General features: G+C 62.0%; 104 protein-coding genes and 2 pseudogenes (1 of these 106 running past the window's edge). 45 read left to right on the top strand and 61 right to left on the bottom strand.

All coding sequences use genetic code 11. The annotated features are described in order from the left end of the window. Together menD and M0D66_RS07660 are read right to left on the bottom strand one after the other, a co-directional pair. Nucleotides 1-1,787: the 5' portion of a 2-succinyl-5-enolpyruvyl-6-hydroxy-3-cyclohexene-1-carboxylic-acid synthase gene (gene menD, locus M0D66_RS07665; protein ID WP_266210472.1), read on the bottom strand. It extends 205 nt beyond the left edge of the window; the window shows 1,787 of its 1,992 coding nt (coding positions 1-1,787); the start codon lies at nt 1,785-1,787; the stop codon falls past the left edge of the window. Nucleotides 1,788-1,876: 89 nt separating this feature from the next. After that, nucleotides 1,877-2,974 (bottom strand): aromatic ring-hydroxylating dioxygenase subunit alpha, encoded by a 1,098-nt coding sequence (locus tag M0D66_RS07660; protein WP_211702540.1) that lies wholly within the window; start codon nt 2,972-2,974, stop codon nt 1,877-1,879. A gap of 493 nt (nt 2,975-3,467) precedes the next feature. Between M0D66_RS07660 and M0D66_RS07655 the strand changes: the two genes are divergently transcribed. Further along, a complete protein-coding gene (locus M0D66_RS07655; protein WP_244869792.1) occupies nt 3,468-4,526 on the top strand; it encodes a response regulator transcription factor in 1,059 nt (352 codons plus the stop codon). 103 nt (nt 4,527-4,629) lie between these two features. On the opposite strand, the gene sctC is transcribed toward M0D66_RS07655, so the two are convergent. The 10 genes from sctC to M0D66_RS07605 form a co-directional block, all read right to left on the bottom strand. After that, nucleotides 4,630-6,414 (bottom strand): type III secretion system outer membrane ring subunit SctC, encoded by a 1,785-nt coding sequence (gene sctC, locus M0D66_RS07650; protein ID WP_200651229.1) that lies wholly within the window; start codon nt 6,412-6,414, stop codon nt 4,630-4,632. Nucleotides 6,415-6,489: 75 nt separating this feature from the next. After that, nucleotides 6,490-7,965: a helix-turn-helix transcriptional regulator gene (locus M0D66_RS07645; RefSeq protein ID WP_093641303.1), complete on the bottom strand. Its 1,476-nt coding sequence runs from the start codon at nt 7,963-7,965 to the stop codon at nt 6,490-6,492. A 188-nt stretch (nt 7,966-8,153) separates the two neighbouring features. Next, entirely contained in the window at nt 8,154-9,008 is an 855-nt protein-coding gene (gene sctT, locus M0D66_RS07640) for a type III secretion system export apparatus subunit SctT (RefSeq protein ID WP_200618468.1), read from the bottom strand. Continuing rightward, nucleotides 9,005-9,511 carry a type III secretion protein gene (locus tag M0D66_RS07635; protein ID WP_266210471.1) on the bottom strand — a complete coding sequence of 169 codons (507 nt, stop codon included), beginning with the start codon at nt 9,509-9,511 and terminating at the stop codon, nt 9,005-9,007. Before M0D66_RS07635 ends, sctT begins: the two co-directional genes overlap by 4 nt. 20 nt (nt 9,512-9,531) lie before the next feature. After that, entirely contained in the window at nt 9,532-10,881 is a 1,350-nt protein-coding gene (gene sctN, locus M0D66_RS07630) for a type III secretion system ATPase SctN (RefSeq protein ID WP_093641312.1), read from the bottom strand. Then, nucleotides 10,878-11,699 carry a type III secretion system stator protein SctL gene (gene sctL / locus M0D66_RS07625; protein ID WP_266210470.1) on the bottom strand — a complete coding sequence of 274 codons (822 nt, stop codon included), beginning with the start codon at nt 11,697-11,699 and terminating at the stop codon, nt 10,878-10,880. The genes sctN and sctL overlap by 4 nt, the downstream gene beginning before the upstream one ends. Further along, nucleotides 11,684-12,469 carry a type III secretion protein HrpB4 gene (locus M0D66_RS07620; RefSeq protein ID WP_266210469.1) on the bottom strand — a complete coding sequence of 262 codons (786 nt, stop codon included), beginning with the start codon at nt 12,467-12,469 and terminating at the stop codon, nt 11,684-11,686. The genes sctL and M0D66_RS07620 overlap by 16 nt, the downstream gene beginning before the upstream one ends. 18 nt (nt 12,470-12,487) lie before the next feature. Next, nucleotides 12,488-13,315 (bottom strand): type III secretion system inner membrane ring lipoprotein SctJ, encoded by an 828-nt coding sequence (sctJ, locus tag M0D66_RS07615; RefSeq protein WP_266210468.1) that lies wholly within the window; start codon nt 13,313-13,315, stop codon nt 12,488-12,490. Nucleotides 13,316-13,392: 77 nt separating this feature from the next. Next, on the bottom strand, nt 13,393-13,791 hold the full coding sequence (locus tag M0D66_RS07610; RefSeq protein WP_200651233.1) for a type III secretion protein HrpB2: 399 nt from the start codon (nt 13,789-13,791) through the stop codon (nt 13,393-13,395). A gap of 25 nt (nt 13,792-13,816) precedes the next feature. Then, nucleotides 13,817-14,425 (bottom strand): HrpB1 family type III secretion system apparatus protein, encoded by a 609-nt coding sequence (locus tag M0D66_RS07605; protein ID WP_093641326.1) that lies wholly within the window; start codon nt 14,423-14,425, stop codon nt 13,817-13,819. A gap of 312 nt (nt 14,426-14,737) precedes the next feature. Between M0D66_RS07605 and sctU the strand changes: the two genes are divergently transcribed. The 11 genes from sctU (at nt 14,738) to M0D66_RS07550 (ending at nt 24,893) form a co-directional block, all read left to right on the top strand. Next, nucleotides 14,738-15,868, top strand: a complete 1,131-nt coding sequence (sctU, locus tag M0D66_RS07600; protein ID WP_266210467.1) for a type III secretion system export apparatus subunit SctU — start codon at nt 14,738-14,740, stop codon at nt 15,866-15,868. 11 nt (nt 15,869-15,879) lie between these two features. After that, nucleotides 15,880-17,985, top strand: a complete 2,106-nt coding sequence (gene sctV / locus M0D66_RS07595; protein WP_266210466.1) for a type III secretion system export apparatus subunit SctV — start codon at nt 15,880-15,882, stop codon at nt 17,983-17,985. A gap of 10 nt (nt 17,986-17,995) precedes the next feature. Continuing rightward, on the top strand, nt 17,996-18,730 hold the full coding sequence (sctP, locus tag M0D66_RS07590) for a type III secretion system protein SctP (protein WP_093641335.1): 735 nt from the start codon (nt 17,996-17,998) through the stop codon (nt 18,728-18,730). 14 nt (nt 18,731-18,744) lie between these two features. Beyond that, nucleotides 18,745-20,208: a type III secretion system cytoplasmic ring protein SctQ gene (gene sctQ / locus M0D66_RS07585; protein WP_234486557.1), complete on the top strand. Its 1,464-nt coding sequence runs from the start codon at nt 18,745-18,747 to the stop codon at nt 20,206-20,208. After that, a complete protein-coding gene (gene sctR, locus M0D66_RS07580) occupies nt 20,192-20,842 on the top strand; it encodes a type III secretion system export apparatus subunit SctR (protein WP_093641338.1) in 651 nt (216 codons plus the stop codon). The genes sctQ and sctR overlap by 17 nt, the downstream gene beginning before the upstream one ends. A gap of 36 nt (nt 20,843-20,878) precedes the next feature. After that, on the top strand, nt 20,879-21,142 hold the full coding sequence (gene sctS, locus M0D66_RS07575; protein WP_035546645.1) for a type III secretion system export apparatus subunit SctS: 264 nt from the start codon (nt 20,879-20,881) through the stop codon (nt 21,140-21,142). 38 nt (nt 21,143-21,180) lie between these two features. Continuing rightward, nucleotides 21,181-22,218 carry a hypothetical protein gene (locus M0D66_RS07570; protein ID WP_266210465.1) on the top strand — a complete coding sequence of 346 codons (1,038 nt, stop codon included), beginning with the start codon at nt 21,181-21,183 and terminating at the stop codon, nt 22,216-22,218. Nucleotides 22,219-22,371: 153 nt separating this feature from the next. Continuing rightward, entirely contained in the window at nt 22,372-23,697 is a 1,326-nt protein-coding gene (locus M0D66_RS07565; protein WP_266210464.1) for a type III secretion protein, read from the top strand. A 41-nt stretch (nt 23,698-23,738) separates the two neighbouring features. Continuing rightward, nucleotides 23,739-23,987 (top strand): type III secretion protein, encoded by a 249-nt coding sequence (locus M0D66_RS07560; RefSeq protein ID WP_200618477.1) that lies wholly within the window; start codon nt 23,739-23,741, stop codon nt 23,985-23,987. 160 nt (nt 23,988-24,147) lie between these two features. After that, the gene (locus tag M0D66_RS07555) at nt 24,148-24,315 is read left to right on the top strand and encodes a hypothetical protein (protein ID WP_167378473.1); all 168 of its coding nucleotides are present in this window, start codon (nt 24,148-24,150) and stop codon (nt 24,313-24,315) included. Between the two features lie 122 nt (nt 24,316-24,437). Further along, a complete protein-coding gene (locus M0D66_RS07550) occupies nt 24,438-24,893 on the top strand; it encodes a CesT family type III secretion system chaperone (protein ID WP_093641351.1) in 456 nt (151 codons plus the stop codon). A 15-nt stretch (nt 24,894-24,908) separates the two neighbouring features. Here M0D66_RS07550 and M0D66_RS07545 read toward each other — a convergent pair whose 3' ends face one another. After that, nucleotides 24,909-25,373 carry a hypothetical protein gene (locus tag M0D66_RS07545; RefSeq protein WP_266210463.1) on the bottom strand — a complete coding sequence of 155 codons (465 nt, stop codon included), beginning with the start codon at nt 25,371-25,373 and terminating at the stop codon, nt 24,909-24,911. A 321-nt stretch (nt 25,374-25,694) separates the two neighbouring features. Here M0D66_RS07545 and M0D66_RS07540 point away from each other — a divergent pair, with 321 nt between their 5' ends. The 5 genes from M0D66_RS07540 to M0D66_RS07520 all read left to right on the top strand — a co-directional run bounded on the left by M0D66_RS07540 (nt 25,695) and on the right by M0D66_RS07520 (nt 34,342). Beyond that, nucleotides 25,695-26,318: a GNAT family N-acetyltransferase gene (locus tag M0D66_RS07540; protein ID WP_266210462.1), complete on the top strand. Its 624-nt coding sequence runs from the start codon at nt 25,695-25,697 to the stop codon at nt 26,316-26,318. Nucleotides 26,319-26,528: 210 nt separating this feature from the next. Then, nucleotides 26,529-29,660: a winged helix-turn-helix domain-containing protein gene (locus M0D66_RS07535; protein WP_266210461.1), complete on the top strand. Its 3,132-nt coding sequence runs from the start codon at nt 26,529-26,531 to the stop codon at nt 29,658-29,660. Nucleotides 29,661-29,741: 81 nt separating this feature from the next. Beyond that, a complete protein-coding gene (locus M0D66_RS07530; protein ID WP_266210460.1) occupies nt 29,742-33,029 on the top strand; it encodes an autotransporter in 3,288 nt (1,095 codons plus the stop codon). A 171-nt stretch (nt 33,030-33,200) separates the two neighbouring features. Next, nucleotides 33,201-33,767 carry a chromate transporter gene (locus tag M0D66_RS07525; protein ID WP_200618481.1) on the top strand — a complete coding sequence of 189 codons (567 nt, stop codon included), beginning with the start codon at nt 33,201-33,203 and terminating at the stop codon, nt 33,765-33,767. 2 nt (nt 33,768-33,769) lie between these two features. Beyond that, a complete protein-coding gene (locus M0D66_RS07520; RefSeq protein ID WP_266210459.1) occupies nt 33,770-34,342 on the top strand; it encodes a chromate transporter in 573 nt (190 codons plus the stop codon). A 10-nt stretch (nt 34,343-34,352) separates the two neighbouring features. Here the strand turns inward: M0D66_RS07520 and M0D66_RS07515 are convergent, their stop codons facing one another. From M0D66_RS07515 to M0D66_RS07480, 8 genes are all read right to left on the bottom strand, one after another. Further along, nucleotides 34,353-35,600, bottom strand: coding sequence for an enolase C-terminal domain-like protein (locus M0D66_RS07515; RefSeq protein WP_266210458.1), 1,248 nt, complete (start codon nt 35,598-35,600; stop codon nt 34,353-34,355). A 115-nt stretch (nt 35,601-35,715) separates the two neighbouring features. Next, nucleotides 35,716-37,008: an MFS transporter gene (locus M0D66_RS07510; RefSeq protein WP_093641374.1), complete on the bottom strand. Its 1,293-nt coding sequence runs from the start codon at nt 37,006-37,008 to the stop codon at nt 35,716-35,718. Nucleotides 37,009-37,088: 80 nt separating this feature from the next. Then, nucleotides 37,089-37,856 carry an SDR family oxidoreductase gene (locus M0D66_RS07505; RefSeq protein ID WP_256457570.1) on the bottom strand — a complete coding sequence of 256 codons (768 nt, stop codon included), beginning with the start codon at nt 37,854-37,856 and terminating at the stop codon, nt 37,089-37,091. 90 nt (nt 37,857-37,946) lie between these two features. Then, nucleotides 37,947-38,666 carry a FadR/GntR family transcriptional regulator gene (locus M0D66_RS07500; protein WP_200651245.1) on the bottom strand — a complete coding sequence of 240 codons (720 nt, stop codon included), beginning with the start codon at nt 38,664-38,666 and terminating at the stop codon, nt 37,947-37,949. 233 nt (nt 38,667-38,899) lie between these two features. Beyond that, nucleotides 38,900-39,895: an ABC transporter substrate-binding protein gene (locus M0D66_RS07495; protein ID WP_266210457.1), complete on the bottom strand. Its 996-nt coding sequence runs from the start codon at nt 39,893-39,895 to the stop codon at nt 38,900-38,902. A 123-nt stretch (nt 39,896-40,018) separates the two neighbouring features. After that, on the bottom strand, nt 40,019-40,816 hold the full coding sequence (locus M0D66_RS07490; RefSeq protein ID WP_266210456.1) for a BPSS1780 family membrane protein: 798 nt from the start codon (nt 40,814-40,816) through the stop codon (nt 40,019-40,021). Between the two features lie 57 nt (nt 40,817-40,873). After that, entirely contained in the window at nt 40,874-42,034 is a 1,161-nt protein-coding gene (locus tag M0D66_RS07485) for a DUF1700 domain-containing protein (protein ID WP_266210455.1), read from the bottom strand. Then, entirely contained in the window at nt 42,031-42,372 is a 342-nt protein-coding gene (locus M0D66_RS07480) for a PadR family transcriptional regulator (protein ID WP_054039365.1), read from the bottom strand. The genes M0D66_RS07485 and M0D66_RS07480 overlap by 4 nt, the downstream gene beginning before the upstream one ends. Before the next feature lie 297 nt (nt 42,373-42,669). On the opposite strand from M0D66_RS07480, the gene M0D66_RS07475 reads away from it, so the two are divergent. The 4 genes from M0D66_RS07475 to M0D66_RS07460 all read left to right on the top strand — a co-directional run bounded on the left by M0D66_RS07475 (nt 42,670) and on the right by M0D66_RS07460 (nt 46,554). Then, nucleotides 42,670-44,028, top strand: coding sequence for an MFS transporter (locus M0D66_RS07475; protein ID WP_266210454.1), 1,359 nt, complete (start codon nt 42,670-42,672; stop codon nt 44,026-44,028). A 9-nt stretch (nt 44,029-44,037) separates the two neighbouring features. Beyond that, nucleotides 44,038-44,691, top strand: coding sequence for an RraA family protein (locus M0D66_RS07470; protein ID WP_266210453.1), 654 nt, complete (start codon nt 44,038-44,040; stop codon nt 44,689-44,691). A gap of 137 nt (nt 44,692-44,828) precedes the next feature. After that, nucleotides 44,829-45,605 (top strand): class II aldolase/adducin family protein, encoded by a 777-nt coding sequence (locus M0D66_RS07465; protein ID WP_266210628.1) that lies wholly within the window; start codon nt 44,829-44,831, stop codon nt 45,603-45,605. A 22-nt stretch (nt 45,606-45,627) separates the two neighbouring features. After that, nucleotides 45,628-46,554: a glyoxylate/hydroxypyruvate reductase A gene (locus tag M0D66_RS07460; RefSeq protein WP_266210452.1), complete on the top strand. Its 927-nt coding sequence runs from the start codon at nt 45,628-45,630 to the stop codon at nt 46,552-46,554. Here the strand turns inward: M0D66_RS07460 and M0D66_RS07455 are convergent. Then, entirely contained in the window at nt 46,551-47,516 is a 966-nt protein-coding gene (locus tag M0D66_RS07455) for a LysR family transcriptional regulator (protein WP_244179470.1), read from the bottom strand. The genes M0D66_RS07460 and M0D66_RS07455 overlap by 4 nt on opposite strands. A gap of 141 nt (nt 47,517-47,657) precedes the next feature. Here M0D66_RS07455 and M0D66_RS07450 point away from each other — a divergent pair, with 141 nt between their 5' ends. The 4 genes from M0D66_RS07450 to M0D66_RS07435 all read left to right on the top strand — a co-directional run bounded on the left by M0D66_RS07450 (nt 47,658) and on the right by M0D66_RS07435 (nt 51,702). Next, a complete protein-coding gene (locus M0D66_RS07450; RefSeq protein WP_266210451.1) occupies nt 47,658-48,890 on the top strand; it encodes a Zn-dependent hydrolase in 1,233 nt (410 codons plus the stop codon). Further along, the gene (locus M0D66_RS07445) at nt 48,887-49,789 is read left to right on the top strand and encodes a CoA ester lyase (protein ID WP_266210450.1); all 903 of its coding nucleotides are present in this window, start codon (nt 48,887-48,889) and stop codon (nt 49,787-49,789) included. The genes M0D66_RS07450 and M0D66_RS07445 overlap by 4 nt, the downstream gene beginning before the upstream one ends. Nucleotides 49,790-49,911: 122 nt before the next feature. After that, nucleotides 49,912-51,222: an MFS transporter gene (locus M0D66_RS07440; RefSeq protein WP_093641405.1), complete on the top strand. Its 1,311-nt coding sequence runs from the start codon at nt 49,912-49,914 to the stop codon at nt 51,220-51,222. A 186-nt stretch (nt 51,223-51,408) separates the two neighbouring features. Next, complete coding sequence (locus M0D66_RS07435) at nt 51,409-51,702, top strand: DUF1330 domain-containing protein (protein ID WP_054039434.1); 294 nt, start codon at nt 51,409-51,411, stop codon at nt 51,700-51,702. A 22-nt stretch (nt 51,703-51,724) separates the two neighbouring features. On the opposite strand, the gene M0D66_RS07430 is transcribed toward M0D66_RS07435, so the two are convergent. After that, the gene (locus M0D66_RS07430; protein WP_093641408.1) at nt 51,725-52,126 is read right to left on the bottom strand and encodes a DUF302 domain-containing protein; all 402 of its coding nucleotides are present in this window, start codon (nt 52,124-52,126) and stop codon (nt 51,725-51,727) included. A gap of 104 nt (nt 52,127-52,230) precedes the next feature. Here M0D66_RS07430 and M0D66_RS07425 point away from each other — a divergent pair, with 104 nt between their 5' ends. Further along, on the top strand, nt 52,231-52,953 hold the full coding sequence (locus M0D66_RS07425; RefSeq protein WP_093641411.1) for a phosphonate utilization associated transcriptional regulator: 723 nt from the start codon (nt 52,231-52,233) through the stop codon (nt 52,951-52,953). 60 nt (nt 52,954-53,013) lie between these two features. Here the strand turns inward: M0D66_RS07425 and M0D66_RS07420 are convergent, their stop codons facing one another. The 5 genes from M0D66_RS07420 to M0D66_RS07400 form a co-directional block, all read right to left on the bottom strand. Further along, nucleotides 53,014-54,402 (bottom strand): FAD-dependent oxidoreductase, encoded by a 1,389-nt coding sequence (locus M0D66_RS07420; protein WP_200618494.1) that lies wholly within the window; start codon nt 54,400-54,402, stop codon nt 53,014-53,016. Nucleotides 54,403-54,508: 106 nt separating this feature from the next. Beyond that, the gene (locus M0D66_RS07415) at nt 54,509-55,639 is read right to left on the bottom strand and encodes a 2-aminoethylphosphonate--pyruvate transaminase (RefSeq protein ID WP_256457561.1); all 1,131 of its coding nucleotides are present in this window, start codon (nt 55,637-55,639) and stop codon (nt 54,509-54,511) included. A gap of 34 nt (nt 55,640-55,673) precedes the next feature. Continuing rightward, on the bottom strand, nt 55,674-57,401 hold the full coding sequence (locus tag M0D66_RS07410; protein ID WP_266210449.1) for a putative 2-aminoethylphosphonate ABC transporter permease subunit: 1,728 nt from the start codon (nt 57,399-57,401) through the stop codon (nt 55,674-55,676). Next, the gene (locus M0D66_RS07405) at nt 57,398-58,489 is read right to left on the bottom strand and encodes a putative 2-aminoethylphosphonate ABC transporter ATP-binding protein (RefSeq protein WP_200566933.1); all 1,092 of its coding nucleotides are present in this window, start codon (nt 58,487-58,489) and stop codon (nt 57,398-57,400) included. The genes M0D66_RS07410 and M0D66_RS07405 overlap by 4 nt, the downstream gene beginning before the upstream one ends. A gap of 129 nt (nt 58,490-58,618) precedes the next feature. Further along, on the bottom strand, nt 58,619-59,629 hold the full coding sequence (locus tag M0D66_RS07400) for a putative 2-aminoethylphosphonate ABC transporter substrate-binding protein (RefSeq protein WP_244179471.1): 1,011 nt from the start codon (nt 59,627-59,629) through the stop codon (nt 58,619-58,621). Between the two features lie 284 nt (nt 59,630-59,913). Here M0D66_RS07400 and phnA point away from each other — a divergent pair, with 284 nt between their 5' ends. After that, entirely contained in the window at nt 59,914-61,149 is a 1,236-nt protein-coding gene (phnA, locus tag M0D66_RS07395) for a phosphonoacetate hydrolase (protein WP_266210448.1), read from the top strand. A 13-nt stretch (nt 61,150-61,162) separates the two neighbouring features. Next, complete coding sequence (gene phnY, locus M0D66_RS07390) at nt 61,163-62,617, top strand: phosphonoacetaldehyde dehydrogenase (protein WP_266210447.1); 1,455 nt, start codon at nt 61,163-61,165, stop codon at nt 62,615-62,617. A 71-nt stretch (nt 62,618-62,688) separates the two neighbouring features. Here the strand turns inward: phnY and M0D66_RS07385 are convergent, their stop codons facing one another. Beyond that, nucleotides 62,689-63,162 carry a hypothetical protein gene (locus tag M0D66_RS07385; RefSeq protein ID WP_200618501.1) on the bottom strand — a complete coding sequence of 158 codons (474 nt, stop codon included), beginning with the start codon at nt 63,160-63,162 and terminating at the stop codon, nt 62,689-62,691. A gap of 642 nt (nt 63,163-63,804) precedes the next feature. Here M0D66_RS07385 and M0D66_RS07380 point away from each other — a divergent pair. Both M0D66_RS07380 and M0D66_RS07375 read left to right on the top strand, forming a co-directional pair. After that, on the top strand, nt 63,805-65,433 hold the full coding sequence (locus M0D66_RS07380) for a methyl-accepting chemotaxis protein (protein WP_266210446.1): 1,629 nt from the start codon (nt 63,805-63,807) through the stop codon (nt 65,431-65,433). Between the two features lie 187 nt (nt 65,434-65,620). Next, nucleotides 65,621-65,992 (top strand): hypothetical protein, encoded by a 372-nt coding sequence (locus M0D66_RS07375; RefSeq protein WP_266210445.1) that lies wholly within the window; start codon nt 65,621-65,623, stop codon nt 65,990-65,992. Nucleotides 65,993-66,018: 26 nt separating this feature from the next. Here M0D66_RS07375 and M0D66_RS07370 read toward each other — a convergent pair whose 3' ends face one another. Together M0D66_RS07370 and M0D66_RS07365 are read right to left on the bottom strand one after the other, a co-directional pair. Then, nucleotides 66,019-66,240, bottom strand: coding sequence for a hypothetical protein (locus M0D66_RS07370; protein WP_093641434.1), 222 nt, complete (start codon nt 66,238-66,240; stop codon nt 66,019-66,021). Between the two features lie 75 nt (nt 66,241-66,315). Then, entirely contained in the window at nt 66,316-66,978 is a 663-nt protein-coding gene (locus tag M0D66_RS07365) for a DUF3313 domain-containing protein (RefSeq protein WP_266210444.1), read from the bottom strand. Nucleotides 66,979-67,274: 296 nt separating this feature from the next. Here M0D66_RS07365 and M0D66_RS07360 point away from each other — a divergent pair, with 296 nt between their 5' ends. The 4 genes from M0D66_RS07360 to M0D66_RS07345 all read left to right on the top strand — a co-directional run bounded on the left by M0D66_RS07360 (nt 67,275) and on the right by M0D66_RS07345 (nt 71,711). Next, nucleotides 67,275-67,871: a TetR/AcrR family transcriptional regulator gene (locus tag M0D66_RS07360; RefSeq protein WP_093641439.1), complete on the top strand. Its 597-nt coding sequence runs from the start codon at nt 67,275-67,277 to the stop codon at nt 67,869-67,871. Nucleotides 67,872-68,228: 357 nt separating this feature from the next. Next, complete coding sequence (locus M0D66_RS07355) at nt 68,229-69,506, top strand: paraquat-inducible protein A (protein ID WP_266210443.1); 1,278 nt, start codon at nt 68,229-68,231, stop codon at nt 69,504-69,506. Between the two features lie 76 nt (nt 69,507-69,582). Then, complete coding sequence (locus tag M0D66_RS07350) at nt 69,583-71,127, top strand: intermembrane transport protein PqiB (protein ID WP_266210627.1); 1,545 nt, start codon at nt 69,583-69,585, stop codon at nt 71,125-71,127. Continuing rightward, nucleotides 71,124-71,711 (top strand): membrane integrity-associated transporter subunit PqiC, encoded by a 588-nt coding sequence (locus M0D66_RS07345; protein WP_266210442.1) that lies wholly within the window; start codon nt 71,124-71,126, stop codon nt 71,709-71,711. The genes M0D66_RS07350 and M0D66_RS07345 overlap by 4 nt, the downstream gene beginning before the upstream one ends. 221 nt (nt 71,712-71,932) lie before the next feature. Here the strand turns inward: M0D66_RS07345 and M0D66_RS07340 are convergent, their stop codons facing one another. Further along, the gene (locus M0D66_RS07340) at nt 71,933-73,036 is read right to left on the bottom strand and encodes an alkene reductase (RefSeq protein ID WP_266210441.1); all 1,104 of its coding nucleotides are present in this window, start codon (nt 73,034-73,036) and stop codon (nt 71,933-71,935) included. Nucleotides 73,037-73,468: 432 nt separating this feature from the next. Here M0D66_RS07340 and M0D66_RS07335 point away from each other — a divergent pair, with 432 nt between their 5' ends. Further along, entirely contained in the window at nt 73,469-74,401 is a 933-nt protein-coding gene (locus M0D66_RS07335) for a LysR family transcriptional regulator (RefSeq protein WP_200654058.1), read from the top strand. Here the strand turns inward: M0D66_RS07335 and M0D66_RS07330 are convergent. The 5 genes and pseudogenes from M0D66_RS07330 to M0D66_RS07310 form a co-directional block, all read right to left on the bottom strand. Further along, nucleotides 74,350-75,072, bottom strand: a complete 723-nt coding sequence (locus M0D66_RS07330; protein WP_200654059.1) for an SDR family oxidoreductase — start codon at nt 75,070-75,072, stop codon at nt 74,350-74,352. The two genes, M0D66_RS07335 and M0D66_RS07330, sit on opposite strands and share 52 nt — an antisense overlap. Before the next feature lie 80 nt (nt 75,073-75,152). Continuing rightward, nucleotides 75,153-75,827 carry a peroxiredoxin-like family protein gene (locus tag M0D66_RS07325; RefSeq protein WP_211708828.1) on the bottom strand — a complete coding sequence of 225 codons (675 nt, stop codon included), beginning with the start codon at nt 75,825-75,827 and terminating at the stop codon, nt 75,153-75,155. A 225-nt stretch (nt 75,828-76,052) separates the two neighbouring features. After that, nucleotides 76,053-76,664 carry a type VI secretion system lipoprotein TssJ gene (gene tssJ, locus M0D66_RS07320; RefSeq protein WP_244864114.1) on the bottom strand — a complete coding sequence of 204 codons (612 nt, stop codon included), beginning with the start codon at nt 76,662-76,664 and terminating at the stop codon, nt 76,053-76,055. Between the two features lie 29 nt (nt 76,665-76,693). Further along, a complete protein-coding gene (tssG, locus tag M0D66_RS07315; RefSeq protein ID WP_266210626.1) occupies nt 76,694-77,686 on the bottom strand; it encodes a type VI secretion system baseplate subunit TssG in 993 nt (330 codons plus the stop codon). Nucleotides 77,687-77,760: 74 nt separating this feature from the next. Beyond that, nucleotides 77,761-78,603 (bottom strand): annotated as a pseudogene (locus M0D66_RS07310) (type VI secretion system baseplate subunit TssF); the annotation flags it as partial. Here M0D66_RS07310 and M0D66_RS07305 point away from each other — a divergent pair. Together M0D66_RS07305 and tssE are read left to right on the top strand one after the other, a co-directional pair. Then, nucleotides 78,566-79,312, top strand: a pseudogene (locus tag M0D66_RS07305) (AAA family ATPase); the annotation flags it as partial. The pseudogenes M0D66_RS07310 and M0D66_RS07305 overlap by 38 nt on opposite strands. Continuing rightward, nucleotides 79,309-79,743, top strand: coding sequence for a type VI secretion system baseplate subunit TssE (gene tssE / locus M0D66_RS07300; RefSeq protein WP_200653620.1), 435 nt, complete (start codon nt 79,309-79,311; stop codon nt 79,741-79,743). The pseudogene M0D66_RS07305 and the gene tssE, both read left to right, overlap by 4 nt. A gap of 131 nt (nt 79,744-79,874) precedes the next feature. Here tssE and M0D66_RS07295 read toward each other — a convergent pair whose 3' ends face one another. The 12 genes from M0D66_RS07295 to M0D66_RS07240 all read right to left on the bottom strand — a co-directional run bounded on the left by M0D66_RS07295 (nt 79,875) and on the right by M0D66_RS07240 (nt 94,566). Beyond that, complete coding sequence (locus tag M0D66_RS07295; RefSeq protein WP_093641468.1) at nt 79,875-80,654, bottom strand: cyclase family protein; 780 nt, start codon at nt 80,652-80,654, stop codon at nt 79,875-79,877. Between the two features lie 70 nt (nt 80,655-80,724). Continuing rightward, entirely contained in the window at nt 80,725-82,224 is a 1,500-nt protein-coding gene (locus M0D66_RS07290; protein WP_266210440.1) for an indolepyruvate oxidoreductase subunit beta family protein, read from the bottom strand. 16 nt (nt 82,225-82,240) lie between these two features. Further along, nucleotides 82,241-84,451 (bottom strand): indolepyruvate ferredoxin oxidoreductase subunit alpha, encoded by a 2,211-nt coding sequence (locus M0D66_RS07285; RefSeq protein WP_093641474.1) that lies wholly within the window; start codon nt 84,449-84,451, stop codon nt 82,241-82,243. A 209-nt stretch (nt 84,452-84,660) separates the two neighbouring features. Further along, entirely contained in the window at nt 84,661-85,569 is a 909-nt protein-coding gene (locus M0D66_RS07280; protein WP_093641477.1) for a LysR family transcriptional regulator, read from the bottom strand. Between the two features lie 379 nt (nt 85,570-85,948). After that, nucleotides 85,949-87,070 carry a porin gene (locus M0D66_RS07275; protein WP_234487961.1) on the bottom strand — a complete coding sequence of 374 codons (1,122 nt, stop codon included), beginning with the start codon at nt 87,068-87,070 and terminating at the stop codon, nt 85,949-85,951. A 96-nt stretch (nt 87,071-87,166) separates the two neighbouring features. Beyond that, the gene (locus M0D66_RS07270; protein ID WP_266210439.1) at nt 87,167-87,469 is read right to left on the bottom strand and encodes a Zn-ribbon domain-containing OB-fold protein; all 303 of its coding nucleotides are present in this window, start codon (nt 87,467-87,469) and stop codon (nt 87,167-87,169) included. Next, on the bottom strand, nt 87,466-88,632 hold the full coding sequence (locus M0D66_RS07265; protein ID WP_266210438.1) for a thiolase family protein: 1,167 nt from the start codon (nt 88,630-88,632) through the stop codon (nt 87,466-87,468). Before M0D66_RS07265 ends, M0D66_RS07270 begins: the two co-directional genes overlap by 4 nt. A gap of 14 nt (nt 88,633-88,646) precedes the next feature. Next, nucleotides 88,647-89,972, bottom strand: coding sequence for an MFS transporter (locus M0D66_RS07260; protein WP_093641488.1), 1,326 nt, complete (start codon nt 89,970-89,972; stop codon nt 88,647-88,649). A 126-nt stretch (nt 89,973-90,098) separates the two neighbouring features. Then, nucleotides 90,099-91,724: an ATP-dependent acyl-CoA ligase gene (locus M0D66_RS07255; protein WP_266210437.1), complete on the bottom strand. Its 1,626-nt coding sequence runs from the start codon at nt 91,722-91,724 to the stop codon at nt 90,099-90,101. 225 nt (nt 91,725-91,949) lie between these two features. Continuing rightward, on the bottom strand, nt 91,950-92,201 hold the full coding sequence (locus M0D66_RS07250; protein WP_167378475.1) for a DUF4148 domain-containing protein: 252 nt from the start codon (nt 92,199-92,201) through the stop codon (nt 91,950-91,952). 103 nt (nt 92,202-92,304) lie between these two features. Next, on the bottom strand, nt 92,305-93,093 hold the full coding sequence (locus M0D66_RS07245) for an alpha/beta fold hydrolase (RefSeq protein ID WP_200653617.1): 789 nt from the start codon (nt 93,091-93,093) through the stop codon (nt 92,305-92,307). 36 nt (nt 93,094-93,129) lie between these two features. After that, complete coding sequence (locus tag M0D66_RS07240) at nt 93,130-94,566, bottom strand: amidohydrolase (RefSeq protein WP_266210436.1); 1,437 nt, start codon at nt 94,564-94,566, stop codon at nt 93,130-93,132. Between the two features lie 147 nt (nt 94,567-94,713). Here M0D66_RS07240 and M0D66_RS07235 point away from each other — a divergent pair, with 147 nt between their 5' ends. The 6 genes from M0D66_RS07235 to M0D66_RS07210 all read left to right on the top strand — a co-directional run bounded on the left by M0D66_RS07235 (nt 94,714) and on the right by M0D66_RS07210 (nt 102,401). Further along, on the top strand, nt 94,714-95,703 hold the full coding sequence (locus M0D66_RS07235) for a LysR family transcriptional regulator (RefSeq protein ID WP_266210435.1): 990 nt from the start codon (nt 94,714-94,716) through the stop codon (nt 95,701-95,703). Nucleotides 95,704-95,927: 224 nt separating this feature from the next. Further along, a complete protein-coding gene (locus tag M0D66_RS07230) occupies nt 95,928-97,256 on the top strand; it encodes an MFS transporter (RefSeq protein WP_256457554.1) in 1,329 nt (442 codons plus the stop codon). Nucleotides 97,257-97,379: 123 nt separating this feature from the next. Continuing rightward, the gene (locus M0D66_RS07225) at nt 97,380-98,864 is read left to right on the top strand and encodes an amidohydrolase (RefSeq protein WP_266210434.1); all 1,485 of its coding nucleotides are present in this window, start codon (nt 97,380-97,382) and stop codon (nt 98,862-98,864) included. Beyond that, nucleotides 98,864-100,330 carry an amidohydrolase gene (locus M0D66_RS07220; protein ID WP_266210433.1) on the top strand — a complete coding sequence of 489 codons (1,467 nt, stop codon included), beginning with the start codon at nt 98,864-98,866 and terminating at the stop codon, nt 100,328-100,330. Before M0D66_RS07225 ends, M0D66_RS07220 begins: the two co-directional genes overlap by 1 nt. Before the next feature lie 43 nt (nt 100,331-100,373). Then, nucleotides 100,374-101,081 (top strand): ethyl tert-butyl ether degradation protein EthD, encoded by a 708-nt coding sequence (locus M0D66_RS07215; RefSeq protein ID WP_211702481.1) that lies wholly within the window; start codon nt 100,374-100,376, stop codon nt 101,079-101,081. 198 nt (nt 101,082-101,279) lie between these two features. Further along, nucleotides 101,280-102,401: a porin gene (locus tag M0D66_RS07210; protein ID WP_093641512.1), complete on the top strand. Its 1,122-nt coding sequence runs from the start codon at nt 101,280-101,282 to the stop codon at nt 102,399-102,401. Nucleotides 102,402-102,538: 137 nt separating this feature from the next. Here M0D66_RS07210 and M0D66_RS07205 read toward each other — a convergent pair whose 3' ends face one another. From M0D66_RS07205 to M0D66_RS07155, 11 genes are all read right to left on the bottom strand, one after another. Next, on the bottom strand, nt 102,539-103,141 hold the full coding sequence (locus M0D66_RS07205) for a hypothetical protein (protein ID WP_266210432.1): 603 nt from the start codon (nt 103,139-103,141) through the stop codon (nt 102,539-102,541). 150 nt (nt 103,142-103,291) lie between these two features. Continuing rightward, nucleotides 103,292-104,389, bottom strand: coding sequence for an asparaginase (locus M0D66_RS07200; RefSeq protein WP_266210431.1), 1,098 nt, complete (start codon nt 104,387-104,389; stop codon nt 103,292-103,294). Beyond that, nucleotides 104,386-104,757 carry a non-heme iron oxygenase ferredoxin subunit gene (locus M0D66_RS07195; protein ID WP_093641521.1) on the bottom strand — a complete coding sequence of 124 codons (372 nt, stop codon included), beginning with the start codon at nt 104,755-104,757 and terminating at the stop codon, nt 104,386-104,388. Before M0D66_RS07195 ends, M0D66_RS07200 begins: the two co-directional genes overlap by 4 nt. Next, nucleotides 104,754-105,692 carry a dihydroorotate dehydrogenase gene (locus tag M0D66_RS07190; RefSeq protein WP_093641524.1) on the bottom strand — a complete coding sequence of 313 codons (939 nt, stop codon included), beginning with the start codon at nt 105,690-105,692 and terminating at the stop codon, nt 104,754-104,756. Before M0D66_RS07190 ends, M0D66_RS07195 begins: the two co-directional genes overlap by 4 nt. After that, nucleotides 105,686-106,672 (bottom strand): dihydroorotate dehydrogenase electron transfer subunit, encoded by a 987-nt coding sequence (locus M0D66_RS07185; RefSeq protein WP_256457550.1) that lies wholly within the window; start codon nt 106,670-106,672, stop codon nt 105,686-105,688. Before M0D66_RS07185 ends, M0D66_RS07190 begins: the two co-directional genes overlap by 7 nt. After that, entirely contained in the window at nt 106,669-107,283 is a 615-nt protein-coding gene (locus M0D66_RS07180; protein WP_200618524.1) for a nuclear transport factor 2 family protein, read from the bottom strand. Before M0D66_RS07180 ends, M0D66_RS07185 begins: the two co-directional genes overlap by 4 nt. A gap of 2 nt (nt 107,284-107,285) precedes the next feature. Next, nucleotides 107,286-108,545: an NAD(P)/FAD-dependent oxidoreductase gene (locus M0D66_RS07175; protein ID WP_200654693.1), complete on the bottom strand. Its 1,260-nt coding sequence runs from the start codon at nt 108,543-108,545 to the stop codon at nt 107,286-107,288. Further along, nucleotides 108,542-108,874, bottom strand: a complete 333-nt coding sequence (locus M0D66_RS07170; protein ID WP_093641535.1) for a cupin domain-containing protein — start codon at nt 108,872-108,874, stop codon at nt 108,542-108,544. Before M0D66_RS07170 ends, M0D66_RS07175 begins: the two co-directional genes overlap by 4 nt. Further along, nucleotides 108,871-109,287, bottom strand: a complete 417-nt coding sequence (locus tag M0D66_RS07165; protein WP_200618525.1) for a cupin domain-containing protein — start codon at nt 109,285-109,287, stop codon at nt 108,871-108,873. The genes M0D66_RS07170 and M0D66_RS07165 overlap by 4 nt, the downstream gene beginning before the upstream one ends. 38 nt (nt 109,288-109,325) lie before the next feature. After that, nucleotides 109,326-109,718, bottom strand: a complete 393-nt coding sequence (locus tag M0D66_RS07160) for a hypothetical protein (protein WP_093641540.1) — start codon at nt 109,716-109,718, stop codon at nt 109,326-109,328. 5 nt (nt 109,719-109,723) lie between these two features. Then, nucleotides 109,724-111,052 (bottom strand): SRPBCC family protein, encoded by a 1,329-nt coding sequence (locus M0D66_RS07155; protein WP_093641543.1) that lies wholly within the window; start codon nt 111,050-111,052, stop codon nt 109,724-109,726. A 226-nt stretch (nt 111,053-111,278) separates the two neighbouring features. Between M0D66_RS07155 and M0D66_RS07150 the strand changes: the two genes are divergently transcribed. Together M0D66_RS07150 and M0D66_RS07145 are read left to right on the top strand one after the other, a co-directional pair. Next, nucleotides 111,279-111,869, top strand: a complete 591-nt coding sequence (locus M0D66_RS07150) for a TetR/AcrR family transcriptional regulator (protein ID WP_175050674.1) — start codon at nt 111,279-111,281, stop codon at nt 111,867-111,869. 307 nt (nt 111,870-112,176) lie between these two features. After that, on the top strand, nt 112,177-113,526 hold the full coding sequence (locus M0D66_RS07145) for an aromatic acid/H+ symport family MFS transporter (RefSeq protein WP_093641549.1): 1,350 nt from the start codon (nt 112,177-112,179) through the stop codon (nt 113,524-113,526). Between the two features lie 84 nt (nt 113,527-113,610). On the opposite strand, the gene M0D66_RS07140 is transcribed toward M0D66_RS07145, so the two are convergent. Beyond that, on the bottom strand, nt 113,611-115,152 hold the full coding sequence (locus M0D66_RS07140; RefSeq protein ID WP_200618527.1) for a methyl-accepting chemotaxis protein: 1,542 nt from the start codon (nt 115,150-115,152) through the stop codon (nt 113,611-113,613). Nucleotides 115,153-115,343: the final 191 nt, after the last annotated feature.

The raw sequence follows: 115,343 nt of genomic DNA, 5'->3' as shown, positions 1-115,343 counted from the left end.
ATCGTGCGCCGATAGGCCGGTGCATGCGCAATCGGCAAAAAGTCGAAGATCGCGCCGCCGCCGTTGTCGACCACACAGATGCAGGCTGGCGTACACACACGTTGCGCGCTCGCCAGTGAAGAAAGGTCGTGGATCAACGCCTGATCGCCGAGCAGCAGCAGACCCGCATCGCGGCGCGCGAGCGCTTCGCCGATGAACGTCGCCATCGTGCCGTCGATGCCGCTCACGCCGCGATTCACATAGATGTCCTGGCGCGCGGCGCGTACGTCGTAGCCGATATCGGCGTGACGCATCGACATGGAATTGCCGAGATGAACGAAGGCAAAGCCGGGCGCCGCCAGCACGCAATGAACCGCCGACACTTCGCCCCAGGCGAGCGATGCGACGCAAGCGCGCCGCTCGCGTGCGCCGTAACCGGCGACGCTTGCCCAGCGGTCGCGCCAGGAAAAGGCGACGGTCGGGCGAGGCGGCGTGGGTGCGTTGGGACTGGCGTCGGCATGTGTACGCCGCTGCACTGCTTCGGCCAGCGCTGCGGCAATCTCTTGCAGCATCGCCGATGACGGCGCAACCAGCACGTCGCGTGGATCCAGAGCCGGATGCAGATAGTCATGCGCCACACGGCAAGGCGCGATCTTGATCGTCGGCACGTCGGCGTGTGCTTCGAGGTACGCGTGCAGCACCGGCATAACCGGCGCGAGGCCGAAGCGCACGATCAGTTCCGCGCGCGCCGATGCGAGCCGTGCGGCACCGCCGAATACATCGAATGCGTTGACGATCAATGCGCCCGCCGCGCCGCGCGCGGCCGCTTGCGGCGTCAACGCCGACGGCCCCGATCGCAGCCCACTGCCCGCGTCGGCTAGCACGGGAAAGCCACTCGCCGCGGCCAGCGCGAAAATCGCTTCGAGTGGCACGCCCGGTTCAGGGCCGACCACGATCAACCCGTTGAGGCCGTTACTGAGCGGAACGCTACCGCGCTTCGCAAGCACGCGCGCCATGACGCGTTCGACGATACGCGCGGGCGACGCTTCAGGTACTGGGGACGCGACGTGATCGTGCGGCGCTAGTTGAGCCCGTGCCGCGCGGACCGTCTCGAACGAAACCGGCTGCGTCTCAACTGCATCGTAGACACCGGCAAGCGGGACGTTGATATGCACCGGACCACGCGTCGGCCGCTGTGACGATGGATGCACATCGGCGCGCGACAAGCTGTCATCGCCGTCCGGCACTCCCCTGGACATCGCAACAAGCGCTGCCGCGAGCGTATGACGGGCTTGCTCCAGAGCCTGCACTGCATCTTCAGGATCTTTCAGGTCCGCCTGCGCGCGCACGAACGCGCGAGTCACGCCGAGATGATCCGCCATCTGTCCAAAGCCGGTGCCGCGCAGCGCACGTGGCCGGTCGCACGTCAGTACGACGAGCGGCACGTCGGACGCGTCCGCTTCGGTCAGAGCGGGCAAGACATTCGCTACCGCCGAGCCGGACGTCGTGACGATCGCGACCGGTTCGCCGCTTGCCTTCGCGATCCCGAGCGCGACGAAGGCGCCGCTGCGCTCATCGGTGCTGACCATCTCGACGGCAATGTGCGGATGCGCTTCGAACGCAAGGCACATGGCGCTCGCGCGTCCACCAGGACACAAGACAGCGTGACGCACGCCGGCAGCACTCAGCGTTTCGACAATCCATTCCACCCACACTGCGTTGAGCGATTCGCCGCTTGCCGCACAGGCTTCGCTAAACGATTCACTGCCCGTCGCGGCGGTTTCGTACCGCAAGGCGCTTACCGTCATAGCCGCTTCGTTTAACGGCCCACCGTCCGACGCTGAGGTTTCGTTAAAAAATTGGCCAACTCTCGAGGCAACTTCAGGAACGGCGCCCATCAAGCCACCGCTTGCGACGTACCCGCCACCGGCGTAATCGCAATCGTGCTCACGGGAGTGGGCGCCGCCCCCTGCTCCGCCGCAATCAACCGCTCCATCACGCGTCGTGCGCGAATCGCGCCGGCGTCGATCGGCAGCAGCGCCGGCTGCATCGCCCAGAAGTCGTGGTCGCCGAGATTCTTCTGTTGCGCTTCGAGCATCGGCAGGTCCTCGCACTCGAACGGCTTCATCAGTCCTTCGACGGCATAGCGCACCAGGCCGCGCGCCGCGTCGCCCATCTCCTTCGGCAAACCGAACGCGAAGAAGTAATGCGTCGTGCGTTCGGTCTCCGGCGTCAGCCAATGCGCGGACGGCGCGATCAGCCCCGCTTCGCGCGGCATGCCCGCCGCGGTCACGCCGACCACGATCGAGAGCAATCCAGGTGGCGTCCAGCGCACGTCCATCCAGCGATCCACCCGCGTACCGGGCGGAATCCCGAAGCCTTGCGCGACGAACGGCTGCAACGCTTCGTCGTAAGCGCTGCGGCGGACCCAGACAATGTCGTCGAGACTGCCCGACTGCACGTCGCCCCGCGCGATCGCCTCGCTGCCCAGCGTATCGGGATGAAGAAACTGGAAGTGGCTCAGATCGAGCAGATTGTCGGCGCTCAGCTGATAGTGCGCGCGCGTATGCAGGTAACCGTCGTGTGTGACGTTAGCGGCGGGATCGACGAACGGAAACGACGGCAGCAAGGCCGCATCCGCGCGCGCGGGGTCGCCCGGCCAGAACCAGATGGCGCCGTAACGTTCGAGCGAAGGGTACGCACGCACCTTCGCGCCGGCCGGCACCCGGCCGTCGCCGTGCGGATTGTGCACGCACTGTCCGTTCGCACTGAAGCGCAGACCGTGATACGGACATTCGAGCACGCCGTCGACGATACGGCCTTGCGACAGCGGCGCGAAACGATGCGCGCAGCGATCGTCGAGCGCGATCGCGCGCTGTTCCGCATCGCGATATAGCACCACAGGCCGCCCGAGCAGCGTGCGCGAAAACGGCACGTCGGCGCGGACCTCGTGGGCGAAAGCCGCGACATACCACGCGTTTAACAGAAAGGACATGAGCGCACTCGCAATGGAATCGGCACAAGAAAAAAATGCGCGGCGCCGCATTGGCGGCCACCTCATGCGAGTGTAAATAGCCGCTCATCCCACAGATTCAACAAAGCTCAGGGAAATGCGAAGCCGCATTTCTTAAAACGCGCTTTTCAGATTCTCAACAAAAATAAATACGGCTTGCAACGCTGAAAGGTACTGCGAACCTTGCTTCGCGTGCGATTCCCGGCGATGCGGGTCTCTTTTACCCGTTACCGAATGCATGACGGTAATTGCTGCCGAAATCGTGTTTAGAAGTGCATCTCCCGGCTAATAGCCGCGATCTGTCTGGTTATTGACCGGATCGAAACGATGCGAAACAAATTCTCCATCTTTCATGCAATTTCAATGCGTCATGCGATGAAACAATTCGTTACAGCCCTGATATTTTAAGGGCCGTAATTTTCGGGACACGCAATGCGGTTTGGGAAGCAACCTTAGGCATCAGTCCCGGGAGGGCATGTTGAAATTCGCCGTGATGACCACCAGCAGCAGTCTGTTCAATCTGATTTGCCAATGCTTTCGCGACGATACGATCGAATGCTGCCGCTTCCTCGATGACGTCGCACTCTCGCGGGCGATCTATCGGGAGGACTATCACGCCATCCTTGTCGACGCGGCAACGGGCATCGATGCAACGCGCGCAGTGTTCGCACGCCGTGCCTGCTATGGCGACCGCCGCGCGCCGTTGATTGTGATCGGCGCATTTGCCGATCGTGACAGCATCGAACGGGCCTTCGAAGTCGGCGCCGACGACGTGGTGCTCTCACCGATCGATCAGGGCGAACTCGAGGTACGCACCTATCAGGCGTTGCGCCGCTTCCAGTCGCCGCCACCGTTGCAATCCGAAGACCGGGCCGAACTCGGTCCCTATCGCCTGGACCGTCGTACCGGCACGGTGCTGGTGGACGAGCGCGAAATCCGCCTGACGGTGCGCGAATTCGCGATTGCATGGCTGCTGTTCTCACGCGCCGGTGAATACGTGAGCCGCCGGCAGATCGCCGGTGCGATCTGGAGCAGCACGGAAGATATCGTGGGCCGCACGCTCGAACAGCACATCTACAAGCTGCGCAAGAAGCTGGGGCTGAACGGCGCGTCAGGCGTCCAGCTACGCACGATGTATGCGCACGGATATCGCGTCGAATTGTGCGATGGCAAGGCGGATGCCGACGCCATCATGCCGGGGATAGTCCAGGTCGAGCAGACCGTGGATGCGATTACGGCGATCACTGAAGCCGTCGACATCGCTCGCCACGAAGCGAATATAGAATGCGTCGGGCAAACAACGCGCCCCTCCCGAACGCTCGACGTCCATGCAAAAGACAGCGAAGCCGCTCGCAGCGCACAACCATGGGGCCAGTATGCGGCCATGTGGCACAGCGGCACCGCGCACTTCGTGCACCCGGTAGCGGGCTTCACGGCGCGCGGGGCTGAATCGCCGGGCAGCGACTCTTCGTCGGCATTGACGTCGTTCTCGATTCCCGCGGCGCTGCTAGGGAGCAACGGACGGCGCCGCTAAACGCCGGCTAGGGGACGCACGCCACCGCTAAAGCGGTGCATCAAACGCATATAGGGGGCAAGCGCTGCGTGCGCCTGCCCCCTCGTTTCACAACAGCTCCGGATTACAGATCCAGCACCCGCGGCGACAACAGGAAGACGCGTTCCATATGCGAGCGCGAGTCGTTGTTGTTGCGGAACAGTGCGCCGATGAGTGGAATTTTCGACAGGCCCGGCACACCGGTCACGCCGTTCGAGTTGTTATCCACGCTGTAGCCTGCGATCAACAGGCTCTCGCCCTGGCCGACAAAAGCCTGCGTATTGATCTCACTGCTGGTGATCACCGGAATGTTGTCGACCTGCTGGCCGGTCAGCTGACCGTCTTCGATATGCACCTCGAGCTTGATGCGCGTCTGGCCGTCTTCCTGCACGACCATCGGCAGCACGCGCAGCGAGACGCCAGTCGACACGCTATACAGATCCGCCGACGTATAACCGGACACACGCACGAAGAACTTGGTCTTGTTGTCCATCACGGCCTCGACGTTGTCGAGCGTGGCGACCTTCGGCGACGCGTCGATCTTCGCCTTGGAAGTGCTCTGCATCGCATTGACGCGCGCCATCAGATAACGCCCTGCATCGCCGAGCACGGCGGTAATCGAGGCGCCCACCGGCGTCGCGGAAACCACCGTGGTGCCGTCGGCAAGCGTCGTAGTGCCGAAGTTCGGATTGATCTGGCCGTTCGCGTAGCTGTTCTGCTGATACGTTCCCGTGCCAGTCTGGAAGTCGAGATGACTGTTGTGGGCACGCCAGTCCACGCCGATCTGCGCAAGCACATCGTCGTCGATCTCGATGATGTGCGCTTCGATCTCGATCAGCTTGGGCCGTGTATCGAGCTGATCGATCAGCGACGCGTACTGGTCGATGCGCTGCGGCGTATCGCGGATCAGCACCGAGTTGGTGGTCGGGTCAGGCTGCATGATCGGCAAGCTCAGATCGCCGCCGCTCGGCTGGCTCGCCTGCGAGGCGCCAGGCGCGTTCGCGTAGCCGACACTGCCCGTGCTGCCGTAGTTAGAAGGCTGCGCGTTGCCGACCAGGCCGCCGAGCGCGGAGCCTTGCCCGTCTGCCATATTGGGCGGCAATGGCGGATTCATGACCGGCGCGCCGCCACTGTTGCCGCCGCCCACGTCGTTCATCGGCTGCACGCGTTGCATGTTCGGCGACACCGAGGTCTGCGATTGGCCACCGCCCTTCTCCTGCTTCGCGTGATACATGTTCGACAGTACGGTGGCCACACCCGGCACCGTGATCGTGTTGCCGTCGATCTGCACCTTGTGGTCCGCGGCCCAGGCGTGCTTCAGCTTGAACACGCGAATCACGGAGCCGCTGCGGCGGCTCGCGTTCTCGTCGAGGCGTCGGGCGATCTCGCTCACCATCTGCACATATTGCGGCGGGCCGTTGACGATCGCCGTGCCCGCGCTTTCGTCATATACGACCGGAAAGCGCGCGTCGTCGACACTCATCGTATGCAGCGCGGCGCGCAGATCGGAAGCGGATGCGTGATCGAGCTTGATCACCTGATGCGTGACGTCGTTGGCGCTGCTGATCGACAGCACGCTGCCGTCATAGAACCAGACAAAACCGAAGGTCGAAGCGAGCGTATCGAGAAAGCGCTGCGGCGACATGTCGAAGCGGCCCGTCACCGCGCCCTGAACATTGCCCGCGATCGACGCGGCCACGCCCTGGCTCGCGGTGAAATCGCGCAGCACGTCTTTCAGATCTTTGCCTTCCACGGCGATGTGCACCGAGGTGGCACGCCATCGCACGGGAGCCGCGCTAGCAGGTTGCAGCGCGCTCAACGTCAGGGACGCCGCGAGCCACGCGGCGCAGAACAGCGTCTTCGATTTCATGGAGTCGACTGTGTGAGGGTGATGGAAAAAACCGCGAATACCGAAACGCGCAGCAGTGGCAACAAAGCGGCGGCGTTATCGTTCAAGCGTTTCGGACGGCGCTTCATGAAACTGCTTGCGATAACCGTTCACGAGCGTCGAGCGGTTTTGCACGCCCCACTTGCTCGCCGCGCCCAGCACGCCGCGATCGCTCGAATACGACCGGTCGGTGAGTTCCGCGCGAATCCGCTCCATGCGTTGACGGCGGATCAATTCGGTTGGCGACAGTCCGAGGAAATTCTTGAAGGCGCTTTGCAACGCACGTTCGGTTACGCCGATCTCCGCGGCCACTTCGCGTACTGAAAGATCGCGCCGGTCGAGGTTGTCGAGCACGTAGCTATATGCGCGGCGGTACTTGGCCGGTAGACGTGCGCCGACATCGTCGAGTTGCGGCGAGGCCTTCGCGCTGCGCTGCAGGAACGGCGCGCGCACCTGCGAGTCTTCGCGCAGGCATTGCATGGCCACGAGCGCATAGCGGCTATAGAGTTGCAGCGATTCCTGCGCGCGGCCTTCGGCTTGACGCGTTTTGGCGCTGCAGTAGAGATATTCGAGCTGACGGTGGCCGGTGGTGCCGTTGCGGCCGATCTGATGCAGCGGCTCCAGAATCGAGCAGGCCAGATGCGGCGCGGCGCCGGCCAGTGTCGCAAGCGCAATTTCGAGGCGCAGCGTGCGCTGATAGTCGCCGATTCCCTGCTCGCGCGACCACTGCAAATGACGCTGCAATTCGCCGATCGCATCTCGATCCGCGCAGGCGGCCAGACGCAATTGCTGCAGATAGTCGATGCGCGCGCGCAGCAACGGCGAACGCACGCCGAACACGGCGCGTGCAAGGCTGTCGACGCTCGCATCGGCCCCCTGGCCCGGCCGCGGCACGCGTTCGCTCGACAAACCCGATTGCCAGTAAACGTGATCGCGCAGCGCCGTCGCGTTACGCACTTCCATTTGCACGGCGAGGTCGAAGCGCAGCGTCGCGAGCAGCGCGTGCCAGTGGCCCGCTGCATCGTCGAGATCGCGTTCCACCCGTTCGAAAAGATCGTCGAGCGCGTCGGCCGCTTCGCTGGTGCGGCCCAGTTCGTAGAGCACGCAAACAATGCCGAAGTGCGCTTCCACTGCGCGCGCCGGCTCGATTTCGGGCTCGTCGGCGACACGCGAGAAGCACGCTAGCGCCGTGCCGAGCCGATGCCGGAAAAATGCCTGCCATGCGGCGTTGCGGCATGACGCGGTGCGGATCGCGTGCTTCGACGAACGGATCAGCTTTTGCGAGCGACGGTAGTTCTCCTCGGCCTCGACTTCGATGCCGAGCATCAGTTGCAGATCGGCGTGCAGTTGCAGTGCGTGCGGCGCGAATTCGGCGTTGCCGGCTTCGTCGGCCCAGCGGCTCGCCAGCTGACTCGCGGCGTTCAGCTTGCCGTCGAGCAAGGTATCGAGAAATCGGCCGGACAGTGCGGTGTGAGCACAGGGTGCGGGCGTTGCGAGCGCGGATACCACGGGGAAGTAAAGCATCGAGAACATGGACGACTCCTCTGAGTGCGGGAACGCGTCGCAAGCGGCATGCGCGATGCGTCGAGTGGAGTCAATGTAGCGAGGCGCACCAAACGAAGTTTCAATTAATCTGATATTTGCGGCGCATTTGAGAAGGTTTGAGATTTGCATCGGCGCGGCCGCGCAGCGACGTTCTGCAAGGCATTCTCAACACAAGCTCAAGGCTTGTTCGGCGGACGGGAAGAGTTCGATGTATTCGGCGCCTTCGTCGTTTCGTTAAGCACGCGAAACTGCGCTTCAAGACCGCGCAAGGTCACCTGATCGCGCACCTGGTCGACGAAAATGCCGACGAACAGCGCCAGCATCAACACCGTCACCGCGCCTTTGACCGGCTGGCTCAGCGTCATCAGATCGAGCTTCGATGCGGACTTCGCGGCAAAGCCGAAGGCGAAGTCGACCAGCAGCAGAATGAACATCATCGGCGCGGCGAGCTTGGCGATGGTTTGCATCAGCGTGTCGGTCTGCGTCAGCACGAACGATTCGATGATGTTCGACACGTTCGGTCCTGCCGACACGATCGGCCACCAGTGATACGACTCGTATAGCGTACCGAGCAGAAAGGTCATGCCGCCGAGCGCCCAGAACGCGACGGAGGCAATTTGCCCGAGCAGCGTGGCGGTCGGCGTTGATTGCTCCTGGCGCGTGGGATTGGTGATCTGCACGTTGTTGTAGCCGGTCAGATCGTCGATATAGGTGCCCGCGCCTTCTGCAACCCAAAACACGACCGAGGCCGCGAAACCGATCACGAGTCCAATCAACGCCTCGCGCAGACCGACTTCCAGCAACATGACGCCGTGCAGCGATTGCATGAACGCGACGGGTTGACCGTACGCCACGTAGGAGCTGAACAGCAACACGACTGCATTACGCACCACGCCTTGCAGCAAACCGTCGGCAGTCGGCGGGAAAATGAACATCACGATGAACAGGCGCAGCGAGCACACGCCGATCAACGTGATGTAACCGACCAGCAGCGTGCCGAGTTGCGGTAGCGCGGAAAAGATATCGTTCATGCGGGCGCTCCACGCGCCTGAAAACGTCGCGCGAGCGCGGTTTCTTCGGCCTCCTCGTCGCTCGCGTCGCTGGCGGCGTTTTCCTGAACGCGCCGGATATCGCGAATCCGTTCGCCGCACAGATCGATGCGGCCTTGATTCAGGGCGATGTCGCGCTGCGTCTGCGCGATCGCGGCGGTATTTTCCTGCACGGCGGCTTCGGCTTGCGCGAGTTCCGCTTCGAGCACGCGCAGCCGGTCGTTCACCACCCCGATGTACAAACGGCAGTTGTTCAGGTCATCGAGCGAGAACGGTTCGGTGCCCGTCATCATGCCGTCGATGCGATGCTGGTAGAACTGCAGCACGCCGGCTTCGTGCGCGACCTGGTCTGCCTTCGCGTCACGCGCGGCCTCGAGTTGCAGTTGTGCATTGCGCTGCGCCGTAAGCGTCGCGCGCAAAGTTTCGTCGAGACGTCGGCGCCGCGTACACGATCGCTCGAGCGCGACGATGCGCCGTTGTTGCATGCCCATCGATCCTGCCGCCATTAGCCGAGCCCGCTGAGGTCGTAAAGCAGCGCTTCCGTCTCGTTCGGCGCAGCGTAGTCGCCGGTGCGTTGCGACAGGAACGCCTTGATCGCGTCAGCCTTGGCGATGGCTTCATCGGCGAGCGGATTGGTGCCGGGCTGATATTCGCCGATTTGCAACAGCATCTCCACCTCGCGATGCTTCGCCATCAATTCGCGAATCCGCGCCGCAGCCTGCACGTAGGCGTCCGGCACAACTTGCGGCATTACGCGCGACAAACTGCCGAGCACGTCAATCGCGGGGTACTGGTTCTTCGCCGCGATCTCGCGCGACAGAATCATGTGGCCGTCGAGAATGCCTCGCACTTCTTCCGCGATCGGATCGCTGCCGCTATCGTCTTCGGCGAGCACGGTGTAGAGCGCGGTGATCGAGCCGGTTTCGCCCATGCCCGCACGTTCCAGCAAACGCGGCAATTCGGCGAAGATGGACGGCGGGAAGCCGCGTCTTGCGGGCGGCTCGCCCGCCGCCAGACCGATCTCACGGCCGGCGCGCGCGAAACGCGTCAACGAGTCCATCATTAGCAGTACGCGCTGGCCACGGTCTCGGAAATACTCGGCGATTGCAGTCGCGACGTAGGCGGCTTTCGCACGCTCCATCGACGAACGGTCCGATGTCGCGCACACGACCACCGAGCGCGCCATGCCTTCCGGTCCGAGGATCAGTTCAACGAACTCGCGCACTTCGCGGCCGCGCTCGCCGATCAAAGCGATCACGTTGACGTCGCACGAAGCCCCGCGTGCGAACATGCCGAGCAAGGTACTTTTGCCGACGCCGGCCGGCGCAAAGATGCCCATACGCTGGCCCTCGGCGAGCGTCATCATCGCGTCGACGGCGCGCACGCCGGTCGGCAACGGCGCCTCGATCATGCGGCGGCTCATTGGGTCGGGCGGCGCAGCGAAAATCGGTCGTAGCGTATCGGAATGAATCGGCGGACCGCCATCCACAGGTTCGCCGAGACTATCGATCACGCGGCCCAGCAGCATGTCACCGACTTTCACCGCGAGCGAGCGGCCGAGGCCGATTACCTGAGTCGAACGCGAAATGTTTTCGAGGCGGGAGAACGGCGAAAGCAGCGCGACGTCGCGCGTGAAGCCGATCACCTCGGCATGCTGAAGCAAGGTGCCGTTCGGCGCGCGCAACTCGCACAACTCACCGAGCGACAGATCGAGACCGGCCACCTTGATCAGCGTGCCGATCACTTCCAGCACTTTGCCGGTGCGAGTCACACCCGGCACGGCGAGAATCTCGCGTTCGATCTCGTCGGTCAGCCGGTCGAAATCGACGGTGCGGGTGAGCCATGGGGTGCTCATGCAGCTTCCTCGTCATTGCGCGGGTCGTATCCGTCGGCGTCGTTGTCGGCATCGGCTGACGCCGGCTCGTCGCTGTTTGCATCGGCCTCTTCGACCGAACGTTTCAGCGCGCGTGACACGGCACTGCGCATGGCGCGCAATTGCGTGTCGAGGCTCGCATCGACAGTGCCGAAGTCGGACTCGCAAACGCAACTGCCGGGATCGAGCCGTTTGTCCGCGATCACCGAGAGCGGAATCGGCTGGCCGAGATCGCGCCAGCGCGAGGCGAGCCGGTCGAAGGTGGCTTTGGCTTCGGCGTAGTCGTCGGGGTGGACGGCGACACGCAAATAGGTCGCGCCCTCCACAATGCGGTCGACGGTCGCGAGCGCCCGTTCGAACAACGCCTCATGACGCTCCACGCGCACGATCTGTTCGACCGCCGACGCCACGATCTGCGCGAGCCGCTCGCGCATGCGGATCTGCAACTGGCTCTGCGCATCGGCGACGTCGGCGAGACGCTGCATCCAGTCGGCGAGCGCGCGATCGCAACCGTCGCGGTAGCCCTGTTCGCTGGCGGTGTCGTATTCGCGCTGCGCCTGCTCGGCGATTCCGGCGGCCTGCGCATGGCCTGCATCGACGATGCGCGCCGCCTCGTCACGCGCGTCGGCGAGCAGCGCATCGCGTTCGGCTGCGAGCGCCGCATAGGCTGCGTCGATCGAAACGAGCTCGCCGAAGGTCGCGCGGGGAATCACATCCGCAGCCGCGCCGACTCGGGCGAACGAAGCGTTGGCATCGATTTCGCCAAAGGCGGAGCGCGCGTGCTTCAACCAAATAGCCATGCAAACTCCGGTAGCAGGTCGGATAGACGCGCGAAGAGGCGTGCGGAGCCGGCAGCATCCAGCTCTTCAGGCACGGACGCGAGCCATGCGGGAGTGGGCAGCACGCGCGGCAATGCAAGCCTCAGCAGCGGAAACGGCACACGTGCGCTTTCGTTCGCGCCGCTTGCGCCGCTCGTTGTGTTCGTGCCGCCCAGATCGCGCAACAGCAGCGCGCAGCCTTCTACCGCCAGCGTCCCGGCATCCAGCGCCGTCAACGGCGGCATCGCGGCGCGTGCGGCCAAACGCGCGATATCGGGCGCATCGGCGAGATGGGCGTCCTGCGTGAGACGGTCGATGCCCACACCCGTCCATTCCGACAGTTGCGATCGCGTGCGTTTGTCGATCAGACGACGCACCTCGGCGCGCCGGAACGACAGCGCACGCATGCGCAGCACCTGCAGTGCGTGCTGGACCGGCAACACATCGAGCAGCACGGCATTCGGCTGTACGGTACCCGCAGGCGTCGGTTTCAGCGCGGCTTGAGTGAGCGAAGCGAACGAAGGCGGCTTGACACCGACAGCATCAGCGAGAGCCTGAGAACAGGCTTGGACCGCCGCTGCACCGGCACGCTCGAGCGCGCCACGCCAATGTTCCAACTGCGCCGCGTTCGCGCCGAGCAACGCGGCGCTCCACGACGGATCGGCCCACTGCGCTGCAGTAGTGAGGTTGCGGCGATACGAATCGAGCGCCGCGGCCACCCGCATGAAAGGCAAATCGGTCGGCGCGTTCATCGTAGCCGCGTCGCCGGATCAGTTCGCGGGGCGCAGACGGCGCAAACGCGCCAGCAATCCAGCGAAGCGGCCGCTCGCGGGCTCGCCCGTTCCAGCGCCACCCGCCTCGCCGCCCGGCCGTCCCGCCAGCACGCCACGGCGCGCCAACACCAGGAGCGCCGTGGCGGCCAGCACGACCACACCGGCCAACACGCCCATCAGCCACACCGGCATGCTATTGCTCTGCGGCAGTTGCGAGTATTCGACCGGGTCCGCCGCAACCGCGGTTACGCTGACCTGATCGTAGGTGAGCCCTTCCACGCTATGCATGACGAGCGTCTTGATCTGCGGCACCAGCGCGCCGATATCCGAATCGCGCCGGTACTTGATGAACACCGCCGCCGACGAGGGCTTGATGGTCTGCGCCAACGGGTCGTTGTTCGGCAACACGATCTGCACACGCGCGACCAGCACGCCGTCGATCTTCGATAAGGTCGACGACAACTCCTGCGACGTGCCGTAGATGAATCGCACACGTTCTTCGGTCGGCGTCGAAACCAGGCCGTCCTTCTTGAACAAAGCGCCGAGGTCGTCGAACTTGTTGTGCGGCAAACCGCGCGCGCGGAGCACTTCCATGGCGCGCACCATCTGCGCGTCGTCGACGTCGAGCGACCAGGTCTTGCCCGCGTCCGACGTATCTTTCGACGCATCCACGCCGCGTTCCAGCAGCGCGACCACCATCTCGTTGACGTCCTGCTCGGACAGGTTGCCGTACAGCTCTTTCTTGCAGCCGCTCAGCGTCACGCATAACGCGAGTACGCAGAGTAACGGTGCGGCGCGGCGGCGGATCGGCAATCGGTCGAACATGGTGGCGGCGTCTCGCATCGTATGCACAAGGTTCGCGAAGGCGCAGCGCCACGTTCAGGGTGGCGTGCGCAAGCGCGTTACTGGTTCTTCATCAACGTTTCGATCGCCGACTTCGACGAATCCACCACGCCCATCTTCGCTTCCAGATCGAGCTGCGTGCTGGCAAGTTCGAGCGTCATGCGAATCGTGCCCGCGCTCATCTCGTTCATCGTCATGTTCGGCGCCTGCTCGGCGAGTTGCAGCGCGTCGTTAACGGTGTGCTGCAGCTCGGCGTCCTGCGAGGCGACCAGCTTCGAGGCAACCGCGGTGCCATCCTGCTGCGGCGTGGCGGGCGCGCTCATCGGCGACTTCTGCATCAGCGACTGGAACTTGTCGGCCATTTCAGGCGTGGTCTGCGCGGCCGGCGCGACGCCCGCACCTTGCGACATCTGCTCGAGCGAGGCTTGCAAGGCGGTCGTGGTGGCATTGACGGTCATGTGCGGCTCCGGAAACGGATGGAAATCAGGCTCGCAGGAACGACTGGTGCGCGTAGTCGGTCGTAGCCGGCGTGGCTGCTGTAGCCGGCGCGGGCGCTGCCGCCGCTGGCTGAACATCGGCCTCAGCGCCCTCAGCGGTTTCCGCATCGAACTCCGCCAGCGCCTCCAACGATTTCGGCGTGACGAACTGGCCGCCGGCGCGCTTCACCTTCATCGCGTTCAGCAGGTCCTCGCGGGCTTCGAGCGCACGCACCAGCGATTGCGTGTCGCGCGTCGGATTGTTTTCCATGGCTTCGGTCGCGCTTTGCTTCCAGTCCGGGTCGCCCTTAGCGGACAGACAGAAAGCAAGCAGCGCCTTGGCGTAGCCGAAGCGCGGCGCGTTCTCGCCCACCTGGCGCAGCACGTGGATGGCGTCGTCCCAGTGGCCGCGCACCATATGCAGGATGCCGTCGAGCGTGTCGATTTCGGCGACGCGCGGACGCAGCACGCGCAGCGCATCGAGCACAAGCTCGATGTCGTACGGGTCGGCCGACACCTTCGGGAAGTTGCTGAGCAACGCGGTCGAAACGGTTTCGATCAGACCGCCGACGACATCGGGGCTGCAATTCATGTATTCCGGCGTGCTGACGGTCATGGCGATGGGCTCCTGACAGAAGCGTTGAGATCGACCGTGCCGTTCGCAGCCGGTCGGGAAGGATGACGCAAACATAGCAACCGGCGCGTGGCGGCAAACCGTTGGACGCGAAGTGAGCGCATGGGATGCGAAGCCGACTGCCCGCTTCGTAATGCGCGCGCCCGCTTCGCCTCGCCCGGCACGGGGGCTCAGCGCGGGCGCTATCGTCAGGCGGGATATGCGGTCCTCGCCTCATGCACGTTTCGCACGTTTCGTGAACGCACCGCATGCCCCGCCCGCCCACGCCCTTCCTCCCATCGCGACCGAGCCGACATGAGCGACGAAAAGACCGAAGAGCCAACCCAGAAAAAGCTGCGGGACGCGCGCAAAGACGGTCAGGTGTCCCGCAGCAGCGACTTGACCGATTCGATTTCGATGTCGGCGGTGGTGTTGTTGCTGATGGCGGGCGCGAGCCACTTCAGCGACGCGATGCGCGAAGCGGTGCTGATCGCCACGGGCTTCGTCAACGGCGACCATTCGCTGACCAATATGCAGACGCAGTTCTACAAGATCGGCGGCCTTGCGTTGTCGGCGATCGTGCCGTGCGTATGCATCGCGGCGCTCGCCGCGATCGCGGGTTCGATCGGCCAGGTCGGCATGCAGATCGCCACCAAGCCGATCACGCCCGATCCGAAAGCCGTCAGCCCGATGGCGGGCCTCAAGCGCATATTCTCGGTTCGCACGCTGATCGAGTGCGCGAAGATGATCGTCAAGGCGGCGATCGTGTTCTGCGTGATGTGGCAGACCATCAAGTGGCTGTTTCCGCTGATCGTCGGCTCGCTGTATCAGCCGCTGCCGGAACTCGTGCGCATGTTCTGGGACCTGCTGCTGAAGCTCTTCATGGTGGCCGCGGCGGTGTTCGTGCTGGTCGGCGCCGCGGACGTCAAGCTGCAAAGCTTCATGTTCCTCAAGAAGATGAAGATGTCGAAGGACGAGGTCAAACGCGAGCACAAGAATCAGGAAGGCGATCCGCGCATCAAGGGCGAGCGGCGACGTCTCGCGCGCGAAATGCTGAACGCGCCACCGCAATCGAAAGTCGGCATGGCCAATATGATGGTGGTCAATCCCACCCACTATTCGGTCGCGGTGCGTTACGCGCCGGACGAACACCCGCTGCCGCGCGTGATCGCCAAAGGCATGGATGAGAGCGCTGCCGAGCTGCGGCGTGCAGCCCGCGATGCGGGCGTGCCGATCATCGGCAATCCGCCGGTTGCACGTGCGCTGTACAAGGTCGGCGTCGATCAGCCGATTCCCGAAGAGTTGTTCGAGACGGTCGCGGCGATTTTGCGCTGGGTCGATGCGATCGGCGTGCGGCGCGTGGAGGGCGATCTGGCCGCCGGCGCCGGGACACACGTCGATAGCGCGTCCATGCATCCCTCCGGCCCGCCGCCTGCCCTCCACTGACGAGACCCACCATGCTGAAGACGTTGAAACTTCCTGCCGGTGGTGAAATCGGCATCGTCGCGCTGATCGTCGCGATTATTTCGCTGATGATCCTGCCCTTACCGCCGACGCTGATCGACATTCTGCTCGGCGTAAACATCACAATCAGCGTGACCTTGCTGATGGTGACGATGTACGTGCCCGACGTGGTGTCGCTGTCCGCGTTTCCGTCGCTGCTGCTGTTCACCACGCTGTACCGGCTCTCGCTGAACATCGCGTCGACTAAGTCGATTCTGCTGCATGCGGAAGCCGGCCATATCATCGAGAGCTTCGGCGAACTGGTGGTGGGCGGCAATCTGGTGGTCGGGCTGGTGGTGTTCGTGATCATCACCACCGTGCAGTTCATCGTGATCGCGAAAGGTTCGGAACGGGTCGCCGAAGTCGGCGCGCGCTTCACGCTCGACGCGCTGCCAGGCAAGCAGATGAGTATCGACGCCGACCTGCGCGCCAATTTGCTGACCGCCGAAGAAGCGCGCCGCAAACGCGCGACGCTCGCTGTCGAAAGCCAGTTGCACGGCGGCATGGACGGGGCGATGAAGTTCGTCAAAGGCGACGCGATTGCGGGCTTGATCATCACGATGATCAATATCGTCGCGGGTATCGCGGTGGGTGTCGCGTATCACAACATGAGCGCGGGCGAAGCGGCGAACCGCTTTTCGATTCTGTCGGTCGGCGATGCGATGGTGTCGCAGATTCCGTCGCTGTTGTTGTCGGTGGCGGCCGGTGTGATGATCACGCGCGTCGCGGATGAACGGCAAGCCAAGCCCGGCTCGCTCGGCGACGAGATCGGTCGCCAGCTCGGTTCCAGTTCGCGCGCGCTGTATTTCGCGGCCGTGTTGCTGCTTGGCTTCGCCGCGGTGCCTGGGTTTCCGGCCGCGCTCTTCCTGCTGCTCGCCGGCACGCTCGCGTTCACCGCATGGCGTCTGAACGCAAAGAAGCCCCAGCAGCAAAATCACGAACGCGAATCGCTGCACGCCATGCAACGCTCGGGTTCGAAGACCGACGTGCCCGCGATTCTGGCGCGCACACCGCAGTTCACCTGCCCGCTCGGCGTTCGTATTGCGCCGGATCTGGTCGCCCGGCTGACCATGCCCGCGCTCGACAAGTCGTTCGAAACCGAACGCGCGCGCTTGCAGGAAGAACTCGGCCTGCCGTTTCCGGGTATCACGATGTGGACCTATGCCGCGCTGCCTTCATCCACTTGCCAGATCCTCGTGCACGATGTGCCGCAACTGACGATCGAACTACCGGCCGGCAAAGTGATGTTGCCCGAAGCCAGCCGTCTCGCGCATTCGGCTGCACCTGTCACGCTGACGAGCGAAGAAAGTCAGGCCATGGACGCGCTCATTGCGCAATGCGAAGCCGGTCCGCCAATCGACACGAGCGGCGCGCCGACGCGCTGGCTCGAAGAGCGTGCGGTGCCGCCGAAAACACCGGTGTGGCGTGCGGAACAGGCGATCGCGCATGCGTCGGTCGCACTGATGCGGCGGCACGCACCCCTCTTTCTCGGCATTCAGGAAGTGCAATGGATTCTCGATCAGTTGGGGAGCGACTATCCGGGCCTCGTCGCCGAAGTGCAGAAAGTGCTGCCGCCGCAACGGATCGCCGACGTGCTGCGCCGTCTGCTCGAAGAGCAGATTTCGATCCGCAATGTCCGCACGATCATGGAAAGTCTGATCGCGTGGGGACCGAAAGAAAAAGACATGCTGATGCTCACCGAGTACGTGCGCGGCGACCTCTCGCGCTTTCTCGCGCATCGGGCCGCGAGCGGCGAGCGGACCTTGTCGGCGGTGCTGTTCGACATGCCGGTCGAACAGCATATCCGTCAATCGATCAAGCAGACGCCGACCGGCAACTTCCTCGCCTTGCCGCCCGACGAAGCCACGTTGCTGATCGACAAGATCCAGTCCTTCGTCGGCGCTGTGCCGCGCGAGGGGGTGGCGCTGGTGACGTCGATGGATATTCGCCGTTACGTGCGGCGCATGATCGAGGCGCGGCTCGGCTGGCTTGCGGTGTATTCGTATCAGGAACTCGGCGAGCACGTTGAATTGCGGCCGCTCGGCCGTGTGTCGATCTGAGGCCGTGACGATGACGCACATCGTTTCGCGCCACGTGCGTGTCATTCCCGGCGAAGCGGACAGCGAAACGGCCGACGAAATCGACGCGCGTACAGCCTCGCGCGGATCAGGTGGGCGCGGCTTCGATTACGCGTCGCTGCTCGGACGGCGTCGTACGTTGCATCGGCTCAATAGCAATGCGAACACCGATGCGCATGCAGGTTCGCAAGGTGGAGACGAAGCGGATGCCGCCGAAGACACTGCTGATGCACCTGCTCCGTCTGCACCGCGCCCGTTCGAACGCAGCGGGAGCGATGCGGGCTCTGACGCGTCCGCGAGCACCGCGTCCGGCGCTGACGCGAATCCTTCGGCAAACGCGGACAGCACGCCATCGCCCGAACGTCTTGCGATCGGCGCGCGCGTCGCCGATGCCGCAGCGCCGGTCGTGACTGCCGTCTACCGGCAGCAGCAACGCTTCGTGCAACTGCTCGGCTCGCTTGCGCGTGAGATCGGCGCGTTCTGCGGCGATCCTTCGATTGCAGAAGCCGGCAACTGGGAAGTGCAGTTGCCGCTCGATCAGAAACTGCTGCCGCAGACCACGCTGTATCTGACGCTTTCGCGTTTCAGTCTGCAGCTTCGGTTCGACACGCCGGATACGGCAACGAGGCAACTACTCTTGGAACACAGCGCACTGCTCGAGCGAGAACTCGATACCTTGCTGCGCGCGTGGGGTGAAGCCCGCGAAATCGAACTCACTGTGTGGTGACGGATTCCCTGCGCATGACCTATCCGCTCGACGAGCCGACAACCGAAGACGAAGCCGCGACCGATCCGCACGCCGCGCGCGAGCGGACCTCGGGCGTGGGCCCTATATCGGGCGATACGGCGCGCGAGCGTGCCGCCGCGGTGGAATCGACGCATCGGTCGAGCGACGTTGCTCGTAGCGCGCAGCAGCAGCAGCACGGTGCAGCTGCAATGCCGATCGCAACGATAAGGAATCCGGCACACGATGCGGCTGTGGTCGAAACACCCGTTACGCCGATCGCGCCGCTGCGTCTACCAGCTATCGGCCGCGCCGCCGCGCGCGTGACGCGCACGGTCTGCGATGCGCGGGTCGCCGGTTATCTGCATGCGACGCTCGGCGTCACCGAATGGCACGCCGCCTTGATCGATGCACACAGCGTTGATGCGGCTTACGCGGACCCGGGCGTCATCGAACTAACGCTCGCTTCGGCGGATGGCAATTCGACCGTCGCCATGCGCGTTGCTCTCGATCTGCGCGACTATCCGGCCCTCTCGATCGCGGCGTGGCCGGACAGCGACGCGCTCACCACGAAGCCTCCCGCCGACGTCGCGTTACGTCAGGCTGTTGCCGGCGTCGTGCTGGAACCACTATTCGAGCGATTGATCCGCGCAGGTTTCAAAGGCCCACGTGTCGCCGCTGTTCGCCGCGGGCGGCTGAACGAGGCTAATGCCGACGCACCTGTCGTCGCACTCTCGTTCGTGCTCGGTGAACGCCGCTATCAGGCCGCGCTCAGCGCCGATCCCGCGTGCTATGACCTGCTCGACCGGTTGTTACGTACGGAACCCGCGCCTGCGTCGGTTTCATCACACGCAGCAGCCGCTTCAACCGCATCATCGGCGTCGCCCGATCGCACACCAGAAACCGCCTTCGACCTCACCGTCCCCGGCAGCCTGATCCTCGGCGTCAAGCGCTTACCCGTCGACACACTGCACGCGCTGGAACCCGGCGACGTGCTGCTGCGCGCCGCCTTCCCTTCGCTCGATGCAACGCTGCTCGATGCCTCGAACGATCCCTCTTCGCCTCACGCGCGGCCACGTGCCGTCGCCGCGTGGGGAACCCCCGGGCTCACCCGTGTGTGCGCCGCTGTGGAACTCGACGGGCAGTCGCTCGTCATCGTCAAGGAGCCGAACATGTCAGAAGAGCTGGACCCGGCGAGCGCCGACGCCGGGCTCGCCATCGACGACCCCGCCGACCCGATCCGGATCGGCGAACTCGAGCTGCCGGTGCAGTTCGAGATCGACACGGTGGCACTACCGCTCGCCCAGTTGTCGGCGCTCGGCCCCGGTTACGTGCTCGAACTGCCCGTACCCGTGGCAGACGCGCAATTGCGGCTCGTCGCACACGGACAGACCATCGGCTATGGCGAGCTGGTGACGGTCGGCGAGCATCTCGGCATCCGCATCATTCGCATGGCGCACAGGCATGGTCCAATTCAGTGATATCACCGGGCTGCTGCTGGTCGTCGTCGCGATCAGCCTGCTGCCCTTCGTTGCCATGGTCGTCACGTCTTACGCGAAAATCGTCGTAGTGCTGGGCCTCTTGCGCAATGCGCTCGGCGTGCAGCAGGTACCGCCGAACATGGTGCTCAACGGCATCGCGATTCTGGTGTCCATCTACGTGATGGCGCCGATCGGCATGCTCGCCGCGAAATCGCTCGAAGGGCAACAGCTCGCCGCCCAGCCTTCGCAAGCGTTGATTCAGGCATTCGGCGCGGCGCGCGAGCCGTTCCGCGCGTTCCTCGTCAAGCACACCAACGAGCGCGAAAAGCGCTTCTTCCTGCGCTCGGCTTCCGTGGTGTGGCCGAAGGAAGAAGCCTCGCAGATCAAGGAAGACGATCTGATCGTGCTGGCGCCCGCGTTCACGCTGACGGAAATGACCGACGCGTTCAAGATCGGCTTTCTGCTGTACATCGCGTTTATCGTGATCGATCTGATCATCGCGAACGTGCTGCTCGCGATGGGCCTGAACCAGGTCACGCCGACCAACGTCGCGATTCCGTTCAAGCTGCTGCTGTTTGTCGTGATGGATGGCTGGTCGACGTTGATCCACGGTCTCGTGATGTCCTACAAATAGCGCGCGTAGTCGGAACGACCGCCTAGGGAAACTCACATGGAAATCGATTCGCTGATCCGCTTTACCACCGAGGGCATGCTGCTGTGTCTGACCGTATCGCTGCCGGCGGTGATCGTCGCGGCGGTGGTCGGGCTCGGCGTGTCGTTCCTGCAGGCCATTACGTCGATGCAGGACCAGACGCTCTCGCACGCGGTCAAGCTGATCGCGGTGACGGTGGTGATCGTGGTCGCCGCGCCGCTCTCGTGCGCGGCGATTCTGCACTTCGCCAACGAAATGATGCAGGCAGCCGTGCCGCTGTAAAGCGGCGCACTGCCTGACCGACCTGCGAGGCGATCGACATGAGCCGCATCTCTCATCAGGGCAGCGATACGGCGGCGGCCCAGGCACAACACGTCGCCCAGTCGCAGCAGAAAGCGGCCAATGCGCAAGGTGCTCGCAACGGCGCGCAATTCGCGGCGCTGTATCGCGGCACCACCAATTTCACTTACGGCAACGACGCGCAGCGTGGTCCGTCGGTGAGCTCGGTGCGTGCGAAGCGAATGGCCGATCAGTTGGCACGCAAACGTCGCGCCGCGAAGAAGCAGCGCAGTAATGCCGGGGGGCTCGACGACGACGGCCCGGACGACGCCGAAGCGCATCATGCCGAGGGCCATAAGGTCAACCGCGACGGCGGCGGGCGTGGCGGCGGTGGCCATTCGCAGGGCGATCATAGCGATGAACATGATTCCGGCGCGGCGCCGTCGATCAAGGCGCGCGGCGATCGCAACGCCGTGCCGCCTCCACCGCCGGGCCGTCTCGACGCGATCGCCGCACAGTATGCACAGCCGGGGCAGGAAGGCGCGCGCGCCGCAGCGGTGCGCGATGCGTGGCGCACGGACATGCTGAACCTGCGCGAGCAATTGGCCGCCAATCCGCAGATGCCGATCGACGCGCGCGTGCTGGAACAGGCGATCGATCTGCTTGGCGTGCAGCAGCGGATCGGCAGCATTGCCGCGTCGCAGCCAGGTGCGGGATCCGGCGTAGCTGCGTTGCGTGAGCGTACGGGCGGGTCGACCGCCCAAGGCGTGACGCGCTTGCCGCCGCCGGAGCGAGTGCAGCGTTTCAACCTGCTGTTTCCGTTGCTTTGGCTGCATGCCGACAAACCGTCCAATGCGGCGCAGCTCAACCGGTCGATCGACACGTTGTGCGTGATGCGCAGCGGCACGTTGGGGCGGTCGCCGGTTTCAGGCTCTTCCGAGGCGCCGGGGACCGCGGGCGCGTTGGGTACATCTGGCGCAACCGAGTCTGCCCCTGAAAGAAGCGCCCATGCAGCCGCACCCGGCGCGCCGACGCCCCCGCCAGGCCCGCGCCGGGCCTTTCCTGGCGGCGGCCGCTAGGCGGTTTGCCGCGCGGCTTCGCATCCCATGCGGCGCCTTCGCATCCGCTCCCGACCATGCCATAGCGGGCGGCTACATTAGGGTCGATCGGGCCGGTCGCGCCGTGCACCGCGCGCGCCCCGGTTCTCCTCCCATCCACCCTGTGCGAGCACGATGAAACTGCTGCGGATACTGACGGGCGTTCACGCGGGAGCGCAATTGCAGCTCACGCCGGGCACGCATCGCGTCGGCGCCGACGACGATGCCGACATCCGCCTCACCGACTGGCGCGGTGCGGATGCGCTGCTGCACGTCGATGCGAGCGGCGTGGTCAGCGCACAGCGCGTCGCGGCTGCGGCCGTGCAGACAGTGGACACGGCAGACGGGCAGCCAGCACAGCCCGCCGTCGCGGAAGAAGTGGTGTTGCTGGTGGACTTCGTGCCGATGCAATTCGACGACATGATCCTGTGCGTCGGCGCGGACGACGCCGTGTGGCCGTCCGACCTCGACCTGCTGTCGATGCTCCTGACGCGCCCCGCCGAAGCGCGTTTCGCCGCCGAACGCAAGAAGCGCCGCCGCTATGTCGGCGCCGTGGTGGCGTGCTTCGCGCTCGGTATCGTGATCGTCGCCGGTTCGCTGCTGACGACCACGCAGATGAGCCGCGCCGCCCTGCCGCGCAATGCGGACGACCGCGCGCAGCGCGTCAGCGAAGCGTTGGCCGCGGCCCACGTGAGCGGTTTGCAGGCGCATGCAGTGGGCAATACCGTGGTGGTGACCGGCATGGTCACGAGCCCCGCCGACGACGACGCCGTGCGCAACCTGCTCGCGCGGATTTCGACGACCGGCATCTCGCGCAACTACGACGTCGCACAGAACGACGCGCGCAGCATCGAGGATTCGCTCGGCGTTGCGGGCGCTCACGTGCGCTATCTCGGCGACGGCAACTTCGCGATAACAGGTGCCGTCAGCAGCCGCGCGGATCTCGACGCCGCGCTGGCGCGCGTGCGGGCCGATCTGGATTCGAATGTGAAAAACGTGGTCGTGGAAGCCGCGGAAAACACCAGCATCGCCGCGGCCAACCCGAGCGCGGCGTCGTATTCCGAAATGATTTCCTCCGACGACGTCCGCTACGCGCAGACGCCAGACGGCGTCAAACATATCTACGCGATCGATCCGCCAGCGTCGGATAGCGATGCGGCAGCCGCGGCGAATGCGGCTTCGGGAGCCGGCGGCGCAAGCGGCGTAGTGGTCGCCAACGGCAATGCCAATGCCAACGCCAACGCAGCCACTCAATCCAGCGTCACCGCGACAGCGAATGCAAACGCCACGGCGAAAGGCACTTCCAACGCCGCCCACGCAGCAAACATGGCAAACCCATCGAACCCGGCAAACGCCTCGATCGTCGACAACGACACCGTCACCCGCAGCGCAGCCGGCGTCGTGCCGCTGCCCAACCCCGCGACGCTGCCGACCGCGCAGCCACGCGGTCCGTCCAGCTGACCCATTACCGGCACACCGCCCCGTTCAATCAGGAGATCGACATGTACGAGCAGCTCGAAACCCACGCCAGCGAATTCAACGACCTGCAGAAGACGCTCGCCGATCCGGCCGGCGCGCCGAAAGTGGACGCGATCCGTCAGGCGCTCGACGCAACTGCGCAGCGAATCAGCGACACGCAGGGCGCAACCGACCTCGATCGCAACAATCTGGCAAAGCTGTATCGCGGCTTTCTCGCTGCGTCGCGCGTGATCGTGCGGCTGCAGGAAAAACAGGCCGGCGCGCACGCCTGATACGGCGGCGCGGTGGCTCACTGCGAGCCTGGTGGCGTATCACGCACCGGACTCGCGGGCAACGCGCTTGCCGCGGCGGCCTGTTCTTATGAGCAGCCGGCGCGGCGGCAGGTCTCGATATAGGCCACTCACTCTCTACCCATAGTCACTGGAGGTTCTTATGTCCGTAGGAAGCGCAGGCGGAATGATGGCTGGTCTCACGCAGGAAATGGACCAGATGACGATGATGTCAGCCCAGATGCAAGTTGAGCAAAGCATGTATTCGTCGGTGGCGAACATTGCGAAGAGCGGTGCAAGCAACGTCAAGGATGCTTCGCGCGGTAGCTAAGCATCGCAGACGCGGGCCGCTCGCCATCGGCGGCGGTCCGCACACGGCCGGTCCTGTTTTGCGTGGGACCCGGCCGTGTTTTTTGCGGCATTCTCAGCATTCGCCGGATAGAAGGTACGAGGATGAGCAGCGAGCGTTACACCAGCCTGATCGTGGATCTGTGCGCGACCGTCGGTCTCGGCGACGCGGATCACGTGCTGCGCACGCGGTCGATCGAGGTCGAAGGCTTCGACGTGCGGCTCGACTATTTCGAGCGCGACCTCGACGCGATGTATGCGAATTTTCATTTCGGCACGGTGACGGCCGGGCGCACGCTCGTCGTCTTCCGGCTCATGCTCGAAGCCAACCTGCTGATCTATGCACAGGATCAGGCGCAACTGGGGCTCGACACGGACACGGGCGGCGTGGTGCTGGTGCTGCGCTTGCCGTTCGCCGACGGTCTCAACGGCGAAGGGCTCGCCGATCTGCTCGCGCATTACGCGGAGCATGGCCGCTACTGGCGGCAGAACATCGTCGAATCGAACGACGAGATGTTTGAAGGCATCGCTTCGGGGGAGTACTTCTGGCTGCGCGCCTAAGCCCGCATTACTGCATTACCCCTTCGACGCCTCTTCGACATTGTGCGCGCCCTGCTTCAGCAACTCCGCGATCTGATTGACCGCCGCCTGCTCCAGTTGCATCACACCGCCCAGTACGTTCAAGCCTGCCGACGCCACGCCGGTTGCATCGTTCGCGACGGTGGCCGCGCCTTGCGTCAGCCCGCCGAACCGGCCGGGACGGCCTGGCACGCCGCCGGGCACGCCGCCCACGCTTTGCTGAGGCACCACAGGCCTGCTCGCCGACGAGGTGTTGGCCGAGAACGACGCGCCCTTGCGCTTGCCGGTTGCCTCGCCGCTGCCGTTGGCGGCGAGCTGGCTGAGATTCGCGTCCGCTTGCTGACTGGCGTGCGCCGCCCCGTCGACGGGCTTGCGGCCGCCGGTGGCAGGCGACGACGGCGTGCTGATGTCGGATAGCGGTAGCGTGCTGCTCGGGCGTGAAATCGACGGGGAATCCGGCATGGTGCGAGGCTCCTGATGGAATGTGCGCTGCGGTGACGAAGCGCAAGACGGGACGTCGAACAGGCATCCTGCTCGACCTTACAACAGGCGTACGAGGCCCGCGGTAACAGCGCGAAATAGTGTGCGACGAAGCGAAGCCGGATGCAGGGCGCGATGGGACAAATCACGTAGCCGCGAGCACGGTCAGCCGCACGCCAGCGCCTTGCCGGCCGTCCGCGGCCCGGTCTTCGCGCCCCCTTACGCCGGTTCGCGGACCGTCGTGCGTGAGTCACACGCGGGCGGCACACTGCATGAGTTCGTCGCTCATTCGGAGTCCGAGTCATGCGCTTCATCCCGCTCGACAGCATGGAAACGCCCTATCTGCGGCTGCGTCCGCTCACCCTTGCCGATGCGCCCGCCCTGTTCGACCAGATGCTCGGCGACGCCGACACGATGCGCGACCTGCCGGTGCTGCGCCATACCGGCGTGGCGCAAACCACCGAATTCGTCGACGAAGCGCTGCGCGGCTGGGACGACGGCAGCCTGATTCGCTACACGCTCGAATGCAAGGAGACCGGCCGGCTGACCGCATTGATCGAATTGAAGCCGACGCTGCCGCGCGTGGAGATCGGCGTGATCATCAGCCGGCATGGCGGCGCTCGACGCCGCCGGGCTGGCGTACTCGCGCTGCAGGAATTGATCGACTGGCTGATCGAGCAGCCGGGCGTGTACCGCGTCTTCGCCTGCTGCGCCGTGGATGGCGCCGCGCACAGTTCGATGGAGCGCCTCGGCTTCGTCCAGGAAGCGCGGCTCACGAATCACGAGCCGCGTCCGAACCGCGGCCTCGCTGCCGACGACAGCTTTCTCTACGCGTTGACGCGGCCCGCACCGGTCCCGCCGAAGCCGGCCAGCGAAGGTGCGGCCTGGCTGCGCAACACGATGCAGTGGAGTCTCGCGGACGCCTGAAGCCGCCGAACCGCCCAACCGCCCAACCGCCCAACCGCCCAGCAGAAGGCCCAAGCCGGAACGAAGAAGTGTCCGCAAGACAAGCAATTGTTCACTTCTCAGGCGATAATGCAAAGGTCAGACGAATACCGCATCGCGGCCATTCGTTACGCGTGCCTCGCGAGTACCCCTCGCCGGTGGACCGAAACACAACTACGCCGGAGACCCATCATGTCGCTACCGCGGCTCACCGGTCAGGTGATCGCCTTTTCGCGATTCTGGCTCGCGCGCGAGGTGGGCCTGCTGATTTCCGACGGCGCCGTCATCGAACTCGGCGCGCGCCCCTTCGCGATGCTCGCTGCCCTGCTCGAGGCGCGTGGCCGCGTTGTGTCGACCACCGAGTTGCGCGAAATCGTCTGGCCGGACAGCAATGTCGATGCAAACACGGTGCAGGCGCAGATCTCGGCGATTCGCCGCGCGCTCGACGACGACCGCGACCTGATCGTCACCGTGGCCGGCCGCGGCTACCGCTTTGCGGGCGAAGTCCGCGTGCTCGACACACCCGACGCCGGACTCGATTTCCCGGTGGCGAACGCCGGCAGCATAGCCGCGTCGCTCGCCACCTCGTTCGCGGCGACAGCCGCAGCCAGCCCGCCGACCACGGCCGGACTCACGTTCGGTTCGTCGTACGGCTCGTCCTATAGCGCAACGTGGCGCGGCGCCGCTCCGGCCTCGCCGCGCACCGCGTATTCCAAAGCCGCGCCGTCCGCGACGCTGACCTCAGTCACAGCCGTATCGAGCCTCGCCGCGGCCGCCGTGCCGGCCACCTCGGCTTTTCCGGCGTTGATGCCGACCAGCGCCGTCACGTCGCTGCGCTCGCAGATCATCGACCCGTCGCCGTTCATCGGCCGTCATGCCGAACTGTCCGAATTGCTTGCGCTAGTGCCCACACGCCGCATCGTCACGCTGACGGGTGCGTCAGGCGTCGGTAAAACGCGACTCGCGATCGAAGCCGCCAGCCACCTCGCGCCGCATTTCCCAGACGGCGACTTTTGCGCGGCGCTGGCCTCGCTCGCTCAGCCCGACCGCATCGCCAACGCGATCGGCGCGGCCGTCGGCCTGGAACCGGATAACGAATTGGCGATGGCGGCCAATCTGGCCATGCAGATCGGCGAGCGCCGCATGCTGCTGATCGTCGATCACTGCGATCATCTGAGCGAAGCCGCGGCCGAGTTCATCGATACGCTGGTGGCGAATACAGGCGGCTTGCATGTGATCGCCACGTGCGAGTCGCCGCTTTTCATCGGCGGCGAAACGGCCGTGCCGGTGGCCGCGTTGCGCGCGCCGCCCGAGCAGATCGACGGCACGCCCGCCACGCTCGACTACGACGCGCTGCGCCTGCTCTTCACCCGGCTCGCGCACTGTCTGAAGCCAGCCGCTTTGCATGCGCCGCTGCCCGAAGTGGACAGCATCGCGCCGACCACCTTTGCGGCGGCCGCGCTGATTTGCCGGCGTGTCGACGGTGTGCCGTTCGCGCTCGAACTCGCTGCGGCGACCATCGCCGGCCAGGTGCGTGCGGGTGTGCCGCCGGAAGACGCGATCGTCGCATTCGCGCGAGAACTCGATACGGTGATGACGCATCGCAGCGGCGGGCGCCGCATCGTGCTGCCGCGCGCGGCGATCGTCCACGTGATGCTCGACCTGTCGTACGCGGCGCTCGAGGCGCCGACCCGCACCGTGCTGCGCCGGCTCGGCATTTTTGCCACCGCGTTCTCGCACGACGCTGCCTGCGAAATGCTCGGCGCGTTCGGCAGCGACTACGGCTTCGGACCGCCCGACCCGCGCCAGCTGGAACGCCAGCTTCATACGCTGATGGATGCAGGCCTCGTGAATGCAGTCGACTGCGACGGCGCCTTGCGGCTGCGCTTGCCGCCCGCCGTGCGCCGCTTCGCGCTCGACGCGCTGGAGCGCAACCGAGAAAGCGCCGAGGCCGATCTGCATCACGCGCAGTTCGTCGCCCGCGATATGGCGCGCCGGTTCGGCGCGGGCGTCGCCGTGGCCACCGCGCACAGCCGCCACGATATCGACGCGCTGCGCGCTGCGCTCGAATGGGCCGTCTCGGTCGACAAGGTGGAACTGTGCACCGAGTTGCTCGACAACACGGCGCCGATGTGGGGGGCGCTCGCGCTCGTCGACGAATACATCGGCTGGGTGCGCGCCGTGCTGGCGCGCGTGGACAGTGTCTCGATGCGCCGTATCCGCGACGAGATGCGCTTGCGCGCCGTGCTTGCGCGCGCGTTGATGCTCAAGCGCAGCACGTCGAACGAGATCGTCGAGAGCTGGCAGCGCACCTACGAGCTCGCCAATATCTGCGCCGACACGCCGTATCGCCTGCGTGCGCTGTTCTGCCTCGTGATGTGCGCGCTCGACGCCGGCGAGATCGAGCATTGCCGGCGCCTCTCCAACGAGTTCAGCGAAATCGCGCCGGTGGCGCACAGCCAGGCGGTCAGCATCAACGCGCGGCGCATCGAAGGCATCGTCAAGGCGTATGCGGGCGAGTTCGATACCGCGATCCGCCTGCTCGCACCGGTCGTCGGACTCAACGACGAAGCGGCCGACGAGATCGACGAAGACGTCAGTCGCGAGGCCAATGCGGTCGCCACCAGCTATGGGCTGTCGCTGCATCTCGTGGCGCGGGCGATTCACGCCGTGGCGCTGTGGCTGGTCGGTCAACCGCATATGGCCGCGCCGCTGCGCGTCACGATCCGCGATCCCGCCGACGAAAGCGAACCGCTCGCCGGCTGCATCGCGCTCGGCCTCGCCTGCGCACTTGCCGCACTCGACGACGACATTCCGCTCACCGAATCCTGCGCGGCGGCGATGGTGACGCGAGCGCGAGCGGCGGGCGTGAAACGCTGGCTGCGTCTCGGCCTCGACTTTCAACTTTGGCTCGACGCGCGGCGCGGCGATCAGGAAGCCGCGCGGCGGCTGATTACCGGCGCGATGAAGCGGATGGCGCGCGAACGCGTCAATGTGCCCGATATCGCCTTCATCGCCACGCTGCTGCCGCGCATCGCGCTGCAGGACGAACCGGAATTCGCGGCCGCGCTCGGCGCGACGCTGCGCGAAGCGGTGAGCCGCAGCGAACGCACCGGCGAGCTCTGGTATGTGCCGGAGTTGCTGCGTCTGATTGCGACGCTGCGTCAGCGCAGCGGCGAAGATCCGCGGGCGGTGCGGCCGCTGCTTGAAGACGCGCTGCAGCGCGCCCGCCAGCACGGCGCACGACGGCTCGAATTGCGCATCACCGTCGATCTCGAAGCGCTCGACGCATCGGCTTCCGCGGGGCTGCTTCGCGTGCGATGACCTCGCTTCGCACCCTGCCTGGGACTGTCATATGCGCTCCATACCGTGACTTCAACTGCCGCTCGTTGAACGTCACGCGCCATGTCCGACATCCATGCAGTACCGCAGCACCCGATTCACACGCCCGAGGCCGAAGGGACTGAAGCGGCCGGTCATCAGCCTGCCGGTGCGCCCGCCGTGCAACCCACGGGGGTGCCACAAGCCCGGCCGCTGGTCGACGAAACGCTGCTGGGCAGGCTCGGTAACAAGCTGTCGCGCACCGGCGCACGGCTGCGCGCGAGCAAGTTCGATATCAGCACGGCGCTCTCGCAAACGAGTCAGCACGGCAAGCCATTTGCGCCGGCCGATTTCACCGCGGACGGCGAGCGCTATCCTGCGAAGCCGGTGGTGGCGTCCAACGCCGCGGGAACGCCGTTGGCGAAGACCGAGCGGCAAGTCCGGCAGGCGCTTGGCAAGACGGCGCAGTCTTCGTCCGCTTCGTCATCCTCGGCGGGCAGACTCGCCGCAGAACATGAAAACGAAGCATCGACGATTCCGCTCGACGCGATGGCCGGCGAGGCCGCGCTGCGCGACTATGTGGGTCGCCAATTGCCTGGCCCTCAAGGCAACCTGCTCGCGCAGGGCGAGCTTTCGCATCGGCTGGCGGCGCTGAGCGGCCCCGACGCCGCCACCGACACCCATCGCGGCGCCCTGGTCGCCCAGGCGTTACACGGCGCCAATATCGGCGACGCGCACAGTGCCAACGAAGTGCTCGACGCACTCGAACAGCTCGACTTCGCGCAGATGCACACGGCCCGCTCGACGACGCCCGCCGAAGCCGGCGCATGGCAAGTCGCCCGCACGCTGGCGCGCACCGACGCCGGTTTCGACGCGCTCAACCAATTGCGCCATCACGGCCAGCCGCCGCCCGGCGATGCGTCGACGCAGCTCGCCCAGCGGATGATGCTGCAAGCCGCCGATGCGCTCGATCCGCCGCTCCACGGTGCAGGCCCGGCGCAAGATCCCGCGCCGGCCGCCGTCGCCGCGCGTTCAGCACCCGCGGCCGGCACGCCGCTGCATGAAACCCCGCTAGCGTGGCAGGCGTACGACGCGGCGTCGACACTGACCACACAGGGTCGTGGCGCACTCAACGCCGATCAGAAGGGCGCGTTTTTCGCATGGCGCCAGAATTTTCGTGAAGACGGACGCGGCAGCGACTTGTCGCAGGCACGCGAACGTCTTAACAAATTCTCAGCGAAGACGATCGACCGCGTCGGCGAAAACCGTTGGAAGACCTTCTTGCCGCGGCTCGCCGGCAAACGTAGCTCGCCGTTGTCGGCGCTGCGCTTCGGCACGCAAGGCGTGCCGCGCAAGACCGTCGGCACTGAGCAGGGAAAGCTCGAGGAGGCCATGCGCGGGTCGTTGGCGCCGCTCTCCGAGCGGCCCGAGATGCGCCCCGCCGCCGCGCTTTCGCATGCCCGCCCGGAGCAGTCGATCGCCGAACTCGCGGCGCTGCATGTCTGGCTCGAATCAGGCGGCTTTCCGAATGGCAAGCTCGATGCGGAACAGTTGCACAAGGTCACCGAGCGCGCGCAGCAGTTGTGCGCCGAGCTGCAACCACGCGACGTCGGTTCGCCTGCAACGCTCGCGCGCCTGCAAACCGAAACCGCGCGCTGGGCCGCCGCCGATCCGCACGCGCTCGCGCGCAGCAAGCCGTTCAAGTCGATCGCGAAACAGCCGTTCAATCTGGAGCGGCTCGCCTCGTGGGGCAAGGTCGCGAAGGTGCCCGCCGATTCACCGTTCTGGGCCCATGTCTCCGACCTGAAGGACAAAGCGCGCCCGCCCGCGCCGACCGCCACCGCGGACACTGCCGACACGGTCCGGCAAACGCTCAAGGACGTCGCACACGATCTGCAATCGAGTTCACGCCTGCGTCTTACCGACGGCCGCCGCATCGGTGTCAGCACGCGCGGGTTGTCGGCGAATCTCAGCAAGGTGCTGCATACCGGCGGCGTGCCGATCGCGCCGCGCCTCGATCTGCGCGCGTCGAAAAGCCGTGAAGCCGTGGTCGAATTGAGCCGCGGCACGCACGGCGTCGAGATGTTCGTCGGCACCGCAAAAACGCAGGTGCGGCATGCGGGGGTCGGCGTACTGGTCGGCTACGACATGGACGTCGGGCTGACCCAGTTGCGCGCCGGGCTGACCACCCAGGCCGTGCTGCACTCGCAGGAGTTGTCCGAGCCGAGCGGCGTGTCACTGCGCGTGGCACGCCGCGTCAATCCGAACGGCACCGGCTATGAAGATAGCGCGATGCGCGAAAAACTCGAAGGCATCATCGATCATGTCTTCGACGAAACGACCGCGGCGCACGGCGCCAACTCGGGCGGCTCACGCGGCACCTGGAACCGGCTCGCCGAACATTATTTCGATGATCCCGATGTGTCGATCAGCTGGACCGACACTGTGGCGCGCACCGTCAAACGCGGGGCCTCCGCCGATGTCGGCCTTTCCGTAAGCGTGCCGAAGATCGGCTCGCCGTTTCGCGCGGGCGCCAACATCGGCATCGGTTATGAGAAAACCGCGAAACAGACGCTCGATTCGAATGAGCAAAGTGGGCGCATGCAAATCGAGCAACATCGCGTCGGCGCCGGCTCGCGTCTGATCGGGCGGCTGAGCGGCACCGTCAGCGCGACGCAGCCGGTCGGCGCGAAAGAGTCGAGCGTGGGCGTGGGGCTCGTCTCGCTCGACGCGCCGTCCGCGACCATGACGTTCAACGACGACAGCCACCTTGCCAAAGTACAACTGGTGCGCGAAGACGGCGCGCTGGTGCATCGCGCGTGTCTACTCGACACGGAGTATTCGAGTGCCGAAACCTACACGCGCGCACTCGATGCGAGCCGTGACCAGTGGGTCGATCTGTTCACTGAGCAGGTAAATGCAGAACAGGAAGGCGAACGGCAGGAAGCGCGGCTGAACGGCAGGCCCGAGCCGCAGCTACCACCGGCACGCACGCTCGCGGAACAACGGCTCGACCGGCACCTCGGCGATGTGAAGGCGAACCGGCGGCCAAACCAGACTTACTTCCACCGTTACCGGTTAAAGCGTAGCGCGGCAAAAGAGCTCGACATGCTCGCGGCGATGTCGAAGCAACTGCCGCCCGGCGAGGCCGCTGCCGGGCGCGCGAAGATCGATGAAAAGGTGAATGGCATTCTGAACGAGCCTGCCTCGTGGATGCCGATTGAACTGAAGGTCAAGGAGCGCACAACCAGCACGCAGAGTCCTGGTTTGAATTTCGCGCTGCAGTTGAATACGCAGACGAGTGCGACGGGAGACAGGGAGTTGTTTGCGGAGAGTATTCCGTTTGCGCTGGTGGATCAGTTGGATCGTTGATGTGCCGCAAGCGCGCCAACCTTGCTCCCGATCCCCTGTTGCGACCATCAGTTTAAAAGCGCCCGGGGAAAGAACATCCGGTTGATATAATTTTCCAGTCGCATATGAACGGGCACGCTCATCAGGAGCAAATATTTCACCCGTCATACATCAATCTGACTGGAAGACTCGATGTCCCAACAAATTGCCAACACGAGTCGACCTCCCACCCTCACCGGGCTCTTCCTTATATTCAGCCGAATTGGGCTCACCAGCTTCGGCGGCGGCCTGAGCGGCTGGCTCCTGCGTGAATTCGTCCAGGATCGCGACTGGATCAGTGAAGAAGACTTTTTGAATGGCCTGGCCATTTCGCAAGCGCTGCCGGGCATCAACGTCAAAAACATGGCGATCTGGATCGGCCACCGTCTGCTCGGCTGGCGCGGCGCGCTGCTAGCGGTTGCCGGCATCATCATCCCGCCCGCCATTTTCATCATTGTTCTCGGCACGGTTCTCGGCCATCTACTGCAGTTCCCGATCGCTCACATCCTGCTTGCGGGCGCGGCAGCCGCGGCCACCGGCCTGTCGTTGTCGATGGGCGTGACAACCGCGCGCCGGGTGCCACGCAGGCTCCTGCCGCTGCTGTTCCTCGCGGGTACCTTCGTCGCGGTCGGCATATTGCGCCTGCCGCTGGTGTGGGTCGTGATCGGCGCGGGAGGCCTGAGCGTGCTGGTCGAGTACATCAAACTGCGCAAAGCCTGACCATGTCGAATCGCGTTCTTCTACAGCTTGCGGCCGTTTTCGCGCCCCTGTCACTGGTGACGATAGGCGGTGGCCAGGCCATCATCGCCGATATCCAACGGCAGGTTGTCGACGTGCATGGATGGCTGACGCATGCGCAGTTTGGTGTCGACTTTGCCATTTCGCGCATGGCGCCTGGCCCCGGGTCGCTGCTGGCCACCTTGATCGGCTGGCAGATTGCAGGGTTCTGGGGCGCTGTGGTGACCACGCTGGCATTGCTCGCCCCGACCGGCATCCTGATCTATGGCGTAACCCACGTCTGGACCCGTTATAAGGGCGCGGCGTGGCAACTGGCGCTCGAGCGTGGGCTGCGCCCCGTCGCCTCAGGGATGATTCTCGCCGCGGGATGGGTTCTGTTGAAATCGCTCGACGGCGGGCATCCGGCGCAAGCGATTGCCCTCATGTCAGTGGGGACGCTGCTCAGCACGCGAATCAATCCACTGCTTCTGTTGCTTTGTGGCGCGTTGATGCTGCTCGGTATGTACGAGCTTGGCGCCAGCCTTCCATCGCTGCTTCAGGTGCACATGGGGAGCTAGTGCAATTCCGTCACGGCGTCTGCAGCGTGCCGTCCTTTAAGCGGGTTTGCGTCCACGTCGTCACGGTGTTTTCGCACGGATATTTCGCGGCCTCGGTCTCGTCGATGTCCACGCCCAGGCCCGGTTTGTCATTGGCATAAACGTGTCCGTTCCTGAATTCCGGCAGACCCGGGAAGACATCCAGCAAGGCCTCTCGCGGACCCTTAAGGTCCTGGATCACGAAGTTCGGCGGCTCGGTTCCCGACCACTCCTGCACGCCGAAATTCCGCGCGGCGAGATCGATATGGATGTTCGCCGCATGCGCCAGCGGAGACATATCGCCCGGACCGTGCCATGCGGTCCTCACCCCGAACTGCTCGGCAAATATCTGCAACTTGCGCCCCGCCGTGATGCCGCCGATCTGGCTGAGATGCACACGGATGAAGTCGATCAGACGCTCGGTGATCAGAAACCGCCATTCGTACGGGTTGTTGAACAGCTCGCCCTGTGCCAATGGCGTAGTCGTTTTGGCGCGTAGCTGACGCATCCATTCGCCTTCCTCGAGCGCAATCGCGTCTTCGAGAAAGAACAGTTCGTACTGTTCCAGCTCGCAAGCAAAACGGATCGCCTCCACCGGCTTCAGACGTTCATGCACGTCATGGCACAACTCCACGTCGAAACCGATTTTGCTGCGAATGCCGTCGAACAGCTTGAGCGTCTCCCGCATGTACTTTCTGCTGTCGAGGTACACGCCATCCGCGGCGCCTTCGGGTGCACTCGCTGGCGCCTTGCCGAAGCTACCTCCGCCATAGCCGCCGCTCTGGCAACGAATATGCGTGATGCCCTGCTCGCGATACTTCTGGATGTTCTCATACAACTCGTTCAGATCGCGACCATCCGCATGGCGATAGATCGGAACGCCTTCGCGGCACTTGCCGCCGAACAGTTGATAGAGCGGCATGTTGGCCATCTTGCCCTTGATGTCCCACAGCGCCATATCCACACCGGAGATTGCGTTGTTCTCGATCGCGCCATTGCGCCAGTACGCGTTCTGATGCATCAGTTGCCACAGTTCCTCGATCGCCTCGGCGTCACGACCGATCAGCAACGGCCGCAGGTATTCCTCGATGAGGCACTTCACCGCCACGTGCCGGTAGGCGAACGTCGCGCATCCGAGACCGACCAGACCGGACTGGTTAGTCTCGATCTTCACGACGATCAGGTTGATGCCTTCCGGCGCGGTCAGGATGACCTTTACATCGGTAATCAGGGTTGCCATGTTCTGTCTGCCAAAATCGAATCAATCAAACGAAGTCGAATTGCGCGCTTCTTCGCCAAAACGTGACGTCCGAGGTGTGGGGAAACACGGACCTGCACGAGAGATTCCCCGGGCGTTACGTACGATGCAGCGACAACGAAGCATCACGCTTGGCGTGCTCGTCGGCATTCGCGGGCACGGTCATCATCAGGATCACCGAAAGCAGCAGGCCGGTCGCCATGAAAATGTACGAAGCCGCCGGGCTGCCGGTCGCGCCGTTCAGATAGCCCACCACCCACGAACCGAGGAACGCCCCCAGCGCGCCGCACGCGTTGATGAGGCCGATCGCGCCGCCCAGCACGTTGCTCGGAATCAGTTCCGGCACGAGTGCGAAGAACGGGCCGTACGGCGCGTACATCGCTGCACCAGCAACGACCAGCAGCGCGAACGAGATCCAGAAGTGCGAGCCGCCGATCAGGTAGGAAGCGACGAACGCAATGGTCCCGACGAGCAGTAGCGGCCAGACGAACAGCTTGCGATTGCGCGTCTTGTCCGAGAGCCACGACGCGAGCAGCATCAGGATGATTGCGGCGAGATAGGGCACCGCAGCGAGCCAGCCGACCGAGACGATGTCGATCGTCGAGGCGGCTTTGAGAATCGACGGCAGCCACATGATGAAGCCGTATACGCCGATGCTCCACAGCGCATGTATCGCGCAAAACTTCATCACAATCGACGAACGGAACGCCGCCTTGTAGTTGCGCACCGGCGCGATATGGGCCTGCTCGGCCTTCAGGCGCGCATCGAGTTCAGTCTTTTCGGCGTCGCTCATCCAGGGCGCGTCGGCCGGACGGTCTTTCACCGTGAACCACCAGACCACCGCCCATGCGATGGCGGGCATGCCCTCGAGGACAAACATCTCGCGCCAGCCGAAACTGCGAACCAGATAGCCCGACACCACCGACATCCACAGCACCGTCACCGGATTGCCGAGAATCAGGAAAGTATTGGCGCGCGAGCGTTCGCTGCGCGTGAACCACCGGCTGATGTACATCAGCATCGACGGCATCACGGCCGCCTCCACGACGCCGAGCGTGAAGCGCAGCACCATCAACATCGGAATATTGCTGACCATGCCGGTCGCCGCCGCGCACAGCCCCCACAGAATCAGGCTGAAGAAAATCAGTTTCTTGACGCTGTTGCGCTGTGCGTAAATCGCACCGGGTACCTGAAACAGGCAGTAGCCGAGAAAGAACAGCGAGCCGATCAGCGACGAGGTGCCGTGCGTGATGCCGAGATCCTTGTCGATTCCGGCCGCGGCGGCGAAGCCGTAGTTCGCGCGGTCGAGATAGGCGAGGCTATACGTGATGAAGATGATGGGCATCAGATACCACCATCTTTGAGTTGCTACGGGTTTGACGCTTTCCATGATGTCTCCGGATCAGTGCGGCGCATGAACGACCTGGCTCTATTGGCTGTTTGTTTTGCTCTACCCGCGCGAACCTGCATTTAAAGAACGGCTAGCCAGCCACCATCGACGTAGATGATCTGGCCGTTCACATAGCTCGACGCCGGTGAGGCCAGATATACCGCCGTACCGACGAGTTCCTCCGGCTTGCCCCAGCGTTGCGAGGGATTGCTGCTCTTGACCCATGCGTCGAAAGCGGCGTTCTCGATCAGCGGCTTGTTCATGTCCGTCAGGATGTAACCCGGGCCGATCGCGTTCGCCTGAATGTCCGAGGCCGCCCACTCGGCGCTCATGGCGCGGGTCAGCATCTTGATGCCACCCTTCGCCGCCGTATAGGCGCCGACCGTCGCGCGCCCGGCTTCGCTCGTGAGCGAGCCGATGTTGATGATCTTGCCGCCCGTGCCGCGCGCGATCATGCGGCGTGCAGCCTGCTTCGCGACGATGAAGGCGCTCGTCAGATTCGTGTCGATTACGCGCTGCCAGTCGCTCAGTTCGAGTTCGACGAGCGGCTTGCGAAACTGGATGCCGGCGTTGTTGACCACGATATCGACTTGCACGCCGTCCTTGTCCCACTGTGCGAATGCTTCGGCAACGGCGCTTTCGTCAGTCACATCGAAGGCGCGGCCTTGCGCATTGAAACCCTTGTCGCTCAAACGGGCGACCGCTTCGGCCACCGTGTCGGCGCGCGTGCCGTTCAGGATGACGTTCGCACCGGCGGCCGCCAGTCCCTCGGCAAGCGCGAATCCGATGCCGCGCGCCGAGCCGGTAACGAGTGCCGTGCGGCCGCTCAGATCGAATAGTTGTGTCATACGTGTGTCCTCTCGATGTTCTGAAACGAGGCGCGAGTGCGCCCCTCGCGATCCCGACGAGGGTCGCGATGAAATGGGTTGCGGCGATTGCTACGTGGGTTGATCGTTGGCGGTCTGGTCTAGCGCAGCGCGGTCCTCGAAGTCCTGCTCGGCGCGCCTGATGAGCGTGAGTACGGCCTCTTCCGCCGCCACGGGGTCGCCCTTCTCGATCGCGACGCACAGTGCCTCGTGCATCGGCAGCGAACGGGCCGGACCGCCGGCGATTTCAGAGCTGAGTTCGAAACTGGTGCGCAGGATCGCCGACAGCGCGTTCTGCATCTGCTGGACGAACTGGTTGTGGCAGGCGGTGAGGATGGCGCCGTGAAACGCGAGGTCGGCGGGAACGTACTCGCCGTGGCCGGCGACCGCGCGTTCCATTGCCTTGAAAGCGCGCCGGACCGCGATGCGGTCTTCGTCAGTCGCGCGTTTCGCGGCGAGCCTGGCCGCGTTCGGCTCGATAATCATGCGCAGTTCCATCAGGTCTTCGATGAGGCCGGGCTCGACGGAGCTTGCACGCGCGCGCCACATGATCACGTCCGGATCGAACAACTGCCATTGCGCACGCGGCAGCACGACCGTGCCGTAGCGGCGGCGCACCTGCAGCATGCCCTTGGCGGAGAGCGACTTCATCGTCTCGCGGATGGTGATGCGGCTCACCTGCATCTGCTCGGCAAGCACCGGCTCGGCGGGAAGAATGTCGCCAGGCATGAATTTGCCTGAACAAATCTGTTCGCCCATCTGATTCAGGACCTGCCTGTGCAAAGTTGCCACGATTTGCTCTCTATGTCATACGTATGATGTAGAAAGATAGGCGTGACGAGGCTGCGTGGCAATTCGGGTTCACCCGGAGTGCGGGTTGGAAGGGGTTACCGGCGTGGAAGGGTAGCCGGTATGGAAGGCGTTGCCGCCGTGGATGGGATTGCCGGAGTGGAAAGCGCCGGGCAAACACGCGGCGGCTTCGGTTGGCACCGAACAGCGCGTTGCAAGGCGCACGACCGTTCGCGTCAGACCTTCGCGATATGCGTCTCGGCAATCGCACGGACGTCGATGCGGCGCGGCAAGATAGCGTCGCGATCCGCGCTATCAGCAACCTTCTGGAGCGCGGCGATATCCGCGTCGGTCACGAAGTGCTGCTTCAATGCCGCGCGTTGCGTGATCTGCTTCGCGGCGTCGAGCGGCGAGCGCGTCAAGGTCGAGTAGATCTGCGCATAGGCATCGGGGTTCGCGAGCGCCCAATCACCCGCGCGTTGCAGCCGAAGCAGAACGTCTGCTATAGCCGCGCGTTTGCGTGTATCAGCAAGTGCGGCGCCCGATGCAGTAATGAAGCCGAGACCACTATTGATCCCAGAACCGTCGCGCAAAATACGTGCGCCACGTTGAACAGCGATACCGTAGTACGGATCGAACGTCGCCCACACGTCGATCGATCCGGACGCGAACGCAGCAAACGCATCGACCGGCAGGATGAAACGAACCTTGACGTCGTCCTTCGAGAGTCCAGCTTCGGCGAGCGCACCGTACAACTGGAATTGCGAAATGCTGCCGCGCGCCGACGACACGAACACGGTACGCCCCTTCAGATCCGCCACGGTGCGAATCGGTGAATTGGGCGCAACCAGAATGCCGAGTTGCGCGCCCGAACCCACACGCGTCGCGACGATCTTCAAGGTCGGATCCCCGACAGCCGCGGCAAGCACAGGCAAGTCGCCCGCCGGGGCAAGATCGACAGCGCCCGCGCGTTGCGCCTCGAACAGTGGCGCGGCACCCTGGAAGTTGGCCCAGCGAAATGCGTACGGCGTGCCGTCGAGTACCTTGGCGGCTTCGGCGAGCGCTCGCGTGCCGCCGGCCTGGTCGCCGAGCACGATCGTGGTCGATGCCAGATCGGCGGCCTGCACGTTGAGTGAATGAAATGCGCCGGTTGCGGCAAGCGCCGGCACCGCGCCGAGCAGCTTCAGCGTGCGCCGCCGCTTGGGAAAAGACGTAGAAACAGAAGCGGCCATATGCCCTCGCTTGCAATATTTCTGCAAGCGTAGCGATCAGGACGCTTCGTGAGAATGATTCAATTCCGATATCGTTATCTTGACCGGGCAGCTATCTTTTTCATCCCAGCGCGGGCCCGTCACTTACGGCTTGTCGAATATGCCGCGATACGCGCCGTACATCGACAGAACGATCAGCGCGCTGACCAGCGGTGTCACCAGCAAGCCGCGCAAAAGAAGCGGCGCGAAGGTGGCAAGCCACACGTCGACGGCGATGGCGATGCCGAACACCAAAGCGACGCGCCAGTTACGCGCCACGGCACGCAGGCTTGCCGCCATCGCGTTCAGGGGCGCAACGTTGTTCAAAACAACCAGCGCCGGCGCGAACCATACGAGCGATGCCGCAAGCGCATAGGCCAGCATATTGAGCACCGGCTCCAGCGCATTGCCCGTGCCGTTATGTGCACCGTACACGATCGTCAGATCATGCACGCCATTCGGTGCAACAGATGTCTTCATCGACACATGAAACGCCACAAACGCGATCAGGTGCCCCGCATAGGCAACGGCAGCGCCACACTGCCCGATCATGATCAACGCATTGCGATGCACGTTGACGGCTTCGATCGTCTCGCGGATCGACCAAGGGCGTGCATTGCTCGCACGTTCCTGCATCAGCACCAAACCAGCGGCGAGGACCGGCCCGACGAGCACCGCCAGCACGCGCAACGGTGGCGCCAGTTCAAACAGCGTGACGAAATCGGCGCAGCCGAGAATCGCCACGAGCCACAGCACCGGATTCGCGCGAGCGATACGAACCCCTTCTGCGAGCCAGCCGGCAACATTCTCGACGCTGACCACGCGACCATCTGGATAGCGCAGCCCCGAAGCAGGTTGCTGGTGTGCCGGGACTGCCGTAGCGCCTGAATAGTGCATATTCATGACCGTTTCCTTTTTCATCGAATGAGGATAGAGACGTCAGTCAACCTGCGCCGCGCTTCAGGCGGATTGCCCTTCGTCGAGTCGAGCAGTAATCAGATCGAGTTGCCGCTGAACATAGCGGACCAAAGCGCGCCATGTGATGCGCGTCAACCACAAACACAGCCATAAACCGACGATGCCGGCAACCAGCATCGCGAATCCGTAAATCATCGCGCCGATGCCCGAACCATGCGGCCCGACGATCACGACGTTGTCCGAACCGTCCTTGATCGAAATGTGGTCGCGATCGATCACGACCGAATCCGAGCCGCTGTTGACCGCCAGACGCTTGCCGCCGCCGTCCGCGCCCTGCACGAAGGACACGTGGTCGCCGTGGTTCCTGATGTCCCACGCCAGCGCCTTCGCACCGGTTCCGATGCGCGCGACCGATACCTTGTCCCCTTCGCCATCCTTAAGATCGAGCGCTACGATGTCGGTGGCTGCGATCGACCATGTGCCGTCCGGGTCGACCTTGAACAGATCGCGCGCGCCGCCGACGGAACTGATCTTGAGTTTGCCGTCGTCGTTCTTGATGTCGATCGGGCCGGCCAGCGTCACAACCGAAATTCGCGTGGCTGCATCCGGCCGCAGCACGAAACGGTCGCCGTCCACCCGGAACACCTTCATATTGGCGGTTGCGAGGCGCGGGTCGCCCTGTTTGGGGGCGTCATCCGCGTCGTCGTTATCATCGTCATCGTTTCCGTTGGCGCTCGCCTGCTGACCCGTTTTCACGTCGCTGCTTTCGAAAGTGAACGGCACCGAATGGAACGCTGGCCACCCGAACAGGTGATGACTCCCGAGCGCAACCACCGTCACGAGCCCGGCAATCGTCAGCGCGCCTGAAACCGCGTAGCCGATCGTCAGCATCAGCAGATAGAACATGAACGGAATCAGCAGGAACAATTGCAACAGACCAAGCCCCGCGATCGAAACGACCACCCGCATCAGGTTGCCGAACGAGCGCCGCGTTTCCCACTGACGGAAATTCGCCTGCGCCTTCAGTTCGCGTGCGAGCTTGACCGGGTCGCCGAGCGCTGCAACCACTTCCGCCTCACTGCGGCCCGCTGCGAGTGCGTCACCGAAGTACTCGCGATAGTCGGCGACGATTTCGTCGACCACCTGCTTCGGCAAACTCCGCAGTTCGTGGCGCAATTGCTGGATGAATGCGTCCTGCGTCATTGCTTTTCCCCTGTTCCTGAGGGCGTACGGGACAAGGCCAGCACACCGTTGACTTCATCGACAAAACTGCGCCATTCGCTTTGCATTTCCGCCAGACTGTTGCGGCCCGCCGCCGTCAGCGAGTAGTACTTGCGCGGCGGCCCCGAACTGGATTCCACGAAATACGTCGACACCCACGCCTCGGCCTGCAGCCGGCGCATCAGCGGGTAAATCGTGCCCTCGCTGATCTCCATGGTTTCGGAGAGCGTCGAGACGAGCTCGTACGCATAGCTGTCGCCGCCGGCGAGGACAGCTAACACGCACATGTCGAGCGTTCCCTTCTTGAGCTGCGTTTTCATTCAATTCCATTACATTAGTGTGCATAGCACGGTACCTTGCTATGCACTGGTGCCGAACGCACCGATCCGCGAGATGACGAACGAACTCTAGCACCCAGTATTGTTTAATGCAAGGTACTGTTTTATGCACAGGACACCCCCGCTCACCGGAGCGACCGTCCGATCATTCGCTCCATTAATACAAAGGATTAGAAATGAGACTTTTACTTATTGTTTTTGGCTTCCGATAAAGGCACCAGGCCATGCGCGCAATGGCTGCGTTCATCCACGAAACCGCCATGCCTCAAGGAGAAACCCATGACGTCCTATCGCCCCGCGGACACGCCAGCGCCACCGCCAGGAGATGGCACCCCGGCCAACATGAAAAAGATCGCGGTGGCGAGTGTGATCGGCACGACCGTCGAATGGTATGACCTGTTCGTTTTCGCCACCGCCTCGGCACTCGTCTTCAACAAGGTGTTCTTTCCCGGCTTTGTGCCGTTGGTCGGCACCTTGCTGGCGTTCGGCACGTTCGCTTCCGCCTACCTCGCGCGAATTGTCGGCGCCGCACTGTTCGGCCATTTCGGCGACCGCCTCGGACGCAAGGCGATGCTGCTGGTCTCCCTCATCATCATGGGCATCGCGACGTTCTCGATTGGGCTGCTGCCGAACTACGCGTCGATTGGCATCTGGGCGCCCATTCTGCTGCTCACCTTGCGCGTCATTCAGGGACTCGCGCTCGGCGGCGAATGGGGCGGCGCCGTGCTGATGGCGGTGGAACACGCACCGGCCGGCAAGCGTGGACTGTATGGCTCGTGGGTGCAGATCGGCGTGCCGGCCGGCACCCTGATCGCCAATCTGGCGTTTCTGGTCTGCAACGCCACGCTGTCAAACGACGCACTGCTCTCCTGGGGTTGGCGCATTCCGTTCCTTGCGAGCGCCTTGCTCGTGGGGGTCGGGCTTTATATCCGTCTGAACACATCGGAAACCCCGTCGTTCCGCAAGATCAAGGATGCCGACGCGCAGGTCAAGCTGCCGATCGCCGAGGTTCTCACCCGATACTGGAAGCAGGTTCTGCTCGGCGGCATCGCGACGATGTCGACAGGCACCTCGTTCAACCTGATCGTCGCTTTCGGGTTGACCTACGGAACGCAGACGCTGGGCTTCTCACGTAACGCAATGCTTTCCATCGCGCTGATCGCCTGCGCGCTTTGCATCGTGTTGTTGCCGGTCTTCGGCAAGCTATCCGACGTCGTGGGCCGCAAGCCGGTGATCATCGGCGGCATCGTCGCCGAGGCCCTGCTCGCTTTTCCGCTTTTCTGGCTGCTGGATACGCGCGAGTTTCCGTTCGCGCTGCTCGGCTATCTGCTGATGATGACCGCCTTCGCCGCAAACTATGGACCCATCGCCACCTTCCTCGCGGAGTTGTTCGGCACCGAGGTTCGCTACTCCGGTCTGTCGGTGAGCTATATGTTGTCCGGACTGCTCGGCAGTGCGGCCACGCCCATTGTCACCACCGCGCTGTTGTCCGCGACAGGCCGCGGCTCATCGGTGGCGTGGTACATGATGGGCTCGGCTGCTGTTTCGGTACTCGCGCTCGTGCTGCTCGCGGAAACGCTTCGCCGCGACATCTCGTCTGCGGCGCGCACCAATGCCGCCACCGCGAGCCTTTCGTGAAGGCCTGAAATGAAAACGGAAAATGCCGCTCTGATGCAAGCCACACCAGACTCATCCTTACTGCACAGCCTCGAATTCATCAGCTTCCCGACGCTAGGGCACTTCATGGAAGACGGTTTCGCGGACCATCGTCTTCGCGCGATGGTCCCCAACGTGAAGGTGATCGGGCGCGCGGTAACGCTCAAGCTGCTGTCGCCCGACGCCATTCCCGTGAACCGCGCCCTCTCGCAACTCAAACCCGGTGACGTGCTAGTGATCGACATGAGCGGCAACCATACGCATGCGCCGGTCGGAGCGGTCACGGCATGCGCCGCGCTCAACGCCGGCGCGAGGGGTGTTATCGTCGATGGCGTAGTGACCGATCTCCTCGAATTACGCAGCACGGGGCTGCCGGTGTTCGCGCGCGGAACGTCGTTGCTCACGACCAAAAAGCGCGACACGATGTCGAGCCTGTTTAACGAGCCGGTGATATGCGGCGGGGTCGTGGTGCGCCCAGGCGACATCGTGCTGGCCGACGACAACGGTGTACTGTTCGCTGAAGCACCGGCCCTCGCCGCCGTAATCGAGCTGGCGCAGGCTTCCGACCGAGCGGAGCCCGCGCTACTGGCTCGCCTCAACGCCAAAGCGCCGCTTCACGAGGTTCTGCAGTGCGTCATGCCGTAAAGTATTCACGCGGCTAATAATCTGCATTAGAACAATGAAGTTGACGGACACTGACGCGCTGACGAACACTACGCGCACTACAGCACGTGAGAACCTGGGAGTCTTTTGAAATGCAATCCACGCCCACATCCGATCACATGAGCGACAAACCGGCGCCGATCGGTACCGAACGGCAGGTACGGGAGGAACTGGCGGCGCTCTACCGGCTGGCCGCTCACTTCCGCATGACCGACATGATCGACACGCACATCACGGCGCGCCTGCCCAGCTCGCCGGGCGAGCCGCCGGCCTTTCTGATCAACCGCTATGGCGTGCTGTTTCACGAAATGCGCGCGTCGGACCTCGTGAAGATCGATCATCTCGGCAACGTCACCGACGAGCGGGCGCACAGCGACCCGGCATTGTTTCGTGTGAACGCCGCGGGATTCACGATTCATTCGGCCATCCACGCGGCACGCGACGATCTGCATTTCGTGATCCATACGCACACCGCCGCCGGAACAGCCGTATCGGCACAGGAGCAGGGACTGCTGCCGATCAGTCAGCATGCGTTGAAGTTCTACGGCAAGCTTGCTTACCACGATTACGAGGGCATCGCGCTCGAACTCGGCGAGCGCGAGCGTCTGGTGCGCGACCTTGGTTCCTGCAAGGCAATGATCCTACGCAATCATGGGCTGCTTGCGGCAGGCTCCACGGCAGCCGAAGCGTTCCACGAGATCTATTTCCTCGAGCGGGCCTGTCAGGCGCAAATCCAGGCGCTGGCCGGCGGCAGCGCGCTGCGCATCCCGCCGCGAGAAGTGTGCGAGTTGACCGCGAGCCAGTTCGCTCGCGACGACTCCGCGGGAATTTCCGAGTTGGCGTGGCGCGCGGCGTTACGGTTGATCGACGACCCGAAATCCGACTACCGCAACTAGGCCCGTTCTACGATTCGATGCAATGACCAAATTAGTTCTGATGAGCCGTGACTTCGACATGTCACACCTGGTGCAGCCGATTCTGCGCGCCGCCCCTGAATTCGATGTCGTGATGCACGGCGAGCGGTCCAGCGGCGATGCTGACATCGCCGTGTGCTGGAACCCGCCGGCCGGCGCGCTGGCGGAGTTGCCAAAACTACGGCTCGTGCATAGCATCGCTGCGGGTGTGGACAACATTCTGTCCGACCCTGCCCTGCCCGCCGTGCCGCTGTGCCGGGTCGTCGATCCGCAACACGCACGCGGAATGAGCGAATTCGTCACGTGGGGGGTGCTGCACTTTCATCGTCAACTCGACCGTGTGCTGGCCAATCAGCGTCTTAACCGCTGGTTTCGCGACGACCAGCGTGATGCTTCCGAATGCGCCGTCGGCATCATGGGACTGGGAGAAATCGGCAGCCGCGTGGCGACGGATTTGCGGCGCTTCGGCTTTGCGGTACGCGGCTGGGCGCGCAAGCCCCGCGAACTGCCGGGCGTGACGACCTTCGCCGGTCCGCAGGAATTCAAGCCATTCCTTCAGGGGACAGATATCCTCGTGTGTCTTTTGCCGCTCACGCACGAAACCCGCTGGATTCTCAACGCGAACACGTTCGAGCACTTGCGGCCTGGCGCAAAGCTGATTCACGTCGGTCGTGGCGAACATCTGGTGCCTGCGGACCTGATCGCGGCACTGACGAGCGGGCACATCGGCGGTGCAATCGTCGACGTGTTTCCGACCGAACCGTTACCCCCCGAAGATCATTTATGGCGCGCACCCAATCTGATCGTGACGCCGCATATGGCGTCGGTGGCAAGCTCGGACACGATCGCCACGCAAGTGGCGCACAACGCGCGCAGGCTGATCCGCGGCGAACCGCTGCACAACGTAGTTGACGTGACTCGCGGCTACTAGGCGTGAGGCTCGAGGCCGGCACCTTCCGCCTGACCGTCGATGAACACATTCAGCGCATCGATAAACGCCGCCTCAGCGGCGCTCAGCTTGCGGTCCTGCGACCACAGCATGTAGATATCGAGGTCGGCCACGCCTTCATCCGGCGGCAGCCGCTGAAGGCGGCCTTGAGCGATATCGTCGCGCACGACGTGTTCCGGCAGGCAGCCGATGCCGAAGCCCGCAAAAATGAAGCGCCTCACCTCGGTCATGCTCGACGATGAGCCGACCACGCGCCCCGTGAAGCCCATCTCGTCACGAAAGAACGTGAGTGGCGACAGGTGGTCGCCTACTTTGTCGCCCGTGAAGGAGACGAACTTCTCGCCGGCGAGATCGGCGACCCGAAGATCGTCGCGCCCAAAGAGCGGATGATGACGTCCGCAGAAAAGTGCATACCGTTGACGCAGAAACACGCGGCTGTCGACTCGTTTGGGTAACGCGCGCCGCGGCGTCAGTCCGAGTGTTGCGGACTTTTGCTGGAGACTGTTCACCACATCGGCGCTGCGCATTTCCTGGCTTTCGAGTTCGATACGCGGATACGTGCGATGGAACTCGGCGAGAAACGTGTCGTAGGCCGGAAAATCGATTCCGCTGACGGTACTCACGCGCACCATGCCGGAGATATCGTGCTCGCGATCCACCTCGGCCAGCGACAGCCGCGAGATCGTGCCGTACACGTCTTCAGCAATCTGCTTCACTTCGATACCGGCCTGCGTGACCTCGATACGCGGACCGTGGCGATCCACGAGGCGCAGCCCCAACTGCTCCTCCAGCCGACGCAGCGCCTGGCTCACGGCGGGCTGCGTCAGATGCAGTTTCGTCGCCGCGCGACTCACGCTGCCTTCCTTCGCAATGGCGAGAAAGGTACGCAGCAGGTTCCAGTCGAGGCGGTCGTTCAGATAAGTGTCCGGGCGGTCTTTGCTCACGATGAGCCTCACTGGTTTCATCATCCGCCAAAATTATACTTAGGATTAGAATTAGAAATTAGACTTATCATTTTTGATTACGGATAAAGGCATCACGACGAACCCGACGCGGTCAGTACGCCGCGGCTTCAGGAGTGTGTGATGCTAAAGATCAATGGTGAGCGGCTCTGGACGAGCCTGATGAACATGGCCGCTGTCGGCGCCACGGCAGGCGGCGGTGTCCGGCGCCTCGCATTGACCGAACAGGACTCGGCAGGCCGGGCGCTTTTCTCGCAGTGGTGCGTCGAGGCGGGGTTGACGTTGTCCGTCGATCAGGTCGGCAATCTTTTCGCGCGGCGCGCCGGCAAACGGAGCGACGCCGCGCCCGTAGCAAGCGGGAGCCACCTCGACACTCAGCCCGAGGGCGGCCGCTTCGACGGGGTCTATGGCGTGCTCGCCGCACTCGAAGTCGTGCGCACGCTGAACGATGCGAACATTCAAACCGACAAACCCATCGAAATCGTCGTATGGACCAACGAGGAAGGCGCGCGCTTCACGCCGGCCATGCTCGGTTCAGCGGCCTTCACAGGCGTCATGCCGCTCGCCCAGGCGTTGAACACGCGCGACGCAGCAGGGATATCGGTCGAGCAGGCATTGCACGCGACAGGCTATGCCGGCACGCGCGCCGTGCCCGGCATCGTCTTCGACGCCTACTTCGAAGCGCATATCGAACAGGGTCCGGTGCTCGAGGAAAGTGGCGTGCCGATCGGCGTCGTCACGGGCGGCCAGGCGATTCGCTGGCTCGATGTCCGCGTGCGTGGACAGGCCGCGCACGCAGGCACGACACCGATGCAGTACCGCCGCGATGCGCTATTTGCGAGCGCGGAAATGGCCGCGGAACTGGAGAGCATCGCGGCAGATTTCTTTCCGCAGGGCCTTGCCACCATCGGCGAACTGCACATACGCAATGCATCGCGCAATACGATCGCAGCGGACCTGTCGTTCACGGTGGATCTGCGCCACCCCGATGATGCGATGATCGAAAAAATGGAAGCCGCGCTGCGCGAGCGCTTCGATGCCGTCGCCAGAAGACGGCGCCTGACTGTCGAAGTGGGACAGCATTGGGTCAGTCCATCCACGCCGTTCGACCCGGACTGCATTGCTGCTGTCAGTAACGCAGTAGAGACGCTGGACTATCCGCATCAACGCATCGTCAGCGGTGCCGGTCATGATGCGATTCACCTCGCGAAGCATTGTCCGACCGCGATGATTTTCATCCCTTGCGTCGATGGCCTGAGCCATAACGAAGCCGAAGACGCTTTACCGGCAGACGTCACGCGTGGCACGGATGTGCTGCTTCACGCGATGCTGGCCCGCGCTGGGCAGGCCGCATGAACGCGCATCAAACGCCTCGTCCACCCGGCATCCGGCGCACATGGCTCTTTGTGCCCGGCAACCATGCCGAAGCCCACGCGGTCGCGCTGCAAAGCGGCGCAGATGCAATCGTCGCCGATCTCGAAGAGATGACTTTGCCGCAAGACCGGCCGCAGGCACGCGAGCGCATCGTCACGCTATTGCGCGAGGCGGCTCGCGCCGGCACGGTCGGCTCGGTACGGATCAACAAACTGGAGCACGACGGCCATGCCGATCTCGAAGGCATCATGCGCGGCACCCCACGGGCAATTTTTCTGCCACACGCGGAGAGCGCAGCTCAACTGGCCGCGCTCGACGATGCGCTGGCCGTCATCGAGCGCAAGCTGGGCATTCCGGCGGGCTCGACGGAGGTGGTTCCAGTTATCGAATCCGCAAAGGGTCTGGTCAATCTGGGAGCGCTACTTCAGGTGGGTGCACGGATAAAGTGCTGCATGCTGGCGGTCGAAGACCTGGCGGCGAATCTCGGCGCGCGCCGCACGCCTGGCGGTCACGAACTGCTTTACGCACGCAGCCGCTTTCTGATCGAGTGTATTGCCACCGGCTGCGTGCCGATCGATCTTCCTTGTACGTACCGGTCGGCGCAGGTGCTTGGGCAGGACCTGGACCTCTCCACGCAACTCGGATTCGCATCGAAGAGCGTCGTGTTTCCCGAACACGTGCCCGCGATTCACCGCGCGCTGACGCCGTCGGCGGAAGACGTGCAGGCAGCGCGCGCGCTCGTCGACGCACACGCAGCACAGCAGGCGAACCCACCCTCTGCTGGATCAGTATGGATCGACTATCCGGAGCGCAACAACGCGCAACGGTTGATCGCGCGTGACGCGCTGCTCCGCGCCGTTGAGGAAAGCGGCAACGCATAAGCGGGCCAAGCATTAGCCGCTTTGATACTGAAGATTAAAAATCCGAATTTGGCGGGCGTATTTCGGCGACCGATAAAGACAGCGGTCAAGCCAACGCCGCGCGTTCAACAACAGGATTCCCCATGTCCCCTTCTGAACAGACTCATCAGCCCGTGCGCGCCGCCACCGCGGCTTTTATCGGCACAGCTGTCGAGTTTTACGACTACTACACCTATGCGACGGCCGCCGCGCTCGTGCTCGGCGAGGTGTTCTTCCCGAGCAGCAATCATTTCCTTAGCACGATGGCTTCGTTCGGCACGTTCTTTGTGGGCTTCATTGCACGCCCATTGAGCGGCGCGGTGTTCGGGCATCTCGGCGACAAGCTCGGCCGCAAGAAGATGCTGCTGCTGACCATGTTCCTGATGGGGATCGCCACCACCGGCATCGGCCTGCTGCCCGGCTATGCCAGCATCGGCATCTGGGCGCCGATCTCACTCGTGCTGTTACGGATTCTCCAGGGTATCGCCGTGGGCGGCGAATGGGGCGGCGCGGTACTGATGGCGAGCGAGCACGCGCCAACCGGCCGCAAGACGTTCTTCGCGTCCTTTCCGCAGATGGGCAGCCCGGCCGGACTAATTCTTTCACTCGTATCGTTCCGGCTCGTCACCTCGCTCGATCACGCAAGCTTCGTTGCCTGGGGTTGGCGCCTGCCGTTTCTGGCCAGCTTCGTGCTGCTGTTGATCGGCATGGCTATCCGTCTCGGTGTTAAGGAGTCGCCCGAGTTCGAGCAGCTTCGCAAGAATCGCGAGGTGCTGAAATCGCCAGTCAAGGAAGTGCTGCGCACCGCGTGGTATCCGATCGTCATGGCGGCGATGGCCACGACAATCGGCTCCGCCGGGTTCTTCTTCACCAATACGTTCATGATTTCGTATGTCACCGGATATCTCGGCATGTCGAAATCGTTCATTCTCGATTGCCTGTTTGTGGTCACCCTCATCCAGTTGGCGTCCCAGCCGGTTTCGGCGCTGTTGGCTCAACGGTTCGGAGAGACCCGCTTTCTGACCTGTGCTGCCCTGCTATCCATGCTCACGCCTTACCCGATGTTTCTGCTCGTCCAGACACAAAATCCGGTCGCGATCGTGACGGGTATCTCGCTCGCGGTGGTGGTGCTGTCCGCTGTCTATGCGGTCATCGCCGGTTTCATGACGCCGGCATTTCCCACGCAAGTTCGGTACTCCGGCATTTCGATCGCCTATCAACTGTGCGCGACGATCGCCGGTGGGACGACGCCTCTGATCGGTACGATGCTCGCGCAGAACTACAAGGGCGAGTGGCTGCCGCTGGCGATTTTCTTCAGCGTGCTTTCGGCGGTGTCGCTGGTTGGAATCGTGGGGCTCGGACGTTATCGCAAGGGGATACGCGCGGAGGGATCTGCGGCGGTGCTTGCTAATTAAGGCTGGCCGGGGGTGATCGGGGGAAACTATGTCGATTGGTAATTGCGGCGGCGCGGATGGACGCAAACCGGCCGAACACGTGCGCGCTCGTGAAGCGCACGCGGGAATGCTCGAAGTGACATAATTCCCGCGTCGTTGCTTTGCAACGCGACCACTACTTTCACGCCGCAAAACCAGGAGATTCACATGAGCAAGGGATATTGGGTGACCGCATACCGCGCGACGAAAGACCCGTCGAAACTGGCCGCGTATGCACAACTGGCAGCGCCCGCGGTAGCAGCCGCCGGCGGCAAATTTATCGTGCGCGGCGTCGCCGAAGAAGCACACGAGCAAGGTTTGAAAGAGCGGACCGTCGTGATCGAGTTTCCGACCTACGAGCAGGCCGTTGCCGCCTATGAGAGCGACGCCTACAAGAAAGCGCTTGAAGCACTGGGCGACGGTGTCGAACGCGATCTGCGTATCGTTCGCGGCGCCGAGTAACGACGCGAAACGATGCGTGCGCTCAGCCGGCCGCGGCGGCCTGCACGAGCGCGCCGATGCCGTCGATAGCTTTCATCAACTCTGCAGGCGCACCATGCCGCGCCTGCAGATAGCTCGTTGCGTTATACGAGAGCCACACCCTGCCATCGCCGTCCTGCCACACCAGCACCTTGAGAGGCAGATCGAGCGCCACGCTCGGCACGGCCTGCATCAGCGGCGTCCCCGCCCGCGGATTACCGAACACAAGCAACTGTGACGGCGGCATCGCAAGCCCCGCGCGCTGTGCATCCGCCGCGAAATCGATGCGCGCGAACAGGATGATGTTTTTCGCTTCGATCAGTGAGGCAAGCGCGTCGGCGGCCTGGTCGACCGTGCGCTGCGTGGGTACGGTGACGATGCCGTTGTCGGCTGCGAGACTGGACATGGATTTCTCCGCGTGTTGACGATTGTTGACAATAGACAAGCTGGCAGGCTATGGTCAAAGAAGCCCACGGTCTGTTATCCCATCCTTTGTTCTAATCGCCGATCATGACCACGTCAACCACGTCTAGCGCCATCGAACTGCTGCAGCGGCATTCCCTTGCGACGCTAGTGCAGGAAATGCTCGAACGCAGCATCGTCTCGGGGGAATTCGCCCCGGGAGAGAAATTGAACGAAGTCGAAGTCTCCACGCGATTAAATGTGTCTCGCGGGCCACTGCGCGAGGCGTTCCGCGCATTGGAACAGGCAGGTTTGCTGAAAACGGAGAAAAACCGCGGCGTCACGGTGCGCGCGCTGTCGTTACGCGAGGCCGAAGAAATCTATGAAGTTCGCGCCATGCTGGACGAATCGGTCGCCCGCTCGTTGGCCAATCGAATGACGCCTGAAACGCTCGCCACGCTCAAAGGCATCATTACGTCGATGAAAGCGGCGAAGAAGGATCACGACCTCACGCGCTACACGGCATTGAACGTCCAGTTGCACGATGCGATGGTAACGGGCGTCGGCAACCAGCACCTGATCGAAACCTATCGGCATCTCGTTCGCCAGCTTGGTTTGCTGCGTCAGGCTGCGATCGAATCGGAAAAGAGCGCGCTGGCGACGTCGGTGACGGAACACGAGAAAATCGTCAACGCGCTCGCCAAGGGCGATACGGAAAGCGCCGTCGCGCTCGTGCGCGAACACGTCGCGCATGGCCTCGCGAGAATGCGGCGTGCCCACGAGCACTGGGCCGCGTCTGCTGGTAATAGCGGCAATACAGGCAACGCCTGAAGCAGGGCCGGACCGCTGAGTACGCGGCCCCGCGCTCGGCGCTGCGGGGCCGTCATTACACTAGGCTTTATCCGACTTCCCCGCGGCATTGGCGAGCTTGCTAAGCAAGCGATCGACCAGCCAGGGCTGCCGGTCTTCGTCTTCCGCGCGCTCCTTGCGCCGAATCGCGTCGCGCACAGTAATCGAACCCACGTACCGGATCGGCTCGGGCGGGAAATAGCCCAACGGTCCCTTCGTCAACGGACTGCGCGTCCATTCGTTGTCGAGATCGAGCAACAGCGATGACAGAATCTGCCCACCCATATAGGTCGGTCCAACGCCGTTGCCTGAATAACCAAAGCCATAGAGCACGTTCGGCGCGTCGTCGAGTCTGCCGAAAAACGGAAAGCCCGTGACCGAGCGATCCGACGGACCGTTCCAGCTCGCAGTGACCGGCACATCGCGCAACGCGGGGAAGAAATCGTGCAGGCTGCGCGTCAGATCCGCTTCATACGGGGAGCGCTGATCGAACACGGGCGCGATCCGGCCGCGCCATGCAAAAGTATTGCCGCCCTTGCCGAGCATCAACCGGCCGTCCGCCGTGCTGCGATAGTAGTAAACGAAGATGCGCGAGTCGAGCACCGACACGCCGTCTTTCAAGCCGATTTGTTGCAGCAACTCCGGACATTTCTCGGTGACGATCATGTCGCTGGAAACGACAGCAAGCGTGCGTTCGAACTGCTTGAAGCGGCTCGCCATCCACGCATTGATCGCGAGCACCAGTTTGGGCGCCGTGACGCTGCCAGCCGGCGTGCGCACGGTTACGCGATCGCCTGACGTGAAGTCGAGCATCGGCGTACGTTCATAAATACGAATGCCCATTTCAATCGCGACACGCCGCAATCCGCGCACAAGCTTGCCCGGATGCACCGTTGCCGCGACCGGCGAATACACGCCGCCGAGATTACGCGCCGAACCGGAGCGGCTCGCCACTTCGCCCGGTGCGAGATGTTGATACGAATTGATGCCGTGTTCACTCAGTGCTGCGATCACCGGATCGAGCAGGCCGATTTGCGCACGTGATGTCGCCGTGTAGAGCGTGCCGTCGTGCCGAAGCTCGGCATCGATCGCGTGCTCGACACAGAAATCGCGAATCCGTCCCACGGCCGCTTCGGACGCTTTCACCAACCGGATCGCTTCGGCCTCGCCAAACAGACGCCGCAGCGTGAAGAACTTCGTCGACCATGTCAGCAGGCAGCCACCATTGCGGCCGCTCGCGCCCGCTCCGCACAGATCGCTCTCGATGATCACGATGTCGAGATCAGGTTTCTTCTGCTTCGCCTGGATGGCGGTCCACAAACCGGTGAAACCACCACCCACGATGCAGACATCGGCCGTCGTCGCACCTTGCAGTGCGGGCGCCAGTGAACCATCGGCGAAGAGTGCTTGTTCAATCCAGAACGGACGCATGAATTGCTCACATTGATACAACGGTTTAACGCCACGCGGCGAAAGGAAAGACTTCTCCCCGCGCCAACGGAAAGAAGCCTTTGCGCGTGGACATGCTCAGGCCAACTCAGGCTAACGCTTTCGCCGACACCTGCCTGATTGCCATGGCCTTCAGCGTATCGGCGATCGCGGCGACCGCGCCGGGGATGCCACTATCGCCAAAGTGCCCGATACAGCCGACACGGAATGTTTCTACCTGGGTCAGCTTGCCCGGATACAGGATATAGCCGCGCTTTTTCACTTCGGTATAGAACGTCTTGAAGTCGTAGTTGGGATCATCAGGCGCGTGAAACGTGACGATGATCGGCGCCTGAATCGACGGGTCGAGAAAGGTTCGAAAACCGAGTGCGGCCATGCCTTCGATCAACGCCCGGCAATTGCTCGCATAGCGTGCGCCGCGCGCTTCGAGACCGCCCTCTTCCACGTACTGCGCGATCGCCTGATCCAGAGCTGCGACGACGTGAGTGGGCGGCGTGAAACGCCACTGCGTGGTGCGGCTCATGTAGACCCATTGATCGTACAGATCCATAGCGAGCGAGGGGCTGTTGCCCTCGCATTGCTCCAGCGTGCTGCGGCGGATAATCACGAAGCCCATGCCTGGCACACCTTCCAGACATTTGCCGGAGGCGGCCACGACTGCGTCGAACGGTGTTTGGCGCGCGTCGATGTCGATGGCGCCGAATGAGCTCATCGCGTCGATGATCAGACTGCGTCCGTGCTTTGCGACAACCATGGCAATCTCATGTAGCGGGTTGAGCACCCCGGCACCGGTTTCGCAATGCACGAGCGCGACGTGCGTGATGCTCGGATCAGCCGCTAGCGCACGATCGACGTCAGCCGCTTTGACCTGCGTGTCTTCGGGATAGTCGAGCGTCTGGTGACGACGGCCGAGTGCCCGGCAAATCTTCGCGATGCGCTGGCAATACGCGCCGTTGTTCGGTATCAGCACATGTCCATCGCGCGGCACCAGCGTGCCAATTGCCGCCTCGACCGAGAACGTGCCGCTGCCTTGCAAGGGCACGCATTCATGGGTGTCTTCGCCATGCACGATGCGCAGCGTCTGCTGGCGGACACGAGCGGTGATCTGATTGAAATCGCCGTCCCACGATCCCCAGTCGCGCAGCATCGCCTGACGCGTGCGGTCTGAGGTCGTGAGCGGACCGGGAGTGAGCAGAATGGGCTGGGAAGGCAGGTTCACAGTAGCTCCTTATCGATCTTGATGAAGACTTGTTTCAGCCACGGCGCGTGGTGCGCCATGCCTGGGTTCTACGCAATACGCCATGCGATACGCAGGCAAACAGCACGCAGGCGAACGCCGCCGTCACGAGGACCAGCGTGGCCATCGCCGCGGCCGGTCCAATCTGGCCGGCGTCGTCGAGATTGAGAATGGCGACGGAGGCCGGTTGCGTGTCGGGTGAATAGAGAAACGCAACCGCCGACACCGTCGTCATGCCGTTGACGAACAGATAACGCGCGATCTGCAGGATCGACGGCAGGCATACAGGCACGGTGACGCGCAAAAACGTCTTGTAGAAAGGCACTTTCAGCGAAGCCGAGACCGCTTCGAACTCGTTGTCGATCTGACGAAGCGCGGTGACTGCAGTCAAGTGGCTCGACGAGTAGTAATGCACCACCGTGACGATCGCGAGCAGTGCGAGCGTGCCGTAAAGTCCGTTCAAAGGGTTAGCGGGCGAGTTGAACAGAAAGATGTAGCTGATGCCGAGCACGAGACCCGGCACGCCCATCGGCAGGATCGCGCACAGATTGATAAAACCGCGTAGCCAGCGCGGTCCACGTGTCTTCTCCACCAGATACGCGCCGCCGAACACGATGACGGTGCCGCCGATCGCCACGCACGCGGCCATTTTCAAGCTGTTCTTGTACGCATCGAAAATCCCCGCGCCGATCAGGCCCATCTTGTAGTGCTGCAAGCCAAGGCTCATCTGATACGGCCAAAACTTCACGAACGAAGCGAACACCGAAATGCCGACCACCGCCAACAGCAGCAGGCAGACGAAGCCGCAGTACCCGAGCATCGCGATGTCGAAGCCGCGTGCGGGCTTCGGCTGGTAAGGCGTCGAACGCGCGCCGAGTTGCGATTGCTGCTTGCGGCGAATGAAGAAGTCGACGGCGAACGCAACCAGCGCCGGACAAAGCAGCAGCAGACTGACCACCGCACTCCGGTTGAAATCCTGCAAGCCGATGATGAGCTTATAGATGTCGGTGGAGAGCACCGAATAAGGGCCGCCGATCACGACCGGCACGCCGAAGTCGTTGATGCAGATCGTGAACGACACCATTGTCGCGCTGATCAGACCATACTTCGCACCCGGCAGCGTGATCGTGAAGAATTTGCGCGCGCGGCGTGTGCCCATCGCTTCGGCGGCCTCGTATAAACGTCCGTCGGATAGCGAGAGCGCCGTCACGAGAATCATCAGCACGTGCGGAAACGCGGCGTACACCAGACTGCATACGATGCCCGGCAGGCCATAGATCGAATGCCCGTGAAGCAAGGGCTTCAGGATGCCAGAGTTGCCGAACCAGTAGATGAACGACACAGCGGACAGCAACGTCGGCGCGAGCAGCGGAAGCAACGCGACCGTGCGTACGGCGTTCTTCATCGGCATGCACGAGCGGGTCAGTGCATACGCGAACGTAAAGGCCATCGGAATCACGATCGCCGTCACGAGGCAAGCCACCGTGACCGAATGCAGCGTCGACGTCCACACGCCGGAATTCACCAGATAGCCGGTGAAATTGGCGAGTCCGACGAAATGGCCATCCGCATCGACGAAACATTTGCCGATCACCAAGGCCAGCGGCAACAGCAGAAACACACCGAGAAATGCGGACATCAACACAAGCGCTAACTGCGCGATCCGGTCATGCCAATGGCTCTTCTGGCGCACCTCAGCGTGACTTTCTTCGCCGCTGCGGCGCTCGATCAGAACGGCGCTCATTGCAGTCGCTCCTTCGCGGCGGAGAAGACGCACACGTGTTCGCGGTTGATAGCCAAATTGAAGCGCGACCCCGGCTGCAGGCGGGTGCGATGCATTTCATGAAACGACAGGTCGGCGACGATCTCCTGCTCGCCGAGCCCATCCACCTTGAAGCTCACCCGGCAGAACGCGCCGAGGAATTCCAGCTTTTCGACTGACGCGGGCAGCAGGTTGTCCGCCTCGTTGCCCGGCGCACTGAGGTGGATGTCTTCCGGGCGCACGAACGCCGACACTTTTGAACCCAGCGCCGCGCGCTCCGATCCGCACCCGTAGCGCAGCGCGATGGAGCCCGCCTTGAGACTGCCGTCGCGTGCCACCTCGGCCGGAATCAGATTGACCTTGCCGATGAAATCCGCAACGAACGGCGAGGCCGGCTCGCGATAGATTTCGTGCGGCGTGCCGATCTGCTCGATCACACCCTGATTCATCACCACGATGCGGTCGGCCATGGATAGCGCTTCTTCCTGGTCATGCGTCACCATGATCGTGGTCACGCCGAGGCGCTGCTGCAACTGGCGGATTTCCTGGCGCAGCCGCACACGAACACGCGCATCCAGCGCAGACAGCGGCTCATCGAGCAACAGCAAACCCGGCGACGTTGCGAGCGCACGCGCCAGCGCGATACGCTGCTGCTGCCCACCGGATAACTGGTTCGGATGCTTCTTCTGCGCATCCGGCAAGCCGACCAGGGCGAGTAGTTCGTTCACACGATCGGCGATCGCCGCGCGCTTCATCTTGCGATTCACGAGACCATAGGCCACGTTGTCGAAGATGGTCAGATTCGGAAACAGCGCGTACGACTGGAACACGATGCCGTAATCGCGAAGCTGAGGCGGCAGCCGCGAAATATCGCGGCCGTCCTGCGTGATCTGGCCGGCGCTCTGTGTTTCGAGCCCGGCAATGATGCGCAGCAAAGTAGTCTTGCCGCATCCCGACGGGCCGAGGAAGCAGAGCATTTCTCCCTTCTTCACGCCAAGATTGATGTCCTCCAGAACCGGCGTGTCGTTGAACCGCTTGTAGACCCGCTCTACGCTCAAATACGTTGTCATCTGCTCCTCCGCTTCCGCTTGCATGTCGACGTGGCGTGACGCACTGCCGTGCGCTGTGTCGCTGCGTCGTTCGGGGGTCACGCAGCGCGCGCCCCGGCACTCCTCGTCAAGACCTGGTTGAACCTGGCCTTACTTTTGTTCCTTGTTGCCGTAGCGCTTTTGCCAGTCTTCGAGAATTGCGTCGCGGTTCTTTGCGGACCATGTGAAATCGTTCTTCACGAGCAGCTCCGAATAGTTGTCGGGGATACCGGAGAGTTTCTTCGCGACACCCGGGTACGCAACGATCGCCCACCACTGCGCGGTGATTTCATTGGCCTCCTTGCTGGCCATAAAGTCCGCGAGTTTTTTGGCCGCGTCCGGCTGCTTTGTCGTTTTCATGATGCCGGTCGCTTCCATGTCCCAGCCCAAGCCTTCTTTCGGGAAGATCAGGTCAATGGGCGCGCCTTGCGCCTGCAACTCGTGGCCACGGAATTCGAATGAGATGCCGATCGGAAATTCGCCGGTGCCCGCCAGCGTGCAGGGCTTCGAACCCGAGTGCACATATTGCGCGACGTTCTTGTCCAACGCGTCCATGTACTGCCAGCCCTTGTCCTTGCCGAAGGTTTGCAGCCAGGACGTCACGTCCAGATAACCGGTACCAGACGACACCGGACTCGGCATCACGATCATGCCTTTATAGACAGGCTTGGTCAGGTCTTCCCATGACGTGGGCTTAGGCAAATGACGCTTCTCCGCTTCGACGCGGTTGTAGCAGACCGTCGCACCCCACACGTCCATGCCGACCCAATGCGGCGGCGTGTTCGTGTCGCTGTACTTGCGCGTCAGGCTGTCGAAGCCCTTCGGCGCGTACGGCATCAGCATGCCCTGCAGATCGAGCAGCGTCAGGCTGGAGGCCGCGAGCCCGAGCACCACGTCGGCACGCGGATTGTTCTTTTCGGCGAGCAGCTTGGCCGTGACTGCGCCAGTCGAATCGCGCACCCAGCGGATTTCGATATCCGGGTTGGCCTTTTCGAACGCGTCTTTATAGGGCTTCATCGCTTCGTCTTCGAGCGCCGTGTAGACGAGCAACTGCGTTTTTGCCTGCGCGAACTGGACCGCGCCGAGCGTGACGGTGGCGGCGACCAGACAGCGCAACGCCATATTCAGACGACCTCTACAAGCTTTAAACCCCGACTGTTCCTTCATTTCCAGACCCCTTGAGAAAGTGGCGTCGCGGCCAGCGACGAAAACGACCGGTGCTACGGGACGACTGCGTGTTGCAACCCTCTTAAGCAACTGCTGATGACTGCGGTTGATGATTTGCGATTTGTTGTCTGTTGTTGACAATCTACAAAGCATCAATTTTAATGTCAAGTATTGCCTCACTTTGCCACATAACGCCACATCGTCATTACCCGACTTACCCCTAGCCAAGAGGACATGTCATGAGCGAAGCACCGGTTTCCATTGAAGTGAACGGCCGCAGCTACAACTGGATGCGCAGACCCGTCGTCGTGGTTTGCGTGGACGGCTGCGCGTATGAATATCTGGAGATGGCCGCCGCGGCGGGAGTCGCGCCCTTTCTTGGCAAGTTGCTGCGTCCCGGCACGTCGCTCAAGGGCGAATGCGTGGTGCCGAGCTTCACGAACCCGAACAACCTGTCGATCGTGACCGGCGTGCCGCCCGCGGTGCACGGCATTAGCGGCAACTACTTTTTCGATCGCGACAGCGGCACCGAGGTGCTGATGAACGATCCGAAGTACCTGGTCGCTCCTACCGTGCTCGCCGGTTTCGCCGAACAGGGCGCGCATGTCGCGGTGGTCACTGCAAAGGACAAACTGCGCCGGCTGCTCGGCAAAGGCCTGAAGGGCATCTGCTTCTCGGCGGAGAAAGCCGACGAAGCAACGCTCGAAGAGAACGGCATCGACAACCTGCTCGAACTGGTCGGTCAGCCGGTGCCGAGCGTCTACAGCGCGGAGCTGTCCGAGTTCGTATTCGCGGCCGGCGTGCGCCTGCTCGAAACCCGCGATATCGACCTGATGTACCTGTCGACAACCGACTACGTACAGCACAAATGCGCCCCTGGCACCCCTGGCGCCAACGCGTTCTATCAGATGATGGACGGCTATCTGCAGCGGCTCGACGAGCTGGGTGCGATCGTCGCGGTCACGGCCGATCACGGCATGAATGCGAAGCACAACGAAGACGGTGAACCCAACGTGATCTATCTGCAGGAACGCTTCGACGAGTGGCTCGGCGAGGACGCTGCCCGCGTGATCCTGCCGATCACGGACCCCTACGTCGTGCATCACGGCGCGCTCGGATCGTTCGCGACGGTCTATCTTCCCGCCTCGGCCGATCTCGAAGCAACGCGCCGCCGGCTCGCCGCGGAACCCGGCATCGAACTGGTGCTGACGGGCGCCGAAGGCTGCGCGCGCTTCGAACTTCCGCCTGCACGCATGGGCGACCTCATCGTGATTTCAACGCAAGACGTGGTGCTCGGCACGCGACGGATCAAGCACGATCTGTCCGGCCTCGACGTGCCGCTGCGCTCGCATGGTGGTCTTGCTGAACAGATCGTGCCGCTTCTGTTCAATCAGCCAGTGGCGAAATCGGTCGGCGAGCGGGCACGCTTACGCAACTTCGACATCATCGATATCGCACTCAACCATCTTCAATGATCGGGGATCAGACATGAACGCTGTTGCTGAAATCAAGGCTCAATTGAAGGTGCGTCATGAAGCGCTGCGCATCGGCGGCGAAAAAATCTTCCGCGACGAAGTGATCGAAGTGCGCAATCCTTACGATGGCGCGCTCGTCGGCACCGTGCCGAAAGCGACGCTCGAAGACGTGCGCCGCGCGTTCGAATTCGCACGCGCGTATCGTCCGGCACTCACCCGCTACGAACGCGCCGCGATCCTGCGCCGTGCGGCCGACGCAGTACGGGCACGCACCGAGGAAATCGCCGCCGTCATCACGGCGGAAGCGGGCTTGTGCAAGAAGGATTCGATCTATGAAGCCGGCCGCGTCGCGGACGTGCTGGTGTTCGGCGCGGGCGAGGTGCTGAAAGACGACGGCCAGATTTTCTCGTGTGACCTCACGCCTCACGGCAAGAAGCGGCGTGTCTATACGCAACGCGATCCGCTGCTGGGCGTGATCTCCGCTATTACGCCGTTCAACCATCCGATGAATCAGGTCGCGCACAAGATCGTGCCGGCGATTGCCACGAACAATCGCATCGTGGTGAAACCGTCGGAGAAAGTGCCGCTGTCATGCTATCTGCTCGCCGACATTCTCTATGAGGCAGGCTTGCCGGTGCAGATGCTGCAGGTGTTGACGGGCGATCCCAGCGTGATTGCCGACGAGCTGATTACGAACCCCGCGATCGATCTCATCACCTTCACCGGCGGCGTCGCGATCGGAAAATCGATCGCCTCGCGCATGGGCTACCGGCGCGCCGTGCTCGAACTGGGCGGCAATGACCCGATCATCGTGATGGAAGATGCCGATCTCGACGAAGCCAGTTCGCTCGCGGTGTCGGGTTCGTACAAGAATTCGGGCCAGCGTTGCACCGCCATCAAGCGCATGCTGGTACACGAGGCCGTCGCCGACCGCTTCACGGACCTCGTCGTGGACAAGACACGCGCGTGGAAGTACGGCAATCCGGCTGATAGTTCGGTCGACATGGGAACGGTCATCGACGAAGCGGCCGCGCAGTTCTGCGAACGTCAGGTCAACGACGCGTTGTCGCGCGGCGCCCGTCTGCTTGCGGGCAATCTGCGCGACGGCGCGCTTTACTCGCCGACGGTGGTCGACCGTGTCACGCCCGACATGCCGCTCGTCAAGTACGAGACGTTCGGACCGGTGTCGCCGATCATGCGCTTTGCCAACATCGACGAAGCGATCCGCATGTCGAACTGCACGGACTATGCGTTGTCATCGTCGGTCTGCACGAACCGCTTCGACTACATCACGCGGTTCATTACCGAACTGGAAGTGGGCAGCGTGAATGTGCGCGAAGTGCCGGGGTATCGGCTGGAACTCACGCCATTCGGCGGCGTGAAGGACTCGGGACTCGGCTACAAGGAAGGGGTACAGGAAGCCATGAAGAGCTTTACCAATACGAAGACCTACTCGCTGCCGTGGTGAATGCGATGTGAGGATGAGAAGCGCTGACGCGCTTCTCATCACGCGCCCACACTGCCGCGGTTCGCCTGGAATCACGCTGGCTTGCTGGAGTCGCCGGAAACGTTCGGCTGCTCGGCCGCCGATGCTCCCTTTGCCGTCACCGCGCGGTGGATTGCTTCGGTTAGCGAATTATTGATCTCGATGAGCCGGTGCATCTCATCCTGGATATTCAGGAGCGCCTCAGCGTCCTTGTAGGTCTGTAGCGCCTGCTTGTCTGAGGCTGCGGCCGCAACCTTCTGGCCCACCATGATGACTGACAGCAGCACCAACTGCAAAAAAGTCTGTGCGATCCAGGCGATCAGCGTCGACACGCCGCCCTGAACGGCGGATGGCAAGCTGATAAGCGCGATCGCCGCAAAGACATAGGCACACCACATCGTGCCAACCGCGTTGGTGATAACGAGAGCGATCCTACCGTTCAGGCCTAAGTGCTCCTGAGCGGTCAGGTGCGGTCCAGTTTTTTCGCGTTCCTTGAGTCGCTGATTGGGAAAATGTTCGAGTTTCATTATTGGGTCCCCATTGAAGAGTGAGTAATCTGCGGCACTATCAGCGCTTTACCGCCTTGGTCTCGAGTAACTCACGTAGCGTATCGACGGCGGCTTCCCACATCATGGTATGGCGGGTGGATGTCACGGCTGGCTCCCTGCCTGTTCTGTCAGCCCAACATTGGCTGTCCATTCATGAAAGGCTAACGGTGCACGCGTGTCAAGTAAGCGGAGAATGCACTGCACCAACCAGTCCGGCCAGCGGGTCTCGACGTCTTATTGGACCAGCTGATTATAGTCAGCCTGATCACACTCGATAGAGGTCGAAATGTCGATGTACTGATCAATACAACCGATAGTTACTATCGGGTTTTGCGTGCCAGGATTTACGAAATGAATCCCTTCAATGTGGCAACCACCATCGCTTCCATCGGCAGCTAGCTGTGCAAGCAGCCTGGAACGAAAAATCCAAACATTACAGACTCTTACGTCAACGCGCTGCGATCCAACCGCGCCGCGGACCTGCAGGATATGCCTAGGCAAAAATCAGGAAATCCTGACATCAAGCCGTATCTCAACGTCGCCGTATACCTACTGAGGAGGCGCCCTCAATTCCTTTGGCGCAACACTATGTCCCCTGAAAGCGTCCTGAAGGATAACAAAATGAATAAATTCATCTACACCATCCGGTTCAAGATCATTGTCGTCCTCGGGGCATGCATCACGTTGATGGCTGTGATGGGCGTGATGGCGATTGTCGGGCTCGCAAGACTGAACTCGAACATGAGCGAGACGTACGGGGGCACCGTAGTTCCGCTTGCGCAGATCTCCGAGGTACGTGCGGCGCAACTGAACATCAGGGTCAAGCTCAGGCGCATTCAGATCGAAAAAACGCCCGCCACACTCGAAAAAATGTTGCCGATTGCTCAGAGCGAGCTCGCAACAATCGATAAGGTCTGGCCGCAATACTATCCCGCAGCGGTATCGAACCCGACCGAACGGGAGGCCGCCGACCGGGCTGACCGCGCGCTCAAGGAGTTAATGACGCAGACAGGCAACATCATTACGCTTCTGAAAGCCGGGAAATTCGATGCGGCATCGGACCTGATCAACAGCACGGCGAGTCTTTCCGACGCATTGAATCTGGCATTGAGCGACGACACGAAAATAAATGTACTCGAGGCAAAGCAGTTTGCCGACGACGGTGAATCGACCTACAAAACGCTGCTCATGGTGACTGTCGCGCTCCTCAGCACGGGCGTACTGATTGCGGGCGGCATGTCGATTTACCTTATGCGCGTGATTACCCGGCCACTTGACCGGGCAGTCAACATCGCCAACCGGATCGCTGAGGGCAAGCTCGAAAACCGGATTACCGTCGATATACGCGGCGAATTCGGGCTGCTGCTCGACGCGTTGAAAACCATGGACGGCAAACTCAGCAATACCGTTCGCGGCATCAAGGCCTCGGCCGAGTCGGTCACAGTCGCTTCACGCGAAATCGCGAGTGGCAATCTCGATCTGTCGGCGCGGACGGAGGAGCAGGCAGCGTCGCTGGAGGAAACCGCAGCCAGCATGACGCAGTTGACCGAGACCGTCAGACAGAACGCGGACAATGCCCGCCAGGCGAATACTCTGGCCTCGGGAGCAACGGACATGGCGCACGCCGGCAACCAGGCGGTGCAGGACATGGTGGCAAGCATTGGCCGGATCAGCGAAAGCTCCAGCAAGATCCGCGATATCACGAGCGTCATCGAGGGGATCGCATTTCAGACCAATATCCTCGCGCTGAACGCGGCAGTCGAGGCAGCGCGTGCCGGTGAGCAGGGCCGTGGTTTTGCGGTCGTCGCCAGCGAGGTTCGCAGTCTTGCGCAACGTTCGGCCACTGCCGCGCGGGAAATCAAGGAGTTGATCAGCACGTCCGTTGCGATGATTCAGGGCGGCTCAAAGCAGGCAACTGATGTGGGCGTCACCATCGGACAGGTGAAGCAGGCGATCAGGCAAGTCGCCGACATCGTGGGGGAAATCGCCGCCGCTTCGGAGGAACAGAGCCGGGGCATCGAGCAGGTCAACCAGGCCGTGACACAAATGGATGACGTGACCCAGCAAAACGCGGCACTTGTCGAGCAGGCCGCGGCAGCAGCGCAGTCCCTCGAGGAGCAGTCTTCGAAGCTGCTGGACGCCGTTCTGGTGTTCAGTACGTCGGACACGGAGTCCACACGAACGCCTGCGCGCGCCGTCGGAAACAATGCGTTGACCGTCCGTCGCGATCTCGCGATGGCGGCGCGTTGAGCAACCCCATAGACGCGTCATCCATCGCGATCCACGAACTCCTTCAGATGGACACTTACAGGTGAATCCGCAGACGTTTGTCCTACAGGCGCGGCTTTGCGCTCGCGCCACGTCGCTTAAAGCGCGGATGACTGAGGCGCATGATCAGGCGAAGGGGCTGATCGAGCGCGCTGAGGGTTGTCTCGCCGTGCTGGATCATCTGCGACAGAGCACCGCCGCCCTGGCAAACATTTCCCCTGGCGCCGACATCGGTCTTTTTATCGAAGAGTTGCGTCGTTCAGAGAACGGTTGGCACGATCAGTTGCAAATGTTGAGAACGCTACTGACTGAACTCACGGCTCAGACTCATAGCGCCCGAGGCGAGATCGAGTCGCTCGCCGCGCTTGCGATTGGCACGCAGACTGCCCCCGAGACCATTGCCGATGCCGAGTGCGCCGTCGAAGCGAGTGAAGCCCACTTTCGGGAGGTCATCGCGCAGTTGGAAGCGACGCAGGTGTGGTTCGAACACTTCGACACGCAGATCAATACCATCATGGCCAATTTGCGAAAATCGCGCTAGCGCTCGCGGCCGTCCGAGAAGCGTGTCTATCGTGCCGCAGTTTGAACACCCGGATAAAAACCCACAACCAGCACGATGTATGCGAGTGCAGCGAAAATGCCGGCCAGGGTGCCGAGCCAGTCCCTGGCGGTCGCGCCACGCGTGAAATGGACCGGAATCCCCACTAGCAGGTACGCGACTGAGAAAACGATCGCAACCATCAAGGGCGGCGGCGCGAACGAAACAACCACTTCGGCAAAGGGCCGCATTCGCAAACCTCATAGAAGTCCGAAACGGCCGCGCTATCGCTGCGGCGAGTTCCGGTACCCGGGTAGACGGACCAGTTAACGAAGCTGTTCCACCAGCGCATCAGCGCCCTTGTCGAGGCCGGTCTTCGCGGCACCCAACGAACCAAAAGCTGCCGGCAGATTCATGGCATTCGGATACTGCTTCGAAACGTATGCCTTCAGCAGACGGCCGCTGGTGCCGTCAAAGACCTCCACGGAGTAGGTCACCGAGCCGCTGAATGCGCCCTGCCCCCCGCGGACTGCCTGTACGCCGTTATAAAGATTGCCTGCAAGGTCGAAATGCATGAACTGCCCGACGAGTAACGTCGTTTTTTCGGCGCCAGTGAGTGTCAGCTTGATCCTTAGCGTATTCGGGCCGGCCTGGTTCGCAACGCTGAACCGTTTCGCGAGTTTCTCCGAGAACGTCTTCCCCATGTAATCGGCGAGCGCCGCCTTGTCGGCCTCTTTCAGGTCGCCGAACTGGTTGTCGTTGCCTTGGTACACGGTAACCGGGTCCACTATCACCTGCGTGTATTGGGGCCAGGCAACTGAAGTGGCGTACTTGTAGGGAACCTTGCCTGAGTCGTCATCGCGGTTCTGCTTCAACTGCGATGACGATGCGATACCCGTGTAGGCCACCGGTTGCACGCCGGCACACGCTGTCAGGGTTAGCACCGCGACTCCGGTGAAAAGAAGCGGTACTAGTTTGTTCTTGAACATTTAGGTTTCCTCGAAAGCCCAGTTAAGTGCCAGATGGCGCTCAGTTCAGGCGAGAACTGATCAGGTCGCCACAGTAGCATCGGCAGAATAAGATGTAAACCGTCCAGACGGTCTGTACATTAAAAAAATGAGCGCGTACAATTACGCTTTGTCAGGAGACCGCCTGCTCCGTGGTCAGCACATAAGGCCGTTCGCCAGCAGTGTGTCGCAGCCGGCTATTTGTCCACCAACAGAAGAGAGGCGCGCCAGCGGATTCGGTGCGCGCTGCAATCGTCTCAACGTCATCAATATCGATAATGGATAACCAGACCCGCTCGGAGATTTCCCGCAAAAAAGCGATTGCTGCCGCTTTCACCATCCTCACCCGAGACGGTGTGGGTGGGCTTACGTTCGATTCGCTGTCGCGTGAAAGCGGTATCAGTAAGGGTGGACTGCTTCACCAGTTCCGCACCAAGCACGGCGTGCTGTGCGCGCTGCTGGAACAGCATCAGATTCAGTTCGAGCAAATCGGACGCGAATATATCGCGAAGGAAGGCGCATCAAAGGCGGAGCCAACGCTTGCAGCCCAGATTGCAATGTATCGGGAATCTTCGAATCAGCCACATTCCGTGGCACGGGCCATTCTCGCAGCGCTCGTCGAGAGTCCTGAATTGCTCGAAAGCCTCAAGGCGTCTGACACGGCGAAAATGAAGGCGTTGCAGGATGAGGCGCCTGACCTCGACTTGTCATTGTTGCGATACTTTGCGGCTAGCGGTCTCGCATTTCATTCCTTGATGGGACTGTCGCAATTGAGCAATTCGGCGCGGAACAGACTATTCGACCGTCTTCTTGACGAAGAAAGTTGGCCGGCGCAGGTTCCACAACCCAAGCCTCGTAAGCGGTCGGCGCGCTAACCGCCATTAAATCCCTTTAGGCGATCGGGGCGTTTTCACACGCCCCAGGTCGTGTGCTGCCTCGACCCTTTACGTCGGGAGCGCAACACTTCTAACACGTGCGTATTGCCCTGATCGCAGTGAAACTCCGCGAACAATACAAACCGTCTATCCGGTTTACATCGAGTATTTGCAGTGCTACGCTGAGGCCTCACCTGAATCGTCCGCTCTGGGACCTCCCAGAAAGACACGTTCGAAGGCAACGGCCAATCGGCCCCAACCCCGTCGAGTTAGCCGATGCCTACTCCCTTACGACCCTCACCCCGAAAGCCAGACCGGGGCGTTTCTCGATCGTGTTTCCACGAGCGGATGCAGAAGATGAACAGAGACAACTTGATCGCCTGTCACGAATGTGACTTCCTTCAGCGAGAAGCGCCGCTCGTTGAACGCGGTACTGCGCGATGTCAACGATGTGGTGCTGCGCTCTACCGATACCGAAGCGCGCCGATGTCGCACGACTGGGCACTGGCGTTCACCCTAGCCGCGGCGATCCTCTTCGCTGTTGCCAACCGCTTTCCGATCTTTGAACTCTGGGTCAATGGGGCATCTGTCCAAACCACCCTTTTCGGCGCAGCGTCCGCGCTTTACGCCGATGGCATGTGGCCGATTGCGGGCCTTGTGTTCGTGACCACGCTTCTGATGCCTTCATTGAACATAGCAGCGGTGATCTATCTTCTCCTGCCGCTGCATACAGGCGGCTTTCCCCACAAGCCTGAAATTGTTCTTCGTGTGCTGCGGCACGTTGCACCATGGGGAATGATTGAGGTGCTGATGGTGGGGATGCTGATCGCGCTCGTCAAACTCCAGCACATCGCGACAGTCGTCCCCGGGGTAGGCGCGTGGGCGTTCGGAGCCGTGATGGTTCTGCTTGCCGCTACGACGGTTGCGTTTGACCCCCGTGAACTATGGGCTCGCATCGACACGTTGCGTCGCGACGTCGGCATCTCACACGCACAGAATGCACGCATCACAGCAGCAACTGCCGCACGTGCTGGCCTGTTCGCCTGCCACGATTGCGGCCTGCTCTCAAAGCCGCTTTTCCCCGATGTCCACGCCGGAATCTGCCCACGTTGTGGCGCAGTGCTGCACTCGCGCAAGCCCAATAGCCTGGTTCGCACGTGGGCATTCCTGTTCGCCGCCATGGTCCTTTACATCCCCGCCATTCTGCTGCCGGTGATGGTCACCGGTACCTTATTTGGCGCCCGCTCCGACACGATCCTGAGCGGCGTCGTGTTGCTCTGGACCTCCGGGTCGTGGTTGCTGGCAACAATCGTTTTCATCGCAAGCATCGTGGTGCCCGTGCTCAAAATTCTTTCGTTAGCCTATCTCGCCTGGAGTACCCAGTTGCGCTCTCCGCAAATTCCCCACCAACGTACGCGTATTTATCGAGTCATTGAGTTTGTCGGTCGCTGGTCGATGCTTGATATCTACGTGATCACTATCCTTGTCGCCTTCGTGCAATTCGGTTCGATCGCAACAATCGACGCAGGTCCCGGATCGATCGCTTTCGGCGCGGTAGTCGTGCTGACCATGTTCGCCGCGTTGTCATTCGATCCTCGGCTCATCTGGGACGCAGTGGAGTCAGAACGTGAATGAATTGTCCGGACAGAAAGATGACCAGGATACGTCCGGTTTTCCGAGCGCCGTTGCTGTCAAACATTCGAAGTGGCGCATGCAGCTCGTGTGGCTGGTGCCCATAGTCGCCGTGCTGATCGCCGGCTGGCTGACCGTGAAGTCCGTCATGCAAACAGGCCCAACTATCACAATCAGGTTTTCCACTGGCGAGGGTATTGAGGCCGGCAAGACGAAGATCAAGTTCAAGAACGTCGATGTTGGCGTAATCAGGAACGTTGAACTCTCCGACGATCACAAGACGGTACTGGCAAGCGCTGAAATGTCCCGCAACGCTTCCAGCATGCTCGTCGACGATACCCGCTTCTGGGTCGTTCGGCCGCGTATATCGGGCGGCACGGTATCGGGCATCGGCACGTTGTTGTCCGGCTCCCACGTCGGAATGGATATCGGTACATCGCAAAAGGCGCGACGCGATTTTGTCGGACTCGAGTCACCGCCAGTACTCGCTTCCGGCGCACCGGGGCGGGAGTTCGTGCTTAAGAGTGAAAACCTCGGCTCGCTCGATGTCGGTTCGCCGGTGTTCTTCAGAAGGCTTCAGGTTGGCCAGATCGTCTCCTACGCACTCGATCCCGAAGGCGCGGGCATGATCGTCCACGTCTTTGTCAATGCGCCTTACGACAAGTACGTGACGAACGACACCCGCTTCTGGCATGCAAGCGGCGTCGATGTGACCGTGGATACAACGGGCGTGAAGGTGGACACCGAATCATTGGTATCGATTCTGATTGGTGGCCTTGCATTCGAGAGTCCGCCCGACACAAATAGTAGAGTTGAAGCCGATGCCCTGCACCAGTACCCGCTTTTCCTCAATCGAACCGAGGCGACGAAGCGGCACGACACAATCACCGACAAGTACGTGTTGAACTTCAAAGAGTCTGTGCGTGGGCTTACCGTGGGCGCACCCATCGACTTTCGCGGGATCGTCATCGGCGAGGTATCGGCGATCAACACACATTTCGATCCGGCTACCCGGGAGTTCAGTATCCCGGTCGAGGTCAACATTTTCCCGGAGCGCCTCATCCCACGCGACGAATGGAAAGACCAAGGTGGTCAAATATCCTCCGCGCGAAAGGAGTTTGCGGACTACCTGGTCTCAAAGGGGCTACGGGCACAACTGAGAACAGCGAGCCTGCTGACGGGACAGCTGTACATCGCGATCGATTTCTTCCCCTCCGCACCGAAAGTGACCATGGACTGGAGTAAAAAGACGCCGCAACTGCCCACTGTGCCAGGCAATCTGCAAGGACTTCAGGAATCCATTACCGATCTCGTCGCGAAGCTGAACCGTATTCCTTTTGAAGGAATAGCCACGGACCTGCGCAAGACACTGGGCGATGCGGACACGCTGTTGAATACGATCAATACGGATATTGCGCCAGACGCAAAAACGACGATGGCTGCAGCCCGTGAAGCACTCGCGTCTGTGAATCGCACGATGCAAAGCGATTCGCCCTTACAGCAAAGCACCGCCGACACCATGCGCGAAGTCTCGCGTGCTGCCGCCTCGATCCGTTCGCTTGCGGAATATCTCGAACGCCATCCCGAAGCGCTGATCCGTGGCAAAACCGAGGACAAGCCATGAGCCTACGTTCAGCATTCCCTGTATCGATGATCGCGCTTGTTCTTGCCGCCGGATGCGCAACGTCACCGACGCCAGCGTTCTACACATTGAGCGCTGTCCAGCATATTGAGCAGCCGCCGGGCGCGAGTCCGATTGCAATCGCGATTGATCTGGTTACGGTTCCCGAACTAGTCGATCGGTCGCAAATAGTCACGAGGCTCGATGCGAACCGCGTCCGTATCGACGAGTTTGCGCGCTGGGCCGATCCATTGAAGAGTCAGATTCCCCGCGTACTCGCCGCGGATCTGGCGGAGATCATTCCGGGAGCAATCGTATCGACTGTTCCACAGCGCGCAAACGACATCGCCTACCGAATAACGGTTGACGTGCAGAACTTCGATTCATTGGCGGACGGTACGGTGACGCTGGTCGTCATCTGGTCGGTGCGTCCTCCAAACGGAGGAAAGCAGATTGCGGGACGTTCTGTCGTTCGTCAGAGCGCCGTCGGGTCAGGTTACGATGGTTTGGTGAAGGCACACAGCCGAGCCCTGTTGTCCGTAGCGAAGGATATCGCTGCGGCGACGCAATCGGCTTCGCGATTGTGAAAGCGCCGGGTGCGCGCTTTCGCGTCAGGAGAATACGCCCGTCAGCTTTTCATGAAAATCGCAAGGTCGATTAGAACCTTTCCCCTTGCCATGCGCTAAGTGAATCGCACAACGACCGGCACTACGTTAGCGCCGGTCGCTGCATCGTTCAGGCCGTACTTGCGTGAAGGGAGTCAGGTACCGGAATCCACCCTTTCGAACCCAGATGGTAGCGCGAAGAATTACGCCGCCTGCGTTTCAGCATGGAACGGATAGTCGGTGTAACCGCGCGCGTCGCCGCCATAAAAAGTACTGCGGTCATACCGGTTGAGCGGCAGATTCAACCGCAGACGCTCGGGCAGATCGGGGTTGGCGATGAAGTGGCGACCAAACGCTACGATGTCCGCGTGACCCGCTTCGATGATCGCGTCCGCAGTCTCTTTCGTGAAACCGCCTGCAGCGATTAGCGTGCCGCTGAACTTCGGGCGCAGATGGCGCGACGCGACCGGGTCATGAACTTCGCCGATCGTCTCCGTGCCCTTGATGCGTGGCTCGACCACGTGGAGATAGCCGATGCCGCGCTTGTCCAACTGCTCGGTCACGTAACCGAAGGTGGTTTCCGGATCGCTGTCATACATCGAGCCATAGGTGCCACTCGGTGCAATGCGCACGCCAACCCGCTTCGCGCCCCACACCGAAATCAGTGCGTCCGTCACTTCGAGGAAGAAGCGGGCGCGATTTTCAATCGGCCCACCGTACTCGTCGGTGCGAGCATTCGAACCGTCCTGGAGAAACTGGTCCGGCAGGTAGCCGTTTGCGCCGTGCAGTTCGACACCGTCGAAGCCCGCGCGCAGTGCCCGCTCGGCACCCCTGCGGAAGTCCTCGATAATGGCGGGGATTTCGTGCAGTTCAAGCGCACGGGGCATCGCGAATTCGACTTCGCCGTTCACCGAATACGCATGGCCTTCAGCTTTCAGCGCAGACGGAGCGACGGGCGCCGCGCCACCTGGCTGAAGATCCGGGTGAGACTGACGGCCTACATGCCACAACTGGAGGAAGATGCGAGCGCCTTTGGCGTGTACGGCATCCGTGATCCGGCGCCACCCTGCGATCTGATCGTCGGAGTAAATTCCCGGGGCCATTGCATAGCCGTAGCCCTGCACCGAGACGGGGGTTGCCTCCGTGACGATGAGACCACCTTTGGTTGCGCGCTGCGTGTAGTACTCAACCATCAGATCGCCCGGCACGTCGCCGGGCTCCGAACGCATGCGTGTCAATGGCGCCATCGCGACGCGATGGGAAAGCGTGTAAGGACCTACTTTGACGGCTGAAAACAGCTTGCTCATGGAGTTACTCCTTGCGAATCAGTTAGCACCGGCTTGCGGTACGAGTGCGGTAACACGTTCGATGGCTCTTGCAACTGCGGCAGCGAGCCACAACGGCGATTTGCTGTCAGACGAGCTCCTGGTAGCGGTTCGCCAGACACAGAAGCATCGTCGTTGAATTGAACGAGCCAGGGTAGGCAGCGCGACCGCATAACAGTCATTCCCTTGGGGCATATCGGGTGAACTTCGTCTCGATCGATGAACGACCTACCGCGCAAGGGAAGGCGCTGAGGATAAGAACGCGTTACCGTATGCCTGTGCGGAATGAGTGCTATGCCGGCGCTACTGAAAACAGCGTGACGAGGTGGTGTATCTTCCGGCAAACAGGTTTCGTCGCGCGTGTTCGACGGTGCGACGAACGAACCCCAAACATCTGTTCCAGGAGGGACGACCGTGGACCGACTGACAGCTATGGAAACGTTTGTGTGTGTGGTGGAGTCCGGCTCTTTTTCAGCGGCAGCGCGGCTGCTGGATGTTGGGCAGCCCGCCGTTTCCAAGTCCATCGCGCAACTCGAAGAGCGGCTTGCGGTTCGACTACTGCTCCGCTCGACGCGCGGGTTGACGCCGACCGAAGCGGGCCACGCATTTTACGAGCGCGCAAAACGGGCGATCGAAGAGGCGGACGAGGCCGAGGTTGCGGCAAGAGGATCGGCCGGCGCCATTTCGGGTCGTCTCAGGATTTCAGCAGCGGTGACCTTTGCGCGGATTCATATCCTTCCGCAGCTCCAGACATTTCTTGATCGACACCCTGAACTCAACATCGACATTGTGCTCGACGACGAGAACATCGATCTGCTGGAACGCGGCATCGACGTTGCACTCAGGATGGGGGTGCTTGGCGACTCGAACATGACTGCACGCAAGGTCAGTCACGGTCGGCGTTGCGTCGTCGGCACGCCGGCATGGTTCGCAAAGGCCGGCGAACCGCGGGCTCCTGCGGATCTGCTATCGCATCAGGCGATCGTGTATGAGCAAGGCGGCGGCGGAAGCGTGTGGTCGTTCAGGCAAGGCAATTCGGAAACGGCCATTGTCGTGACCGGGCGCGTTCGCGTGAACGCCGCGGAAGGCGTACGCGCGGCCGTGCTCGCCGACATGGGCGTCGCGATCGCTTCGGAATGGATGTTCACGCCGGAACTCGCAAGTGGTGCCGTCAAACGCGTGCTGCCCGACTGGGAATTGCCGGGTATCGACCTGTGGGCAGTTTTTCCCAGTGGGCGCATGGTCAGTGCAAAGGCACGCGCTTTCGTCGCCTGGATCGAGGAGATATTCGGCCCTCAGATTGAAGCCTTGCCGATCGAGGCGCCGCCGTCGACAAACAACGTTTGACCCGTAATGAAAGCAGCATCGTCGGACAGCAGGAAAGTGATCGCTGCGGCAATCTCGTCTGGCTTGCCGAAGCGTTTCATTGGGACGGCGGAGAGATAGCGCTGCTCCCCTTCGCTGCCTGGCGCGTTGTTGGCTCTGAACAGTTCGGTTTCCGTGGGACCGGGCGCGACGGAATTGACCGTGATGCCGGTGGTCGCCAGCTCAAGCGCCCAGGAGCGCGAAAAACTCACCAGGGCGGACTTGGCGGCCGCATAAGCCGTACGTTCCACGATGCCAAGAACAGTGAGGCTCGTAATGTTGATGATCCGCCCCCAGCCTTGGTTGCTCATATTGGGCAGGAGTGCTTGCGCCGCTTGTATAGCGGGATGAAGATTGAGCGACATAACGGAGTCGAGCGTGTCCAGATCGATGGCGCCCAGCCTCTGCGGTTTGACGAGGCCAACGTTATTGACCAGGCCGTCGAACTTGTATTCCGCCACAAGCCTATCGAGCACAGCCTGCGTTTTCACGCGGTCGGACAGGTCGACAGACACGAGCGTTCCTGGGAAGCCAGGGTCGTCTGCCTGACGCGCCAGTCCCACAACCCGGTGCCCGTCTGCGTTCAGCCGCGCTGCGACGGCTCTGCCGATGCCTTTGCTGGCACCGGTTACAAGAAAAGTGCGTGATTTCATATTGCCTCGATGTTGATGGTCCGGCTTGCCTGTTCAATCGTTCCCGGCGGTTATCCGGCCGGGAACGAAGCAGGACCGAATCAGGATGCCGAAACAACCTTCTTGCGGAGAACCGGCAACATATCCTGAGGCTCAGGACGATGCGTATAGTCAGGGTTGACTTCCGAGTACAGGATCGTTCCGTCTTGCCCGACCACGTAGCGCGCCGGCATCGGCAACGTCCAACTGTCGTCCCCGTTGAACGCTGGCAGATCGTTCTTGAGGTTCTTGTACAGATCCACGAGATAGTCGGGCAAAGCAAAGCGGATGCCGAATGCGGCAGCCACATCGTTGTGCGTGTCGCTCAGGATCGGGAAATTCAGCTTGTTGGTGCGGACAGATTTGCGGCTGTTCACGGCATTCTGCGGTGAGATCGCAACCAGGCTTGCACCCTCGGCCTTGAACGACGGCAGCGCTTCTTCAAGGGCCGTCAGTTCAAGATTGCAATACGGACACCATACGCCACGGTAGAAGCTGATCACGAGTGGCCCCTGCTTCAGCAGGTCGACAGACGACACCGGTTTGCCGTCAGGATCATTGAGGATGAATTCCGGTGCTACGTCGCCTGCTTTGAGAGCGCGTGCGGCCTGTCCGGACGCCACGAGTTCGGCCGTCGCACGTTCCATGATCGGATGGATTTCCGGCGGTGCAAAGAATGGGGCTTTGCCGCCTTTGAAATCGGCCTTGAATGCGTCGAGCCTGGCTTGAAGTGACATGACAATCTCCTTCCTGATGATGTTTAACGCACAGTGCGTAGGAGGGATCGTCCGGCAATGCAAACCGGTGGAGAAGACAGCGCGGATGCATAACTGTCATTCCTGCTGGGCATAGGGGTGATGGCTGGATTTACCCTCGACCGTGCGCCGATGCGCGCCGCCCAGGTTGAACAGGTAGCCTGCCGTCGCGTACGCTCCGCACTAACACAAACGGCATGTGTTCGCTCACCCCGCCTGCGTTCCATACTCCGTGATTACCGCCGGTTTCGGCTTCGGTGGATTCGGCACGCTCTGCTGCGGCGCGTTACGCTTGATCGTGTCATCCGTCGCACCAACGAGATTTAGCGTGTTGTCGCGCGCCTCGATCTTCACCGGGTCCGTCTTCTTCCACTGCTTTTTCGGAATCACCAGCTTCCACGACGAGTCTTTGCCGGCGTCGCGGAAGAACGCGACCACGCCGACGTACGCCGCATCACTGCTCATTGGCTCACTGATGCTCGCGCTCGCCTCCGGACGCAGGACGACATCTTTGGTCGCGAGCAGATCGGCCTTCAGCGCCGCAAGGTCATTTGTCTGCAACTGCGTGTAGTCGAGTTGCTGGAAGGCCTGCGGTGTTTTCAGTTGATAGATCCGCACCACCGTCGACAATGATTGCCCCGCGCCGTTTGCGTTTAGTGACGACCGGCTGACGAGATCCATGTTCATGGTCTTGACCTGCGTCGTGAACGCCCATTTCGCTGCGTCCACTGTACTGTCCTTCACTGCCTGCCCTACGCCGCAGCCTGCGACGGCAAGCACGGCTAACGCCGCTGCGCCGATTCGAAGCTGTCGCTTCATTCTGTTGATCCTTTTGTGTTCCATATCCGTTAAATACCGCGCCCGTGCGTCGCACGCTCCTCGTTGGCACGTCGTTCGCTGCCCCCTGTCCATTCGCCAAGCTGCACGCGCGTGACTGCAGCGACAGAATCGTGCCTGCGGGGCTGCGCCAACTGGGTGGTGTAACCCAAGCTGACCTGATCTGAATTCAGTTGCTGGGCCGGCATGAGCTCCGCACTGACGTGCATTTCCAGGTGCGCCCTCGCCTCATAGCCCAGGTAAAAGCGCAGCAGCGCCATGAGTTCATGATGATGGGTCCGCCCCGGCATCAGTCCGAGCACCGATTCACGCGTCTGGGGTGTAATGATCACGCGCACAGCATTGGCCCGGTCATAAAAACCGCGGCCAAGCAGACAGCCCTCACCCAACGCTCCCGGCGAGTAATCGTCTACGCGGATCCATACAGGATGGAACTCCTCCACCGTGATGCGTGCATCAGGCACGGCATGCTGCAGCACACCCTTCAGTCCTTCAGCCGTGCGCGTCTTCTGACCCGCAAGCCCGAGCATCGACAACAGCTTGCGCGGGCCGACCGCCTGTGCGATCTCCGATGTGCCAATGCCGAGTCCCGGGAAGCTCAGCAGATAGCGCGAAATCTCGTCGGTGCCCCCGCTCCTGAAGCCGGCCGGGTAACGATACTTTCGCCACACGCGGTAGTACTGCGTAACGACCCGGTGATGGAAAAGGTCAAGAAAACTCGACATCGGGTCGGCGCCGTCGCGGTTCTGCGCGACTTCTTCGACGAAATACGACGGCATGCGCGCGTCGACCCCGTACAGGCCAAGAAACGTCGTGCGAACGGCCGGTGGCGCCGACGGGTTGTCCAGATCGTATTCGACCGCGTCGATTTCACGGTTCGGAAATCCGATCCGCGCCCGCGATCGAAACCGCACTGGCTCTGTAGCGGGCGAATCGCTCGCACCCAGCGGCGGCTTGTCGGGAGCGGCAAGTTCGATCAGCTCGCAGAAGCGGAAGAAGTTCATCCGCGTCGCATCGTCGAGCAGCGCCGGCAGCAACTGCCGGTCCGCGTATGACGGAAACTCCTTGCTCGGTGCGTTCAAAACGGTGCTCCTTCGCCCTTCGTATCCGGCCATTCAATGCGGCGGCCAGTGGGCTGCGACACAATCACGAGCTTTGTGAACAGGTTCAACGTCGCGTACAGCCCAAGAAAACGGTTGAGCATCCCACCAAACAGTTCGATGTCGCCCTCGCCGGCAAACCGGTTGCTGTCGAGCGTCACCTCGATTTCAACGCCACGCTGCAGCCCGCCCTTCACGAGCTTCTGCAACAGCCGGTGCTGCACGTCGGTGATGGCATCGATGCGGCGTTTGTTCATCTCGCCCTCGGTCCAGTCGTACAACGCGAGCGCGCCGCGCAGAATTTCCGGGTTCAGCAGCGACAGGTAGTTCGGCGCGAGATGCGACAGCACGCGCCACTGGAAGCGGTCGCCGGTTGGCGGGTACACCGGTAACGTCGGCGCAGTCAGATTGCGCACCGAGCCAATGTTCGTGAAGCCGCTGCGCATGCGGGTGATACCCGCTTCGCGAAGGCCCTTGCGCGGCAACAGCCCGTTAGTGCCCGTCACCGACAGTGACAGCGTTTCCTTCGGCAACGTCACCTGATTCTCCCAGGCGTGGCCGCCGAGGACCACCCATGTGTCGAACCGTCCCGATGGCCCGCGTCGCACACGCGTATGGAAATACCGTTCGGGCATTTCGTGGCGCAGCATGCCGCCGCGATGACGGAACGAAGCGAACGGCGCGTACTCGAAGCGCTGGCCCGATCCCGCCTCGAAGCCCTGAACGGTATCGACCGAATACACGTCGACATTGTCCCCATGCTGCTCGATCGAGTGAACGCGATACCAGGAAGCCCATACCGTCTCACAGCTCAAAGGCTCTCCGCCGGGATACGTCGGGTATGGCCAGGGTGGCGTACTCACGGAAGCCGTCCGACAACGCCCATATAGCGTGATCCTGCTCGATGAAGTCGAGAAAGCCCATCGCGACGTGTTGAACCTCTTTTATCAGGTGTTCGACCGCGGCTTCATGCGCGACGGTGAAGGCCGCATCATCGACTTCCGCAATACGGTGATCCTGATGACGTCGAATCTCGGCAGCGAGCAGATCATGGCGGCCAGAGACGCTGTCGCCGAAGCCGGCGGCGAACTGAGCACCGGCATGTTGATGGAAGCAATCCGCCCGCTGCTGATCGAGCACTTCCAGCCGGCACTGCTCGCGCGCTTCCAGACGGTCGTGTACCGGCCGCTGTCGGACGCGGCGTTAGCGTCAATCGTGCGGATGAAACTCGACAAGGTAGCACGGCGCATCGAGCGCCGCTTCGGCGTGCCACTCGTCTGCAACGATGCACTGGTGAGCGAACTCGCGCACGCGTGCCAGTTGCCTGACTCCGGCGCACGCAACATCGACAGCCTGCTCGATCAGCAGATCCTGCCTGTGCTCTCGCGGGAATTGCTGGTGCGGATCGCAAGACATCGTCTGCCGCGCGCGACATCTGGTGGGAAGCTTCCGCGGGCGATCCGGCTGTCGCTCTCGGATGACGACGGCATCACCGTGGAGTTCGATGACGCAGCGGAGGCGCTGACATGACGCGTGGGGGACCAGGGCTCTTCGAGTTGGTGACCGGGCACTTCGCAAACGGCACGGTCGTCGACGACTTCGATGCGCAAACACAGACCTTCTTCTCCGTACAGGACAACATCCAACGCATCCTGAACAGCCGTCGCAATGGACTCGCACACTTACCCGATTACGGACTCGACGATCTGTCGGAGATCTATCGGCATCTGCCATCGTCCGCGCACAAGCTCAAACATGCCATCGAAGTGACGCTGTTGAAATACGAACCGCGCCTTGAATCGATCACTATCGATATCGAGGATACCGAACCCGGCATGCTGCTCAGCTTCACGTTGGGTTGCCAGTTGCGTCAGAGCGGACTGGTGCGCTTCGGCACGCACTTCACGCCGGACGGGCAGACGCGACTCAAGATGCTGCAGGCGGAACGCGATCGCGATTGACGCTGCGGGCCCGCAACCGGTGGTACAGCGGAGCGCTCCGTTACAAAGGCCGACGGTTACTTCACTGAACGATGCGTGACGCGGGAAGGCAGCAACCGCGTCGCCGTTCGGAACGGATTTACCTCATCAACCTAACTCGCCACCAAAGCAAGTACTCGAAGCGGACTGCCTGAGCCATCCTTAATCTTAAGCGGAGCCGAAACGATGATCGCGCCGACCGGCGGCAGAAGATCGAGGTTGGTCAAGCATTGAAGACCGTAGCGATTTGCGCCGTGCATTAACGTATGGCACGGGTAAGGGATTGGCCAGGCATAAGCCTGCCCCGCGTCGGTGTTGATTGTCTCCACGCCAAAACCATGAACGTCGCGTTCGTGAATCATCCACTCCACCGCTTCCTGCGTTGGACCCGGCGTGTGCGCCCCATCGTCTCTCAGACTTAGAAATTCAGCCGGATCGGTACGCTTTGACCAGTCGGTACGGAATAGAACCCACGCGCCCGCAGGTATCCGGCCGTGTTGCTCTTCCCACCTCCTGAGATAGTCGGAAGTCAGCAGCCAGTCCGAATTCCCAGCGACCTCCGCGCTCGCATCGACTACGACCGCCGGCGCCACGAAGTTGTGTGCATCGATCGTATCGACCGAGTTATGCGGATGATCCTTTCCAGTTACCCAGTGCACAGGCGCATCGAAATGCGTTCCCGTATGCTCGCCACAGGAGAAATTGTTCCAGTACCAGCCCGGCCCCTTCTCGTCATAGTGGCTGATCGTTTCCATCTTGAACGCCCACACCTGCCCGAACTGCGGAGGGAGTTGAAGCGCGGGAAACTCCGGTGACAGTATCTGCGTGAGGTCGACCACTCGCACATCTCCACGAGCAAGGCCGGAAGCTAGTTCACTAAGAGCGGAATGCATCGGTTAATCTCCTTGGCTGAGAAGCTATTACACGCATACGGAGCAAGCACTTCGCTCGTTCCAGTCGCACTTATGCAAGAGCGTACCGGCGCAGCGTTTCACGCAGCCGGTTGCCGTGTTCATCGGCGAGAGCGGCGTCGCGCAATTCGCGCAGCGTGGCAGGCGCAATTCTCGCGCCCGCCTTGACGACCGCCGCCATCACCGTCTGGTAGTTCTTCAGGCCGCGCGCGTGCGTGTCGCTGTAGCCCTTCACGAGACGCTGGCACTGCGCGACCTCGATGGCGAGCGCCGGATTCAGCTTCGCTGCCTCGATGATTCGCTCCAGCCAATCTTCAATGCGCGCGTTCTCCAGCTGGTAGCGTAGCGTGCTGCGGCGCATGCCGCGCAGACGCGAAACCGCATACAGCGTCAGATAGCCGCGCAACGAACTCGTTGTCACGACGCGTCCCGACCGTGCAAACCGTCGCACCAAACGATGTACCCAATGCGGCCGGGTGAGCCAACGGCCAAGCGCAGCCGGCAGCGTTTCGCAGATTTCCTCGATACGCGGGTGCATGAACTCGTTGATCGCGAGCAGCTGATTCTCCCCGGCGCGCACTTCGCCGCGCACCCGTTCGAAGCGCGAGCCGCGCGTCTTGAGGTCAGCGACACGGATGGTGTCTTCGTACGACATCCACAGCGCGAGATAACGCGCGGTTTCGCGCAGCAGCGTCGCGTCGTCGACGGGCAGCGCACGGCGCAGTTCGGAGAGACGATCCAGATAGAACGCTGCGTAAGTGGAGTCCTGGTAGTCGATCAGGCGACGCACCCCTTCGATCGCGAAGGTCTGCGCCTCGGGCGGCAATTCGGCCAGCACGCGTGCGAGCAGTTTCACGGCCACCGGATGGCTGGGCACAGCCGGCGGTACAACCTCGGCCTTCGCGCCTTCTGTTGCTTCATCAGCCCCACCGCGAAGATAGGCCAGGTCGAACGCGCGCAAACTCGGCTTCACACCGACACCGCCACGCTCGATCGTTTCCTCGAACTGCTTGCGGCTAAAGGGCAGCACGCCCGTTCCGGCCAGCGCGCCGAACAGCACCGCGCTGATCAAACTGCCAGTCGTCTCGGCGGCCTCTGCCATGTCGAAGCGGACGAAGCGCTTTGCCGCCTGCTTCGCGTGGGCGATCAACGTATCGCTGTCCACGCGGCCATCGCCCATTGCAGCCTTTTCAGCGATCGAATAGACGCGGTGCGTGGACGTCACCAGCGTCGTGCGGTCCGCCGTTACGAGACCACGCTGCACTGCGCGCCCAGCCTCCATAAGCTCAGACGCGAGCACGACGTCAACATCTCCGGGCAACGGCATCAGCGCGAGTACCGGCGTGCGGCTGTTCGAGTCGGTCAAGTCGCGCGGGAACAGTTCGACATAATAGATCGTTGCACCGGTCCGTTGCGCGACGCCCGGCACCGACGTGGTCTGCGCGTAGTAACCGTTGTGCTCGCCGAGATCGACAATCCAGTCGGCCAGCACCCCGCCGCCTTCGCCACCCATGGCGAGAACGGCAACCTTGATGGGCTGAGCGTTGCTCATCTATTTCCTTCCTGAATCAGAACGCGAGGCGTGCGCGACGCTGAGCATCACGACGTTGCAGCCAGCCGATCACCACATTGCGTACTCGTTGACGCAGCTTGTCGACACGCGTCGGATTGCTGACGATCTGCGCGCGATAGAACGAGGGGCACAAGACAGCTGCATGCGATACCTCACCGCATAGCCCGCAACCGACGCAACTGTCAAGCACGCTCGCAACCGGATCGGTACGAAGCGGATCGGGATTCGGCTTGATCGACAGCGACGGACAGCCGGATAAGCGGATGCACGAGTGGTCGCCAGTACAGGTGTCAGAGTCGACACCGAAGCGCTCGCGCACTACGCGCTCGCCCGCGGCAATCGCCTTGCGGGTCTTCGGTTTTTCACGGCGCTGCTTGTTCAGCATGCATTCGCTCTGCGCGATCAGCACCTTGGGTCCTTTCGAGCTGGTGGTAAGCGCTTCCTTCAGCGTCGCCATCATCGTCTTCAGGTCATAAGTACGACGCACCGTCTTCACCCACTTCACGCCGACCCCGCGTACCGCCTGCTCTATCTCGTGACCGGTGCTGCGCGTCGGATTGAGTGCTGTCGACGACAGAATGTCCTGGCCGCCCGTGGCCGACGTGTAGCTGTTGTCGACCACAATCGTCAGGTTGTCACTCCTGTTGAACACCGCGTTCGCAATACCGCTCGTGAGCCCGTTATGCCAGAAACCACCGTCCCCCATCACAGAGATCGCGCGCTTGTCAGCGCTCGCGTTGAGCGCGGAAGCACTCGCGCTGCCGAGACCATAGCCCATGGTCGTCGCGCCCAGGTTAAACGGAGGCAGAATCGAAAACAGATGGCAACCGATGTCGGCGCTCACATGATGCGCGCCGAGTTCACGTTCGACGAGCTTCATCGCCGTAAAGATCGGGCGCTCCGGACAGCCGGTGCAGAACCCGGGTGGACGCGCATGCACATTAGCGTCGAGCGCCGCGACGGGATCGAGCAGAGTGAGCTCAGCTTCCACCGCTTCAGCGGGCTCCGCCATCGCGAGAGGCGTGGAAGAGACGGCCAATACCGGAATGACTTTCCGGGGAACAGGTTGCGGTTCGAGCACGCCATAGCGCTCGAAGAATGCACGCAAGCCCTTGAGCACGGTCGCAGTGTTGTACTCACCAGCAAGCGGCAGCATGTCCTTGCCGTGCAACGCCACGGTCGAACCGCACTGCCGCAGAATCGAACTGGCATTCTGCTCGACGAAATTCGGCTGGCCTTCTTCGATCACCAGCACGGCACGCTTGCCTTCGCAAAAGCGCTCCCATTCGGAATCGATGAGCGGATACGCAACGTTCATCACGTACAGCGGGATTTCCGAATCGCCGTACACGTCAGCGAGGCCGAGGCGTTCTAACGCGCGCATAACCGTGTTGTAGCTGCCACCCTGCATTGCGATGCCAATCTCGCCAGCGTCCGCCGAGAAGAACTCGTTGAGTTGCCGCTCTTCGATGAACTTGACCGCGGCCGGCCAGCGCTCATGAATTTTCTCGCGTTCATGCATAAAACTCGCGGGAGGCAGCACGATACGGTTAACATCGCGGCTCGGGTTTTCGAGTGCGTCCTTGATCGAGAACGCCGCGCGGCGATTGTCCGAGGCAATGAACTGGCCATGCACATGGCAAGCGCGGATGCGCAGTTGCAGCATGACCGGCGTATGACTCGCCTCCGACAAATCAAAACCGTCTTTCACCGCCTGCACGATGCAAGGCAAGTTCGGCCGCGGGTCCAGCAGCCAGATCTGCGACTTCATCGCGAACGCGTGACTGCGCTCCTGCATGATCGATGAACCTTCGCCGTAGTCTTCGCCAACGATGATGAGCGCGCCGCCCGTCACGCCACCCGACGCCAGGTTCGCAAGCGCGTCAGAGGCGACGTTGGTGCCAACCGTCGCCTTGAACGTCACGGCCCCGCGCAACGGATAGTTGACCGACGCGGCCAGCGACGCGGCAGCCGTGGCCTCGCTCGCACTATTCTCGAAGCGGATGCCGTGATCGCTGAGGATGTCTTGCGCGTCAGCCAGCACGTCCATCAGGTGTGAAATGGGCGCCCCCTGATAGCCGCCCACGTACGCGACTCCGGATTCCAGCAGCGCCTTGGTCACGGCCAGGATGCCCTCGCCGCTGAATAGTTCGCCTGCACCCAGACGCAGCTTCTTCACCTCTTCGACAAACGACCGCTCAGCCATGGCGTCTCTCTACCTTCCAGATTTATGCAATGCAGATGCCCGCAAGGACTTTCAGCCCAATCCTTCATGTGTGGACTCATCCAGACTCGTGGATTAGTCGACACCGAAGTGCGTCTTTCAATGCAGCCCAGTATAGGTGGCGAAGGAGAGTCAGCCTAATCAATCAAATTCGAACCGTGCATAAAATCGTTTATGACGACCGTGTGCTATCAATCTTCGTGAAGGCTATCGATAATCACCGAGCGGAGCCAGCGATTGCCCTCCTCCGACTCGAATGCATCGTGCCAATGCACGGTAACTTCCACTTCCGGGATTTGGACTGGGAGTGGATAGATAACAAACTCGCCTCGCTCGTTGAACAGGCGCGCCACCCTCAGCGGCAACGTGACCATCCAATCCGTGCGCCGGATGATCTGCGGGACAACCGTGAAGTGAGGCACACGTAACGCGATTCTCCGGTGCAAACCTTCCGCCTGCAGCAGGTGTTCTATGTTGCGATGGCTGCTCTCGCTCGATCCAACGGAAATGTGCGACAGGGAAAGAAATTTCTCACGGGAGATCTGTCTGGCAGGCAAGCCTGTGCGCTTACGCGTCATGCAAACATAAGGCTCATGAAACAGCAGCGCGTATTGTGTCGTCAGCTTGAGGGCCGGCATATTGCCGACTGCAAAATCCAGTTGCCCGAGCCTGAGCCTTTCTTCAGCGTCAGCGATGGGAATCTGCTGCACCGAGAGCCTGACGAACGGCGCGGTTTGCTGAAGCTTGGTGCACAGAATCGGCAGAAAAACCTGCTCGCCAACGTCGGACATCGAGAGATGAAATTCCCGGCTGCTGGCAGCCGGGTCAAAGCGGTCGCCATGACGGAATACTTCGCGTAGCGAAGAGATCGCCCGATTGACAGGTGCAGACAGCTCCGTCGCGGTTGGGGTGGGCAGCATCTCCCCGGTGGTGCGCACAAAGAGCGGATCGTCGAAGAGCGAGCGAAGCCTCCCGAGCGAGTAACTGACCGCGGGCTGTGACAGACCCAGCCGCTGCCCGGCACGCGTCAGGCTGCGCTCCTCCAGAATTGCCTGAAAGACACGCAGGAGGTTCAGGTCAACGTCGTTGAAGTCCACCACAATGGATTCCTTGCTCTTAAAGATCACCGGCGTGACGATTACACGCCCGTACTTCTTGCAAACGCATGGGGCGGTCGCCGATCAGGAACTGTCTGAAATGAAAATAGCGGCCTGGCGCGCGCAGGGGCCACGCCGTCCACGCCAATGCGGAACGGCGGCGCCGGTCATTATTGTAGACGCGTCAAGTGATGGTGGGGTCGTATGATCGGGCGACGAGAGCGCTGTTTGCAAACAGACGCTTGACGAGTTGTGGCTCTGGTCGCACTGTCTTTTTCATTGTGAGCTGACCTGGAAGCGCAGGCCAGCTTCGTGCTCATTCAACCGAAGATATGCGTTCGGTCGTGGTTACCGCTAGAGCGGATACAGTCCCGCCCGAAACTCAGAATTTCTTTCGAATCCCGAGCCGCAATGCCACCTGGTTGGCCGAGCTCGACGCCGCCAGCACGGGAGCGAGATCGGCAACCGCGCCGCCCCCCGCTCGCATGTAAGTCGCACTCGCGTAGACATCGGTCGACTTCGACAGGAAATAGTCCGCGCTGGCGTCTGCCTCGTGATAGTGCGGGGCTTGCCCGGTTGCGGACACGTTGCCTTCTGTATAGCTATACGCGACGCCGAGCTGCAACGCGGGGGTGATCATATAGCTGCCCACGATTTCAGCGATGTTGAAGGTCACGTGCCCACCGATCTTCGCACCCAGACTGGGGTCGAGATTGCCGAACTGTGTGTGGGTCCAGTCCGCCGTGATGCGCGCGGGTCCCATCCCATAGGACGCCGCGACACCGAACACCTTGTAGCTGCCCGCCGCGAGACCGTAGTTACCATCCACTGTGTTCCCGGCTGTCCAGACGCCGTCCGGCACTGCCGTAGCCGGATGATCGATCGACGTATACGCGCCGACGAGCTGGAGATTGCCGGTCGCGTATTGCAGTGCAAACGACTTCGCGCTGTTGCTGGCGAAGTTGCCCGGCGCGCCGCCGAAACTGTAGATGCCGACACCTGTGAGACCCGCGAAGGTCGGCGACACGTACTTAACCGCGTTTTGCAGACGAAAGTCGATGCCGTTGTTGTCGAGATCCCCCGGATGCGGGAACAGTATCCCGCCGGGCAAGGTTCCGTTAGCCGACAGCGCGCCGATATAGTCGCCAATCGCCTCACCCTGGCGACCGAGCGTCAGCGTACCGTAACGGTCGTTCGACAGCCCCACGTAAGCGAGGCGGCCGAACTCGCGCCCGCCCTGGCTGAGCGCGCCGTTGTTGACGTTAAAGCCGTTCTCCAGCCGGAACAGCGCGGAAGTGCCGCCGCCGAGGTCCTCGACGCCTTTCATCCCCCACCGATTGCCTTGCGAGATACTGCCTTGCATTTGCCACGCGCTGTGCCCGCCCTGGTTGCTGGACCAGGTGAGACCATCGTCAATGATGCCGTAGATGGTGACGCTGCTCTGCGCATGCGCCACCTGACAAATTGATAGGATACCGAATGAACAGGCAAGCAGCTTTTTCATGAATTCTCCAATTCCCGGTGAGCGTTTTTTAGGGTGGTGTAACTGAACGGCTAGTAACGCCGCGCCGCCTCGCGAAAGCGGCCGCGCGGCGGCATGTCAACCGCGTCGGGCAACGATCCGGTGTTGTGCATCCAGCGCGAGACTGACTGCATCACCGGTTTCCACAGGAGAGTCGAGACGCGCGATGACAATCGGTCCCGCTTCTGTGGCAACGCTCGCCAGGTGGATGTCAACGCTGTTATCCGCGCCCACTCGATGCCGGACGGCGGTCGCCGCCTTCACGGTGCCGCCCTCTGCGTCGAGCGCCGACCACTCGGCGCCCCCACAAGACGGGCACAGGTAGCGAGCCGGAAATAGCGTGGTGCCGCAGTGCGTACAGCGGAAAACTTTTATGCTCATTGCGCGCCTCGATCGAAAGCTTCAAGCACCACCGCATTCGCACACATACCGTAGCGATACTCGACCATGCCATAGCCGCTGACGAGCGCCCGCCGGGCACCCGCTACCTGCCGCTCGCCGGCCTCACCGCGCAACTGTGTCAGGGCTTCGACAAGCCCGTGCATTCCACCAGCCGCGCCCGCCTGCCCTGCCGAAAGTTGTCCACCCGACGTATTGACCGGCAATTCTTCCGACGCAATGCGCGCGATCAGCGCACGCATGTCGCCGTCCGGCGCGAAGCCGAGGTCCGCCAATTGAACGAGCACCATCACCGGATAATCGTCGTACACGGACACGAGATCCATGTCGGCGGGCGTCATGCCTGCGTCGCGCCACAGAGTCGGTGCAAGTGCGGCAAGCGACGTCTGCAATCCATCGCCCATCTGGTGATCGGGGTTATAGCTGCAGCGCAGCGCACGCACCGCGACGTGCCGGTCGTGCTTCGCGAGGTCGGCTCGCGCGATAACGATCGCGTTCGCGCCGCTGACGACCGGCACGCAGTCGAAGCGTCCTAGCGGTTCAGCTATAAGCGGCGCATCCAGATACGCCTCGACGGTCAGCGGTGCACGATAGACAGCTTGCGGGTTGCGCGACGCCCACGCCCGCTGCGCGACACACAGCGCACCATAATCCGCGCGCGACAGGTCGTAACGTTGCGCATGCAACTGCGTCATCATCGCGAACAGCGCGTTCGGCCCACCGCTTTCGAGGGGCCGCAGCCAGGTGCGCGTCGTCAGGTTGTAATGGTCGACGAGTTGCTTGAAATCTGCCGGCTCGAAGCGATCCCCCGATACGAGCACGATCACGTTGGCGTCGCCGCACTGGATCGCGCGCACTGCATGTTGCAGCAGGTTGATTGCGCTGGCGCCGCCGTGACAGTCGTCCATGCACCAGCGTGGCGAGAACCCAAGGCGCCAGGCAACGTCGATCGCGTGATCCGGAGCAAGGGTGAACGATGCCACTCCCAGCCCGTCTACTTCATGGGCGGCAAAGCCTGATTGCGCCAGCGCCGCGGAGAACGCCTCCGCGAGCAGATCGCCTGTCGTGCCTTCCGGCGCCTGGCGGCGATAGGGAACTTCCACCCCGCCGCAAAGCAATACCCCGGCATGGTCGCGTGACTGCATGATCGATTTCCCCTTTAGCGTGCGGAGCGTTGCGCTGTTTCCCGCGCACAGAGAAGCGCCACGACGGTAATCGCACCCATCGCCATGAGCATCAGCGCAACCGGCCACGCCGCGTGGTACTTCGCGAGCAGCGCGGTGGCCACGAGCGGCGAGAGGCCGCCCGCGAATACGGAGGCGATCTCGTGGCCCAGCGCCATGCCTGAATAACGGACCTCCGTGCTGAACAGTTCGCCCATCAGGCTCGGCTGGGTCCCGATCATCGCACCATGACACACGCCATTGGCCAGCAGGAAAGCAAGCCAGATGAGCCCCGGCACCTTCGTGTCGATCAGCCAGAAGAACGGCAGCGCAATGACGATTAGCCCCACCGCGCCGATCATGTACACGGGCTTGCGGCCGATGCGATCGGATAACCGGCCCCACACCAGCATCATGCCCAGCTCGACGGTCATCGACACCATCACCCCCGCGAGCATGACCGAACTCGGCACGCCGATGAACTTCCCATACACAAGTGAGAAAGCAAGGAAGATATAAGAGCCGCCGTTCTCGGCCACGCGCAGGCCCATTGCGATCAGCAACTCCTTCGGGTGGCGGCGGATCGCTTCGAGCACGGGCGTGTGCGTCGTCTTGCCCGCCGCCGCTGCCTTCGCGAATTCAGTGCTTTCCGGCAACCTCGAGCGGATGTAGACGCCGACACCGAAGATCACAATCGATAGCAGAAACGGCACGCGCCAGCCCCAGCTCATGAACGTGTCGTGTGGCAGCTTTTGCACGAGAAAGAAAACCGCGGCCGACAACACAAAGCCGCCGCCCACACCGATCTGGCTCCAGGAGGCGTACATGCCGCGCTTTTCTGGCGGCGCCGACTCGCTGATCATCAATACACCACCGCCCCATTCACCGCCTGACGCGACACCTTGCAGCACGCGCAGCACGAGAAGGAGCGCCGGCGCCCACAGCCCGGCCTGGGCATAGGTCGGCAACAGGCCGATCAAAAACGTCGCGCCGCCCATGATCGATAGCGTCCACACGAGAGCGCCCTTGCGTCCGTAGCGATCGCCGATGTGGCCGAACAGTACGCCGCCGAACGGCCGCGCGGCAAAACCGACGGCAAAGCCTGCGAACGCGGCAAGCGTTCCGATCAACGGGTCGGTTCCTTTCGGAAAAAACAGTTCGCCGAACACCAGCGCGGCCGCAGTACTGTAGAGAAAGAAGTCATACCATTCGAGCGCGTTGCCTGCGACCGACGCCATGACTATGCGCCGCAACGACTTCTGATCGATCCCACCGCTGACGGCTTGTACGTCAGGCGCGGGAAAGGTTTGCGTGCTTGCCATACTGCCTCCGGTATGCCGCAGCGCGGCACGATATTGGGCTGGTGCGACGACTTATCGACTGCGAAACGGCTGAGCGTGAACGCGCCAGGCTGATGGTGCAGATGAGTAGCTCGCCAGGCTATGCCGCTAGGAACGCTTGAGCCGGTAGCCGGATTTTTCGAGGTCCCACGTGCTCTCTGTCACACCGGCCTCGCGCAGTTTGTATTTCTGGATCTTGCCGTTTTCCGTTCTCGGCAGCTCGCGCACGAAGTCAAGAAAGCGCGGCACGGCGAAGTACGGCAGACGTGGCTCGCAGTACTGGATCAGGTCCAGTGGCTCCAGCGTCGCGTTATCGCACAGCACGAGTGAGGCCATCACTTCATCTTCGGCGAGTTCGGAGCGCACAGCGAATACCGCGGCGATTTCAACCGATGGATGGCTCAGCAGAGCCTGCTCAACTTCATAGGACGAAATGTTCTCACCACGCCGCCGGATCGCGTCCTTCTGCCGGTCGATGAAACGGTAGTAGCCGTCTGCTTCGCGTACCACGCGATCCCCGGTGTGAAACCACAGATTGCGCCACGCTTCGACTGTCTTCTCCGGCATGCCGAAGTAGCCACTCGCGAGCGCGCATGGCTCGTCCGCCCGGACAATCAGCTCGCCAGCCTCGCCGTCCGGGACAGGATGGTCGTGCTCGTCGACGACGCGCGCATCGAAACCCTCCGTAAGTTTGCCCATGAAGCCGGGACGCTGTGCGTCGATGTGGGCGCCGATCACAAAGTTCGTTTCCGTCGAACCGTAACCGTCCAGCAATGCAATTCCACAACGCTCGGTGAACTCATGCTGGAACTGGCCCGGCACGCCCGGCGCTAGCGCAATGCGCACCCTATGTGCGCGTTCGTTCGGAGACACAGCGCGGCTGAGCAGAATCGGCACCATCGCACCCAGCACGGATGTGATGGTCGCTTTGGTCTCAACGAGCGCGTCGAAGAAACCACTCGCCGAAAAGCGACGATCGACGACAAGCTCGGCATCGTGCGTGAGCGCCTGAAAGAAGAAGTTCAGTGCATTCGTATGGAAGAGTGGCAGGCACGTATAGAGCACATCGCCGGCCGTGACGCCGAGATAATCTGCCGTGTGCCTGCCCCACCAATAAAACTGCGCGTGCGAACAGATCACGCCCTTTGACAATCCCGACGTCCCCGACGTGTACAAAATCGCGAGCGGATCGCTATCGGCAAGCTCTGCGGCTGCGACCGGTTCACTCCGCAGCGGCAACGGCACAGACCGAACGCTGTATGCCGGCGCTGCGCTCGGCTCTTGCCCAATCAGCCATACAGATTCGACTGCCAGGTCGCCGGGATCGAGTGCGTAAACGGCGTCGACGAGATGAGTTTCGGCAACGACCAGCCGTGCGCCAGAGTTGCGCAGAATGTGTTCGAGTTGCAAGCCGCGCGAAGCCGTATTGATCGGAACTGCGATCGCGCCGAGCCACGCGCAGCCCAGAATGATTTCCATGAACTCGCTGCGATTCGTGCAAAGCAGCGCCACACGGTCACCGCGTCCCACGCCTTGAACGGCCAGCGAACCTGCACGGCGCGTAGCGATATCGAGTGCCTCGGCGCCGGTCCATTGCGTCGAGCGATCAGAGAAAAGCGGTGCGTGCGGGTTTCGGGCTGCACGAGCAGCCAGCATTTCCGGCAGGGTAAGTCTCGTGGTGTTACTCCCCGGCGCCTGGCTGCAAATCGCAGCTGGCTTGTGGATGTTGCCCATGTCGTCCCCGCCTGAAATGTATGCAGGCGAGTCTAGGTTTCGCGACGGACATGTGTCAAATTCATCAATTTTGCTCTCGCTATCAATCTGGCGGATTTTGGGTGGCACGCTCAGCTCGTCCAACCGATCAGATTAAAGTCCGATTTTCCAGCTCGCCAATTCAATCTGTAATCCTTATAAACAATCGCCAAAAGCACCGCATGCGTGCCGAACCCTGTATTCCCACTACTGCGCTGGAACGGTGGAAATACCCCGGGTTGCGCGTTTGGCGTCGAGACGCTTTTCTGCGGCAATGAGGTCGTTTGGATAGTCATACCGTACTGCGTCGGGCTGATATCCAATCGCGACCAGTTCCCTGAGTTCCTGCGTCACCTTCGTCCGGGCCACAGCGCTATCGCTCGATGTTTGCGCGAACGCGCCCCCAGGGAGAAGAACCAGCGCAGCGGCAACCGACACCACAATCCGAGGCATGTTCATGATCCACACTCCTGGCGAGGCGCTAAAGGAGGTTGCGTCAGCCTCGCTCAGCCAAGTATAGGTGCGAATCTGCAACGACAGAAATGCGTCAAACTCTCGAAAGCTATTCGCAAGGATCGTCCGAATCCCCGGCAGACAAGCCCTCATTGATGGCAAACGCCAGGCCCGCCGGATTGTCCCGCATCATGAAGTGCCCCGCGTTCTGCACGATACTGACCACGATACCCATCCTCGATAAGCTAACCGCGTCGGGATGCGGCAGCGAGCGCTCGCCGAAAATCACTGAACGCGGCATTTCCAGCCGCAACAGCAATTCACGCCACGCCACTGAATCGCCTTCTACCAACGATGTCGCCGCACGATGGACTGCTCTGGCACAGGAGATCGCGAGAGCGCCCGCCCAAACGGGATCGCCCTCTCTCGACGCGGTCGCGACCGTTTGCGCGTGGCCGTACAACCAATAGTCAGATTCAGAGTAGGCCGCAATCTCGCGACTGAACAATCCTCCGCCCGCGTCAAGATTCGGCTCTGCGAGAACCAGACGGCGTACCCGGCGAGGCGCCATCGTAGCCGCAACGATCGCGACCGCCCCACCCATGCTGTGACCGAAGAGATCGACGTCTGTGTCGAGACTCCGAATGAGTTCGACGACGATTCGAGCATGGTCTTCGACACGATATCCGAAGCACTCAGGCCGGTCGCTATACCCGGATCCCAGCAAATCGACCAGAATGCTGCGCCGCCTCGTCAATGCCGGATCCGAGATCACTTGCGGGTAGTCGCACGAGGACGCGCAGCCAAGTCCGTGGATAAACACTAGCGGCGTGCCTACCCCTGGAATGTCATGGAATCGCAGCGTCCCGCTTTGCCCGGAAAGCTTGAGAGTGCGCACGGATGATCCTGGGTCGATATGCCGGGCCTGCGGTGTTCAGGCGGTCGCTTGGGTACGCGCCGGCGGGGGCAAGACTTCCGGCGGAATCGGGCAATCATAAGGCTTGCGCCCGCGCTTTTCGTCAAGCTCCACTTTTGCTGCGCGCAGCACATCCGGTTGGCCGACCAGATCGACGGCCGTGGCAGCCAGTGTCTGCGCGGCCAGCAACATGCCTCGGTGAGCCAGCGTCGCCTTGCCCTGCGAGACCATTTGCCACGAATGAAAACCTGTTCCCCATGCGAAGCAGGACGTCAGGCATTGCGTGGTCGGAACGACCCAGGTGACATCGCCAACATCGGTCGAGCCTGTCACCGGGCGCGCCATGTCGGCACGATACGGCTGGATGTCCGTAACGATCGGACGCGGGTCACGCAGCGCCGCCGCGAAGTGACGAGCGCTGTTCTCGAAATCATCAGACGAAATGGTCTGCTGAATCTGCCTCGCGAATTCGACGTCGCGATCGCTGACGTCGAAGCCGCCGAGCGCCCGCATGTTCCGGTCGAGAACCTGATCGAGCGTGTCGTTATGCAGCACGTTCGAGCACGCCTTGTCGAAAACGATCTCGAGACGCGTGCCGGTCATCAATGCGGCACCGGCCGCGATCTGTTTGACACGCTCGAACAGATCCCGCGCTTCTTCGCTGCGCGGTGCGCGCACCGTATAAAGCAGTTCGGCGAGTACCGGCACCACGTTGGTCGAAATGCCACCGGAATTGATGTAAGCGAAATGTACACGTGCCTGATCCGGCATGTGCTCGCGCAGATAGTTGACACCGATGTTCATCAGTTCAGCGGCGTCCAGCGCGCTGCGCCCAAGATGCGGCGCGAGAGCCGCGTGCGCGGCCTTGCCGTGAAAGCGGAAATACGCCTGTACGTTCGCGAGCGTGGCGTTCATGAACACCGAATTTGCCACCGACGGATGCCAGCTCAACGCGACGTCGAGGTCGTCGAACAATCCGGCGCGCGCCATAAAGGTCTTGCCGGCAGCAGCTTCTTCGGCGGGGCAACCGTAGAATCTGACCGTGGCGTCGATATTGTTGGCAGCAAAATAGTCTCTCGCGGCAAGTGCCGCGAGATGTGCGCCCGCGCCGAGCAGGTGATGGCCGCAGCCGTGCCCATTGGTGTTGACGCCGTCAGCGGCCGGTACGCAGACCAGCGCGCCGCTTTCCTGGCTCAGCCCGGCCAACGCATCGTACTCGCCCAGAAATCCGACCAGCGGGCCGCCGCTGCCCGCCTCCGCCACAAACGCCGTCGGCAGTCCGGCCACGCCACGCGTCACGCGAAACCCTTCTTCCTCAAGTAGCGCCGCGTGCAGTTCGGCAGAGCGATATTCGCTGTAGCGCATCTCGGCGTACGACCAGATTTCATTTGCCAGCTCAACGTATCGCTGCTGCTTTGCCTCGACGAGACGCTTCACCTGTGCTGCGTGCTCCACATAGCCTCCATTCTCTCAGGATCGGTAGTCGTTTCGAAAGATTCGCGCCGGTAAGCCGGCGCAAATTTTTCCACTTTCTGCTGGCGTAGAGTATGTCGACAGATAAGCGGCCAACAACTCAATGAAAGTGTTGCCGTTGACTCCCGGTTGTCTCCTCCTGAAAAAATTTGGTGTCATACATTGACCATGAAGCTACATCAACTCCGCGCACTTGTTGCGATCGCCGACACCGGCAGCATCCGGAACGCAGCCCGCGCCACGGACCTCTCGCCGGCCGCCATTACCAAGGCGATACGTGAGCTTGAGGAAGACCTGAATGTCACGCTGATCGTCCGCGAGGCTACGGGTGTGACGCTGACTGAAGCAGGTCAGACGCTGCTCGGGCATGCAAGGCTGACAGTCGGACAGTTGGCGCGAGCGCGGCAGGAAATGGAGCGGCTATCCGGTAAGAGGGACGGCACCCTGTCGATTGCAGCAGTGTCGTGGGTCGGTCTAACGTTGCTTGGAGAGGTTGTCGGCCTGTTCCAGACGCGTATGCCCGAGGTAAAGATCGAATTCTTCGAAGGATTGGCAACCGTGTCGATACCAAGATTGCGTGACGGAACGCTCGATATCTCGATTGGAAGGGCTAGCTCTGTTACGCAAACGGAGGAGTTCACCCATGTCCCGTTGTTTCGCACCGGTTACGCGGTAGTCGGCCGGACGGAACATCGTCTGGCAGGGTGTCGATCGCTGCATGAATTGAAGGACGCCGAGTGGATTCTGAACCGCGACTCCTCCGTCGACGAACTCGCCGCGACCAATGCGTTCACCGAATATTGCCGCGTCTACGAACCACGCATTCATATATCGCATTCCAGCGCGATCGCGCTTGGGCTGGTAGCAAGCACCGACATGTTGACGCTGATGCCATGGCCGCTCGCTGAACTGCTCGTGAGCAAGGAACGATTGACGGTCCTTCCGCTGGTCGACTCCATTGCCGAAGCCGAGATCAGTCTTATATACCGGCGCGCCGCACCACTCAGCAATGCCGCCAAATACTTTGTGGAGTGTCTGACCAGCGTGATCCGCACCTCCATGGCATCCGAAGATCCTTTCAAGCGCCGGCTCTTTCACTCTGTCGAGTGCCTGCTGTAGGCAGCAATCACTCGCTGCGCAGCGAGTGGTTTCTCCTTGACGCAATCCATTCTCGCCATGCCGGACAGCATGACGCCAGATTGCTTCGTGTGTGCTTTCCGAATCATCAATCGTTCAGGAAAGCAAAGCAAATTTTTGACACGTTGACGATGCCAAAAAAGAACGTCATTATTTTTTCAATCGCACGGCAAGCGTGCCGGCGCTAACCCAATTCGGAGACGGGTGTGTCAAATCAAGCAAACGGGTGTGAGCACCCGACAGTCCGCACAGCATCGACCCTCGACTTCATTGCGGTGGTCGTGGGCAACGCCCTGGAATTCTTCGACTTCACGGTCTACGCCTTTTTTGCGGTATTCATCGGCAAGGCTTTTTTCCCCGCGTTTTCTCCGGCGAGCCAGGTGATCGCATCGGTCGCGGTGTTCGGCGTCGGCTTCGTCGCGCGCCCGATCGGCGGCCTGGTGATCGGCGCCTATGCGGACCGTTCGGGACGCAAGGCGGCGCTGTCTTTAACGATCGGTTTGATGGCACTCGGCACCGCGATCCTCGCGTTCACACCCTCGTATGCGACGATCGGCGTGGTGGCGCCCATACTCGTCGTCATCGGCCGTCTGCTGCAAGGGTTTTCGGCCGGCGGCGAAATGGGACCCGCGACAACGTACATGCTCGAAATGGCTTCGTCGAACCGGCGCGGCTTCTATACGAGCTGGCAGCTTGCGACCCAAGGTGTGGCTTCGCTGCTGGGTGGGCTGGTCGGCTACGTCGTGTCATCGATGCTGCCGCCGGCGGCGCTCGAGGAGTGGGGGTGGCGCGTACCGTTTGTCATCGGTCTGTTGATCGCGCCGATCGGACTGTATATCCGGAAGCAGTTGAGCGAAACCCTCAATACCGAGTCTGCGGTCAAAGGTACGGGTGAGCTCGTATCCACCATTGTCAGCAAGCACCTTTCCGATTTGCTGCTTTCGTGTGCCGTAATAATCGGACCGACGATCACGGTATATGTCGTCGGGTACTACATGACGACCTACGGCCTGCGCGTGCTGCACCTGCCCACGTCGACCTCGATGCTGGTCGGGCTCATCACTGGCGGCGTGGGAATTTTCGCATCCCTGGCCGCCGGCCTGATCTACGACCGGTTTCCCAATACGAAGTGGATGGTACTGCCGCAGGTTTTGACGGTACTGGCGATCGTGCCGGCATTCGTGTGGGTCACCCAGAACGGCACGGCCGTCACCTTTCTTTCGATGGTTGCGCTGCTGACGTTGTTGCGCGTGCTGATGGCGCCGTTTCAACTGTGCTTCATTCCAGAGATATTTCCTAACGCGATTCGCAGCACGTGCGTGTCCGTCTGCTTCAGCGTGCCGACCACGATTTTCGGCGGCAGCGCGCAGGTGGTAGTGGCATGGCTCGCCGCGAGGACGGCCGACCCGATGTCGCCGGCCTGGTATCTGCTCGCCGCAAACTCTATTTCGCTGCTCGCCGTGCTGACGCTTTACATGCGACATCGCGCAACGATGGGACGCAACAGCGTATTCCGCGCCAAAGCGGGAATCTAGCAGTCCGTCGATCCAGCCGAATTATTTATTCATGTTCGTCATTCGACTGCGAGGCCTGGCATGTCATTTCGATTACGGGTCGAACGGCAACGGGTTTCGTGCGTCAATCGAACCGGAGAGCACGTGAATTTCGATCAACTCGATCAAGAGATTGCCGCGCGGATCGAATCGTACCGTGATGTGTGCGTGCACCTGAGCGACCGGCTGTGGGATCTCGCTGAAACGGCCTATGCGGAGTACGAGTCGGCGGAATTGCAAATTCGCGAGCTCGAGCGGCATGGCTTCCGGATCACGCGAGACGTTGCGGGTATCCCTACTGCGTTTGTCGCCGAAGCCGGCGACGGCGGCCCGGTCATCGGCTTTCTCGGCGAGTACGACGCGTTGCCTCACCTCAGCCAGGTCGCCAACTCCGCCACCCGGCAACCGGCACCAGATGCCGGCGGCGGACACGGTTGCGGTCACAACCTGCTTGGCGGCGCGGCGCTGATGTCCGCTTTCGCCATCAAGGATTGGCTTCACGCGTCCGGGCGCGCGGGCCGGGTTCGCTATTACGGCTGCCCCGCTGAGGAAGGCGGAGCCGGCAAGACGTTCATGACGCGAGCCGGCGCATTTGCCGATCTCGACACCGCGCTCACCTGGCATCCTGCCAGCATCCTCGCAATCGATGCGATGACAACCCTTGCGACGCTTCACGCGCGCTTCACGTTCAGCGGCGTCGCCGCACACGCGGCGGCCGCGCCTCACCTGGGGCGCAGCGCACTCGACGCGGTCACGCTGATGAATGTCGCCGCCAACTATCTGCGCGAGCACATTCCGAGCGATGCCCGCCTTCACTACGCGCTGCACGATACGGGTGGGGCGGCGCCCAACGTCGTTCAAGCTCGTGCCGAGGTCGTCTATCAATTGCGCGCACCTGAACTCTCCACGATCCATTCGCTACTCGACCGGCTGCGCAAGATCGCGGACGGCGCCGCGATGATGACCGACACCACCGTCGTATGCCGGGTGGAAAAGGCCATGTCGAATATGAGGCCCAACAAGGTCCTGTCCGATCTGATGTACGAGCGCATGCTCGCAATCGGTCCGACGCCGTTCGACACCGTCGATCACGATTTTGCCGCGCGCATGCACGCCGCCATTTCACCCGCCGAAGCACTGGGCAGCTTGTCGATTTTCGGCGCCCATCGGCTCACGGGAGTTCTGCATGACGGGGTCCTACCCGCTGCATCGATGCCATCGTTGTTGCCCGCGTCGACCGACGTAGGCGATGTCAGTTGGGTCGTGCCGACAGCCCGCTGTCTCGGCGCCTGCTTCGCGCTGGGCACGCCGTTCCATTCGTGGCAGTTGGTCGCCCAAGGCAAATCGTCGATCGCGCACAAAGGCATGCTGCAGATCGCGAAGGTGATGGCTGCCACCGCCGCAGCGCTCTACACGAGTCCTTCATTGCTTGAACAGGCCAAGGCGGAATTGCGTGAGCAATCGGCCGGTGAAACCTACATCTGCCCCATTCCGGACGACGTGCTTCCTCCCGTCGCTAAAGACGGCCGAACGCAAAGAGGCTCGGTTCGGGGGGCGTTTCCGCACCAATACGCCGGGGGTAACGCGTGATGAAGCGCGAAGATAACCAACGGATCGGACTCGTCGAGCAGTTCGTCGAAGCAAAGCGTGACGACTTCATTGATCTTGCGGATCGGATCTGGGATCTTGCCGAGACCCGTTGGGAAGAATTTCGATCAGTCGAAGCGCAGATCGAGTTACTTGAGCGCGAAGGATTTCGAATCACGAGAAACCTGGGTGGTCTGCCCACGGCATTCGTTGCGGAAGCCGGAAATGAAGGACCCGTCGCCGGGTTTCTGGGCGAATACGACGCGTTGTCGAACATGAGCCAGCAAGCCGCGGCCGTAGAAGCGTGCCCGGTATGTGCCGGAGGTAGCGGACACGGATGCGGTCATCATCTGCTTGGTGTCGGTGCGATGCTGGCCGCAGTTGCCACGCGCGACTACCTCGTTTCCCAGGATTTGCCTGGGATCGTCCGTTACTTCGGATGCCCCGCCGAGGAAGGTGGCGCCGGCAAGACCTACATGGCTCGCGAAGGTGTATTCGATGATATCGACTTCGCATTGACCTGGCACCCTGGCCCGTTCTCGGGGATTTTCAAGTACAAATCGCTGGCGGTGATGCAGGCATTTTTCCGCTTCTCCGGCGTGGCCTCGCACGCGGCGGCTTCACCCCATCTCGGACGCAGCGCGCTCGATGCGGTTGAACTGATGAACGTCGGGGTGAATTTCCTGCGCGAGCATATGCCCGCCGAGGCTCGCGTCCATTACGCGATCATCGATGCCGGCGGCCTCGCTGCAAACGTTGTTCAGGCCCGTGCCGAAGTGCTGTACGTGGTCCGCGCGCCGAACATCGAGCAGGCGTGGGCGCTATTCGAGCGCGTTCGACGAATCGGCGCGGGCGCTGCGCTGATGACCGAAACAACCGTTGAGGTCGAAGTCGATCGCGCATGCTCGGACGTGCTGCGCAACGAAACGATTGAAGCCTTGATCATGGATAACCTCGAGCGTTTCGGCCCTCCTCCCTTCGACCAGTCCGATCGCGATTTCGTCACGCGGCTCGCCGGAAACATCAGCGCGGGTGATTTGCAGGAATGTCTCGACGCCTATCGCGGGCCCGCTGGTGCCCATGGACTCGCCGACACGCCGCTTCCATTGAACGAGGAACCGGGCTCGTTGACTGGATCGAGCGATGTGGGAGACGTGAGCTGGGTCGTGCCGACAACCCAGTACCTCGGCGCTTGCTACGCGGTGGGGACCAACATGCACACGTGGCAACTGGTGTCGCAGGGAAAACTGCCCGCTGCACATAAAGGAATGCTGCACGCGGCAAAGGTACTCGCGGCGACCGCGCTGGATCTGCTGACGGAGCCGTCACATATCGACGCAGCTCAGGCAGAACATGCGTGCCTCACTGGCGGACGTCCCTATGTCTGTCCAATTCCCGAATCGGTACTCGCGCCACCGCTGCGTAAAAGGACGGAAAAGAAAAGGACGGAAAAGGGACACCTAACCTAGCGCCCAACCGCACTCCTTTTACGCACTTGACCTGACCTGATCCATGACATTTTCCTACTTCATCACGGCGACTAACGAGCACGATCCGCATGCGCGGGTAAGCGCGGCACATTGTCAGTTCATTCAGGAAGCCATCCGCGCGACGCCTGACTTGATGAAGGCCGAGCTTTATACGCCCGCCCAGATCACGACTTATCACGACGACGGCCCTTCGCCCCTGCTCGCGCTGCGGCTCGAGTTCACCAGCCTCGAGGCACTCGAGTCACAAGTCACCGAGGGCGGACATCTCTGGCGGCTTGCGCAGTCGGATGACTGGCTCGCGCCGTGCGCAAGCCTGGTCACGCATCAAGCCATGCTCACCCGTACGTTTATGCCTCTCACGACGACGCCCGCGGAACCGGCGTTGTGCAGCTATCTCGTGCATTACCCGGGCGCTGCGGAAAATTTCAACGACTGGCTTTCCTACTACGTCGCCCATCACCCTCAGATCATGCTCGACTACCCGCATGTACGGCAGGTCAACGTATTCACCCGGGTCGACTGGTGTGAGTCGATGCCATGGACGCGCGTGAACTACATGCAGCGAAACATGCTGACCTTCCCTTCGTCGCAACTGCTCGCCGAGGCGCTGACGTCGCCCGTTCGTGCGCGAATGCGGGAAGACAATGGACGGTTTCCGGCGTTCTCGGGACGAGCTTGCCACTACCCGATGCTCACCAACGTAATCGCTCCGGACAACAAGAAGTCTTAGCCGAAACCAAAGGAGAAAGACAAACCAGATAAGTTTTCATTCGCTGTCTCGTATCACACGCTTCAATATTAGTAATACTTATTAAAAAATAACCAATTGCGTTTGGAAATCAACTTCGTCAACGAATCGCCTCGAAAAATCGAATACCACTAACAACATTTCGAGCGATCTACGCAGCACTTTAAGAGGATGTTTAAAATGTGTAGGAAAGTTCTAGTCACCGCTACCCTGCTCGGCTCCATCGCAGGCACCGCACACGCGCAAAGCAGTGTGACCCTGTACGGGCTCGTCGATTCGGCAATTGGCTACACGAGCAACCAGGGTTCGACCAACGGCCACATCAATCACGGCATTCAGGCGTTGCCCGGCGCCATGTCGGCGAACCGGTGGGGCCTGCTCGGCTTCGAAGACCTCGGCGGCGGTACGCAAGCCACCTTCAGGCTCGAAAACGGCTTCAACATTCAGAACGGTGCGCTCGGACAAGGCGGCCGGATGTTCGGCCGCAGCGCGTACGTGGGCCTCGTCAACAACAGTTGGGGAGCCGTGACAGCCGGCCGCCAATACATGCCGTTCCAGGAAGACGTGGGCAACGAAATGGCCGCCCTCTACATGTCGGGTTATACGTTCCATCCGTATGACAACGACGACATGAACTGCACGTTCAGGCCCAACAATGCGGTCAAGTACACGACACCTACCATCGCCGGTTTCACCGCGAAGGTCCTGTATGCGTTTTCGAACCTCGCCGGCCAGATCAATACCAACCGCCTATGGAGCGGCAGCGCCGACTATGTGAACGGTCCGGTCCACCTCGATGCGGGCTTCTTTACGGTCAATCAACCAGGCTACGGCACAGCCGGTGCGGAAGCGTCGGACAACACGTATGGCGCGCTTCCGACGATTGCTGCCGGCGGCATTGCGAAGCACACGGTATGGGGCGCCGGCGGCACGTATACGTTCGGCGCGCTGCTCGCGAGCATCATCTATACGCATGCGGACTTCGACGCGACCGTCGGCGGCACACTGAAGTTCAGCAACTACGAAACGAGCCTACGCTATCAGCTCACGCCCGCTACGGTGTTAACTGCAGCCTATCTCTACACCACACAGAGAAGTACCGTTGCCGCAGGTGGGAATACGCACTACAACCAGGGCGCATTGGGGGTCAACTACTTCCTGTCGAAGACAGTTGACCTGTACAGCAACCTTGTCTACCAGCGGGCCGCAGGTACGGCTCATGCGTGGATTCTCAATGGAACGGCAATGTCCAGCAACGACAGCCAGTTCATGGCCCTGGTCGGGATCCGGAAGAAGTTCTAGGAACCCTGGTTTCGAAACAACGGCAATGTGTGCTGGAGGATGCGCGAACTGATCGAAGCGCATTCCGGCGGCACACCTCGCGGTACGACCTGAAATAATGCATCGCACGCGTTTTCAACGGCGCTCACGGTGTCGCCTTAGCGGGTCTCACCAAAGAAGGTTCTCGCCGACATGGGATGATGGATATTGCTCCCTTCGAACGGCGGGAATTTCTCGAAATCCGCACGCATCTGATGTCTTACCGGCGAATTCATAGCACGGGTAATCGCCTCGGCGCTATCGAACATCAGCTTGTTGCGTTGCATGTAGTGAACCTTGCGCCACGGCATAGCATCGACCCAATCGACCCGCGTGAAAATCTCGATCTCACGCACACCGTCGAAGAACTTCATGATTTGCGGGTGGTGCGCCAGATAGTAAGTAAGCCACTCGTCGAAGTTTTCAGCGTGCCCCGGATAGTGAACCAGGAACTGGCAGGGAAGCGCCCCATCCGGCACCTTGGCCTCAGGGTCAAGCACCGGATAGGGCCGGCGCGCCATGACCTGTTGTTCGACTGCAGACGGCTTCAGACTTTCGAATTCCGTGCGAGCGATCTGCTGGAGGTGCCCGTCGGCGGATATTGCGGCTTCGAGCGCCGCGAGCTTTTCGAAGTCGAGCTGGAACGCGAAAATCGGCGACGGGCCGTCGTTCGTGTAGAAGTCTTTCGCGCTCTGCGGCGTATATAAGCGCGCGCGGCTCATGGCAGGCGTGGTCCGAATGCAATCGGTGATGGCTTGTAAATCCGCGTCACTAATGCGCGCGTTCGCATCTGGATGTGTAAACGTTACGAGGTAGGAGAATTGCATGATTGCCTGAACGTAGGTGTTGTACGTAGGAAAGAGAACGCGTCATCATAGGTCGAGCAGACATGCCTGCAAGCGCTCGACATCGACGCTCGCAACCCGGTCAGGCACAGCCCCGCCCGAATGATCCGCGGCCAGCGCAAGCATCAGCGCAATGCGCAGCTTCGCGGGCGCCAGATCGCCGCCGACCAGTATTCCGTCAACCGTGAGAAAACGCTGCACCGGTACCACGCCGCGCGGCGCGCGCGTCGCCTGAACGACCACCACGCCCGCCTGCACAGCGTCCCGGAGCGCGCGCATTTCGCCGGCGGCCGGCCGCCCAGGCGCAAGCCCCGCGCAGACGATGCCACGGGCGCCCGCCGAAACGAAAGCGTCGATCGCCGTGCCGTCGGCACCTGCGTAGGATGTCACGATATCGACCCTCGGCAGCGTGAACGCACGCATGGAGGCGTGATCGAGCACCGCAGAAAATGCCGAACCCCGTTGCCCATCACGAAACGCGCGACGACGCCACACCACGCTGGCGTCGGCGTCGATCCGGCCAAGCGGTCCGTATGGGGGCGCTTCGAATGCAGCGAGCTCGAAACTGGCCGCCTTCGTCACGTCTCGTGCCGCGAAAAACAATCCGCCCATTGTCACCAGCACGCCGGCGCCGCGCGAGGCCGAGGCCGCCGCGAGCGCGACCGCGCCGCGCAAATTCGCCGCGGCGTCGCTGCCGTCTGTGTTCGCGGGGCGCTGCGCGCCGGTCAGCACAACGGGTTGCTCCACGGCCAGCACGAGGTCGAGAAACCAGGCCGTCTCCTCAAGCGTCGCCGTGCCATGCGTGACGACAAAGCCTGTCAGCAACGGATCGGCCGCGGCTGTATCGCGAATCAGCGCGGCGAGCTCCAGCCAGTCCTTCGGCGTAATCGCTACACTGCCCAGACTGCGGAACGGAATCGGCACGACGTCGACGTCCGGCGCGAGTTCACCGAGCCGCGCCAACAGATCGTCGATCGGATGAATCACGCCGCTGTCGGCATATTCAATCCAGTCGAAGCGGTGGCGGCCATGCATGGCAAAGGTGCCGCCCGTGCCTATCACCGCGATTCGCGGACGCACAAGATCGCGCGACGCAATCCGCGTTTCCATGTCATCGTGCTTCATGCTTGCAGACGAACGAACAGTTCGTCTCCGACGATTTTTGCCTCGTGGCGGCGCGTATCCCGCGTGATCGGCGCCGACAACGCCTTGCCCGTGCGCACGTCGACAAGACCTGCATGCAGCGGACATTCAATTTCATGCCCGTCGAATTCGCCGTCGCTCAGCAGCGCCGCGCCATGCGTACAGATATCGTCGAGCGCGTGCACATCGCCATCGATCAGAAACAGCCCGACCTTGACACCCTCCAGTTCGATCCCGCGACACGCGCGCGAGCCGAACACCTGCTCCATCGCCCCCAACCGATACCAGCCGTCGTCCTCACGGACGTAGTCGCCTGCGGACGCCGCCTTGATTTCGTGAATCGCGTTCATAGGGCCGCCTTCTGTTGAAGTTTGACAGGTTCGTGCATCCGTACAGCGCCGATCAGGTCGGACAGTTTCGATACGCCGTGCCGCTCGCAATAAGCAGTGAGATCGTGGATCAGGCGCGGCATCGCGGTGGGGGACACGAAGTTGGCCGTGCCGACCTGCACGGCGCGGCAACCGGCCAGCAGGAATTCCAGCGCATCGGCTGCCGTGCCGATGCCACCGCATCCGATCACCGGAATCTTGACGGCCTGCACGCACTGGTACGCGATGCGCAGCATGATCGGGCGGGTTGCCGCGCCGGTCAGTCCACCCATCACGTTCGCGACGCGCGGCCGGAACGTCTCGACGTCGATCGCCATCGCCAAAATCGCGTTGCTGACGACAAGCGCATCCGCGCCCGCCTCTTCCGCGGCCAGCGCGACTTCGACCACATTGCCCGCGTTCGGCGTCATCTTGGCCCAGACCGGCAGGCCGCACGCTTCCTTCATTGCCTTGACGACCTGATACGTCGCCTCCGGATCCATGCCGAACGCGCGGCCATCCTTTTTCAGATTCGGGCACGACACATTCGCCTCGATCGCGGCCACGCCCGGCACCGCGATTTTCGCGGCCAGCGTGCCGAACTCCTCGATCGTGTTCGCCGAGATGCTTGCGACCAGCGGTGGGGTGTAGCGGCGATAGAACGGCACAGTCTGCTCGATGTAGTAATCACTGCCCTTGCTCGGAATGCCGATCGAAAACAGCGTGGCGTCGCGAAACTCGGCGACGCGCGGCGGCGGCACGCCTTCGCGGATATCCTGCGTGATCGTCTTCGTGACGATCGCGCCGAGGCAGTCGAGGTCGAACACCCGAGACGTGCCTTCCGCGAAGGTGCCGGACGCGGGCATGACCGGATTGGCAAGCGTGAGCGAGCCGATCTTGACGCTGAGGTCTACCATGATGTCGTTTCCTGAAGATCGAAGACGGGACCGTCCCAGCACACGCGGCGATAGGTCAGTTCGTCGGAACCGGCGGACTTGCGGAACGGGCGCACGCACGCATAGCACGCGCCGATCGCGCAGCCCATGTGCTGCTCAAGTGCGATCTGGCCGGGAATCTGCAATTCCGCAGCAACGCGTTGAAGCATCGACAGCAACCGGTTCGACCCGCACGTCGTTGCAAAAGTGACAGGCCGGGACGCGTGGAGGCGACGGATCAGGTGCTCGACCTGAACCACGTCGCTGGTCTGGTCGTCGTCGGTGACGATGACGATGTCGGCCCCTGCGTCGCGCAAATAGTCCGCCGACATCACCAGCGAAGGACTGCGCGTACTCAGCACGGCTGTCACGCGGGCGCCTGCCGCAATCGCTTCTTGCGCAAGCGGCGCCATCGTCGCGAGGCCGACGCCGCGCGCCAGCAGCAGCACGTGAGCCGCGCCGGTCGTCGCAGGAAGATCGAAGCCTTTGCCTAGCGGTCCGAGCGCGTCGAGCGTGTCGCCCCTGTTCAGTTGCGCGAGGCCGCGCGTGCCGACGCCCTGCACCTTGTAAAGAAACTCGATGCGCTGATTCTCTGGTGCTACGCGGTAGATGCTCATCGGCCGGCGCAAATACGGCACTTCATCGTTCGAAGGCGGACACGCCAGATGGAAAAACTGTCCGGCGCGTACGGTCAACGCGAGGTCTGGTGCGCTCAACACGAGATGCTTGTATTCCGGATTCACCCATTCGTTCGAACGCACGACACACTGGTTCTCCGCGATCGACGGTATCCGGCTGTACGTTAGATCCGCAGCGGATGCTGCGTCGTCGCGATGTGCACACAGCGGAACCACCTTGCCTGTTGCTCGCGTTTCGCTGCTGCAACGGCCGCCCGTTGTTTGCGCGTCGTTGTCCGATGCGAGGCTCTCCGCCGCGCAGGCGTCTGTCTGTAAGCTTGTCATGTTTCTTCCGTCGTATCCTGTCGAATCAATGTCCTTTGCTCGCTCACACGCTTCGCATTCAGCGAGGCGAAATCGCTCGCGAGCGGGAACGGTTGGGCGCCGGGCTCTAGCATGTGAAGCTGCGTAAATCGCATTTCCCGCACCAGCCAGTCACCCGACGCTTCGCACACGTACTTCTCTTCGGTGACGGCGCCAAGCATCACGGCGCGTGCGTCATCGTCGCGCAGGGCCAGTTGCCACAAGCGCCATGTGCCGACTGCGTTGTGAGTGTCGATGAAGGTGAGCGTTTCGCTGACGTAGTAGTGCATCGCGAATAGCCACGGCGATCGTTGAAACCAGTCGGCCAATTTCTCGCGGCCCACCAGGTTGTCACCGAATCCGGAGCCACCGACCCACACCGCCGTTTCGGTGAAGCATTCCGCCTGTTGACGCGCGATCTCGCGCATCACGCCCTCGGGTTGGCGCTGATAGTCGGCGGTGTATTTGGCGTCGGCCAACGCCGCGTAACGCGCTTTCAGGGCGCGTATCGCATCGACCGCTTCGAGCCGCGCCACGCGCGCTTCGAGCGAAGCGGCATCTCCCGCCACGGTTTTCTCGATTGGGCTGTTCATCGTCAAACCAGCTCCTTCAGTGAAACCAGCGCGTTGCCAAGCTGTTGCGGATCGATCCGCTTGCGTGATTTGACAAGCGCTTCCAGATAGCGCCGGTCGCGGCTCTGGTTGATCGTGACGCCGGCGCTCACGCAGCCGTCACGCAGCGATATAACGGTCGCGTTCGCCGCATTCAGATCGCCGCGCACAACGGTTGCATCGGTAGCCTCAGGCAGACCGGTTACCTGAATCGCGTGGCCGAGCTGATCGGTCCACATCCACGGCGTTTCCCGATACGGTTGCGTGCACCCCATAATGATTTCCGCGACGGCGCGTGCCTGGTTCTCCGCGTTGCGCCAGGTTTCCTGGCGCAAATGAAAACCGGCGTCACTGTCGAGCGTGCAGGCGACGTCGCCAGCCGCGTAAAGCCATGGCAATTGCGGGCTTCGGCAGAACGCATCCACGGTGATACCGCGCGCATCAGACAGGCCCGTGTGCTTCAGAAAACGCGGATTGCAATCGACGCCGATCGCAACCAGCACGCAATCCGCGTCGACGCCAAACGGCACGCCATTGCGTGTGGCATCGACTCGCAGCCGGAGCACATTCGTCTGTTGCCTCTCCGCCGCCACGATCCGCTCGACACTGACGCCCGTATGCAACTCGACGCCTCGCGCGGTGTGCTGCTGCGCCAACCAACCGGCCACGAGAGGCGGCAGACAGCGATTCATGATGCCGTTGCCCGCTTCGAGTACGGTAACGGGCACGCCGAGCGCGATCGCAGTCGACGCGACTTCCATTCCGATCACGCCCGCCCCGATAATCGCAAGCCGTCTGCACCCCACGAGCGACTCTTTCAACGCAAGGCAGTCATCAAGTGTTCTGAGCACGTGTACGCCGGGCATTGCCGCGGTCATGAAAGCGGGACGTCGCGCCTCGCCGCCCGTGGCAACCACCATCAGGTCGAAATCGACGCTGCGTCCGTTGTCCAGTTGCACGCGCCGTGCGTCGATATCGAGCGAATCGGCGCACGCGTGAATCCGTTCGATACGCGCAGCCGTCAACGCGTCTACCGACCAGAATTCCGCAGGCGCCAGCGCGAGGCTTTCCTGGGCACTCGTGCCGAGTAGCAAATCCTTGGACAGCGCCGGGCGCTCATAAGGCGCATGCGCTTCCGCGCCAATCAGCGTGACTCGGCCGGCGTGCCCGAGCGCGCGCAGATGCTGCGCGACACGTCCGCCAGCGTGCCCAGCGCCGACAATCGCGATATGCGACGCAGTCATGGCTGACGCTCCTGATCCGCAGCGATACGCACCGTCACGCGGTACAGCACGCAGCGGTCCGACACGCACGTATAGCGGCGCGGTTCGTTGGGCGGAATAAGGATCGCCTCGCCTTCAGACAGGATGTAATGCTCGTGTGCCGCGACAATGTCGACGCGTCCTTCGAGCACCGCACCGACCTCTTCGCCCAGCACGTCTTCGCCGAACTCGACGGTTTCGTCGCGTGACAGCAATTGTGTTGTGGCGGCCAGCGCATCGCCGTCCGCGGTCTGCATGGCTGACGATGCAGCCGGCTCGGAAACCAGCAGGCACTGCTCGATGCGGGTCACGATGCGTTCTCCCGATCGGCGAGCGGGTAATACGGGGTTTCGTCACCGCTGCCGTATTCGGCGCGCGGCGGTGTCACCACGTTGAGCCTCATGCTGACGCCCGCGCCTTCGAAGCGATTCACACCGTAATGGCTCAACCCGGCGGGGATGATCATCGCCTCGCCGGCATTCATCGGTCGCTCGATCTCCGGGCCGCCGGCGTGCACCTCGAAGATCGAACACGCACCGCGCACCTGCAACGATGCTTCCTCGCCGTGATCGTGCGCCTTCGCGGGCAGCCCGCGCCCGGCGGCTTCCACAAACTTGATAACGGCAACGCTTATCGTTTGGCCGATCATCGTCTTCATATAGAGTCCGTCGGCGACGACCTGCTTGAGGCCATCGTCGATTCCAAATATCCGACACTTCGGCATAACGCTCTCCTGATCCGAATTAGCACGTCGCGGCAGTTTCAGATGGCCGGACGCATCGTGAACGTTTCATCGGCGACGAACCGGCGCGGATCGTATCCGTCGATCACCGCCGGCTGCTGGTAAAACTCGACGGCCGGCGCGATCTCCGCAAACGAAAGCAACAGGTACATCAGCGTTTTCGCTTCTTCCGGCAGGCTGGCGAGTTCGTACTGGTTCAGCCATACAACGATCTCGTCGACCTTCGGCAGCATCGCGTCCTTGAACTCGACGATCGCGTCCATGCCGACGGTATGGCGTTGCGTGTTGCGCTGGGTCTCGGTGGGCAGCGCCCAGATTCCGACAAAACAAGCCAGATCGCTGAACACTTCGGGCAGTGCAACCGGCACGGTTCGCGCCTCACGCTTTGGCATGACGATGATTTTCTGTTCCATGATCTTTACTCCGTAACCACTTCGGCTTTGCTGACGGCCGCTTTACCTTCCGCGTCCGCTTCCGCTTCGGCCAGCAGGCGTTCGATGACGTGATAGCTGTGACGAACCAGCAGTTCGTTGTCCTGCAGCACCATGAATTTCTTCACGCCCGTTTCCGCAGCACGCTGCGTACGTTCGAGCGTGCTCAGGTCTTCGAGGAGCACGTCGCGCAGCGCCACCTTCATGTACTCGAGGAAGAAGCGGCCACCCGGCGTCGTCATTTCCGGGTAGTACACGCGCGCTTCGAGCAGCGTCCTGTTGTGCGCGATCGGCCGGAAGTTGTATGCCTGGCAATAGTTGGGCCGCAGCGACAGATAGAAGTCCGGAAACACGACGTTGATATCGAACAGCCAGTTCGCGCTTTGGGTCCAGTTCACGCCTTTGGGCAGTGCGTCGAGCGGAAACGCGTGGCGCGCGCTGCCGATGCCCGCACGCAAGGCCGACGCGGCAATCGGCCGTTTGGAACCGGCATCGGACAGCGCCTCGCTGGCGGCCACGCCGCCTGACGTAACAGCTTTCGGATTACCGTAGACCGACTTCTGGTTGCCCGCGAGAGACAGCCGTCGATGCAAGTCGCCGCACAACGCGTCGAGCGGCGGCATGCTTCCACCCTCGCTCCTGTCGATTGCATCGGCGATCGAATTGCCGTGCACGTAGGCGACGTGATACGCCTCCTGGAATGCGTCGAGCGCCAGCTTCCAGTTGCAATCGACCACCGTCTCCCATGCAAAACCAACCGTCATCTTGTCGAACGGATAGCCTTCGATGTCGCCGTACATCGGCTTCATGAAGTCGTCCAGCGACATCTTCGGGTCCGGATCCATGTTGACGAAAATGAAGCCCTGCCACACGTCGCAAGCAACGCGGGTCAGCGCGTAATCCTTGAAATCGATTCCGAAGAAACACTTTTCATCTGGCACACCCGTCAGCTTGCCGTCGAGGTCGTATGCCCAGCCGTGAAACTTGCAGAAGAACTTGCGCGTGTGGCCGGTCTTGTCATACGCAATCTGGTTGAGCCGATGCGAACACACGTTGTGCATCGCGCGAATCTGGCCCTGCTTGTTGCGCACCACGATGACTTCCGTGTCGCAAGCGTCCAGTTTTTTAACGAAGTAGTCACCGGCAGCGGGAATCTCCTCCACCCGGCCGACCTGCAGCCAGGTCTTCTTGAAGATATGGGCCTTTTCCCGCTCGTAGTACTCGGCCGAGATGTAAGGTTCGACCGGGATCAAGCCCGAGCCGAGATGCGCATACCGCGCAGTGAGCGTGCCTTCCGGGGCGGGTATCTCGTTCATCAGCAAAAATCCTCAACAGGAACATGCAATTCGTCGAATAACGAATGTCATTCTGTTTTTGAAAAATTATGCTGTCAAGTCTTTCCGGCCAAAGGTGTTGAGCGCCGATGTGCGACTCGATCGCTCACGCCGCGAGGACGGTTGCTAGAATGACGGGCGTGCAGGCGGGGATATCGCTCCGGCCCTCTCCGCCAGAATGCGAAAACCAACCGATCCAGGGGATCCAGTGCCGCAGGTAAAAAAAGCAGAAGTACGGGAGGCGATTCTGGCCGCCGCATTTTCGGCGTTCAGCGAGAAGGGCTATTCCGCGACCACGATGACCGAAATCGCGCGCCAGGCCGGCACGACCGTGGCCAATCTCTACGTCTATTTCGATTCGAAGCTCATTATCCTGTACGAGCTCTACCAGCCATGGCTGATGAAGCAGCTCGACGCGCTTCGAGCGGAAGTGGTGCTGTTGTCCAATCCGAAGAAAAAGATCCGACGAATCCTGACGGGCCTATGGGCTGACATTCCAGCCTCCGACCAGGCATTCGCGAATGCACTGATCGACGCGTTGGCAAGCGCGCCGCCGAACATGGGAAAGCCCGTGAAACTGCTCGATTCGGTGGAGGGATTTCTGACCAGGCTGCTGCGCGAATCGTTGCCGCCCGAGCGCGCGGAAGTCGCACGCGACGATCTGATCTCGCATGTGATCTGGATGGCGTTCGACGGCTTCGTCATCAACCATCGCATCGGCGACGTGCGGGATATCGAACGAATCGCCGCATTGATGACTGATCTGTTGCTGGGCGACACGGGTCCGAAGGCCCGCTGAACACTGCCGCGCCGGTTCCCGCCGGTGCCGCTCGCCGGTTGTCAGAAGAAAAAATAAAAAGACAATTTTGAAATTCTTTGACACGCCACAATAAAGAATGTCATTCTGTATTTAGGCCGCAACGTCGGCTGCTTTCCGCGCGTATCCGGATTCGAAGCGACGCAACGGCCGCCGGGTGCATCGGTCCTGGCGTCGCGTCCGGCCGCCCTGTGTGGACGGATGGCTTTGCACACAAGCCTGGTCACGAGCGGGAAGCCATAACGCTCCTACCCATGATCTGTGTTGCTCACCACCTGAGGTGTCTTCAATGGCCGCACTATCCGATAGTTCAGCAAGCCACCCGTTCGATCCACCTGCGCGAACCACCTATCTGGTTCTGATCCTCTGTTTCCTGACGATTGTCGCGGAAGGCTACGACATCGGCGTGATGGGCACGATCGTGCCGTCTCTGCTCGCCGATCAGGCCTGGAAGCTGACGCCGATCGAAATTGGCGCAATGGGCAGCGCCGCGCTCTTCGGCACGCTGTTCGGGTCATATTTCATCAGCGTCGTCAGCGACCTGGTGGGTCGCAAGCGGCTGTTAGTTGGATGTGTCGCGTTGTTTTCGGTATCGATGCTCGGCGCAGCCTGGTCGCCAACGCCCTTTGCATTTTCAGTCGCGCGTTTTGCTGGTGGACTCGGTCTGGGTGGTGTCATTTCCGCCGCTGCCGCGCTAACAGTCGAGTATTCGCCATCCGGGAAACGCAATCTGAACTTTGCGCTGATGTACTCGGGCTATTCGATTGGTGCGCTGCTGTCGGCATTGATCGGGATCGCTTTTCTCAGTTCGCATGGATGGCGGTTCGTCGTCGCGCTCGGCGCAAGTCCGCTCATCGCGCTTCCGCTTCTGCTGTACCTGTTGCCAGAATCACTCGATTTTCTGATCGCTCGTGGAAAACAGGCACAGGCGCAAGTTCTCGCCGCCAAACTCGGCATCAGGATGTTCGGCCCGGAACACCTCCCGAAAGACGCACTGCCCAAACCTTCGATCGGCGCCGTGTTTGGCGAAGTGTTCTCAAAACAGAATCGATGGGCGACGATCAGTCTCTGGATCGCGCAGATCGCTGCCGTCCTCGTGATCTATGGATTGGGGACATGGCTGCCGCAGTTGATGCGCAAACTGGGCTACGACCTCGGCTCAAGCCTTTCGTTTCTCGCAGTCTTCATGCTGTCGTCCGCCATTGGCGGAATCCTGATCGGCCGAATCAGCGACCGCCTGGGCGTACGCAAAACCATCTGTGGCGGATACGTGATCGGCGCCCTGGCAATCTCGGGGCTCGCGATCAAGAGCAGTCTCGTCGTCAACTACATCCTGGTCGCGCTGGCTGGTTTCGGAAGCATCGGTGTCGCGATGGTTCAACTCGGCTTCATCGCCAACTACTACCGCGCCCATGCAAGGGCGAGCGCAACGGGTTGGGCCGTGGGCATCGGCCGCTTCGGCGCGATGAGCGGTCCGATGGTGGGCGCCTATCTGGTGGCACAAGGTGTCGACGTCAAGTGGAATTTCTTCGCCTTCGCGGGATCGGCGCTCGTCGCGGCCATGGCTATCGCACTGACACGCAATCCTGAGCGCAGCCTCTCGTTTCAGAACTCGATGGGGATCCCTGTCGAAAATTGATTTTCTAAAAAACAACAATATATTTAGACATACAGATCAACAATCTGGGCAACGGGGATTCACGATGCATCCGTTGACAACAACCTATTGCCCAGCCACCCGAAATACCGCCACCACAGAACGCAGGCGCGCCGCCTGTTCGTCGAGCGACGCCGCAGCCGCGGCCGCCTCTTCCACCAGCGCAGCATTCTGCTGCGTCACTTCATCCATCTGCGACACGGCCCGGCTGACCTGCTCAATGCCAGTGCTCTGCTCGTCCGACGCGGAGGAAATCTCGCCCATGATGTCGGTTACCCGGCGAATCGACTGCTCGATCTCGGCCATCCGGCCACCTGCTACCTCGACGAGCCGCGTGCCGCCGCTGACATTCGCCACCGACGCCTGGATCAGGCTCTTGATATCTTTCGCCGCTGCAGCGCTACGTTGAGCAAGGGCGCGGACCTCGCCGGCCACGACAGCAAAACCGCGCCCTTCCTCGCCTGCCCGCGCTGCCTCGACAGCGGCGTTGAGCGCGAGGATGTTGGTTTGAAAGGCAATGCCTTCGATGACCGCGGTGATCTCGGCGATCTTCTTCGACTCGCTCTCGATCTGCTTCATCGTGCCGACCACTTCCTGCACCGCGGAACCCCCACGCGCTGTGGCCTCGGTCGCGGCATTGGCGAGCCCGTTTGCCTGTCTTGCGTTGTCTGCGTTCTGCTTAACGGTCGCCGTAATCTGCTCCATGCTGGCAGCCGTTTCCTGCAATGACGCCGCCTGCTCTTCAGTGCGTTGCGACAGATCGAGGTTACCTTGTGCGATTTCGCCTGAACCGGTCGCGATCGAATGACTCGCCGACTGAATCTCCGACACGACGGCCGCGAGCTTTGACTTCATGTCGTTCAGCACGTACAGCAGGCTGCCCGGTAACGCCCGACCCACTTCAACCTCGATGCCCAAATTGCCGTCCGCGATTTGCGTGGCGATATGAGCCGCGTAAGCAGGCTCCCCGCCGAGCGCCCGCTTCACGCTGCGCGTCACGGTCCATGCGATCACACCAACCGCGGTGAAGATGACGGCTGCAATGGACCCCAGAACGATGACGAGCTTGATAAACGCGGCGTTGATGTCGTCATAGAAAAATCCGGTGCCGATCCACCAGTCCCAATCGGGTATCGCGACCACGCCTTGCAACTTTGGCTCCGGGTCCGCATCCGGCGTGCGCTTCACGAGTACGTCGACGAGCGCGATATGCGAAGCCGCCATGCCCTGACGGTAAGCCTCGCTGTCGGTCAATCCGGTCGTGGTTTTATTGCCCTTAGCCTTGGTCCCGATGAACTTGGCATTCGGGTGGACCAGGTTCACGCCATCGGCCGTGGTGACCCAGTAGTAGCTCTTCGTGTTCGCATTAAGCTGGGAGACGGCGTCTTTGGCGGCCTGTTGGGCCTGGTCGCGCGTCATCACGCCACGCGACTGCAGGTCGTGGTAGTGATTGACAAGATGCTCGGCTTTCGTGAGAAGAATAACGATCTGCTCCCGCCGACTGTCGACAAGCGAGCTGCGTACAGTCTGAACGGCAGTTGCCGCCACGAGTACGACGCCGAGCAAGGCCGCGACGACCAGAGCCAGCAACTTGGTGGACAACTTCATGTGACCGCCCCAATTTGTAACTATCTAGTACATTTAACGGCATTCACGACATACTTCTTCAAGCCTCTTGACCCAGGAAAAACCCTTAGCCACCTGCACTTCTGTGTTGCGGTGGCGGCGTCGACAGACGCCGCCACGCCACCCGGCAATTAGAACCGGTGGATGATGCCTACGCCTGCAGCAAACTGGCT

This window comes from Paraburkholderia sp. SECH2 (assembly GCF_030464795.1).
Classification (GTDB): domain Bacteria; phylum Pseudomonadota; class Gammaproteobacteria; order Burkholderiales; family Burkholderiaceae; genus Paraburkholderia; species Paraburkholderia aspalathi.
This window is presented reverse-complemented; position numbering and strand designations above follow the sequence as displayed.

Bases quoted from the DNA above. Each gene is read 5' to 3' on its own strand.
- M0D66_RS07660 (WP_211702540.1), bottom strand. From the start codon at position 2,974: ATGTCCTTTCTGTTAAACGCGTGGTATGTCGCGGCTTTCGCCCACGAG.
- M0D66_RS07655 (WP_244869792.1), top strand. From the start codon at position 3,468: ATGTTGAAATTCGCCGTGATGACCACCAGCAGCAGTCTGTTCAATCTG.
- sctC (WP_200651229.1), bottom strand. From the start codon at position 6,414: ATGAAATCGAAGACGCTGTTCTGCGCCGCGTGGCTCGCGGCGTCCCTG.
- M0D66_RS07645 (WP_093641303.1), bottom strand. From the start codon at position 7,965: ATGTTCTCGATGCTTTACTTCCCCGTGGTATCCGCGCTCGCAACGCCC.
- sctT (WP_200618468.1), bottom strand. From the start codon at position 9,008: ATGAACGATATCTTTTCCGCGCTACCGCAACTCGGCACGCTGCTGGTC.
- M0D66_RS07635 (WP_266210471.1), bottom strand. From the start codon at position 9,511: ATGCAACAACGGCGCATCGTCGCGCTCGAGCGATCGTGTACGCGGCGC.
- sctN (WP_093641312.1), bottom strand. From the start codon at position 10,881: ATGAGCACCCCATGGCTCACCCGCACCGTCGATTTCGACCGGCTGACC.
- sctL (WP_266210470.1), bottom strand. From the start codon at position 11,699: ATGGCTATTTGGTTGAAGCACGCGCGCTCCGCCTTTGGCGAAATCGAT.
- M0D66_RS07620 (WP_266210469.1), bottom strand. From the start codon at position 12,469: ATGAACGCGCCGACCGATTTGCCTTTCATGCGGGTGGCCGCGGCGCTC.
- sctJ (WP_266210468.1), bottom strand. From the start codon at position 13,315: ATGTTCGACCGATTGCCGATCCGCCGCCGCGCCGCACCGTTACTCTGC.
- M0D66_RS07610 (WP_200651233.1), bottom strand. From the start codon at position 13,791: ATGACCGTCAATGCCACCACGACCGCCTTGCAAGCCTCGCTCGAGCAG.
- M0D66_RS07605 (WP_093641326.1), bottom strand. From the start codon at position 14,425: ATGACCGTCAGCACGCCGGAATACATGAATTGCAGCCCCGATGTCGTC.
- sctU (WP_266210467.1), top strand. From the start codon at position 14,738: ATGAGCGACGAAAAGACCGAAGAGCCAACCCAGAAAAAGCTGCGGGAC.
- sctV (WP_266210466.1), top strand. From the start codon at position 15,880: ATGCTGAAGACGTTGAAACTTCCTGCCGGTGGTGAAATCGGCATCGTC.
- sctP (WP_093641335.1), top strand. From the start codon at position 17,996: ATGACGCACATCGTTTCGCGCCACGTGCGTGTCATTCCCGGCGAAGCG.
- sctQ (WP_234486557.1), top strand. From the start codon at position 18,745: ATGACCTATCCGCTCGACGAGCCGACAACCGAAGACGAAGCCGCGACC.
- sctR (WP_093641338.1), top strand. From the start codon at position 20,192: ATGGTCCAATTCAGTGATATCACCGGGCTGCTGCTGGTCGTCGTCGCG.
- sctS (WP_035546645.1), top strand. From the start codon at position 20,879: ATGGAAATCGATTCGCTGATCCGCTTTACCACCGAGGGCATGCTGCTG.
- M0D66_RS07570 (WP_266210465.1), top strand. From the start codon at position 21,181: ATGAGCCGCATCTCTCATCAGGGCAGCGATACGGCGGCGGCCCAGGCA.
- M0D66_RS07565 (WP_266210464.1), top strand. From the start codon at position 22,372: ATGAAACTGCTGCGGATACTGACGGGCGTTCACGCGGGAGCGCAATTG.
- M0D66_RS07560 (WP_200618477.1), top strand. From the start codon at position 23,739: ATGTACGAGCAGCTCGAAACCCACGCCAGCGAATTCAACGACCTGCAG.
- M0D66_RS07555 (WP_167378473.1), top strand. From the start codon at position 24,148: ATGTCCGTAGGAAGCGCAGGCGGAATGATGGCTGGTCTCACGCAGGAA.
- M0D66_RS07550 (WP_093641351.1), top strand. From the start codon at position 24,438: ATGAGCAGCGAGCGTTACACCAGCCTGATCGTGGATCTGTGCGCGACC.
- M0D66_RS07545 (WP_266210463.1), bottom strand. From the start codon at position 25,373: ATGCCGGATTCCCCGTCGATTTCACGCCCGAGCAGCACGCTACCGCTA.
- M0D66_RS07540 (WP_266210462.1), top strand. From the start codon at position 25,695: ATGCGCTTCATCCCGCTCGACAGCATGGAAACGCCCTATCTGCGGCTG.
- M0D66_RS07535 (WP_266210461.1), top strand. From the start codon at position 26,529: ATGTCGCTACCGCGGCTCACCGGTCAGGTGATCGCCTTTTCGCGATTC.
- M0D66_RS07530 (WP_266210460.1), top strand. From the start codon at position 29,742: ATGTCCGACATCCATGCAGTACCGCAGCACCCGATTCACACGCCCGAG.
- M0D66_RS07525 (WP_200618481.1), top strand. From the start codon at position 33,201: ATGTCCCAACAAATTGCCAACACGAGTCGACCTCCCACCCTCACCGGG.
- M0D66_RS07520 (WP_266210459.1), top strand. From the start codon at position 33,770: ATGTCGAATCGCGTTCTTCTACAGCTTGCGGCCGTTTTCGCGCCCCTG.
- M0D66_RS07515 (WP_266210458.1), bottom strand. From the start codon at position 35,600: ATGGCAACCCTGATTACCGATGTAAAGGTCATCCTGACCGCGCCGGAA.
- M0D66_RS07510 (WP_093641374.1), bottom strand. From the start codon at position 37,008: ATGGAAAGCGTCAAACCCGTAGCAACTCAAAGATGGTGGTATCTGATG.
- M0D66_RS07505 (WP_256457570.1), bottom strand. From the start codon at position 37,856: ATGACACAACTATTCGATCTGAGCGGCCGCACGGCACTCGTTACCGGC.
- M0D66_RS07495 (WP_266210457.1), bottom strand. From the start codon at position 39,895: ATGGCCGCTTCTGTTTCTACGTCTTTTCCCAAGCGGCGGCGCACGCTG.
- M0D66_RS07490 (WP_266210456.1), bottom strand. From the start codon at position 40,816: ATGAATATGCACTATTCAGGCGCTACGGCAGTCCCGGCACACCAGCAA.
- M0D66_RS07485 (WP_266210455.1), bottom strand. From the start codon at position 42,034: ATGACGCAGGACGCATTCATCCAGCAATTGCGCCACGAACTGCGGAGT.
- M0D66_RS07480 (WP_054039365.1), bottom strand. From the start codon at position 42,372: ATGAAAACGCAGCTCAAGAAGGGAACGCTCGACATGTGCGTGTTAGCT.
- M0D66_RS07475 (WP_266210454.1), top strand. From the start codon at position 42,670: ATGACGTCCTATCGCCCCGCGGACACGCCAGCGCCACCGCCAGGAGAT.
- M0D66_RS07470 (WP_266210453.1), top strand. From the start codon at position 44,038: ATGAAAACGGAAAATGCCGCTCTGATGCAAGCCACACCAGACTCATCC.
- M0D66_RS07465 (WP_266210628.1), top strand. From the start codon at position 44,829: ATGAGCGACAAACCGGCGCCGATCGGTACCGAACGGCAGGTACGGGAG.
- M0D66_RS07460 (WP_266210452.1), top strand. From the start codon at position 45,628: ATGACCAAATTAGTTCTGATGAGCCGTGACTTCGACATGTCACACCTG.
- M0D66_RS07450 (WP_266210451.1), top strand. From the start codon at position 47,658: ATGCTAAAGATCAATGGTGAGCGGCTCTGGACGAGCCTGATGAACATG.
- M0D66_RS07445 (WP_266210450.1), top strand. From the start codon at position 48,887: ATGAACGCGCATCAAACGCCTCGTCCACCCGGCATCCGGCGCACATGG.
- M0D66_RS07440 (WP_093641405.1), top strand. From the start codon at position 49,912: ATGTCCCCTTCTGAACAGACTCATCAGCCCGTGCGCGCCGCCACCGCG.
- M0D66_RS07435 (WP_054039434.1), top strand. From the start codon at position 51,409: ATGAGCAAGGGATATTGGGTGACCGCATACCGCGCGACGAAAGACCCG.
- M0D66_RS07430 (WP_093641408.1), bottom strand. From the start codon at position 52,126: ATGTCCAGTCTCGCAGCCGACAACGGCATCGTCACCGTACCCACGCAG.
- M0D66_RS07425 (WP_093641411.1), top strand. From the start codon at position 52,231: ATGACCACGTCAACCACGTCTAGCGCCATCGAACTGCTGCAGCGGCAT.
- M0D66_RS07420 (WP_200618494.1), bottom strand. From the start codon at position 54,402: ATGCGTCCGTTCTGGATTGAACAAGCACTCTTCGCCGATGGTTCACTG.
- M0D66_RS07410 (WP_266210449.1), bottom strand. From the start codon at position 57,401: ATGAGCGCCGTTCTGATCGAGCGCCGCAGCGGCGAAGAAAGTCACGCT.
- M0D66_RS07405 (WP_200566933.1), bottom strand. From the start codon at position 58,489: ATGACAACGTATTTGAGCGTAGAGCGGGTCTACAAGCGGTTCAACGAC.
- M0D66_RS07400 (WP_244179471.1), bottom strand. From the start codon at position 59,629: ATGGCGTTGCGCTGTCTGGTCGCCGCCACCGTCACGCTCGGCGCGGTC.
- phnA (WP_266210448.1), top strand. From the start codon at position 59,914: ATGAGCGAAGCACCGGTTTCCATTGAAGTGAACGGCCGCAGCTACAAC.
- phnY (WP_266210447.1), top strand. From the start codon at position 61,163: ATGAACGCTGTTGCTGAAATCAAGGCTCAATTGAAGGTGCGTCATGAA.
- M0D66_RS07385 (WP_200618501.1), bottom strand. From the start codon at position 63,162: ATGAAACTCGAACATTTTCCCAATCAGCGACTCAAGGAACGCGAAAAA.
- M0D66_RS07380 (WP_266210446.1), top strand. From the start codon at position 63,805: ATGAATAAATTCATCTACACCATCCGGTTCAAGATCATTGTCGTCCTC.
- M0D66_RS07370 (WP_093641434.1), bottom strand. From the start codon at position 66,240: ATGCGGCCCTTTGCCGAAGTGGTTGTTTCGTTCGCGCCGCCGCCCTTG.
- M0D66_RS07365 (WP_266210444.1), bottom strand. From the start codon at position 66,978: ATGTTCAAGAACAAACTAGTACCGCTTCTTTTCACCGGAGTCGCGGTG.
- M0D66_RS07360 (WP_093641439.1), top strand. From the start codon at position 67,275: ATGGATAACCAGACCCGCTCGGAGATTTCCCGCAAAAAAGCGATTGCT.
- M0D66_RS07355 (WP_266210443.1), top strand. From the start codon at position 68,229: ATGAACAGAGACAACTTGATCGCCTGTCACGAATGTGACTTCCTTCAG.
- M0D66_RS07350 (WP_266210627.1), top strand. From the start codon at position 69,583: ATGCAGCTCGTGTGGCTGGTGCCCATAGTCGCCGTGCTGATCGCCGGC.
- M0D66_RS07345 (WP_266210442.1), top strand. From the start codon at position 71,124: ATGAGCCTACGTTCAGCATTCCCTGTATCGATGATCGCGCTTGTTCTT.
- M0D66_RS07340 (WP_266210441.1), bottom strand. From the start codon at position 73,036: ATGAGCAAGCTGTTTTCAGCCGTCAAAGTAGGTCCTTACACGCTTTCC.
- M0D66_RS07330 (WP_200654059.1), bottom strand. From the start codon at position 75,072: ATGAAATCACGCACTTTTCTTGTAACCGGTGCCAGCAAAGGCATCGGC.
- M0D66_RS07325 (WP_211708828.1), bottom strand. From the start codon at position 75,827: ATGTCACTTCAAGCCAGGCTCGACGCATTCAAGGCCGATTTCAAAGGC.
- tssJ (WP_244864114.1), bottom strand. From the start codon at position 76,664: ATGAAGCGACAGCTTCGAATCGGCGCAGCGGCGTTAGCCGTGCTTGCC.
- tssG (WP_266210626.1), bottom strand. From the start codon at position 77,686: ATGAACTTCTTCCGCTTCTGCGAGCTGATCGAACTTGCCGCTCCCGAC.
- tssE (WP_200653620.1), top strand. From the start codon at position 79,309: ATGACGCGTGGGGGACCAGGGCTCTTCGAGTTGGTGACCGGGCACTTC.
- M0D66_RS07295 (WP_093641468.1), bottom strand. From the start codon at position 80,654: ATGCATTCCGCTCTTAGTGAACTAGCTTCCGGCCTTGCTCGTGGAGAT.
- M0D66_RS07290 (WP_266210440.1), bottom strand. From the start codon at position 82,224: ATGAGCAACGCTCAGCCCATCAAGGTTGCCGTTCTCGCCATGGGTGGC.
- M0D66_RS07285 (WP_093641474.1), bottom strand. From the start codon at position 84,451: ATGGCTGAGCGGTCGTTTGTCGAAGAGGTGAAGAAGCTGCGTCTGGGT.
- M0D66_RS07275 (WP_234487961.1), bottom strand. From the start codon at position 87,070: ATGAAAAAGCTGCTTGCCTGTTCATTCGGTATCCTATCAATTTGTCAG.
- M0D66_RS07270 (WP_266210439.1), bottom strand. From the start codon at position 87,469: ATGAGCATAAAAGTTTTCCGCTGTACGCACTGCGGCACCACGCTATTT.
- M0D66_RS07265 (WP_266210438.1), bottom strand. From the start codon at position 88,632: ATGCAGTCACGCGACCATGCCGGGGTATTGCTTTGCGGCGGGGTGGAA.
- M0D66_RS07260 (WP_093641488.1), bottom strand. From the start codon at position 89,972: ATGGCAAGCACGCAAACCTTTCCCGCGCCTGACGTACAAGCCGTCAGC.
- M0D66_RS07255 (WP_266210437.1), bottom strand. From the start codon at position 91,724: ATGGGCAACATCCACAAGCCAGCTGCGATTTGCAGCCAGGCGCCGGGG.
- M0D66_RS07250 (WP_167378475.1), bottom strand. From the start codon at position 92,201: ATGAACATGCCTCGGATTGTGGTGTCGGTTGCCGCTGCGCTGGTTCTT.
- M0D66_RS07220 (WP_266210433.1), top strand. From the start codon at position 98,864: ATGAAGCGCGAAGATAACCAACGGATCGGACTCGTCGAGCAGTTCGTC.
- M0D66_RS07215 (WP_211702481.1), top strand. From the start codon at position 100,374: ATGACATTTTCCTACTTCATCACGGCGACTAACGAGCACGATCCGCAT.
- M0D66_RS07210 (WP_093641512.1), top strand. From the start codon at position 101,280: ATGTGTAGGAAAGTTCTAGTCACCGCTACCCTGCTCGGCTCCATCGCA.
- M0D66_RS07205 (WP_266210432.1), bottom strand. From the start codon at position 103,141: ATGAGCCGCGCGCGCTTATATACGCCGCAGAGCGCGAAAGACTTCTAC.
- M0D66_RS07200 (WP_266210431.1), bottom strand. From the start codon at position 104,389: ATGAAGCACGATGACATGGAAACGCGGATTGCGTCGCGCGATCTTGTG.
- M0D66_RS07195 (WP_093641521.1), bottom strand. From the start codon at position 104,757: ATGAACGCGATTCACGAAATCAAGGCGGCGTCCGCAGGCGACTACGTC.
- M0D66_RS07190 (WP_093641524.1), bottom strand. From the start codon at position 105,692: ATGGTAGACCTCAGCGTCAAGATCGGCTCGCTCACGCTTGCCAATCCG.
- M0D66_RS07185 (WP_256457550.1), bottom strand. From the start codon at position 106,672: ATGACAAGCTTACAGACAGACGCCTGCGCGGCGGAGAGCCTCGCATCG.
- M0D66_RS07180 (WP_200618524.1), bottom strand. From the start codon at position 107,283: ATGAACAGCCCAATCGAGAAAACCGTGGCGGGAGATGCCGCTTCGCTC.
- M0D66_RS07175 (WP_200654693.1), bottom strand. From the start codon at position 108,545: ATGACTGCGTCGCATATCGCGATTGTCGGCGCTGGGCACGCTGGCGGA.
- M0D66_RS07165 (WP_200618525.1), bottom strand. From the start codon at position 109,287: ATGCCGAAGTGTCGGATATTTGGAATCGACGATGGCCTCAAGCAGGTC.
- M0D66_RS07160 (WP_093641540.1), bottom strand. From the start codon at position 109,718: ATGGAACAGAAAATCATCGTCATGCCAAAGCGTGAGGCGCGAACCGTG.
- M0D66_RS07155 (WP_093641543.1), bottom strand. From the start codon at position 111,052: ATGAACGAGATACCCGCCCCGGAAGGCACGCTCACTGCGCGGTATGCG.
- M0D66_RS07145 (WP_093641549.1), top strand. From the start codon at position 112,177: ATGGCCGCACTATCCGATAGTTCAGCAAGCCACCCGTTCGATCCACCT.
- M0D66_RS07140 (WP_200618527.1), bottom strand. From the start codon at position 115,152: ATGAAGTTGTCCACCAAGTTGCTGGCTCTGGTCGTCGCGGCCTTGCTC.